Annotated in this window: 98 protein-coding genes, 4 tRNA genes and 1 pseudogene (1 of these 103 only partly in view); 50 read left to right on the top strand and 53 right to left on the bottom strand. The window is 62.3% G+C overall.

Features of this window, described 5'->3' with window-relative positions; all coding sequences use genetic code 11:
- Positions 1-385 (bottom strand): GTP-binding protein (locus tag NKJ75_RS11270; protein WP_352499665.1); only part of this gene is annotated, 385 nt, incomplete at its 3' end.
- A 313-nt stretch (positions 386-698) separates the two neighbouring features.
- On the opposite strand from NKJ75_RS11270, the gene NKJ75_RS11265 reads away from it, so the two are divergent.
- On the top strand, positions 699-1,586 hold the full coding sequence (locus NKJ75_RS11265) for a DMT family transporter (RefSeq protein WP_352499664.1): 888 nt from the start codon (positions 699-701) through the stop codon (positions 1,584-1,586).
- A gap of 65 nt (positions 1,587-1,651) precedes the next feature.
- Here the strand turns inward: NKJ75_RS11265 and NKJ75_RS11260 are convergent, their stop codons facing one another.
- Positions 1,652-1,909 (bottom strand): GlsB/YeaQ/YmgE family stress response membrane protein, encoded by a 258-nt coding sequence (locus tag NKJ75_RS11260; protein ID WP_023688411.1) that lies wholly within the window; start codon positions 1,907-1,909, stop codon positions 1,652-1,654.
- A gap of 130 nt (positions 1,910-2,039) precedes the next feature.
- Here NKJ75_RS11260 and NKJ75_RS11255 point away from each other — a divergent pair, with 130 nt between their 5' ends.
- Positions 2,040-2,516 (top strand): YidB family protein, encoded by a 477-nt coding sequence (locus tag NKJ75_RS11255; RefSeq protein ID WP_023667447.1) that lies wholly within the window; start codon positions 2,040-2,042, stop codon positions 2,514-2,516.
- Here the strand turns inward: NKJ75_RS11255 and NKJ75_RS11250 are convergent.
- Complete coding sequence (locus NKJ75_RS11250) at positions 2,513-3,400, bottom strand: helix-turn-helix transcriptional regulator (RefSeq protein WP_352499663.1); 888 nt, start codon at positions 3,398-3,400, stop codon at positions 2,513-2,515. The genes NKJ75_RS11255 and NKJ75_RS11250 overlap by 4 nt on opposite strands.
- 98 nt (positions 3,401-3,498) lie before the next feature.
- Here NKJ75_RS11250 and NKJ75_RS11245 point away from each other — a divergent pair, with 98 nt between their 5' ends.
- Positions 3,499-3,888, top strand: coding sequence for a VOC family protein (locus tag NKJ75_RS11245; RefSeq protein ID WP_352499662.1), 390 nt, complete (start codon positions 3,499-3,501; stop codon positions 3,886-3,888).
- A gap of 16 nt (positions 3,889-3,904) precedes the next feature.
- Here NKJ75_RS11245 and NKJ75_RS11240 read toward each other — a convergent pair.
- A tRNA-Gly gene (locus NKJ75_RS11240) sits at positions 3,905-3,978 on the bottom strand.
- Between the two features lie 28 nt (positions 3,979-4,006).
- Positions 4,007-4,091 (bottom strand) — tRNA-Tyr (locus NKJ75_RS11235).
- A 210-nt stretch (positions 4,092-4,301) separates the two neighbouring features.
- Between NKJ75_RS11235 and NKJ75_RS11230 the strand changes: the two genes are divergently transcribed.
- Complete coding sequence (locus NKJ75_RS11230; protein WP_352499661.1) at positions 4,302-5,153, top strand: TrmH family RNA methyltransferase; 852 nt, start codon at positions 4,302-4,304, stop codon at positions 5,151-5,153.
- A gap of 43 nt (positions 5,154-5,196) precedes the next feature.
- On the opposite strand, the gene NKJ75_RS11225 is transcribed toward NKJ75_RS11230, so the two are convergent.
- The 3 genes from NKJ75_RS11225 to gcl form a co-directional block, all read right to left on the bottom strand.
- Positions 5,197-6,141 (bottom strand): 2-hydroxy-3-oxopropionate reductase, encoded by a 945-nt coding sequence (locus tag NKJ75_RS11225; protein ID WP_502903851.1) that lies wholly within the window; start codon positions 6,139-6,141, stop codon positions 5,197-5,199.
- Between the two features lie 157 nt (positions 6,142-6,298).
- Positions 6,299-7,096: a hydroxypyruvate isomerase gene (gene hyi, locus NKJ75_RS11220; protein ID WP_023702459.1), complete on the bottom strand. Its 798-nt coding sequence runs from the start codon at positions 7,094-7,096 to the stop codon at positions 6,299-6,301.
- Between the two features lie 168 nt (positions 7,097-7,264).
- The gene (gene gcl / locus NKJ75_RS11215; RefSeq protein ID WP_352499660.1) at positions 7,265-9,046 is read right to left on the bottom strand and encodes a glyoxylate carboligase; all 1,782 of its coding nucleotides are present in this window, start codon (positions 9,044-9,046) and stop codon (positions 7,265-7,267) included.
- 204 nt (positions 9,047-9,250) lie between these two features.
- On the opposite strand from gcl, the gene bhcR reads away from it, so the two are divergent.
- Both bhcR and NKJ75_RS11205 read left to right on the top strand, forming a co-directional pair.
- The gene (gene bhcR / locus NKJ75_RS11210) at positions 9,251-10,069 is read left to right on the top strand and encodes an HTH-type transcriptional regulator BhcR (protein WP_352499672.1); all 819 of its coding nucleotides are present in this window, start codon (positions 9,251-9,253) and stop codon (positions 10,067-10,069) included.
- A gap of 47 nt (positions 10,070-10,116) precedes the next feature.
- Positions 10,117-10,479: a hypothetical protein gene (locus NKJ75_RS11205; protein WP_352499659.1), complete on the top strand. Its 363-nt coding sequence runs from the start codon at positions 10,117-10,119 to the stop codon at positions 10,477-10,479.
- A gap of 74 nt (positions 10,480-10,553) precedes the next feature.
- Here NKJ75_RS11205 and NKJ75_RS11200 read toward each other — a convergent pair whose 3' ends face one another.
- The 3 genes from NKJ75_RS11200 to NKJ75_RS11190 form a co-directional block, all read right to left on the bottom strand.
- A complete protein-coding gene (locus tag NKJ75_RS11200; RefSeq protein ID WP_023667455.1) occupies positions 10,554-10,862 on the bottom strand; it encodes a BA14K family protein in 309 nt (102 codons plus the stop codon).
- Between the two features lie 202 nt (positions 10,863-11,064).
- Complete coding sequence (locus NKJ75_RS11195; protein WP_023688402.1) at positions 11,065-11,274, bottom strand: hypothetical protein; 210 nt, start codon at positions 11,272-11,274, stop codon at positions 11,065-11,067.
- Between the two features lie 120 nt (positions 11,275-11,394).
- The gene (locus NKJ75_RS11190) at positions 11,395-11,577 is read right to left on the bottom strand and encodes a hypothetical protein (RefSeq protein ID WP_023667458.1); all 183 of its coding nucleotides are present in this window, start codon (positions 11,575-11,577) and stop codon (positions 11,395-11,397) included.
- Between the two features lie 159 nt (positions 11,578-11,736).
- Here NKJ75_RS11190 and NKJ75_RS11185 point away from each other — a divergent pair.
- A tRNA-Thr gene (locus NKJ75_RS11185) sits at positions 11,737-11,812 on the top strand.
- Between the two features lie 126 nt (positions 11,813-11,938).
- Here the strand turns inward: NKJ75_RS11185 and NKJ75_RS11180 are convergent.
- From NKJ75_RS11180 to NKJ75_RS11165, 4 genes are all read right to left on the bottom strand, one after another.
- The gene (locus NKJ75_RS11180; RefSeq protein ID WP_245260196.1) at positions 11,939-12,466 is read right to left on the bottom strand and encodes a DUF2569 family protein; all 528 of its coding nucleotides are present in this window, start codon (positions 12,464-12,466) and stop codon (positions 11,939-11,941) included.
- A 166-nt stretch (positions 12,467-12,632) separates the two neighbouring features.
- On the bottom strand, positions 12,633-13,322 hold the full coding sequence (locus tag NKJ75_RS11175; protein ID WP_023725772.1) for a TetR/AcrR family transcriptional regulator: 690 nt from the start codon (positions 13,320-13,322) through the stop codon (positions 12,633-12,635).
- A 69-nt stretch (positions 13,323-13,391) separates the two neighbouring features.
- Entirely contained in the window at positions 13,392-14,819 is a 1,428-nt protein-coding gene (locus NKJ75_RS11170) for an amidase (RefSeq protein WP_352499658.1), read from the bottom strand.
- A 97-nt stretch (positions 14,820-14,916) separates the two neighbouring features.
- On the bottom strand, positions 14,917-15,951 hold the full coding sequence (locus NKJ75_RS11165; RefSeq protein WP_352499657.1) for an extracellular solute-binding protein: 1,035 nt from the start codon (positions 15,949-15,951) through the stop codon (positions 14,917-14,919).
- 285 nt (positions 15,952-16,236) lie between these two features.
- Here NKJ75_RS11165 and NKJ75_RS11160 point away from each other — a divergent pair, with 285 nt between their 5' ends.
- The 4 genes from NKJ75_RS11160 to NKJ75_RS11145 all read left to right on the top strand — a co-directional run bounded on the left by NKJ75_RS11160 (position 16,237) and on the right by NKJ75_RS11145 (position 22,229).
- Positions 16,237-16,860, top strand: a complete 624-nt coding sequence (locus NKJ75_RS11160) for a caspase family protein (protein ID WP_352499656.1) — start codon at positions 16,237-16,239, stop codon at positions 16,858-16,860.
- A 65-nt stretch (positions 16,861-16,925) separates the two neighbouring features.
- Positions 16,926-19,211, top strand: coding sequence for a CHAT domain-containing protein (locus tag NKJ75_RS11155; RefSeq protein WP_352499655.1), 2,286 nt, complete (start codon positions 16,926-16,928; stop codon positions 19,209-19,211).
- A gap of 444 nt (positions 19,212-19,655) precedes the next feature.
- A complete protein-coding gene (locus tag NKJ75_RS11150) occupies positions 19,656-20,423 on the top strand; it encodes an NAD kinase (RefSeq protein ID WP_023667464.1) in 768 nt (255 codons plus the stop codon).
- A 192-nt stretch (positions 20,424-20,615) separates the two neighbouring features.
- Complete coding sequence (locus tag NKJ75_RS11145; RefSeq protein ID WP_352499654.1) at positions 20,616-22,229, top strand: DEAD/DEAH box helicase; 1,614 nt, start codon at positions 20,616-20,618, stop codon at positions 22,227-22,229.
- 168 nt (positions 22,230-22,397) lie between these two features.
- Here NKJ75_RS11145 and NKJ75_RS11140 read toward each other — a convergent pair whose 3' ends face one another.
- Positions 22,398-23,291 carry a LysR family transcriptional regulator gene (locus NKJ75_RS11140; protein WP_023833715.1) on the bottom strand — a complete coding sequence of 298 codons (894 nt, stop codon included), beginning with the start codon at positions 23,289-23,291 and terminating at the stop codon, positions 22,398-22,400.
- 117 nt (positions 23,292-23,408) lie between these two features.
- Between NKJ75_RS11140 and NKJ75_RS11135 the strand changes: the two genes are divergently transcribed.
- Positions 23,409-24,293, top strand: coding sequence for an NmrA/HSCARG family protein (locus NKJ75_RS11135; RefSeq protein WP_023702467.1), 885 nt, complete (start codon positions 23,409-23,411; stop codon positions 24,291-24,293).
- A 47-nt stretch (positions 24,294-24,340) separates the two neighbouring features.
- On the top strand, positions 24,341-24,610 hold the full coding sequence (locus tag NKJ75_RS11130; RefSeq protein WP_023667468.1) for a DUF2798 domain-containing protein: 270 nt from the start codon (positions 24,341-24,343) through the stop codon (positions 24,608-24,610).
- Between the two features lie 237 nt (positions 24,611-24,847).
- Here NKJ75_RS11130 and NKJ75_RS11125 read toward each other — a convergent pair whose 3' ends face one another.
- From NKJ75_RS11125 to NKJ75_RS11110, 4 genes are all read right to left on the bottom strand, one after another.
- Positions 24,848-25,456: a hypothetical protein gene (locus NKJ75_RS11125; protein ID WP_352499671.1), complete on the bottom strand. Its 609-nt coding sequence runs from the start codon at positions 25,454-25,456 to the stop codon at positions 24,848-24,850.
- Between the two features lie 235 nt (positions 25,457-25,691).
- Positions 25,692-26,342: a YiaD family glycine zipper/OmpA-like lipoprotein gene (locus NKJ75_RS11120; RefSeq protein WP_023667470.1), complete on the bottom strand. Its 651-nt coding sequence runs from the start codon at positions 26,340-26,342 to the stop codon at positions 25,692-25,694.
- Between the two features lie 149 nt (positions 26,343-26,491).
- A complete protein-coding gene (locus NKJ75_RS11115; protein WP_023667471.1) occupies positions 26,492-26,860 on the bottom strand; it encodes a GFA family protein in 369 nt (122 codons plus the stop codon).
- A 146-nt stretch (positions 26,861-27,006) separates the two neighbouring features.
- Entirely contained in the window at positions 27,007-27,897 is an 891-nt protein-coding gene (locus NKJ75_RS11110; RefSeq protein WP_023681487.1) for a LysR family transcriptional regulator, read from the bottom strand.
- A 103-nt stretch (positions 27,898-28,000) separates the two neighbouring features.
- On the opposite strand from NKJ75_RS11110, the gene NKJ75_RS11105 reads away from it, so the two are divergent.
- A complete protein-coding gene (locus NKJ75_RS11105) occupies positions 28,001-28,870 on the top strand; it encodes an NmrA/HSCARG family protein (protein ID WP_023833717.1) in 870 nt (289 codons plus the stop codon).
- A 47-nt stretch (positions 28,871-28,917) separates the two neighbouring features.
- Here NKJ75_RS11105 and NKJ75_RS11100 read toward each other — a convergent pair whose 3' ends face one another.
- The 5 genes from NKJ75_RS11100 to NKJ75_RS11080 all read right to left on the bottom strand — a co-directional run bounded on the left by NKJ75_RS11100 (position 28,918) and on the right by NKJ75_RS11080 (position 35,333).
- Positions 28,918-29,316 (bottom strand): hypothetical protein, encoded by a 399-nt coding sequence (locus NKJ75_RS11100; RefSeq protein ID WP_023729805.1) that lies wholly within the window; start codon positions 29,314-29,316, stop codon positions 28,918-28,920.
- 287 nt (positions 29,317-29,603) lie between these two features.
- Positions 29,604-30,023 carry a GFA family protein gene (locus NKJ75_RS11095; protein ID WP_023691227.1) on the bottom strand — a complete coding sequence of 140 codons (420 nt, stop codon included), beginning with the start codon at positions 30,021-30,023 and terminating at the stop codon, positions 29,604-29,606.
- A gap of 118 nt (positions 30,024-30,141) precedes the next feature.
- Positions 30,142-31,273, bottom strand: a protein-coding gene (prfB, locus tag NKJ75_RS11090; RefSeq protein ID WP_155922402.1) for a peptide chain release factor 2 whose coding sequence is annotated in 2 segments (ribosomal slippage) — positions 30,142-31,206 and positions 31,208-31,273 — 1,131 coding nt in all. Because the reading frame shifts where the segments join, the coding sequence is not laid out codon by codon here.
- A 130-nt stretch (positions 31,274-31,403) separates the two neighbouring features.
- The gene (locus tag NKJ75_RS11085; protein ID WP_352499653.1) at positions 31,404-33,860 is read right to left on the bottom strand and encodes a penicillin-binding protein 1A; all 2,457 of its coding nucleotides are present in this window, start codon (positions 33,858-33,860) and stop codon (positions 31,404-31,406) included.
- A 213-nt stretch (positions 33,861-34,073) separates the two neighbouring features.
- Positions 34,074-35,333 (bottom strand): N-acetylmuramoyl-L-alanine amidase, encoded by a 1,260-nt coding sequence (locus tag NKJ75_RS11080; RefSeq protein WP_023738932.1) that lies wholly within the window; start codon positions 35,331-35,333, stop codon positions 34,074-34,076.
- 647 nt (positions 35,334-35,980) lie between these two features.
- Between NKJ75_RS11080 and NKJ75_RS11075 the strand changes: the two genes are divergently transcribed.
- A complete protein-coding gene (locus tag NKJ75_RS11075) occupies positions 35,981-38,899 on the top strand; it encodes a ribonuclease E/G (RefSeq protein ID WP_023691224.1) in 2,919 nt (972 codons plus the stop codon).
- Between the two features lie 93 nt (positions 38,900-38,992).
- On the opposite strand, the gene NKJ75_RS11070 is transcribed toward NKJ75_RS11075, so the two are convergent.
- Entirely contained in the window at positions 38,993-39,922 is a 930-nt protein-coding gene (locus NKJ75_RS11070; RefSeq protein WP_023691223.1) for a glutaminase, read from the bottom strand.
- On the bottom strand, positions 39,909-41,081 hold the full coding sequence (locus NKJ75_RS11065) for a pyridoxal phosphate-dependent aminotransferase (protein ID WP_023725769.1): 1,173 nt from the start codon (positions 41,079-41,081) through the stop codon (positions 39,909-39,911). Before NKJ75_RS11065 ends, NKJ75_RS11070 begins: the two co-directional genes overlap by 14 nt.
- A gap of 152 nt (positions 41,082-41,233) precedes the next feature.
- On the opposite strand from NKJ75_RS11065, the gene NKJ75_RS11060 reads away from it, so the two are divergent.
- The 6 genes from NKJ75_RS11060 (at position 41,234) to aat (ending at position 46,580) form a co-directional block, all read left to right on the top strand.
- On the top strand, positions 41,234-42,646 hold the full coding sequence (locus NKJ75_RS11060; protein ID WP_023691221.1) for a M48 family metalloprotease: 1,413 nt from the start codon (positions 41,234-41,236) through the stop codon (positions 42,644-42,646).
- A 58-nt stretch (positions 42,647-42,704) separates the two neighbouring features.
- Positions 42,705-43,508: a DsbA family protein gene (locus tag NKJ75_RS11055; RefSeq protein ID WP_023667484.1), complete on the top strand. Its 804-nt coding sequence runs from the start codon at positions 42,705-42,707 to the stop codon at positions 43,506-43,508.
- Between the two features lie 147 nt (positions 43,509-43,655).
- Entirely contained in the window at positions 43,656-44,090 is a 435-nt protein-coding gene (aroQ, locus tag NKJ75_RS11050) for a type II 3-dehydroquinate dehydratase (RefSeq protein WP_023667485.1), read from the top strand.
- A 26-nt stretch (positions 44,091-44,116) separates the two neighbouring features.
- Positions 44,117-44,581: an acetyl-CoA carboxylase biotin carboxyl carrier protein gene (accB, locus tag NKJ75_RS11045; RefSeq protein ID WP_023681496.1), complete on the top strand. Its 465-nt coding sequence runs from the start codon at positions 44,117-44,119 to the stop codon at positions 44,579-44,581.
- Between the two features lie 10 nt (positions 44,582-44,591).
- On the top strand, positions 44,592-45,935 hold the full coding sequence (accC, locus tag NKJ75_RS11040; RefSeq protein ID WP_023681497.1) for an acetyl-CoA carboxylase biotin carboxylase subunit: 1,344 nt from the start codon (positions 44,592-44,594) through the stop codon (positions 45,933-45,935).
- 27 nt (positions 45,936-45,962) lie between these two features.
- Positions 45,963-46,580 (top strand): leucyl/phenylalanyl-tRNA--protein transferase, encoded by a 618-nt coding sequence (gene aat, locus NKJ75_RS11035; protein WP_023681498.1) that lies wholly within the window; start codon positions 45,963-45,965, stop codon positions 46,578-46,580.
- A gap of 42 nt (positions 46,581-46,622) precedes the next feature.
- Here aat and NKJ75_RS11030 read toward each other — a convergent pair whose 3' ends face one another.
- The 3 genes from NKJ75_RS11030 to NKJ75_RS11020 form a co-directional block, all read right to left on the bottom strand.
- On the bottom strand, positions 46,623-47,006 hold the full coding sequence (locus tag NKJ75_RS11030) for a hypothetical protein (protein WP_023667489.1): 384 nt from the start codon (positions 47,004-47,006) through the stop codon (positions 46,623-46,625).
- A 75-nt stretch (positions 47,007-47,081) separates the two neighbouring features.
- Positions 47,082-47,633 (bottom strand): DUF2155 domain-containing protein, encoded by a 552-nt coding sequence (locus tag NKJ75_RS11025; RefSeq protein ID WP_023681499.1) that lies wholly within the window; start codon positions 47,631-47,633, stop codon positions 47,082-47,084.
- Positions 47,634-47,748: 115 nt separating this feature from the next.
- On the bottom strand, positions 47,749-48,147 hold the full coding sequence (locus NKJ75_RS11020; protein WP_023710575.1) for an NADH:ubiquinone oxidoreductase subunit NDUFA12: 399 nt from the start codon (positions 48,145-48,147) through the stop codon (positions 47,749-47,751).
- 329 nt (positions 48,148-48,476) lie between these two features.
- Here NKJ75_RS11020 and panB point away from each other — a divergent pair, with 329 nt between their 5' ends.
- The 4 genes from panB to NKJ75_RS11000 all read left to right on the top strand — a co-directional run bounded on the left by panB (position 48,477) and on the right by NKJ75_RS11000 (position 53,144).
- Positions 48,477-49,307, top strand: a complete 831-nt coding sequence (gene panB, locus NKJ75_RS11015; RefSeq protein ID WP_023744843.1) for a 3-methyl-2-oxobutanoate hydroxymethyltransferase — start codon at positions 48,477-48,479, stop codon at positions 49,305-49,307.
- Positions 49,304-50,176 carry a pantoate--beta-alanine ligase gene (panC, locus tag NKJ75_RS11010; protein WP_444849040.1) on the top strand — a complete coding sequence of 291 codons (873 nt, stop codon included), beginning with the start codon at positions 49,304-49,306 and terminating at the stop codon, positions 50,174-50,176. The genes panB and panC overlap by 4 nt, the downstream gene beginning before the upstream one ends.
- A gap of 224 nt (positions 50,177-50,400) precedes the next feature.
- Entirely contained in the window at positions 50,401-51,561 is a 1,161-nt protein-coding gene (locus NKJ75_RS11005; protein WP_023738939.1) for a helix-turn-helix transcriptional regulator, read from the top strand.
- Positions 51,562-51,698: 137 nt separating this feature from the next.
- A complete protein-coding gene (locus tag NKJ75_RS11000; RefSeq protein WP_155923526.1) occupies positions 51,699-53,144 on the top strand; it encodes an ArnT family glycosyltransferase in 1,446 nt (481 codons plus the stop codon).
- A gap of 16 nt (positions 53,145-53,160) precedes the next feature.
- On the opposite strand, the gene NKJ75_RS10995 is transcribed toward NKJ75_RS11000, so the two are convergent.
- The 4 genes from NKJ75_RS10995 to NKJ75_RS10980 form a co-directional block, all read right to left on the bottom strand.
- Complete coding sequence (locus NKJ75_RS10995) at positions 53,161-53,649, bottom strand: GNAT family N-acetyltransferase (protein WP_023710580.1); 489 nt, start codon at positions 53,647-53,649, stop codon at positions 53,161-53,163.
- A gap of 4 nt (positions 53,650-53,653) precedes the next feature.
- Positions 53,654-55,153 carry an Asp-tRNA(Asn)/Glu-tRNA(Gln) amidotransferase subunit GatB gene (gene gatB, locus NKJ75_RS10990; protein ID WP_023688375.1) on the bottom strand — a complete coding sequence of 500 codons (1,500 nt, stop codon included), beginning with the start codon at positions 55,151-55,153 and terminating at the stop codon, positions 53,654-53,656.
- A 202-nt stretch (positions 55,154-55,355) separates the two neighbouring features.
- The gene (locus NKJ75_RS10985) at positions 55,356-55,787 is read right to left on the bottom strand and encodes a CBS domain-containing protein (RefSeq protein ID WP_023667498.1); all 432 of its coding nucleotides are present in this window, start codon (positions 55,785-55,787) and stop codon (positions 55,356-55,358) included.
- Positions 55,788-55,925: 138 nt separating this feature from the next.
- Complete coding sequence (locus NKJ75_RS10980; protein WP_023667499.1) at positions 55,926-56,693, bottom strand: rhomboid family intramembrane serine protease; 768 nt, start codon at positions 56,691-56,693, stop codon at positions 55,926-55,928.
- A 400-nt stretch (positions 56,694-57,093) separates the two neighbouring features.
- On the opposite strand from NKJ75_RS10980, the gene NKJ75_RS10975 reads away from it, so the two are divergent.
- The 3 genes from NKJ75_RS10975 to NKJ75_RS10965 all read left to right on the top strand — a co-directional run bounded on the left by NKJ75_RS10975 (position 57,094) and on the right by NKJ75_RS10965 (position 59,372).
- Positions 57,094-57,732 (top strand): PAS domain-containing protein, encoded by a 639-nt coding sequence (locus NKJ75_RS10975; protein ID WP_023833720.1) that lies wholly within the window; start codon positions 57,094-57,096, stop codon positions 57,730-57,732.
- Between the two features lie 124 nt (positions 57,733-57,856).
- Entirely contained in the window at positions 57,857-58,474 is a 618-nt protein-coding gene (locus NKJ75_RS10970; RefSeq protein WP_023667501.1) for a PilZ domain-containing protein, read from the top strand.
- Positions 58,475-58,763: 289 nt separating this feature from the next.
- Positions 58,764-59,372, top strand: coding sequence for a transglutaminase-like cysteine peptidase (locus NKJ75_RS10965; RefSeq protein ID WP_023695381.1), 609 nt, complete (start codon positions 58,764-58,766; stop codon positions 59,370-59,372).
- 243 nt (positions 59,373-59,615) lie between these two features.
- On the opposite strand, the gene NKJ75_RS10960 is transcribed toward NKJ75_RS10965, so the two are convergent.
- Entirely contained in the window at positions 59,616-60,143 is a 528-nt protein-coding gene (locus tag NKJ75_RS10960; protein ID WP_023715799.1) for a gamma carbonic anhydrase family protein, read from the bottom strand.
- A gap of 85 nt (positions 60,144-60,228) precedes the next feature.
- Positions 60,229-60,597, bottom strand: coding sequence for a DUF6949 family protein (locus NKJ75_RS10955; protein WP_352499652.1), 369 nt, complete (start codon positions 60,595-60,597; stop codon positions 60,229-60,231).
- Between the two features lie 110 nt (positions 60,598-60,707).
- Here NKJ75_RS10955 and NKJ75_RS10950 point away from each other — a divergent pair, with 110 nt between their 5' ends.
- Positions 60,708-61,433, top strand: a complete 726-nt coding sequence (locus tag NKJ75_RS10950) for a hypothetical protein (RefSeq protein WP_023667505.1) — start codon at positions 60,708-60,710, stop codon at positions 61,431-61,433.
- A 255-nt stretch (positions 61,434-61,688) separates the two neighbouring features.
- On the opposite strand, the gene NKJ75_RS10945 is transcribed toward NKJ75_RS10950, so the two are convergent.
- Together NKJ75_RS10945 and cysE are read right to left on the bottom strand one after the other, a co-directional pair.
- Complete coding sequence (locus tag NKJ75_RS10945) at positions 61,689-61,892, bottom strand: DUF3126 family protein (protein WP_006200852.1); 204 nt, start codon at positions 61,890-61,892, stop codon at positions 61,689-61,691.
- A 256-nt stretch (positions 61,893-62,148) separates the two neighbouring features.
- Complete coding sequence (gene cysE, locus NKJ75_RS10940; RefSeq protein ID WP_023667506.1) at positions 62,149-62,997, bottom strand: serine O-acetyltransferase; 849 nt, start codon at positions 62,995-62,997, stop codon at positions 62,149-62,151.
- Between the two features lie 133 nt (positions 62,998-63,130).
- On the opposite strand from cysE, the gene NKJ75_RS10935 reads away from it, so the two are divergent.
- Complete coding sequence (locus NKJ75_RS10935) at positions 63,131-63,745, top strand: HD domain-containing protein (protein ID WP_023667507.1); 615 nt, start codon at positions 63,131-63,133, stop codon at positions 63,743-63,745.
- Here the strand turns inward: NKJ75_RS10935 and NKJ75_RS10930 are convergent.
- The 6 genes from NKJ75_RS10930 to NKJ75_RS10905 all read right to left on the bottom strand — a co-directional run bounded on the left by NKJ75_RS10930 (position 63,742) and on the right by NKJ75_RS10905 (position 67,155).
- Positions 63,742-64,242: a GNAT family N-acetyltransferase gene (locus tag NKJ75_RS10930; RefSeq protein ID WP_023667508.1), complete on the bottom strand. Its 501-nt coding sequence runs from the start codon at positions 64,240-64,242 to the stop codon at positions 63,742-63,744. The two genes, NKJ75_RS10935 and NKJ75_RS10930, sit on opposite strands and share 4 nt — an antisense overlap.
- 39 nt (positions 64,243-64,281) lie before the next feature.
- The gene (locus NKJ75_RS10925; RefSeq protein ID WP_023667509.1) at positions 64,282-64,596 is read right to left on the bottom strand and encodes a hypothetical protein; all 315 of its coding nucleotides are present in this window, start codon (positions 64,594-64,596) and stop codon (positions 64,282-64,284) included.
- A gap of 70 nt (positions 64,597-64,666) precedes the next feature.
- Positions 64,667-65,038: a hypothetical protein gene (locus NKJ75_RS10920; RefSeq protein WP_023741428.1), complete on the bottom strand. Its 372-nt coding sequence runs from the start codon at positions 65,036-65,038 to the stop codon at positions 64,667-64,669.
- A 56-nt stretch (positions 65,039-65,094) separates the two neighbouring features.
- Positions 65,095-65,862, bottom strand: a complete 768-nt coding sequence (locus NKJ75_RS10915; RefSeq protein WP_023681517.1) for an alpha/beta fold hydrolase — start codon at positions 65,860-65,862, stop codon at positions 65,095-65,097.
- 10 nt (positions 65,863-65,872) lie between these two features.
- Entirely contained in the window at positions 65,873-66,445 is a 573-nt protein-coding gene (locus tag NKJ75_RS10910; protein ID WP_023833722.1) for a DUF192 domain-containing protein, read from the bottom strand.
- A gap of 113 nt (positions 66,446-66,558) precedes the next feature.
- A complete protein-coding gene (locus NKJ75_RS10905) occupies positions 66,559-67,155 on the bottom strand; it encodes a cold-shock protein (RefSeq protein ID WP_031203973.1) in 597 nt (198 codons plus the stop codon).
- A 357-nt stretch (positions 67,156-67,512) separates the two neighbouring features.
- Between NKJ75_RS10905 and NKJ75_RS10900 the strand changes: the two genes are divergently transcribed.
- Positions 67,513-67,953: a VOC family protein gene (locus NKJ75_RS10900; RefSeq protein ID WP_023667513.1), complete on the top strand. Its 441-nt coding sequence runs from the start codon at positions 67,513-67,515 to the stop codon at positions 67,951-67,953.
- A 132-nt stretch (positions 67,954-68,085) separates the two neighbouring features.
- Positions 68,086-68,375, top strand: a pseudogene (locus NKJ75_RS10895) (DUF2218 domain-containing protein).
- Between the two features lie 113 nt (positions 68,376-68,488).
- Here NKJ75_RS10895 and NKJ75_RS10890 read toward each other — a convergent pair.
- The 3 genes from NKJ75_RS10890 to ilvA are packed head-to-tail and all read right to left on the bottom strand — an operon-like array spanning position 68,489 to position 70,652.
- A complete protein-coding gene (locus NKJ75_RS10890) occupies positions 68,489-68,824 on the bottom strand; it encodes an outer membrane protein (protein WP_031203975.1) in 336 nt (111 codons plus the stop codon).
- On the bottom strand, positions 68,821-69,399 hold the full coding sequence (locus NKJ75_RS10885) for a DUF1697 domain-containing protein (RefSeq protein ID WP_023828646.1): 579 nt from the start codon (positions 69,397-69,399) through the stop codon (positions 68,821-68,823). The genes NKJ75_RS10890 and NKJ75_RS10885 overlap by 4 nt, the downstream gene beginning before the upstream one ends.
- Complete coding sequence (gene ilvA / locus NKJ75_RS10880; RefSeq protein ID WP_352499651.1) at positions 69,396-70,652, bottom strand: threonine ammonia-lyase IlvA; 1,257 nt, start codon at positions 70,650-70,652, stop codon at positions 69,396-69,398. The genes NKJ75_RS10885 and ilvA overlap by 4 nt, the downstream gene beginning before the upstream one ends.
- A 124-nt stretch (positions 70,653-70,776) precedes the next feature.
- On the opposite strand from ilvA, the gene NKJ75_RS10875 reads away from it, so the two are divergent.
- From NKJ75_RS10875 to NKJ75_RS10865, 3 genes are all read left to right on the top strand, one after another.
- On the top strand, positions 70,777-72,180 hold the full coding sequence (locus NKJ75_RS10875; protein WP_023833725.1) for an aminopeptidase P family N-terminal domain-containing protein: 1,404 nt from the start codon (positions 70,777-70,779) through the stop codon (positions 72,178-72,180).
- A gap of 146 nt (positions 72,181-72,326) precedes the next feature.
- Positions 72,327-73,400, top strand: coding sequence for an alpha/beta hydrolase (locus NKJ75_RS10870; RefSeq protein ID WP_023706608.1), 1,074 nt, complete (start codon positions 72,327-72,329; stop codon positions 73,398-73,400).
- A gap of 133 nt (positions 73,401-73,533) precedes the next feature.
- The gene (locus NKJ75_RS10865; RefSeq protein ID WP_023744838.1) at positions 73,534-74,697 is read left to right on the top strand and encodes an alpha/beta hydrolase; all 1,164 of its coding nucleotides are present in this window, start codon (positions 73,534-73,536) and stop codon (positions 74,695-74,697) included.
- Between the two features lie 15 nt (positions 74,698-74,712).
- On the opposite strand, the gene ade is transcribed toward NKJ75_RS10865, so the two are convergent.
- The gene (gene ade, locus NKJ75_RS10860) at positions 74,713-76,524 is read right to left on the bottom strand and encodes an adenine deaminase (RefSeq protein ID WP_023744837.1); all 1,812 of its coding nucleotides are present in this window, start codon (positions 76,522-76,524) and stop codon (positions 74,713-74,715) included.
- A 260-nt stretch (positions 76,525-76,784) separates the two neighbouring features.
- On the opposite strand from ade, the gene NKJ75_RS10855 reads away from it, so the two are divergent.
- The 5 genes from NKJ75_RS10855 to NKJ75_RS10835 all read left to right on the top strand — a co-directional run bounded on the left by NKJ75_RS10855 (position 76,785) and on the right by NKJ75_RS10835 (position 81,220).
- Complete coding sequence (locus NKJ75_RS10855; protein ID WP_023744836.1) at positions 76,785-77,636, top strand: alpha/beta fold hydrolase; 852 nt, start codon at positions 76,785-76,787, stop codon at positions 77,634-77,636.
- 128 nt (positions 77,637-77,764) lie between these two features.
- Positions 77,765-78,427, top strand: coding sequence for an outer membrane protein (locus NKJ75_RS10850; protein WP_023744835.1), 663 nt, complete (start codon positions 77,765-77,767; stop codon positions 78,425-78,427).
- A 128-nt stretch (positions 78,428-78,555) separates the two neighbouring features.
- Positions 78,556-78,641 (top strand) — tRNA-Leu (locus NKJ75_RS10845).
- A gap of 1,246 nt (positions 78,642-79,887) precedes the next feature.
- Positions 79,888-80,079, top strand: coding sequence for a hypothetical protein (locus NKJ75_RS10840; protein WP_023744832.1), 192 nt, complete (start codon positions 79,888-79,890; stop codon positions 80,077-80,079).
- An 892-nt stretch (positions 80,080-80,971) separates the two neighbouring features.
- A complete protein-coding gene (locus NKJ75_RS10835) occupies positions 80,972-81,220 on the top strand; it encodes a hypothetical protein (protein ID WP_023744831.1) in 249 nt (82 codons plus the stop codon).
- On the opposite strand, the gene NKJ75_RS10830 is transcribed toward NKJ75_RS10835, so the two are convergent.
- Positions 81,217-82,080 carry an ATP-dependent DNA ligase gene (locus NKJ75_RS10830; RefSeq protein ID WP_023667527.1) on the bottom strand — a complete coding sequence of 288 codons (864 nt, stop codon included), beginning with the start codon at positions 82,078-82,080 and terminating at the stop codon, positions 81,217-81,219. The two genes, NKJ75_RS10835 and NKJ75_RS10830, sit on opposite strands and share 4 nt — an antisense overlap.
- Positions 82,081-82,166: 86 nt before the next feature.
- On the opposite strand from NKJ75_RS10830, the gene NKJ75_RS10825 reads away from it, so the two are divergent.
- Complete coding sequence (locus NKJ75_RS10825; RefSeq protein ID WP_023681532.1) at positions 82,167-82,388, top strand: hypothetical protein; 222 nt, start codon at positions 82,167-82,169, stop codon at positions 82,386-82,388.
- A gap of 724 nt (positions 82,389-83,112) precedes the next feature.
- Entirely contained in the window at positions 83,113-83,301 is a 189-nt protein-coding gene (locus tag NKJ75_RS10820) for a hypothetical protein (protein WP_023688348.1), read from the top strand.
- A gap of 279 nt (positions 83,302-83,580) precedes the next feature.
- Here the strand turns inward: NKJ75_RS10820 and NKJ75_RS10815 are convergent, their stop codons facing one another.
- Together NKJ75_RS10815 and NKJ75_RS10810 are read right to left on the bottom strand one after the other, a co-directional pair.
- A complete protein-coding gene (locus NKJ75_RS10815) occupies positions 83,581-84,552 on the bottom strand; it encodes an ATP-grasp fold amidoligase family protein (RefSeq protein ID WP_023744830.1) in 972 nt (323 codons plus the stop codon).
- A gap of 89 nt (positions 84,553-84,641) precedes the next feature.
- Positions 84,642-85,220, bottom strand: a complete 579-nt coding sequence (locus NKJ75_RS10810) for an NUDIX domain-containing protein (protein ID WP_023688346.1) — start codon at positions 85,218-85,220, stop codon at positions 84,642-84,644.
- Positions 85,221-85,364: 144 nt separating this feature from the next.
- Here NKJ75_RS10810 and NKJ75_RS10805 point away from each other — a divergent pair, with 144 nt between their 5' ends.
- From NKJ75_RS10805 to NKJ75_RS10790, 4 genes are all read left to right on the top strand, one after another.
- Positions 85,365-86,462: an NADH:flavin oxidoreductase/NADH oxidase gene (locus NKJ75_RS10805; RefSeq protein ID WP_023667532.1), complete on the top strand. Its 1,098-nt coding sequence runs from the start codon at positions 85,365-85,367 to the stop codon at positions 86,460-86,462.
- A 124-nt stretch (positions 86,463-86,586) separates the two neighbouring features.
- The gene (locus NKJ75_RS10800) at positions 86,587-86,901 is read left to right on the top strand and encodes an SH3 domain-containing protein (protein ID WP_023704570.1); all 315 of its coding nucleotides are present in this window, start codon (positions 86,587-86,589) and stop codon (positions 86,899-86,901) included.
- 84 nt (positions 86,902-86,985) lie between these two features.
- Positions 86,986-87,264 carry a DUF982 domain-containing protein gene (locus tag NKJ75_RS10795; protein ID WP_032891817.1) on the top strand — a complete coding sequence of 93 codons (279 nt, stop codon included), beginning with the start codon at positions 86,986-86,988 and terminating at the stop codon, positions 87,262-87,264.
- Positions 87,265-87,323: 59 nt separating this feature from the next.
- The gene (locus NKJ75_RS10790) at positions 87,324-87,563 is read left to right on the top strand and encodes a DUF2188 domain-containing protein (protein WP_023667535.1); all 240 of its coding nucleotides are present in this window, start codon (positions 87,324-87,326) and stop codon (positions 87,561-87,563) included.
- Between the two features lie 115 nt (positions 87,564-87,678).
- Here the strand turns inward: NKJ75_RS10790 and NKJ75_RS10785 are convergent, their stop codons facing one another.
- Together NKJ75_RS10785 and NKJ75_RS10780 are read right to left on the bottom strand one after the other, a co-directional pair.
- Positions 87,679-87,951, bottom strand: a complete 273-nt coding sequence (locus NKJ75_RS10785) for a hypothetical protein (protein ID WP_023667536.1) — start codon at positions 87,949-87,951, stop codon at positions 87,679-87,681.
- Between the two features lie 64 nt (positions 87,952-88,015).
- On the bottom strand, positions 88,016-89,017 hold the full coding sequence (locus NKJ75_RS10780) for an alpha/beta fold hydrolase (RefSeq protein WP_050591271.1): 1,002 nt from the start codon (positions 89,015-89,017) through the stop codon (positions 88,016-88,018).
- Between the two features lie 174 nt (positions 89,018-89,191).
- On the opposite strand from NKJ75_RS10780, the gene NKJ75_RS10775 reads away from it, so the two are divergent.
- The 4 genes from NKJ75_RS10775 to NKJ75_RS10760 form a co-directional block, all read left to right on the top strand.
- Positions 89,192-89,932 (top strand): competence/damage-inducible protein A, encoded by a 741-nt coding sequence (locus NKJ75_RS10775; protein ID WP_023681539.1) that lies wholly within the window; start codon positions 89,192-89,194, stop codon positions 89,930-89,932.
- Positions 89,933-90,030: 98 nt separating this feature from the next.
- Entirely contained in the window at positions 90,031-90,864 is an 834-nt protein-coding gene (locus NKJ75_RS10770; protein WP_023681540.1) for a universal stress protein, read from the top strand.
- Positions 90,865-90,950: 86 nt separating this feature from the next.
- Positions 90,951-91,451, top strand: coding sequence for a xanthine phosphoribosyltransferase (gpt, locus tag NKJ75_RS10765; RefSeq protein ID WP_023667540.1), 501 nt, complete (start codon positions 90,951-90,953; stop codon positions 91,449-91,451).
- A 206-nt stretch (positions 91,452-91,657) separates the two neighbouring features.
- Positions 91,658-91,853, top strand: the start of a protein-coding gene (locus tag NKJ75_RS10760) for an NUDIX hydrolase (protein WP_023667541.1). 302 nt of this gene lie beyond the right edge of the window; only the first 196 of its 498 coding nucleotides appear in the window; it begins with the start codon at positions 91,658-91,660; the stop codon falls past the right edge of the window.

Raw genomic sequence — 91,853 nt, 5'->3', positions numbered from 1 at the left:
ACACCACGATCGACGGCACGCCGACCTGACGGGCAAGCAGGATGTGCTCGCGGGTCTGCGGCATCGGGCCGTCGGCGGCCGACACGACCAGGATCGCGCCGTCCATCTGCGCAGCGCCCGTGATCATGTTCTTCACATAGTCGGCGTGGCCGGGGCAGTCGACATGGGCGTAGTGGCGCGCAGCCGTCTCGTATTCGACGTGCGCCGTCGAAATCGTGATGCCGCGGGCCTTCTCTTCGGGCGCCGCATCGATCTGGTCGTAGCGCTTGTATTCGCCAAAATACTTCGTGATCGCCGCCGTCAGCGACGTCTTGCCATGATCGACGTGGCCAATCGTGCCAATGTTCACATGAGGCTTGTTACGCTCGAATTTACCTTTTGCCATAGTCTCTTTCCTTGGACGGCCTTGACCTTCAGTTCAGTCGAATGCGGGGCGATTAGCGACTACGGCCGAAAAACACAAGTGCCTTGTGGCCGGGTGCGCTGTCCACTCGGTGCGAACCGATGATCCGATTGCGGGGATGTGGCGCTGATATAGGAACGCGCGAACGGAAATGAAATGGGGGCTGCGGGCTCCAGCACCTGTTTGCTATTCCCGCCCATGTCCTGTCCCGCCCATGTCCTGGCCTTTGCCTGCCGGATGTGCAGCCGGCGCCTGGCCCATTGCCGCTGCGGCGGCGGTCTGATTTGGTTGCCCCATGCAATTCATACCGACCTCCATACGCGGCCCGCTGTTCATGATCGTTTCGACGGGGTCGTACCTCGTCAACGACACGATGATGAAGCTCGCCACAGCGGGATTGCCGTCCTATGAAGTGCTGTTCCTGCGCGGGGTCGCGGCCACGCTATGGGGCATGCCGCTGCTGTTCCTGCTGGGCTATGGCAGGCAGATCCCTTTGATCTTCGACAAACGCGTGCTGCGCCGCAACCTGCTCGAGCTGGCGGCCATCCTTTGCTACGTCGTGGCGCTGGCCAACATGCAGATCGCCGATTCGACCGCGCTCGGGCAGATCACCCCGCTTTTGATGCTGGTCGGCTCCTCCATCCTGTTCGGCGAACGGATCGGCGGCGTGCGCATGGCGCTGATCGGGCTCGGCTTCATCGGTGCGCTTATGGTGGCCCAGCCGACCATGCAGGGCATCTCGGTCTATGCGTTGCTGGCGCTCGGCAACGCGGCATTGGCGGCGGCGCGCGATCTTGCCGGCAGGCGGGTCGCGCCCGAAGTGCCGGGCATGATCGTCGCCATTTCCGCCGTCGTGGTGGTGCTGATCGGCGCGGGCGCCGCGCATCTCGTTTCCGAGCGCTGGGTGATGCCGGAAGCCCGGCACCTGCTGCTCATGGCCGGCGCCGGATTCTTCCTGATCTTCGGCCATTTCTTCATCTTCATGGCCTATCGCGTCGGTCCGACCGGCGTGGTGGCGCCGTTCTACTACTGCTTTACCGTCTGGGCGGTCATCTCAGGCGTGCTGGTATTCGGGCAGTTCCCGAATGCCCTGGCGGTCTGCGGCATCCTGCTGGTGGTCGCGAGCGGGCTGACCATCGTCTCGCTTGATGAACGCAAACGCAGGCTGACCGTCGTCGCCTGACCTTCAAGTCAACGCGTCGAAGCAGGTTTGGCCGACCTGCGGTCGGCCAGTCGGCAGACTGGCGCCTAAAGCGTTCGCTTGCCGGAGAACTGGTGATAGGCCCACAGCACGACCACCGCGCCGATGATGGCGACGATCAGGCTCCAGATGTTGAGGCCGGTCACACCCGTGGCGCCAAAGGCGCTGAAGATCAGCCCTCCGACGATGGCGCCGACAATGCCGAGCACGATATCCATGATCAGGCCCTGGCCGGTCTTGTTGACGATCTTGCTGCCGATAAAGCCGGCGATGACGCCGAGGATGATCCAGCTGATAATGCCCATTTTTCCTCTCCATTCCCCGCCCGCCGATCATGGTCACATGATTGTCAAAAGCTCAAGCCAACTTGAAATTCCGCCCGCATGGTCCATTGTAGCCGGCGGGACGGGCTTGGTCGTTATGGAGGATTGACCTATGGGACTTTTTGACAACGCCGTGCCCGGCGGCAACATCACCAAACCGCTGATGATCGCGCTCGGCGCGCTGCTGGTGGGAAAGATGCTGAGCGGCAGAAGCGCCGAACAGACGAGTGCCGAAGAGACGGGCGAGCCCGCCCAGCCTCAAACGCCAGCCCCCACCGGAACCACGGCCTCAGGCGACGGCGGCCTGCTTGGCGGACTGGGCGGACTGCTCGACAAGCTCAAGAATGCCGGCCAAGGCAATGTTGCTGACTCATGGGTCGGCACCGGGCAGAACCAGCCGATCAACGCCAATGATCTGGGCAAGGCGATCGGCCCGCAGGTCATTCGAGAGATCGCGCAAAGGACCGGACTGGACGAGCAGGAGTTGCTCAAGCAATTGTCCACAGCCCTGCCCGGCATTGTCGACAGACTGACGCCGAACGGACAGGTGCCGCAGCAACACCAGGTCGCGTCCGCTTTCAACAGCTAGACTTCTGCGCCTGCATCACGCGCAAACACGCCCGGCACCGCCTTGCGGCTGTCGGGCGTTGCTCCGACCAGCGCGGCGAACCGCCTGGCAGTCGACGCATCGACCGGCGTGTAGACGGAAACCGAGAAATCACTGTCGCGGCCGCCCGGCTGCAGCGTGGCGAAATCGAACGACATCGCGCCGGCGACAGGGTGCCGGATGGATTTCCGCCAGATCGGTGGCTCGGCGATGTCGCGGCTGTTCCAGCACGTGGCGAACGCTTCGCTTGCCGCTTCCAGTGACGAAACCAGCGCAGCCAGCACCGGATCGCGAGTCATGGCGACAGTGGCAAGCCGGAACTGCGCCGCCGCCGAGCGCGAAACCTCCGGCCAGTCGACAAAGCGCTGCCGCCATTCCAGGTCGAGAAACAGCCGGGCGAGCAGGCTGCCGGACCACTCATCATCCGTCTCGAAATCCCCGAGCAGCACCGCCGCCGGGTGGTTCCAGGTGACGACCTGCCAGTAGCGATTGACGACATAGGCCGGGTGCGGTGTCAGCCCTTCGAGCAGGCTGAGCAGCGGCGCGCTGGGCAGGCCTTGCTCGCCGAGCCGGTCTCGCCAATCGAGATCGGGCCGCGCCAATTGGAAGAGATAGGCCTGCTCCGACCGGCTCAGTCTCAGCACCCGCGCCAGCGAGCGAAGCACCTGCGGCGACGCGTTCACCTCCCGTCCCTGCTCGAGCCAGGTGTACCAGGTGGTGCTGATCCCCGCCTCGGCGGCGACCTCTTCGCGCCTGAGGCCCGGTGCCCGGCGGCGGCCATTGGCGCCATCGATCCGCGGCAACCGGTCCCGCCGCTCGCGCAGGAAGCGGGCAAGCTCGTCGTGCCGTGGGCCGCCATACGTCATTCTGTCACCGTGAATACCAGTATAAGCTATAGTCTTGTACCATTTTAAAGGAAAGCTAGGTTGCGAGCGATCGCAACATCAGCCACGGAACTTCGACAATGAACGCGCTCAATGAAATCCGTCAGATCGACTACACCGGCATCTTCGCCCGCGACATGGCCGCCATGCGGCACTTCTACGGGGACGTGATGGAATTTGAGCCGCAGCGCGAACTCGGCGACAGGTGGATCGAATATCGGGTCGGCCCGAACACGCTGGCCTTAACCAGCCTCGGCATGATGTTCAACGACACGCCGCAGCAGCGGGATGCGCTGTCGCTGCAGCTGGCATTCCGGGTGGCGCCGGAGATGGTCGCTGCCTGCGCCGAGGCGCTTCAGGCCAAGGGCGTGCAGCCGGTCCTGCCGCTCACCGACCAGGAATGGGGCCACAGGACAGTGTTCTTCCGCGATCCCGACGGCAACGTTGTCGAGATATTCGCTGAGATCTGATGCGGAGTGGGGAGTTTGGAGCGGGTAGCGGGAATCGAACCCGCATATTCAGCTTGGAAGGCTGCTGCTCTACCACTGAGCTATACCCGCATCGTCCTCAAGGTTCGCGGGCTGGCAGTGGTGGAGAGGGTTGGATTCGAACCAACGTAAGCTAAGCTAACGGATTTACAGTCCGTCCCCTTTAACCACTCGGGCACCTCTCCAGCCTGCCGTCGAAGCCTTGCAACGAGGCATTCTCGCCGATCAGGTCGAAACCGGGGTTTTGTCCGAAATCAGCGAAGCGCCTTATGGCGGCAAGGCCAGTGGGTGTCAACCGCACCGCAAGGCAAAATGCGCTGATTTTGACAGCTCACCCGGCAAGCCGGCTTTCTGCCTGTATCCATGGCCCGGCGACGCGGCTATAGAAGCCGGCCATGAGCAATGACAACACGCCCAAGACCGCCAAAGACACCCACTACGCCAAGCTGCGTCGCGCCCATCGCGACGAGAAGGCCGGCGGCGCGCCTGCCTTCCGGCCGCGCCAGCCGGTGCCGCCGGGCGAGAACGCCGCCGACGGGCTGGTGCGGCTTTATGGCCTGCACACGGTGCGCGCCGCGCTCGACAATCCGCGCCGGCGGATCAGAAAGATGTTGGTGACGCGCAATGCCGCCGAGCGGCTGGCGATCGCCGACCTCGCCGCTTTGCCGTTCAAGGCCGAACTGGTCGAGCCGAAGGACATCGACAAGATCACCGGTTCGGACGCCGTCCACCAGGGCGTGCTGATCGAGGCCGAGCCGCTGAAGCCCAAGCGCCTTGACGCGCTCGGCGATACCAAACTGGTGCTGGTGCTCGACCAGGTCACCGACCCGCACAATGTCGGCGCCATCCTGCGCTCGGCGGTCGCCTTCGGCGCCGGTGCGCTGATCACCACGGCCCGCCACAGCCCGCAGGAATCCGGCGTGCTGGCCAAATCCGCCTCCGGCGCGCTGGAACATATCGACCAGATCGAGGTGAAGAACCTCGCCGGCGCGCTGGAACAGCTGCACGAAGCCGGCTTCCAGACCATCGGCCTCGATTCGGACGGGCCGGCCGAACTCGAAACGAGTTTTTCAGGCGAAAAGATAGCCCTGGTGCTCGGCGCCGAAGGCAAGGGCCTGCGCCAGAAGACGCGCGAGACGGTGACGACACTCGCCCGCCTCGACATGCCCGGCGCCATCCGCTCGCTCAACGTGTCGAACGCCGCGGCGGTGAGCCTTTATGCGGCACGGAAGTTCCTTGGAAAGTGAATAGTGAATGCTGAATGGAAAGCGTTCTTACCGTCACCGTTCACTATTCACCCACTTCATGCCCCGCCATCCGCTCCAGCGCCCGCACCAGCGCCGAATGATCCTCTTTCGCCCCGCCATTCGCCGCGCACGAGTTGAACAGCTGCTGCGTCGTCGAGGTGTTGGGCAATGAGACGCCGAGCGCCTTGGCGCCTTCCAGCGCCAGGCTGAGATCCTTCTGGTGCAGTTCGATGCGGAAGCCCGGCGCGAAGGTGCGCTTTATCATGCGCTCGCCATGCACCTCGAGGATGCGCGATGCCGCCAGCCCGCCCATCAGCGCCTGCCGGACCTTGGCGGGGTCGGCGCCGGCTTTTGCGGCAAAGACCAGCGCCTCGGCGACCGCCTCGATGGTCAGGGCTACGACGATCTGGTTGGCAACCTTGGTGGTCTGGCCGACGCCGTTCGGGCCGACAAGCGTGACGTTCTTGCCCATCTTTTCGAACACGGGCTTGGCGCGCTCGAACGCCTTGTCCTCGCCGCCGACCATGATGGTCAGCGACGCCGCCTTTGCGCCGACCTCGCCGCCCGACACCGGCGCGTCAAGATAGTCGCAGCCGAGATCGTTGATTTTCTTGGCGAAAACCTTGGTCTCGATCGGCGAGATCGAGCTCATGTCGATGACCAGCTTGCCCTTGCTCAGGCCGGAAGCGACACCGTTCTCGCCGAACAGCACCTCGGCTACCTGCGGGGTGTCGGGAACCATGGTGATGATGATATCCGCGGCCTTCGCCACTGCCGCGTGGCCGGTGATGCTTCTCAAGCCCTTGGCGACGAGATCGGCCGGCGGCTTCGAGCGGTGGTCGCTGGCAATGACGGCGTAGCCGGCATCCAGGAGATGCCCCGCCATCGGCGCGCCCATGATGCCAAGGCCGATGAAGCCGATGGTTTCCATTGTTTTCTCCTTTGTTGAGGCTGAGTTCCTTCGCGCCCCCTCTGACCTGCCGGCCATCTCCCCCACTTGTGGGGAGATTGGCAGTTTCGGCGCCTCGCTCACCCTGCAATGTTGGGGAGCGAAAGCCGGGATGACGTCCGATCTCCCCACCTGTGGGGGAGATGGCCGGCAGGCCAGAGGGGGGCGCGAAGGAACGCGACTTCAATCGTAACAGCTAAGCCGCGGCACTCCCCTGCCCGTTAAGCTCCCGAAACCACCCCAGCCCAGCCTCCGTCCCCGCCTTCGGTTTGTATTCCGCTCCGACCCAGCCGGAATAGCCGGTCCTGTCGATATGCTCGTAGAGGAAGGGATAATTGATCTCGCCCGTCCCCGGCTCGTGACGGCCGGGATTGTCCGCAAGCTGGATATGCGCGATGCGGCCGAGGTTGGCCTCGATGGTACGGGCGAGATCCCCCTCCATGATCTGCATGTGATAGATGTCGTATTGCAGGAACAGGTTCTTCGAACCGACGCGCTCGATCAGCGCCAGCGCCTGCTCCGAATAGTTCAGGAAAAAACCCGGTATGTCGCGCGTGTTGATCGGCTCGATCAAAAGCCGGATGCCGGCCTGCTCCAGTTTCTCGGCTGCAAACGCGAGGTTCTCGGCTAAAGTATTTTCCAGCACCGAACGATCCACGCCCTGCGGCGCGATGCCGGCGAGGCAATTGACCTGCTCGCAGCCGAGCGCATGGGCATAGCTGATCGCCTTGGCGATGCCTTGCCGGAATTCCGGCGCGCGGTCGGGCAAAACCGCGATGCCGCGCTCGCCCTTGCCCCAGTCGCCGGCCGGGAGGTTGAACAGCACCTGTGTCAGGCCGTTCTTCTTCAGCCGGGCCGCGACCACGTCAGGCGTATGATCATAGGGGCCGATATATTCGACGCCCTTGAAGCCGGCGCGGGCTGCGGCATCGAAGCGATCGAGGAACTCATGCTCGCCAAAGAGCATCGACAGATTGGCTGAAAAACGCGGCACTCTTTTTCTCCTTCTTCTGCTTGGCCCTAGGCGTGTTGAGATTCAGGTCGGGCAGAGTCGAAAACGGTGACTTTCGAGAACCGGAGCGGAACGTACTTTCTGTACGTGAGCACCGGAAGCGCAGGAAGGCGCCGTTTGCAGGCCTGTCTCACCTGAATATCGGCGCGCCTAATCGAGCAACACAATCGCCGTCGGCGCATCCTCATGGCTTTCGGCAAGGTCCTCGAATTCGGTGATCTTGTCGATTTCCGTGCCCATGGAAATGTTGGTGACGCGCTCGAGGATGAATTCGAGCACCACCGGCACCTGGTATTCCTTCATCAGCCGCTGCGCTTCCTTGAACGCGCCGGCGAACTCTTCCGGTTTGCGCACCCGGACCGCCTTGCAGCCCATCGCTTCTGCGACCGCGACATGGTCGACGCCGTAGCCGGCCTCCGGATCGTTGGCGCGGTTGACGTTCTCAAAGGCCAGGCTCACCTCGAAATCCATCGCAAAACCGCGCTGCGCCTGGCGGATCAGGCCGAGATAGGCATTGTTCACGACGACATGGATATACGGCAGTTTGTGCTGTGCGCCGGCCGCCAGTTCCTCGATCATGAACTGGAAGTCGTAGTCGCCCGACAGCGCCACGATGGTGCGATCCGGATCGGCGGCGCGCACGCCAAGCGCTGCCGGCAGCGTCCAGCCGAGCGGGCCGGCCTGGCCGCAATTGATCCAGTTGCGCGGCTTGTAGACATGCAGGAACTGCGCCCCGGCGATCTGCGAGAGGCCGATCGTGGTGACGTAGGTGGTGTCACGGCCGAACGCCTTGTTCATCTCCTCATAGACGCGCTGCGGCTTCAGCGGCACCTGCTCGAAATGCGTCTTGCGCTTCATCGTCTTCTTGCGGGTCTGGCATTCCTTCGCCCAGCCCGACCAGTCGCGCAGCTTTCCTGCCGTCTTCAATTCGGTGGCGACGTCGAGCAGCATCTTCAGTGCCGCACCGGCGTCCGAGACGACGCCGAGATCCGGCGCGAACACCCGGCCGATCTGGGTCGGTTCGATGTCGACATGGATGAATTTCTTGCCCTTGGTGTAGACATCGACCGAACCGGTGTGGCGGTTGGCCCAGCGATTGCCGATGCCAAAGACGAAATCGGCTTCCAGCATCGTCGCATTGCCGTAGCGATGCGAGGTCTGCAGCCCGCACATGCCGGCCATCAGCCGGTGGTCGTCGGGGATCGCGCCCCAGCCCATTAGCGTCGGGATGACCGGCACGCCCGTTATCTCGGCGAATTCGATCAACAGATCCGACGCATCGGCGTTGATGATGCCGCCGCCGGCGACGATCAGCGGCTTTTCCGCGGCATTGAGCATCGCCAAGGCCTTTTCGGCCTGGGCGCGCGACATTGCCGGCTTGAACGGGACCAGCGGTTCATAGGCATCGATATCGAATTCGATCTCGGCCAATTGCACGTCGACCGGCAGGTCGATGAGCACCGGGCCCGGTCGCGACGAGCGCATCAGGTGAAATGCCTTCTGCAGCGCCATCGGCACGAGATAGGGCTCCATGACCGTGACCGCCCATTTGGCGACGGGTGCGGCTATGGCGGCGATATCGACCGCCTGGAAATCCTCCTTGTTGAGCCGTGCCCGCGGCGCCTGCCCGGTGATGCACAGGATCGGGATGGAGTCCGCCGCCGCCGAATAGAGCCCGGTGACCATGTCGGTGCCGGCCGGGCCCGACGTGCCGATGCACAGCCCGATATTGCCTGATTTGGCTCTCGTGTAGCCCTCGGCCATATGCGAGGCCGCCTCGACATGGCGCGCCAGGATGTGGCGGATCGAGCCCCTCGCCTTCAGCGCCGAATAGAACGGATTGATCGCCGCGCCCGGCACGCCGAAGCCGCAGGAAATGCCTTCCTTTTCGAGAACGAGAACCGCTGCATCGACAGCGCGCATCCTGGCCATGTCCAGCCTCCTCAAGATTGTTGGTTGGTTGACAATGCCAGTGTCGTTTTCATTTTTCAATTTTTTCAGAATAATTTTTCATTTCGAGAAAACCCCTTCTATACACTGATTCCACTGGCTTTTTCGTTTTCCATGAATCCGGCCATCAAAATTGATGAAAAAGTTTTTCATTGCGATTTCGGCGAAACCGGCGACAATGCCGCCATGGAAACCAGCGAAAAACGCCAGCGCGGCCGGCCGCGCGCTTTCAACGGTCCGTCCGAGGCCGGTTCTGTACAGTCGCTCGACCGGGCCTTGCGCATCTTGGCCATCGTCGCCGAAGGCAATGGCCTGTCGCTGAGCGAGATTTCGGCGCGCAGCGAGCTTGCGGCGTCCACCGCCTATCGCATGCTGACGACGCTGCAGAACCACGGGATGGTCGAGTTCGATACATCGGACCAGCTGTGGTCGATCGGCGTCGAGACCTACCGCATGGGTGCCGCCTTCCTGCGCCGCCGCAAGCTTGTCGACCGGGCCCGCGTGGTCATGCAGGAATTGATGGAGAAGACCGGTGAAACCGCCAATCTCGGCGTCGCCGAGGACGATTGCGTCGTTTTCGTCAGCCAGGTCGAGACCCATCAGGCGATCCGCGCCTTCTTCCGCCCGGGCACGCGCAGCTCCTTCCATGCCTCGGGCATCGGCAAGGCGGTGCTGGCGCAGCTCGAGCCGGAACGCGTCGCCGCCATCCTGCGCAAGTCGGGCCTGCAGCGCTTCACCGACAAGACGCTGTCCGACATTTCGGCGCTGGCCCATGACCTGGCTGTCATCAAGCACCGCGGCTGGTCGGTCGACGACGAGGAGCGGCATCCCGGCATGCGCTGCGTGGCCGCCGCCATTTTCAACGAGTTCGGCGAGCCGATCGGCGGTGTCTCGGTCTCCGGACCGACGGTGCGGGTGACGATGGAGCGGCTGGACGAGATCGGGCCGCTGGTGCGCGACGCCGCCGCTGAGGTGACGAGGATGATCGGCGGGTTCCGATTATAATGCGGAGAACGCTTCAGCTTTTGCTCGCCGCTTCACTGTGCGGATGCGTGGCGACGGTGCCCGAACCCGCCCCTGTCTCCCAGCAAGTCAGCGAGATTCCGATCTCGCTCGCTTTGGAGGAGACAATCACGATCGGCATTCGCCAGCATTTGCAGGATCCTGTATCCGCCAAATTCGGGACGATGCGCGCCGGCGAGCGGACGCTCAACGGCCGCCGGGAAATCGTGGTCTGCGGCCATGTCGCCGCGAAGTCATCGTCCGGTGGTCATACAACAGACCAACCGTTCGCCGCCAAGATCTATCCGGATGAAGGAAGCAGCTTCGAACTGATCGCCATGGGCGATCAATCGCAGAATGCGAGCGTTGTCGGCACCTGCCATGCAGCCGGATTACCGATCTCCAAACCGTAGCTGACACTGCCACGCGCTCAAATGTAGGAAAGAGGGGCTGCGTACAGCCCCTCCTTCTTGTGGGGAGCCTCCTCTTAGAGGCGGCAATAGTGGCGGTAGCCGTCATAGCCGACATAGGTGTCGGAGTACGGATCGTAGCTGGCGTAGCGATTGGCGCAGCGGCGGACGTGCCAGGAACCACCCTCGTCGTCGACATAGACGGTGCGGGGCTGCTGGTTGAGCAGGCTGCCGAGCACGAAGCCGCCGACGCCGGCGGCGATGCCGATGCCGATTTCGCGGTTGTGGTGATGGCTGTGGGCGGCCGAGGGCTGGACGGTGCCGACCAGCGAGGTGGCGGCGACGGTGCTGGCGATGAGGGCAGAAGCGATTTTGCGCGTGAACATGACGATCTCCTTGTTTCGTTGCGAGAGGCGATCCATCCGCCTCTTGATCATCTGTCGTTTCGGCGCGGAAAAAGGTTCGAAAGAATTTGGGATTTTCTTGAAGGCCGGAAATCAGCCGATGGAAACCAAGATCTGATCGATCGAGCGCTCAACGCAAAAAAGGGCGGCCGAAGCCGCCCTTCCGCGAGGCAGGTCGTCTCGCTCAAAGGAAGATGATCACCTTGCCGTGGTGATGATGATGCTTGTGGTGATGGTGCTTGTGTTGATGGTTCCACCACCAAGAGGGCTTGTCGTGGTGCTTGTGATGGTGGTGATGATGGCTGTGAGCGGAGGACGACTGCACGGTACCGGCGAGCGCGCCGGTGGCGACGAAGATGGCGACCAGGCCCGAAGTAAGACTGCGCTTCAACATGATGATCTCCTTGATCGAGGCGACCATTCGCCTCTGGAGATCAGTCGCGGTGACGTGGTGAAAGGTTCGAGGTTTTGAGCGAGTAGTGAGTAGTCAATGGTCCGAAAGGCGTTCGCCCATTCACCATTCACCATTCATCCCCATCCCAGTCACATGCCGCAGCCAAAACGCCATCGCGATAAAACCGACGATGGCGGCGATGCCGGTCCAGTCGACATTGGCGCTCTTCACGTCCCTGATGAGCTTTACCGCAAGCAGCCAGGCAATGACGACAAGCGGCAGGATGATGACAAGTCTGATCATGCGACACCCCGTTCGATGCGTTTGCACCTGAGAGATATGGTAGGGATCGCATTGGCGGTTTTCAGCATGGCGGCCCGCCCACCTCGGCGGGGTCCATTAGCGATCGAAAACGGAGTTTTGTCTTTACTGGCGCACGAAATATGCTAACCGGAGCGCCGTGCCCTTGTAGCTCAGCTGGTAGAGCAGCGGTTTTGTAAACCGAAGGTCGGCGGTTCGATTCCGTCCGGGGGCACCACCCTTCGCTCTTCGAGCTTCGGGTGGCAGGCCACTCGAAGCTCGTTAGTCGAAGGAGGACTGCCGACGGTTCTATTCGGCGGAGCTGGCAGCACGACATCAGGCCAACTCGCAGCCGTCGGACCTTCTAGGAAAATGTGGCAGCCTGTATGGCTGCCGTATCGCCGAACGTGTTCCTCACCCTAACCGACCTGTAGACGTAGGCGGCCCAGATCCCTGTGACTATGAAGGATGCCAAAGGTGTAACCAGAGCTCCTCCGGCAAGCAAACGGTTTACCGGGACACCCAGAACAGTCGATATCCAAACTGTGTCCAGTACGAATAAGAGAGGGATCGCGAACCACAGACATATGAACAGCTGCGGAAAGCGGTGGCTTCGCCGCAGCATCGAAACAAGCACGACCAGCTGAAGCACCAGAAATGCCAGATTGAGGGCTGCCTCGCCATAGATGGCCAAGGCCCCGTTGGGCACTGTAACAAGCTGTTGGTAGGTTTTGACCAGACTGGCCATATCGACAAGTGTGCGCAACGGCGAAAGGGACAGGCTGATCGCCAGCAGGATCAGCCAGCCGCCGAACCCCACGAGGTCATCTGGGCTCTGTGAGGATTTGCGCGACGACCGGACGGCGAAGAAAACCGGCACGCCAATCAGCAACAGAAGTATCGCCCAATGCCACATTTACCCACCCTCGAATGCATCCCTGGGTTGTTTAGCTCGCACCTCTGGATTGTGCAAGCGTTTTTACAGAGATCAAGGCATCGTAGAGATTTTCGGGTTTAGGTTTGCAGAGGACGCTTTCGTCGCTCGCAATGGCCGCATCTCACCCCAAGTCAAAATGCCGCGGAAAGGCCTGGTGCAGCAGGAGCAGCATGGTCTTGCGCAGCACGTCGGTGTCGCGGCTGGACGGGTTGAGATGGTCCCAATACCAGGCGCCGTGAACCAGATAATTCAGGCTCTCCGACAGCGTGTCTATGTCGACGCCGGTGTAACCGCCGCTGCGCGAAATCTCGATCAGCAGTTCGCGCGCTTCGGCCGTGTAGGCGAGATCGCTGGGCAGGCCTATCTCGTTGTAGAGCTGCATGCTCTTGCGGTCGCTGGAGAACACGACGAAGACCGACACCCAATTCGGATGCTGGCGGGCAAAGCGTTGCGCGCAATCGACCGCGCCCAAGACCCGCTCGACCGGCGACAGGCCGGGCGCCCGCACCAGCGTCAGCCACAGCGCGTCATATTGGTCGCTGAGATATTGCAGGACGGCTCGGAACAGGTTCTCCTTGCTGCGAAAATGAAAGACCACCAGTGCGTTGGACGAGCCGACATGCTCGGCGATGCGCTGCATGGTGACGCTGGCCAGCCCCTCCTCCGCGATGAGCTCGATTGTGGCGTCGATGATGCGCTGGATGCTCGCTTCGCCGCGCTCGCGCCGGCGGTCCTTGGGCGCAGCGTCGTTCGCCGCACCCTTGGCCGCCTTGCTTTTTCCCGCATCCGGAGTGGCTATGCGTTGCGCCATTGTCGTCAGGCCTTTCCCCGGCGGCCGAAACATCCCGCCGCTGCCTTGGGATGCCGGCGCCCTGCGGACTCACAGCGCCGGGCGTGTCCCGGCATTCGTGTACCACTGACCACGAGCCGTCTCATAGGCCATACCCGCCCGGAACACGTCGGCGTCGCTATAGGTGCGGCCGACAATCTGGATGCCGGTGGGCACGCCGTTGGCGGCGCGGCCCGACGGCACGGACAGAACCGGGCAGCGGCTCAGCATGTTGAACGGCGTCGTCATCACCCAGCCCAGCGACGGGTTCACCTCTCGTCCATTGATCTCGACCTTGCCTTTGGTCTGATCGAATTCCGCCGGCACTGCGGGAAGCGCATTGGTCGGGCAGATCAGCACATCGTGTTTTTCCAGCAACGGCCCCAGCGTCAGATACATCCTGGCCGCCACGTCCAAGGTCGCGACGAAGTCCGTGGCCTTCGACTTCTGCCCGTCGTTGGCAAACTGCCTGGCATAGCTGGTCATGTCCTTGCCGTGCTTGGCGAGCAGCGGCGACAGCGAGGCGCCGAAGAGATGTTCGAGATAGGCCATGCCGGCCTTGAGCACCTCGTCGCCCCAGCCGAGGTCCACCTCCTCGACGGTGGCGCCGAGCGAGCGGAACACATCGCAGGCAGCGAGCGTGTTCTTGCGCACGTCCGCATCCACCTCGAAGGACCCGAGATCCATGGAGAATGCGATCTTCCAACCCTTGATCGGCTTGTAGTCGAGCGGCAGGCGCAGTTTCGGGCGCAGCGTGGCGATGTCGAGCGGGCTCGGCCCGGCCATGACGTTCTGCAGCAGGATCGCATCCCCGACGTTTCGGGCCAAGGGCCCGGTGTGGCAGTAGAAATCGAGATTGAACGGCGCCTCATCGGGATTGCGGCCGTAAGGCGGCTTGAAACCGACCAGGCCGCAGGCCGAGGCAGGGATGCGGATTGAGCCCGCTATGTCCGAGCCGGTTGCGATCGACGACGTGCCGGAGGCCAGCGTTGCCGCCGAACCGCCCGACGAACCGCCCGGCGTGAAATCCGGGTTCCAGGGGTTGCGCGTGACGCCCCAGCGCTTCGACCAGGTATAACCGGCGCAGCTGAATTCGGGCGTCGCGGTGCGGGCGTGGACGATGCCGCCGGCCTTCATGACACGCTCGTTCATGGTCGAGGTATGGCCGCCAATGGCGTCCCCGGACAGCAGCGAGCCATGCGAGGTCGGCTTGCCCTTGATGTAGCTCTCATCCTTGATGCCGATCGGCAGGCCCTCGAGCGCGCCGGTCCTTGCGCCTCTGGCGTATTTCGCCTCGGCTTTTCTGGCGAGATCCATCGCCTCGTCGAAATGCGTGAAGGTGAGGCAGTTGATCGTCGCCTTGGTTGCCTCGGCGCGGCGGATGGTGGCCTGCATCAGTTCCAGAGGCGACAGTTTCTTCGCCTTGAACAGCCGCAACGCCTCGCTGGCCGGCATGTAGCAAAGGTCGAGATCGGACATAAAAAATCTCCCGCGGCGGCTTTACGGCATCTGGCATTGGGGATGGCCGAGCCGCGATGCGCGGCCCGATGTTGGTCAGCTTCGGCCGGCGGCGCTGCTATTTCTGCAGATCGGTCCAGATCCTGGTGTAGAGCGCCTGGACGTCGGCGGGACAGGCCGACATGAATTGGCCCTTGTCGGCAAATTCGGCCGGAACATCCACTTCGGGCGCGCCCTTCATATCGGCCGGCAGGAAGGGCTCGGAGCCCTTGATGCCATTGGCGTAGTGCGCGAAGGCCGAGATCATCGCTGCATTCCTGGGGTCCATGATGAAATTCTGGAAGAGCTTGGCGTTCTCGACGTTCTTGGCATCCTTGAGCACCGCGACATTGTCCATCCAGATTGGAAAGCCCTCCTTGGGATAGCCGTAGACGATCTTGTCGTTCTCCAGCCGCTCGCGCAGCGATATGCCGTTCCAGTTGACGCCGGCGGCAATGTCGCCCCTGCCGAGACCGTCGACGGCCGCATAGTCGAGCGACAGCCATTTCGCTTTCGCCTCGATGAGCTTGTCATGCACCTTTTTCAAAAGCACCTTGTCGTCGGTGCAGTACTTACCGCCCTCATAGGCAATGGCGAGGAACATGATGTCTCCCATTTCGGGCACGACATTGATCTTGCCCGCGAGTTCCGGCGGCGGATCGAGGAAAATCGCCGAGGTGTTCGGATCGCCCGCATAGACCGATTTGTTGACCGAGATGCCGGTCGTGCCCCATTGCCACGGCACCGAATATTTGCGGCCGGGGTCGAACGGCACGTCGACCCATCTCGGATCGACGTTTCTAAAGTTCTCCATCGTGTTGGGATCGGTTTCCAAGAGCAGGCCTTCGCTGATCCAGATCGGCATCACGCTGGCCGATGGAACGACGATGTCATAGCCGGAAGCGCCCTGGCGGACCTTGGCCAGAGCCGTATCGTTGGAGTCGTAGTCGGTGACGGTAACCTTGACCTTGTAGGTTTCCTCGAACTTCTTGATCAGGTCCGGGCTGGTGTAGTTGCCCCAATTGTAGATTTGGAGTTCGCCCTCGGCGCGGGCAATGCCGGTCATCGCCAGCAGCGACAGGCCGAGCGCCGTGGCGGTCGATTTCAACTGCATGCTTGTGTCTCCCATTGTTGGGACCGGCGGGATTGCGCCTCGAGTCCCTAAGTTCCCTTCGTCCTGGTGATCATTCACCGGCGAATGCCGGCTGACCAACTCGGTATCTCGGGCAACGGTATTAATTACTAAACATACAGTCAATATCTTTTAGCGACACAACTGCATCATCGGCACCGGCAGTGCGCCGGCGAAGCCGACATGATATGGTCAAGGTTGGGCCATTGATGAATTGGGGCAAGCCGTGGCGTGAGCGCCGCAGCCTGCAGGGCTTGGATCACGGTCATGCGCCTTTTTCTGGCGGTCGTGCTGCTGATGACCATGGCGCTCTTCTCCGCTGCGCGCGGCGAAGAGCGGATAGCGCTGGTTGTCGCCAATCCGGCCTCTGAGGGCTCACCGGCAATCGCCAACGCCGACCTCAGTGCCGAACTCGTCGCAGCGACACTACGATCGCTTGGCTTCACCGTCCGGCAGGTGTCGGATGGCGACCGCGCCGATGTCGCGCGCGCCATGCATGATTTCGCCCAATCCCTGGCCAAACCGGACTCCGTCGGCATCTTCTACTATGTCGGCCACACCGCGCAGGCCAACGGCAGGAACTATTTACTGACGCGCGGCACCCGGATCGATTCAAAGGAAACGGTCGACCAGACGGCATTGCCCCTCGATCTGTTCATGCAGGCGCTCGAGGCAACCCCGACATTGAAGGTGGTTCTGCTCGACAATCCCGGCGATGGCCACAACCCTACTTCCGGCGTGATGCAGGGTCTGGCGGCGGTCGATCCCCTCACCCACGCCATCGTCGCTCTGTCGGCCAAACCCGGAACCGTTGCACTGGACGAAGCCCGCCCCGTCACGTATTTGCCGATGCGCTCACCGCTGCGCTGGTCAAGCGCGGCGCGGACATAGCCATCATCCTCGCCTCGGTCAGGCAAACCACTATCGACAAAACGTCAGGCGCCCAGTGGCCATGGATGGCATATGGCCGCTCGGCAGACGCTGCCTTTGTGCTGACGCCGGACCAGGTGGCCGGCGCGGCACCGGCGCTGCCGCTTGTGCCGGAACCGGCACCGCCGGCGATGGCGAGCGGCGGCTACATCTCCGGGAGTGGCGGTTGGGAGCCTGATGGCAGCGACTACGCCGATGGCAGCGGTCAGGAGCCCTACCCCATGGACGTTGCACCGGGCTCCGGCAGTCCCGATGCCGCGATGGGCGACAGCGCCAAGGAGGCGGCGCTCTACGAGGAATACAAACGCCAGGAACAGCAGCGCCAATTGCAGGAAGAGCAGGCTCGGCAACGATACGAAGAGGAAAAGCAACGTCTTGAAGACGCAGCTGTGGCCGCTGCCCAGAACAATCTCGGCGGGACCTATCCGCAGGATGGCGGAGCCACCGGCGCCGAACCGCCCCCCGATAAGGCAGGGATCCCCCCTGAGGACGGCATGACATCGGCCCCGCCACCCGCGACCGGCGCCGAAAGTCCGCCGGAGGCGCAGGCGCCACCGACACCAGCGCCGCCGCCCATCGACCAGGCGCAAAGCCCTCCTTCCGGCGGCGCCCTTCCACAACCCGAGACGGGCGCTGTCGAGGTGGTGCGCCATCCAACCATCGATGCGCCGGATGAGATTGTCGCCGGCGAGACGGTGACCGTTTCGATCGCCCTTACCGAAGAGCAATTCACGCCCGAAGTGAAGGTGAAGGCAGCGCCGGGCTCGTCGGTGACGGAAGATGGCGCCCTGGCCATGGCGATGCCGGCGGGAACCGAGCAATGGCCGATCGATATCGATCTGTTCGCCTCCGGCTTCGATCTCGCTGACGGCGGCAAATGGAGCCGACGGACGACGCTCTACCGCCAGGGCGACAGCGACTTCGTCCGCTTCGACGTCAAGGCGCGGCCGATCGCCAAGGACAGCAAGCCGGCCCAGTTCATCGCGCGCATCTACAGCGCCGGGAGGTTCCTGGGATCGGCATCGCGGTCGGTTATCATTCGCCGCACCGCGCCTGTCGAGGCAGCCGCTCTGAGCGCCACAGCCGAACGCTCCGCAGCACCTGCCATGCTGATGCTGGCCGCAGCGGCGCCGCAGCCGGCGGTAACTGGCAATGTGACGCTCGGCGGCGCAGCCGGCGATGACGTCCCCGATCTCGACGTGACCATCCTCTATGACGATCCGAGCGGGCTGGGTTCGGGGCAGATCATCATCCATTCACCGCATCTGGCCGGTCCGGTGACCGATACGTTCTCGACGCCACCTGAGATGGCGGCATGGCTGGACTCCGAATACCGCCGCCTGCTGCAGCTCGGATTGAGCCTGCGCGGCGCCGTTTCGCTGCAGCAGCCTGCCGCAAGCAGCGATACGGGGGCGCAAAAGCGCTTTGTCACGCTCGCCGCCGAAGGTTTTGGCGATGCGCTCTACCGCGACTATGTGCCGAAACCGTTCAAGGACGTGTTCTGGTCGCTGCGCGGCAAAGGCGAACTCCATTCGATCCAGATCACCTCGAACAGCCCGACGCTGCCCTGGGAATTGATCCGCCCGCGCAGCGCCGACGGCGCCGTCGCCGACGGTTTTCTCGGCATGGGCTACCGGCTGGCGCGCTGGGCTCCGCGCAGCAGTGCCTCACAGGTCGACAACCCGCTCGACCGCATGACCTTCACCGGCGTCGCGGCCGTCGCGCCCTCCTATCTCGACAAGCGCTCGCTGCGCTTTCAGCAGGACGAGATCGCGGCGCTGAGCAAGCTTTACGGCTACCGCCGCTTCGATGGCGATTTCACCTCTTTCGAGAAACTGGTCGGTGAAGTCTCGACCGGTTTCATTCATTTCTCCGGTCATGGCGAGGTCAACCAGCCGAGCAGTGGCCGGCCGGTCTTTGCCATCGATCTCGTCGACCAGTCGCTCGACCCCGATACATGGGCCGCGCTGGTCGCGGCCGCGCATGGCAAGGGCAATCCGTTCTACTTTTTCAACGCCTGCGACACCGGCCGTTCGCAGATGCTCGGCGGCTTCGTGCAGGGCTGGGGTCCGGCGGTGCTGGCGGGCGGCGCTTCCGGCTTCATCGGCGGCATGTGGCCACTGACCGACCGCGCGGCAGCGGCCTTCTCGACCGATTTCTATGGCGGCATCAGCACGCGGATCAAGGACGGGCCGGTCTATCTGGCCGAGATCCTGCAGGATGTCCGCAGAGAATTCTACCGGACCGGCGATCCGACCTATCTCGCCTACACATTCTACGGCAACGCCAATCTGAGGATTGTCGGGCAGTAGGCGACGGATCGTCGTTGGCGGATTGGCTTCGCCTACAATGCGTTTTGCGGGCATGGCACGCCGGCGCCGCCGCAGCGTGAGGCCATCGGCCTGGAGCTCATGTCTTCGGACTGCCGCACAAGCTCCGCAAAGAGAAGGGCGAAACTTCCCATCACAAGGAAGACGATAATCAGGCGTGTCACCGGCAATAGACAGGTCTCGACTGGCTAGCCCCCCAGCCACCCATCCTCTGTCGGCTAACATGATCGATCAGGCTTTACGAGTGCTTAAGCTCGCACTTAACCATCACATTCGCCGTTCCGGCGACATGAAACGCGAGCCGCCGATTTCGTTTCGCCGCGGCCGCAACTGGCCCGGACGATGCCTCCCTTTGCAGATGCGCTTGCCCATGCTACCCCACGCAACCGCCGCCGACCGCCATCGGCCGACCGCCATCGGAATGTCATGAGCAAAGCCAATCTCGCCTTCGTCTCCTCCGACACTGCCGATGCCAAGGCGGCGATGGAGAGCCTGTCGGCCCGCTATGGCCAGGCATCCTTCGACGACGCCCAGGTGGTGGTGGCACTGGGTGGCGACGGCTTCCTGCTGCAGACCTTGCGCGACACGATGAGCACGGGAAAGAAGGTCTACGGCATGAACCGTGGCACCATCGGCTTCCTGATGAACGAGTACCGCGTCGGGGGCCTCACCGAGCGCATCGCGGCCGCCGTCGCCGAAACGATCCGCCCGCTGGAAATGCTGGCGGTGACGCATGAGGGTGAGACGGTTTCGGCACTCGCCATCAACGAGGTGGCGCTGTGGCGTCAGTCCTACCAGACGGCAAAGATCCGCATCACCGTCGACGAGCAGGTCCGCATCGAGGAACTGAACTGCGACGGCGTGATGATCGCGACGCCGGCCGGCTCCACCGCGTACAATCTTTCGGCGCACGGGCCGATCCTGCCGCTGGATGCGCCGTTGCTCGCGCTGACCCCGGTCAGCCCGTTCCGGCCGCGCCGTTGGCGGGGTGCCTTGTTGTCAAACAAGGCGACCGTACGCTTCGATATTCTGGAGTCGGAAAAGCGCCCGGTGAACACCGCCGCCGACCATACCGAGGTCAAGGCGGTGGCTTCCGTGACGGTCCGGGAATCGCCGACTGCGACGGCGACGCTGCTGTTTGATCCCAACCATTCGTGGAACGAACGCATTCTCGCCGAGCAATTTCGCTATTGAGCCGGCGCAAAGAGTGACTACCTAATTAAGCATCGCGATTAAGCTTACGTTTTCACAATCGTGCCAATCCCGCCCGTTTCTGTTGACAAATCGCGGGCTTGCGCCTAATCGCAATACCAATCTTGCAGGCACGCTGTGCTTGCCGCGACGGATGCCGTTGCGCTTCCCCGAACCAGCCAAAGACAGCAACTCTTGTCCTCAGACACCACGACCGCTCCAGAAGCGTTGACCTTTTCAGACCTCGGCCTGTCGCCCAAGGTCCTTTCCGCAGTCACCGATGCGGGCTACACCGTGCCGACGCCGATCCAGGCTGGCGCCATCCCGCATGCCTTGCTCGGCAAGGATATTCTGGGCATAGCACAGACCGGCACCGGCAAGACGGCTTCCTTCGTGCTGCCGATGCTGACCCGCCTCGAAAAAGGCAGGGCCCGTGCCCGCATGCCGCGCACGCTGATCCTCGAGCCGACGCGCGAGCTCGCCGCGCAGGTCGAAGAGAATTTCATCAGATACGGCAAGAACCACAAGCTCAACATCGCGCTGCTGATCGGCGGCGTCTCCTTCGACGAGCAGGACAAGAAGCTGGAGCGCGGCGCCGACGTGCTGATCGCCACGCCCGGCCGTCTGCTCGATCACCGCGAGCGCGGCAAGCTGTTGCTCAACGGCGTCGAGATCCTCGTCATCGACGAGGCCGACCGCATGCTGGACATGGGCTTCATCCCCGACATCGAGCGCATCTGCGAGATGATCCCGTTCACCAGGCAGACGCTGTTCTTCTCAGCGACCATGCCGCCGGAGATCACCAAGCTCACCGAGAAGTTCCTGCATGCGCCGGTGCGCGTCGAGGTGTCCAAGGCGGCATCCGCTGCCACCAACATCATCCAGCGCCTGGTCAAGTCCGGCTCCAAGCCGTGGGACAAGCGCGAGACGCTTCGCAATCTGATAAAGGCCGAAGACGCCGAGCTGAAGAACGCTATCATTTTCTGCAACCGCAAGGTCGAGGTCGCGGAGCTGTTCCGCTCGCTGCTGAAGTATGATTTCGACGCCGGCGCCCTGCATGGCGACATGGACCAGCGCGCCCGCATGCAGATGCTGGCCAATTTCCGCGATGGCAAATTGCGCTATCTCGTGGCGTCCGACGTCGCCGCGCGCGGCCTCGACATTCCCGACGTCAGCCACGTCTTCAACTACGACGTGCCGATCCACGCCGAAGACTATGTCCACCGCATCGGCCGCACCGGCCGCGCCGGACGCTCGGGCAAATCCTTCACCATCGCCACCAAGTCCGACACCAAATACATCGACGCCATCGAGCGGCTGATCGGCAACAAGATCGAGTGGCATGACGGCGACCTGTCGACCGTGGTCGCCAGCGAAGGCGGCGAGGACGAAGCGCCCCGCCGTGGCCGTGGCGCTCCGCGCCGCGCCGGCCGCAAGGACGAGGACCGCAAGGTCCATGATCGCAAGGACGGTGGCGAGCGCAAGCCGCGCGAACGCCATGCCAAGCGCAGCGACGACGCGCCAGCGGCAGATGCCGCGCGCGAGGAACAGCCGGTGGTAGCCGAGGCCGCGGTCGCCGACATCGGCGAACGGCATCAGCGCAAGGAAGCGATCCGCTCCGAAAACAGCGACCGCAAGGTCTCCGATCGCAACAACGAGAACCGCGCCCCGGAACGCGGCGACACAAGGCCGCAGCGCGCCAGCAACAGCCGCCCTGCCCGCGGCAACAACCGCGGTGAAGACAATGACGGCACCGTCGGCTTCGGCGACGACATGCCGGCCTTCATGAAGATCGTCGCCAAGGTCTGATCCCATGAGCCGCGGCGTCCCGAGGACGCGCGGCTTGCCTGGACGCGACGGGGATGTGAGATCTGGAGCCCGCTCCAGGATCAGTCGGCGCCATGCGCGGTAATCGCAAGGACAGGCTCGATCTACCCGATCGCTTCCGGCCTGGAGGGCTTAAATAGCCCGTCGATGCTACAGGCTTTTCAATTCCAGGCGGGATGCCAATAAATCCAAAAATGCCCGAACCTTGGCCGAAGATGACCGGCCTTCCTGCCACAAGGCATGGATCGGCACCGGTGCCGGCTCGAATTCCGTCAAAACCAGTTCGACGAGACCGTCGTCAACCAAATGTGTTATCTGCCACAGAGGCGAGAAGCCCAAACCCAGTCCGTGGATTGCGGCGGCATAGACCGAGGTCATCAGATTGGAGCGAAAAGCGCCTGCGACCTTCACGGTCCGGGGTTTCCCGTCGATCTGAAACGTCCATTCACCTGGACGCTCGTTAGCGGTTCTGATGATGCAACTGTGCTCACTCAGCTGGAAGGGATGGGCCGGCCGGTCGCACCGCGCGAAATAGGAAGGCGCGCCGAACACAACGCGCCGCAACGCTCCCAGGCGTTTGGCTTTCAAGTTGGAATCCGGCAAATCGCCGATGCGTATTGCCAGGTCGAGACCTTCGGCGCCAAGATCGGCAAATCCATCGGAAAGTTGAAGATCGACCTCGACCCGGGGAAATGTCCGCATGTATTCCGCGATGACAGGCATCAGGACGTTCGGGCCAAACAGAACCGGCGCCCCGATGCGCAGGACGCCTGCCGGCTCCGATCGTTGATTGATCGCCTGAAGTCTTGCGTCGTTTATGTCGTCGACCGCGGGTTTGATCCGGTTGAAAAAGGCTGCTCCGACTTCACTCGGTGTCGAGCGACGCGTTGTCCTGTGGATCAGCTCGACGCCGACTGATTGCTCCAGTGCCGCCAGGGACCGGCTGACCGACTGCAGCGAGCGGTTCAGCCGATGTGCGGCAGTCGTCAGACTTCCATGCTCGACGATCGCGATGAAAGCCTCGAAATCGTCCATCCGGCTCATGCATTCTCCCGACATTCGACATAATATATCGCAAAAACGGGTAATTGTAACGACACTTGCGACGTCGTACCTCTGCAAGTTGTCCCGCGAGGACAGGCTTGATGGAAGGAAATCGTCATGCAAGTAGCCAATCCAACTGTTCTGGTCGTTGGTGCCACAGGCCGAGTTGCGGGACTTGTCGTGCCTGAACTTGTCCGCCGCAATGCCAATGTTCGAGCGCTCGTTCGCGACCCTGCGAATGCCGAAAAGGCCCGGAAGCTAGGGGCATCCGAGGTTGCGACAGGAGATTTGCGAAATCGTCAGAGCCTCGAAAGGGCGGTCGAGGGCGTCGACGGCGTCTTTCACATTGGGCCGGCTTTTGCTCCCGATGAAGCAGCCATGGGCGTTGCCATGGTTGAGGCCGCCACGCGAGCAGGAGTTCGAAAGTTCGTCTTCTCGTCGGTGATCCAGCCTACCAATACGCGACTGAAGAACCATGCCAGCAAGGTGCCTGTCGAGGCTGCTCTCTACTCGACGACGATGGAATATACGATTCTGCACCCTGCCAATTTCATGCAGAACCTCGCAGCGGCCTGGCCGTCCGTCGTTGAACATGGTGTTTTCTCGGAACCGTTTCCAAAGACGGCGAAGCTGGCCCGCGTCGACTACCGCGACGTCGCTGAGGTGGCGGCGATCGCCCTAACCGAAGCGCGATTGTCCTACGCGACCCTCGATCTGTGCGCTGACGGCATGCACAGCCGGGAAGACATCGTTGCGATGATGAGTGAGGAACTTGGCCGACCCATCTCTTCTGGTGAGCCGACATTTGGCGAGTGGGCGGCCGAGGCACGCCTTCCCTACAATGACCGCCAAATGCAGGTGCTGGCCAAAATATACGCCCACTATGCCCACTATGGCCTTGGCGGAAACAGTCTGACATTGCGCGCCGCCCTGGGCCGCGAACCGCGTTCGTTGCGCGGCTTTATTCGGAACCTGGCCCAGCAAATGGCGCAGGCCGCCTGACTGCGCCCAGCCGCGCATACTTTCACTTTTCGAGAAGGAGATAGGTGATGCGACCGTCATCCCACAAGGTTTTGAAATCGAGAAAGCTACCGGCCTCTTACAATGCGCTGGTGATGCCATTCGTTCTTTCCATCCTGATGTCGTGCATTGTTTCCGCGGTAGCGACGCTGATCAATGCGGGCTGGACAACCGGTTTCGTGGCGACCTGGCCGTATGCATGGGGAGCATCATGGCTAGTGGGCTTTCCAAGTCTGCTGCTGGTCTTGCCGATCGTGCGCCGTATCGTTGCGGCAATTGTCGATCAGCCGACCTCGTAGGCCTTGATTACAGGGGCCGATATGCCAAGCAAAACGGCCCTTGCGGGCCGCTTCTACCTTCGACTGACGGCTCGCAGCGCCATTGTCGGGTTCCGCGACCAGATACCTGTCTTCATGCGGGCAGCCTTCATGCGCGCCAGCCCTCATGCCGATCGTCCTCCGAGCCTGATCCCGAGCGCCCTCAAATGGCAGCCGGCCGGCTTGCACTCTTGGCAAGCTCCTATCCTGGCCCGTCCGTCACATCGGGCCGGGCATCATCTTGGTCGGTTTTTCCAGCATCGGAAACTCTGCCTTGCTGCATTTCACGTTCGGGTTGGTCGGACTGAACATGCCGTTCGGATTGTCTCTGAACAGCCAGGCATGAAGGTCGTAGTGGACGAACTCCCTCGGAATGAGCGGATAGTGCCCTTCCATCGGTCCCATGAAGGTCTGGCCAAATAGTTTTGGAGGTTCCTTGGTGTCTGGCGTCAGGGGCATCAGCCATTCCACGCCAACCAATTTCAAGCCTTTCTTGGTCGGCTCGTAGATCAGCACATTGGGGCGCATCGGATCGAGTTTCTGACCGACACTCGGAACGTTGACGAAATGGATGCCCATAGCGCCCTTCGGATAGTCCAGTGCGCCCTCGATCCTGTCCCCGCTGTAATAGACACACCCGACAGTCGACAGATAAAGGTCGCGGACGGCGACCGTGTAGTCCTCATATTTGGCGAGCGATTTCTTCAAAGCTTCGATGTCGGCTTTGTTGGCGTCCTCGGCTCGAGCCGTGGCGGCTGCGCACCAAGCTGAGACCAGACCTGTCAAAATGAGGACGCCGCAACGCCCAAGACGAGCTGTTCTTGTCATGCATTCCTCCCAGATTTCCTTATCTGGCCGTGCAGGACCGGGGCCGACTAAGTGACTGCGCGGCCGTTTGTATCGCCCCATCCCCTCTGGAACCGCACCAATGCTAATCCCTTCCAAGGTCTCCGGAAAGGGATTATTAGAAATCTCTAATGCATTAGACCTTTTGGCGGACCACAGGAGCCCAAAAAGAAAGCGGCCCTTGCGGGGCCGCCTTCGCGTTTCGATGCCGACCTGATCAGGTCAGCGGCGAAAGCTGGATCTCGACGCGCCGGTTCTGCGCACGGCCGGCCGCCGTTCCATTGGACGCGATCGGACGGGTCTTGCCGAAACCGGTGACGGCGAAGCGGCGCGAATCGACACCTTGGCCCGAGAGATAGTTGGCGACCGCCAATGCACGGCGCTGCGACAGATCGAAATTGTGTTCGTCGCCGCCGGTCGAATCGGTGTGGCCGAACACGTCGACCGTGGTCTGCTTGAACTTCTTCAGCACCAGCGCAACCGAGTTCAGCACCTGGTAGAAGCCAGGCTTCACCGCATCCTGGTCGACGTTGAAAGTAATGTCGGACGGCATGTTGAGGATGATCTGGTCGCCGGTGCGGGTGACGCTGACGCCGGTGCCTTCGAGCTGGCGGCGCAGTTCAGCCTCGTTCTGGTCCATGGTCGCGCCGATGGCGCCGCCGGCCAGCGCGCCGATACCGGCGCCGATCAGCGCGTTGCGGCGGTCATTGCCGCCGGCAAGCAGGCCGAGGCCCGCGCCCGCCAGGGCACCAAGGCCGGCGCCGGCTGCGGTGTTCGAAACCTTCTGCTCGCCGGTGTACGGATCGGTCGTGGTGCAGGCACTCACCAGCACAGCCGTCGCAACGGCGACGAGCACAGTCTTTTTCATAGAATCGTCCCTCTCCAAAGCGCGGCCTTTGCGCTCGCGCATATAAGCCCTTCTCGGGTCTTGTAACATGAAATGCGGCGAAAAACCGAGCGGCGAAAGCGGCTTTTCCCCGCTCGCGCCACTCTTCCGCTTCGGTGGCTGGTGCTGGCCTACCAGAGGTTCTTGCCGTCAATGACGACCACCTCGACCTTATCGAGGTCGAAATCGTCGAACAGCCGCGAATTGACTGATATCTTGGGATTGTCGAAGTCCGGTTTGCCGGTTGACCAGTCCGGCGTTTCGGTGAAGGTGCCGCAGCCGCAAATGGCGCAAAACCCGTGTTTGACGGTCTTCGATCCCCATTGATAGAAGGAAACGTTTTCCGGCGAGCTGGTGAGCTTGAATTGCGACGGAACGTAGTAAGCCCACAGCGAACCGCGCTTGGAGCAGAACGAGCAGGTGCATTGTGTTACCGTCTCGGGCGCCTGCGAAACCTCGAACGTCGTCGCCTTACAATGACAGCTGGCCTTGATGGTCATGAAAAGCTTTCCTCTCCGTTGCCGCCACCCATGCGGCAAGGCACCATAAAGGAAGGCTCCTGACAACTGTCTGTCAGCAGGCTCTGATCGATCGAGCCGAGCGGCGCTCTGGCCGAAGCGGACCCGTCGTCACCTCCCAATCGTCGTCACCTGCCGATATAGGCGGCCAGTTCGTCCGGCGTCCCGTTTGGGAAAGCCTGTTTCAGAAAATCCAGGAACGCCGACACGCGCGCGCTGAGCAGCCGCCGCGACGGGTAGAGCGTCCATAGAGAAATTTCGGGGCCGTCGATATCCCCCCAATTCACCAGTGTGCCGTCAGCCAGGTCGTGGGCCACCAACGAAATGGGAAGCCGTCCTGCGCCGATGCCGGCTCGCACCGCATCCCGGACCATGATGAGCGTCGACAAGGCGAGGACCGGCTCGATTCTAAGTGTTGCCCGGCCACCTGGTGTCTTCACCTGCCATGTTTGCCGCTCGCCTGTCCCGCGCGCAACGCCAGGAGCGGCGAGCCCATCGGCCGGGCGAGGAAGGTCCGGGCTCGCCACAACGACCAGGCGGTCGCGGAGAAACGCCCGTCCGACCAGGCTTTCATCGGGATCCGGATTGACCCGGATTACCAGATCGTAGCCTTCCTCGATCATATCGACATGCCGGTCTTCGGTGGTCACTTCAAGCCTCACCTCAGGATACCTCAGGGCAAATCCCGCAGCGATCCTCCCCATTGCAGTCTGCGAAAAATGCAAAGGCGCGCTGATCCGCAATCTGCCCTTGGGTCTCTGACCGCCCGAGGCAATCGCCGATGCCGTCTCGTCCAGCTCGGCAAGCAACGCCCCCGTCCGCTCGAAGAGCGCCCGTCCTTCTTCGGTCAGCTTCAGGTTACGCGCACCCCGTTCGAACAGACGCAGATCGAGACTGCTTTCCAATTCGCCAACGCGCCGGGACAACGTTGCCTTGGGCCGGCCGGTGGACCTTGCCGCTTTGCCGAAGCCGCCATGGCGAGCCACGAGGTTAAAATCGGCAAGGGCTAAAAGATCCATGACTGTCCCACCAGTGAGACGACGTGTCTAAAATTGCCGTCTACTGGGCTCTTTTTGAGCCACACATATTGGGACTGTCAAGCAACCCAATAGGAGAAATTCCATGACCATTCTCGTTACCGGCGCCACCGGCAATATCGGCCGCCAAGTCGTCGAACAGCTCGCCAAGCGCGGCGCCGATGTGCGTGCTCTCGTGCGCGATCCGTCGAAAGCCAGTTTTCCGGCAGGCGTATCGGTCGTGCAAGGCGACTTTCTCGATGTCGATTCGCTGCGCAAAGCCATGTCTGGCGTTTCCACGCTGTTTCTCTTGAACGCCGTGGTGCCGGACGAATTCACCCAGGCTTTGATCGCCTTGAACGTCGCCCGATCGGCCGGCATCGAGCGGATCGTCTATCTCTCGGTGATCCACGCTGACGTCTATGTGAACGTGCCGCATTTCGCGGGTAAGTTCGGCGTCGAGCGAATGATCGAGCAGATGGACTTCAAAGCTACGATCTTGCGCCCGGCCTACTTCATCCAGAACGATCTGACGGTCGAAGACGTCATCACCGGCTACGGCACCTACCCAATGCCGATCGGCCCCAAGGGTCTCGCCATGATCGATGCCCGCGATATCGCCGAGATCGCCGCTCTTGAGCTGCTGCGTCGCGAACGGTCCAAGGAGCCGCTTGCGTTCGAGAGGATCAACCTCGTCGGTCCGCAGACATTGACCGGGACGGACATTGCCGCAATCTGGTCAGACGTACTCGCCCGCCCGATCAGCTACAGCGGCGACAATACGGAGGGTTTTGAGCAAAATCTCAAGCAGTTCCTGCCCGCCTGGATGGCCTACGACATGCGCCTGATGGGCGAGCGCTTCTTCACCGACGGGATGCTGCCCGAGGCCGGCGACGTCGAGCGCCTGACGGCACTTCTGGGTCGCCCACTGCGGCCGTATCGCGACTTCGCCTCAGCACTCGCTGCTGCCGTCTGACGCAAGCGCCTTCAGCACCAAGGTCCGATGAGAACTGCCAACAGAACTCAGTAGGAACGCGGTGGCACGAACAGGCAGATCGTCTTGCCTGCGTCGAGGCCGGCCTGGTGCGCGCACCAGTGGAAATCGCCGTCGGGTGAGTCCTTGACCCGCTTGTCGCTCATCGGAACGACCTCCCCCGTTCCGGCGATGACATAGCCCTCCGGCTTTTCCAGCACCTCGCCGGTATGGGTGGTGCGGCAGTCGTAGTTTGCACAGCAGGCGAAGGGATAACTCCAGCCTTGCGGCTTCGCCGCCGTGGGCTTGGCGTCATGGGCGAAGGCGGGTGCGGTCAGCACCGCCATCGCAAGCATCGCGATGGCAAAGATCGGGGTCACGAACATTGAAAACAGGAGTCGGCCAGCCGGTTGAACGGCTCTGGCCGATCGGAGAGTGGCAGCAGACATGGAAGCGTTCCTTTCAAACGAGCATCAAGCGTTTCGCTTGCCCGTTCCCGGAACGTGTCTTCCCAGTGGCCGGATCGTCAGGTCGCAGATATGCCGCGTCCGGCCATAAATGCTTTTTCTCTTCCAGCCCTCGGATGCTGGGCTGATTCCTTGGCCGGCGCAAGAAGTTGCTGCGCGAGGCCGCACATCTACGCCGCTATCTGCAACCGCTGACGAGATCCAAGGCCAGGCTCAAATCCCGGCAGACGGGCAACGAAACAACGGGATTGGCCGTATGTGGTTCCAGCCTATACGTCGCCTGGACCGGCGATCACATGCCCTTCATATTGCGGCAAGTCGTCGGCGATGGTGAACCATGGCGCTTTGGAGCCGACGAAGATGTGCGCGGTCGGCCGGATCGTCGGATCGTCGACCAGCGTGCCCATGGCGACATGGACATAGGCGCCGTCGCGGACCAGCGAATACAGCAACGAGCCGCAGCGGCTGCAATGCGCATCGTGGCCGCTGTCATCGCCGAAATGGATGAGCCCGTGATGCCCTTCGGCAAGGGCAAGTTTCTCGCGCTCGATGCCGGCGAAGGGCTTGAAGGCGGAACCTGTGGTGCGCCGGCAGTTCGAACAATGGCAGTTGGCGGCATAGACGAACTCGTCCGCCACTTCATACTGGACCGCGCCGCAAAAGCATTTGCCGGTGAGCCTGCGAGTCATGGTTCCTCCTTCGCTCCCCCGCCCAGGGATGTTCTTATTCAAGTCAGCCGAGTCGAAAGTGGCGGAAGCGCAGGAATCAGCCATTCGCAGGCCGGCCTCACCTGAATATGGACATATCCTAGTCGAGGTCGGCCACGGCTTCACCGGCACCGCCCTCGATGCGCTGCGACAACGAAGCTTCCATGAAGTCGTCGAGGTCGCCGTCGAGCACGCTCGACGGGCTGGTGCTCTCGACGCCGGTGCGCAGGTCCTTCACCAACTGGTAGGGCTGCAGCACATAGGAACGGATCTGGTGACCCCAGCCGATGTCGCTCTTCGACGCTTCTGTGGCATTGGCCACCGCTTCGCGCTTCTTCAGCTCTTCCTCGTAAAGGCGCGAGCGCAGCATTTCCCAGGCCTTCGCCTTGTTCTTGTGCTGCGAGCGTTCGGCCTGGCAGGCAACCGCGATGCCGGTGGCGATATGGGTGATGCGAACCGCCGAGTCCGTGGTGTTGACGTGCTGGCCGCCCGAACCGGATGAGCGGTAGGTGTCGATGCGTACATCCGATTCCGAGACGTCGATCTCGATCCTGTCATCGACGACCGGGTAGACCCAGACGCTGGAGAAGGACGTGTGGCGGCGCGCATTGCTGTCATAGGGTGAAATGCGGACCAGGCGATGAACGCCCGACTCGGTCTTCAGCCAGCCATAGGCATTGTGGCCCTTGATCAGGAGCGTGGCGGACTTGATGCCGGCCTCTTCGCCGTCATGGACTTCCAGCACTTCGACCTTGAAACGGCGACGCTCGGCCCAGCGCGTGTACATGCGCAGAAGCATCGAGGCCCAGTCCTGGCTCTCGGTGCCGCCGGCGCCGGCATGGACTTCGAGATAGGTGTCGTTGGCGTCGGCCTCGCCCGACAGCAGCGTCTCGACCTGGCGGGCCTTGGCCTCGCCCTGCATCGAGCGGAGGGCTGCTTCCGCCTCGGCGATCACGCTCTGGTCGCCCTCTTCCTCACCCAGTTCGATCAGGCCGATATTGTCTTCCAGCGCCTGAGTCAGGCTTTTGACGCCGGCGATCCCGTCTTCGAGGCCCTGGCGCTCGCGCATCAGCTTCTGCGCTTCCAGCGGATCATTCCAGAGGCTGGAATCCTCGGCGCGCACGTTCAGGTATTCAAGCCGTTTTATGGCCTGATCCCAGTCAAAGATGCCTCCTCAGCAGGGTGATCGCCTGCCTGATCTCGTCGACAATATTCTGCGTTTCCGCGCGCATGGCTGGTTGTTCTGTCCTGTTTTCGAAGTGGCGCTTGGGTCGGCGCGATACATAGGCACGGCATTGCTGCCTGTAAAGCGAAATGGGCCGGCTCAACAAGCCAGCCCATTCAGCTTAAGAAATCAGGTCGTCAGTAAAGCCCGCCGCCGGGTGCCTGGATGGCTTCCGTAGCCTGCGGCGATAGCGGTCCGCCGGCGCCGTTGGACCCGTCGGCGCCCATGCCGATCACCCAATAGCTGTCGGCCGGGCCGGTGCCGGGCTTGAAGGCTTCGATGATGGTGCCGGGATCGTCCGACGCGGCACGCATGCCGGTCTTGCGGTTGATCGCGACCAGGTTCATGCCTTCCGGCACCTTGAAGTCGACATTGGGCGTGCCGTCCAGCGCAACGCGCATGAAGTCCTTGAAGATAGGCGCCGCCAGACCACCGCCGGTGGCGCCATGGCCGAGACCGCGCGGCGTGTCGTAACCCATGTAGAGGCCGACGACGAGGTTCGGCGTATAGCCGATGAACCAGGCGTCTTTCTCGTCATTGGTCGTTCCGGTCTTGCCGGCGATGTGGCGGCCAAGCTCGGCGATGGTGGCGCCGGTGCCGCGCTGGACCACGCCTTCCATCATCGAGGTGATCTGGTAGGCGGTCATCGGATCGAGCACCTGCTCGGAATTGTCGACCAGTTCCGGTTCGGGCTGGTTGTTCCATTCGGGCGCATTGCAGCCTTCGCAGCCGCGCTCGTCCTGCTTGAACACGGTCTTGCCGTAGCGGTCCTGGATGCGGTCGATGAGCGAGGGTTTGATCGACTTGCCGCCATTGGCCATGATCGAATAGGCCGACACCATGCGCATCACCGTCGTCTCGCCGGAGCCCAGCGCCATAGGCAGATACGGCGCCAGATGGTCGTAGACGCCGAACCTCTCGGCATATTCCACCACCAGCTTCATGCCCATGTCGTTGGCGAGCCGCACCGTCATCAAATTGCGCGACTTTTCGATGCCGGAGCGCAAGGTCGCGGGACCGGCCACCGTGCCGTCATAGTTCTTCGGCGTCCAGGTCGTGGTGCCGCTCTGGATGGTGATCGGTCCGTCCATGATCACAGAGGCCGGCGTATAGCCATTGTCGAGCGCGGCCGAATAGACGATCGGCTTGAAGGACGATCCCGGCTGGCGCATCGCCTGCGTGGCGCGGTTGAACTCCGACTGAGCATAGGAGAAGCCGCCGACCATGGCCAGCACGCGGCCGGTATGTGGATCCATGGCGATCAGGCCGCCCTCCACTTCCGGCACCTGGCGCAACGTGTAGGCGCCTTCCGACCCTTCGTTCTTCTGCACGAAGATGACGTCGCCGGGCTGCAGTACATCGGCCGGAGACTTGGCCTTGACCGTCTTGCCATCGACCACATGGCGCATGGCAAAGCTCATGTCTTCCTTGCTGACGGCGCCTTCGACGCGTTCCTTGACGATATCGCCCGAAATCTGCCGCGTCGGCTGCAGGCCGATGGAAAGGCCGGTCGCCGAGCTGTCGAGCACGACGGCAAGCGACCATTCCGGCACGTCTTCCAGCCCCTTGACGTTGCCCAGCGCCACGCCCCAGTCGCCGGAAGCATCGATATGCGTCACCGGTCCGCGATAGCCGCGCAGCGTGTCGTATTTGAGCAAGCCGTTCTGCATCGACTTGCGGGCGATGAGCTGGATCTTCGGATCGAGCGTCGTGCGCACCGAAAGGCCGCCCTCATAGAGCGCGTTCTCGCCATAGCGCGAGATGATCTGGCGGCGCACTTCCTCGGTGAAATATTCACCCGCAAACAGATAGGAGCCATTGCGACGCGGCGTCACGCCGAGCGGCTCGACCTTTGCCTTGTCGCCTTCCTCGCGCGTCACGTAGCCGTTCTCGACCATCTGGTCGATGACCCAGTTGCGGCGCTCGATGGCGCGGTCGGCATGCTTGAAGGGATGGTAGTTGTTGGGCCCCTTCGGCAACGACGCCAGATAGGCGGCTTCCGCGACGGTGAGTTCGTTGACCGACTTGTCGAAATAGGTCAGTGCCGCGCCCGCAACGCCATAGGCGCCGAAACCGAAGAAGATTTCGTTGAGATAGAGCTCAAGGATGCGGTCCTTTGAATAAGCCTGCTCGATGCGGAAGGCCAGGATCATCTCCTTGATCTTGCGCTCGTAGGTCTGGTCCGAGGACAAGAGGAAGTTCTTCGCCACCTGCTGGGTGATGGTCGAGGCGCCGACCTGGCGCCTGCCCGAACCCAGATTCTGCAGGTTGACGTAGATGGCGCGGCCAAGCCCGGTGATGTCGATGCCGGGATGGTTGTAGAAATTCTTGTCCTCGGCCGACAGGAACGCCGCCTTGACCCGGTCCGGAACCGCCTGGATCGGCAGATAGAGCCGCCGTTCGCGCGCATATTCGGCCATCAGCGAGCCGTCGGAAGCATGGATGCGGGTCGTCACCGGCGGCTCGTACTTGGCCAGAACCTCGTAGTCGGGCAGGTCTTTCGACAGATGGCTGATGTATATCGCCACGCCCGCGGCGACGATAAGCGCCAGCGTCGTGCCGATACCAAAGAAATAGCCGATAAGACGAATCATGCCCGCTCCAGTCCGAGGTCCGGGAATTTCCTAGACGAAGCCGCCTTTCGCGCAAGCCTTCGCAACTGTCCCGATCCGTGATGGAAAACCCATGTCGCCACCATGTGGGCAAAATACGGCAGTGCCCGGTTTAGGCATCCCCCACCTGAAATAAAAGCGCCTGGTGTTGTCGTCGTGCAACGCTGCCTCCGGTCGTGGGCGGCGGCGACCATCTCAGCCTCCGGTTCCCGTTCCCATCTTGGCGGAGGCAAACAGGGCGACGGCGTTGGTGATGCTCTGCGCCGCCTTGCCGCGCCAGTCGGCGTCGAGCAGTTGCGCTTCATCCTTGGCGTTGGAGAGATAGCCAAGTTCCACCAGCACCGACGGCACATCGGGCGCTTTCAGCACTTTGAAGCCGGCCGAACGCTGCGGATTATTGATCAGGCCAACGCTGGTGGACAACTGGCCGACCAGAGTGTGGGCAAAGCTCATCGAGAAATTATGCGTCTCGCGGCGGATCAGGTCGATCAGTATGTCGGTGACTTCCTTGTTGTCGTCCTTGATCACCATGCCGGCGAACTGGTCGGAGAGGTTTTCACGGTCGGCAAGCGCCTGCGCTTGCGGATCGGACGCCTTGTCGGAGACGGTATAGACGGTGGCGCCTCTGATACCCTTGACGCTGATCGTGTCGGCATGGATCGAGATCAAAAGGTCGGCCTCGTGCTGCCGGGCGATGCGCACGCGGTCATCGAGCCGCAGGAACTCGTCGGTATCGCGCGTCATGAACACGTCGTAGTTGGCGACGGCGGCGAGTTTGTCGCGCAATTCGGTGGCGAAGGCCAGCGTCACGTTTTTCTCGATGGTGCCGTTGAGGCCTTCGGCGCCACCGTCGATGCCGCCATGGCCGGGATCGATGACGATGGTGAAGCGATGCCCGGGATTGGAGATCGGCCCTGTGCCGACCCTGGAGCCCTTGTCGGTGGAGACGGTCGAGCCGGTGGTCAGCGCCTGGTTGGCAAGGGCTTCGTCGAACTCGCGGTCGGAGGCTGCCGACATGTCGATGGCGATGCGATAGCCTGCGCCGTCCTCGTTCTTGAGCACCTCGAGCTTGTCGACCGAGAACGGCCCCTTGCCGGTCAGGATCAGCCGCGATCCCTCGCCCTGATCGCCATAACGCACCGCTTTGACCAGGCCGCGGGCCTTGGCGTCCTTCGCGCCAATGGCGAATCGGGTGCGCGGCAGGTCCACGACCAGCCGGTTGGGGCCGCGCAGCAGGAACCATTTGATGTCGGGCTCGCGGTCGAAATCGATGACGATGCGCATCTTGGTTGCGTCGCCGGCCATCTTGTAGGCGGTGGCGCCGAGTGGCGCATCGGCGGCGCGTGAAACCGGCGCAAAAGCAAGGCAAAGCGCCAGCAGCAACAGCACACCGGCAGCGCGCAGGAAACGGCCTGCACGGCCATGGCCCTTGTCTGTGATGCCCGCCAGTCCCATTTCTTTGCAGTCGCTCCCGATTTGGCGCTTGCGCCCGCGTGGTTGGTCGAAATGCCGGTCAGGCCGCAGACTCGATTAACGATTGGTATCCAGAGAAGGTTAACCAAGCCTTTTCATTGAGGATTAAGGCCTGTGCTTCCGTTACGGCACTGCTTTTCGCCGGCATCCGAAATCGGGGTTGCCTTCCACCCCGTCAAATCATAAAAGCGATGGTGGATCACTGCAATCCTGGAACCGCTTCTCCCGCAGCTTCCTGCTACAGGTCAGATGAAAGGCGGCTCCTTTCGCTCCAGCGAAAAGGCTTCAGGTGATCGCGACGAATTTCGCAGGTGTGCGCCCGTGGCGGGGGAATCGCCTGCGTGAGGAAAACGGCCGGGTTTGTTCCCGTGCCGGCTCTGTATGAGCAAACAAGCTGGTCCGGTTCGTCCGGGCTTTGGTTCAAAAGGTTCTGCTGGTGACGATGGCTTCAAGCGCAATCATGGAAAGGTCCGCATCAAACCGCGCCATTGTGGCTGCGGGCGGCACCGCCATGGCGCTCAAGCGGCGTCCGGCGGACATTCAGACATCCGGCACCCACATCCCAGACACGCAGCAGCGGGCTTTGCCTCGCAAGCTGCGGCTGACGGCTGCCGGGAGGAAACGAAATAATGCCCAACAAAATGCTGATAGACGCCTCCCACCCGGAGGAAACACGCGTTGTCGTTATCCGCGGTAACCGTATTGAAGAATTCGACTTTGAATCTCAGGACAAGAAGCAGCTCAAAGGAAACATCTATCTCGCCCGCGTAACGCGCGTCGAACCTTCCCTTCAGGCAGCCTTTGTCGAATATGGCGGCAACCGTCACGGTTTCCTCGCCTTCAGTGAAATTCACCCCGACTATTACCAGATCCCGGTCGCCGATCGTCAGGCTTTGCTGCGCGCTGAAGCGCAGGAAGCCGAGGACGAGGAGAACGAGGACAATGACGGCGACGACCGCCAGAGTCGCGATCGCGGCCGGCGCGGCCGCCGGCGCGGCGGCAAGGGTCGTGAGCGCGGCGAACACAAGCGCGACGCCGGCGCCGATGATGAAAACGGCGAACATGGCGATGCCGGCAGCGATGCCGTCTCCGAAGCGCCTGCTTCCGAGCATGCCGCGGCCAATACCGCCGGGCATGACGATCATGCCGGGCATGGCGACAGCGAAGCCTCCGACGCCGAGACATCCGGGACCGAACCGTCGGAAGGCGGCCCGACATCGATCGCGGCAAGCGTCGAAGCGGATGTGATCTCCGAAGCTGTCCCTGCGGCGGAGCCGGGTGACGAAAGGTCGTCCAGCGAGGCAAGTGGCGAAGCCACCTCCGAGGACAATGATCGCGGCATGCTGGAAGAGGTGCAGTCCTCGCATCCGGACGACCACGAGATCGAATCCGTAGGCGCCGAGGATGCGCTGGAAGAGGTGCGCAGCCGCCGCAAGCCGGTGCGCCGCCAGTACAAGATTCAGGAAGTCATCAAGCGCCGGCAGATCCTGCTGGTGCAGGTGGTCAAGGAAGAGCGCGGCAACAAGGGCGCTGCACTCACCACCTATCTGTCGCTTGCCGGCCGCTATTCCGTGCTGATGCCCAACACCGCACGCGGCGGCGGCATTTCGCGCAAGATCACCAGTGCGGTCGACCGCAAGCGCCTCAAGGAGGTCGTTGCCGATCTCGAAGTGCCGCAGGGCATGGGCGTCATCCTGCGCACCGCCGGCGAAAGCCGCACCAAGGCGGAAATCAAGCGCGACTACGAATATCTGATGCGGCTTTGGGAAAACGTCCGCAATCTGACGCTGCAATCCACCGCCCCTGCCCTCGTCTATGAGGAAGGCAGCCTGATCAAGCGCTCGGTGCGCGACCTCTACAACAAGGATATTGACGAGATTCTTGTCTCCGGCGAGGAAGGCTACCGCGAGGCCAAGGATTTCATGCGCATGCTGATGCCGAGCCACGCCAAGGTGGTTCAGCCGTTCCGCGACACGACGCCGATCTTCGTGCGCAACGGGATCGAGGCGCAGCTCGACCGCATGCTGCAGCCGCAGGTGACGCTGAAGAGCGGCGGCTACATCATCATCAACCAGACCGAGGCGCTGGTCGCCATCGACGTCAATTCGGGCCGCTCCACCAAGGAGCACTCGATCGAGGACACCGCTCTCCACACCAACCTTGAAGCGGCGGAAGAAGTCGCCAGGCAATTAAGGCTGCGCGATCTCGCCGGCCTGATCGTCATCGACTTCATCGACATGGAGGAGAACCGCAACAACCGCTCCGTCGAGAAGCGGCTGAAGGATCACCTCAAGAACGACCGAGCCCGCATCCAAGTCGGCCGCATCTCGCATTTCGGCCTGATGGAGATGTCGCGCCAGCGCATCCGCGCCAGCGTGCTGGAATCAACCATGAAGCCGTGCCCTCATTGCGGCGGCACTGGCCATGTGCGCTCCGATTCGTCGGTGGCGCTGATGGTGGTGCGGGCGATCGAGGAATTCCTGCTCAAGGATTCGCGCAGCCACATCACGGTGCGGACCCCGGCGGCGACCGCTCTCTATGTGCTCAACCACAAGCGCGGCACGCTGGTGGAACTCGAAAGCCGCTTTGGCCTGACCATCACCGTCGAGGCCGATGATACGGTCGGTGTGCAGCACTACGCGATCTTCCGCGGCGCCATTGCCGAAAAGCCGGAAGGCTTTGTCGAAGCGCGAACCTTCCCGGCCTATGTCGAGCCGGAAGAGCCCGAGGACGAGATCGTCATCGAGGAGGAAGACGACGAGGTTGTGGTACAGGCCGAGCAGCCGCGCCAGGCGCAGCCGCAATCGCAGCAGCAGCAGCCGAGATCGGCTGAGGACGGCGAAGGCCGCGACCGCAAGCGTCGCAAGCGCCGCAGGCGGCGCGGCGGCAAGGATCGCGAACGCGAACATGGCGATCGCGAGCATGGCGCCGAAGGTGCTTCGGTTTCGGCGGCAAGCGACGACTTTGCCGCTGAACCAGGCGATGACGATGCAACACAGCAAGACGAAGCCCAGGTTGGCGCCGTCGAAACGGTGGAAGCATCAGATGACGCCCAGGGCAAGAAGCGCCGTCGCGGCAAGCGCGGCGGCAAGCGCAATCGTCGCGAAGACGGCACGGAGACCGAAGCCGGCGAAACCGCCTCGGTGGCCGAGGCCGCTGAAGTCGGAACGGCCGCAAGCGAGCCCGTAGCAGCCGTAGCGGTTGAAGAAGCGGCGGCTCCCGCCGCGGCGAACGACGACGCTCCAGCCGAAAAGCCGAAGAAGAAGCGCGCTTCAAGGGCAAAGAAGGCTGTGGTGGAAGTCGCCGATGAGACGGCGGCCGAGGCTGCACCGGAAGCTGCCGTCGAAGCTGCCGCCCCCGCTGCGGCCGATGCCGCCACGGAAACGACCGTCGACGACGAGCCCGCCAAGGCTCGCCCGTCACGGCGCAAAGCCGTGGCCGCGGATACCTCCGCGGTGCCGGTGGTTTCCTCCAGCGTTGCCGACGAGGCAAAGGCCGAGGAAAAGCCGAAGCGCGCCGGCTGGTGGCAGCGGAAGGGCTTTTTCTAAGCTATTCAGCCGATTAAGATAGGTTCCTGACAAAAATCCCGCGCCGTTCAAACCACGGCGCGGGATTTTTGCATGCACGAATGACGGAAGGCGTCAGGGGGCGAAAATCGACCAGTTCATCATCCTGGCCAGTTTTTCCAAGGCGATCGACCCCAGCTTGGAATTGCCGTTGGCGTTCAAGCCCGGCGACCATACGGCGAGCGAAGCAACACCCGGCACGATCCCCAATATGCCACCGCCGACGCCGCTTTTGCCGGGAATGCCGACACGGAAGGCGAAATCGCCGGAACCGTCATAGTGGCCGCAGGTCAGCATCATGGCGCCGATGCGCCGCGCCCGCTCGGCAGACACCACGGAGTGCCCGGTTGCCGGGTTTCTGCCGCCATTGGCGAGGAAGCGGCCGGCCAGCGCCAATTGCCGGCAGCTCATTGCGATGGCGCAATGGTGGAAGTACACGCCCAGCGCCAGCTCCGGTGCATGGTTGAGATTGCCGAAGGATTTCATGTAGTTGGCAAGCGCGAAGTTGCGATAGCCGGTGGCGCGTTCGGAAGCCGCGACCTCGCGGTCGATGATGATGGTTTCGTCATCGGCAAGGAACTGGATGAAGCGCAGGATTTCGCCGATCGCCTCGCGCGGCTGGTGGCCGGCAAGCAGTATGTCGGACACGACGATGGCGCCGGCATTGATGAACGGATTGCGCGGAATGCCGTTCTCATGCTCGAGTTGCACGATCGAGTTGAACGGATTGCCCGACGGCTCGCGTCCGACACGCTGCCACAGCGCGTCGCCGACATTGCCGAGCGCCAACGTAAGCGTAAACACCTTGGAGATGGACTGGATCGAAAACGCCTGGTCGGCGTCGCCGGCGACCAGCACGCGGCCGTCATTGGTCACGGCGGCAATGCCGAATTTCTTCGGATCGACCTTGCCGAGCTGCGGAATGTAGGTGGCGACGTCACCGCAATCGGTGCGCTCGGCCATCTCGGCGGCGACATCGGCCAGCGCTTGTTCAAGATCCGGCATGCTCGTCCCCGCTTTTCAGCCAGCGCTCGATGCGCGCCATCGCCTCGACCATGTCGTCATGGCTGCCGGCATAGGAAAAGCGCATCGTGCGGTGGCCCTGAAGTGGATCGAAATCGCGGCCGGGCGTCGCCGCCACATGCGCCCCGGCCAGCATCTTGCGCGCAAAGGCCATGCTGTCATTGGTATGCCGGGTAACATCGCAGAAAGCGTAGAAGGCGCCGTCCATCGGCGCCGCCAAGGGAAATCCGAGTTCCGGCAGGCGCCGCATCAACAGCTCGCGGTTCCAGGCGTAGCGCGCCTTTACCGCTTCCAGCTCTTGCGTCGCCTTGAAGGCTTCGATCGCCGCGATCTGCGACAGTTCCGGCGGCGAGATGTAGAGGCTCTGGGCGATGCGCTCGATCGGCCTCACCAGAGCTTCCGGCAGCACCATCCAGCCGATGCGCCATCCGGTCATGCAATAATATTTCGAGAAGGAATTGATCACCGTCACGCCTGAGCCATGGGCCAGCGCCGTGGTGTCGGGCGCGGCATAGGCCAGCCGGTGATAAATTTCGTCCGATATCACCGCGATGCCGAGTTCTTCGGCTGTCCTCACCAGTGCCGACAACTCGTCGACGGGAATGACCGCACCTGTCGGATTGGCCGGGCTGGCGAACAACACGCCCTTCAGCGGTTTTTCCCGGTGCGCCGATTTCAAATGTTCGGCATGAAGATAGGCGTCGCTGCCGAGCTCGATCTCGACGATCTGGATACCGAGCGCGGCCATGATGTTGCGGTAGGCCGGATAGCCGGGTGCTGCGATGGCGACGCGGTCGCCGGGATCGAACATCGCCAGGAATGCCAGATTGAAGGCGGCCGACGATCCCGTGGTCACGGCGATCCGGTTCGGCGCGACATCGATCCCGTAATGGTCGCCACAATGCGTCGCGATCGCCTTACGCAGATCCGCCAGACCGAGCGTGTCGGTATAGCCGATGCGTCCGATCCTCAGCGCATTTGCGGCTGCTTCCCTCACGCCCACGGGCGCCGGATCGGATGGCTGGCCGACGGCCATGGACACGACAGGCACGCCCGTCGCCTTCAGCCGGTTGGCTTCGGCCAGAATGTCCATGGCGTGAAACGGCTCGACTTCACCGCGGCGCGACAGCGAAACTACCATTTGACCTCAATCTTTCCGTCCGGCCCGCCGCTCAAAGCCATCAACCGGCGGCAGCGCCGCACAAATGCCCGATTGATGTGAGGATCACAAGTTCGCCTAGTTTCGGTGCCGTGACTTTTCATCGTTCGCCCGCTCGTTTACCAGTGGACCTCATGCTGAGCCGACCCAAATCGACGATGTCCAAATCTTCCATCGGGAAGACAGCGCGCGGCTTCGCGACGCTTTTGCTTGCCGCCGCCGTCGCTGTCACCGGCTCGGTGACGGCCTTCGCGCAGGCGGTGCCGGTCGTGCGCGATGCCGAGATCGAGGCGCTGGTGCGCGACTATGCGCGGCCGATCTTCAAGGCGGCCGGTCTTGCCAATGACGGTGTCGATATCGTTCTGGTCAACGATCAGAGCTTCAACGCCTTCGTTACCGGGCGCCGGCTGTTCATCAACACCGGCGCGCTGATGCAGGCCGAAACGCCCAACGAGATCATCGGCGTCATCGCCCACGAGGCCGGCCACATCGCCGGCGGCCATCAGCAGAAATTGCGCGACCAGCTCGAGCGCGCCAAGACCATGGCCATCATCGCCACGCTGCTTGGCGCCGGCGCCATCGTTGCCGGCGCCACCACCAACAGCCGCGGCCTTGCCGGCGCCGGCATGGGCGTGGCTGCGGGCGGCGGCGAGATGGCGCAGCGCAGCATTCTTGCCTACCAGCGCACCGAAGAGTCGACCGCCGACCGCTCTGCCATCACCTATCTCAATGCCACCGGCCAGTCCGGCATGGGCATGCTGAAGACCTTCGCCCGCTTCCAGAGCGCGCTGTCGCTTTCCGGCACGCAGGTCGATCCCTACCGCATCAGCCACCCGATGCCGCAGGAGCGCATCGCCAATCTCGAAGTGCTGGTCAAGCAGAGCCCTAACGTCGACAAGGTCGATCCGCCGGCACTGCAGCAGCGGCACGACATGATGCGCATCAAGATCGCCGCCTATATGGGCGGCCAGGCCGCCGCCACGCGGCTGATCCGCAAGGCCCCGGGCAGCCTCGCCTCGCGCTATGGCGAAGCGCAGATGGCCTATCTCTACGGCAATCTGGGTGCAGCACTGACCAAGGCCAATGCATTGATCAAGGAACAGCCGAAGAACCCCTACTTCCAGGAAATGCGCGGCGACATACTGATGAAGGCCAACAAGCCCAAGGACGCCGCGGACGCCTATGCCAAGGCGGTCAGCCTCGATCCGGTGAGGTCGGGCCTGTTGCCCGTTTCCCTCGGCCAGGCGCTGATGGCCATCGGCACGCCCGACTCGCTGAAGAAGGCGGTGGTGCAGATCAACAACGGTCTCGGGCGCGACAAGGAAAACACGGTCGGATACCGCTATCTCGCCCAGGCCTATGGCGAGCTTGGCAACATTCCGGCGGCGGAACTCGCCACCGCCGAGGGCCACTTTTATTCCGGCGATTACACGAATGCGAAAATTTTCGCCATGCGCGCGCAAAAAGACTTGAAGCGCGGCGAGCCCGGCTGGATTCGGGCGCAGGACATCATAAACTACAACCCTTCAGGCAAACTCAAGAAATGAACCTTCCGGTCGCCCGCGGCGACTAGGATAGACCGGAACCGGTAAAGAGGATGAGACGATGAACAAGGCAATATTGCTCGGCACGACGGGAGTGGCGGCTGCTCTTGCCATGCTCGCTTTCGGGTTCGTCGCCGGCAGTCCGCAGGTGGCCAAGGCCGGCACGGCGCAGACCGTGCAGACCGCCTCTGCCGACACCAAGATCGATCGCACTGAGGTCGAGGGCATTATCCGCGACTATCTCCTGAAGAACCCCGAAGTGCTGCTCGAAGTGCAGGAGGCGCTCGAGGCCAAGCAGAAGGAAGAGCAGCGCATAGCCAGCCTCGGCGTCATCGAGAAGGCCAAGTCCGAGATTTTCAACTCGACCTTCGACGGCGTCGTCGGCAATCCGAAGGGCAAGGTCACCATCGTCGAATTCTACGACTACAATTGCGGCTTCTGCAAACGCGCCATCGACGACATGCAGGCTCTGACAAAGGCCGATCCGGAGCTGCGCTTCGTGCTCAAGGAATTCCCGATCCTCGGGCCGGATTCGCAAAAGGCCAGCGTCGTCTCGATGGCTTTCCACCTGATGCATCCGGAGAAATACGGCGAGTTCCACAACGCCCTGCTCGGCGGCCAGGGCCGCGCCACCGAGGCGGCGGCCATCAAGGTTGCGCTGTCGCTAGGCGCCGATGAGGCGAAATTGCGCGAGAAGATGAAGGACCCGACCATCACCGAGGCCTTCTCCAAGACCTTCGACCTCGCCAACAAGCTGGCCATCACCGGAACGCCGTCCTATGTCGTCGGCAATGAAGTGGTGTTCGGCGCGCTCGGCCAGGAAGTGCTGGCCGAAAAGATCGAGGCGGCGAAAGCCGCGCTCTGATCTTGCACGCGAGCCTTCTCACGGGCACATTTCCGCCTGTTGTGGACAGTGAAAGATCGCACTTGTGCTCTTTCCGCGGGCGGCTATGCCCATTATAGAAGGCCCTGCGCGCCGGCTTGAGGCCGGCGTCGGAAAAGGTCGGCATTTTTGAAAACGATTTTCGTCCTGAACGGCCCCAACCTGAACGCGCTCGGCAAGCGCGAGCCGGGCATCTATGGCGGCAAGACGCTTGCCGCGATCGCCGACGACTGTAAGCAGGCGGGCGCCGCCCTTGGCCTCGAGATTGATTTTCGCCAGTCGAACCATGAGGGCGACCTCGTCGACTGGATCCAGGAAGCCGGCGACAAGGCAGCCGGCATCGTCATCAATCCGGGTGCCTACAGCCACACCTCGATTGCCATTCACGACGCCATCCGCGCTGTCGCGCCGCTGCCCGTCGCCGAAGTTCACCTCTCCAACATCCACGCGCGGGAACCATTCCGCCACGTCTCCATGGTCGCGCCGGTCGCTGTCGGCATGATCTGCGGGTTCGGGCCGCTTGGCTACTCGCTGGCGCTGCAGGCGCTGGCGGCACGCCTATGACCGGCCCACAAACAGAAGGCTCGAAAATGTCGATAAAGAAGACCGGTGTTGACCAGCAACTGATCCGCGATCTCGCGGGCATACTGAACGACACCAATCTCACCGAGATCGAAGTCGAGCTCGGCGACCTGAAGGTGCGCGTGTCGCGCCAGGCGCCGGCCGTCCACGCCATCGCCGCCCCGCAGGCCGGTTATGCTCCGGCAGCGCAGCAGCCCGCGGCGGGCGCGGCTGCCGCACCAGCAGTGGCCGACCCGTCCAAGAACGCGGTCCCCTCGCCGATGGTCGGCACCGCCTATCTCGCGCCCTCGCCCGACGCCAAGGCCTTCATCGAAGTCGGCCAGAAGGTCAAGGAAGGCCAGACGCTGCTGATCATCGAAGCGATGAAGACGATGAACCAGATCCCTTCGCCGCGCGCCGGCACGGTGACGGCGATCCTGTTCGAGGACGGCCAGCCGGTCGAGTACGGCATGCCGCTCGTCGTGATCGAGTAGAGCGGGCCGGATGTTCCAGAAGATCCTCATCGCCAACCGCGGCGAAATCGCGCTTCGGGTGCTGCGCGCCTGCAAGGAACTCGGCATCCAGACCGTGGTCGTGCATTCGACCGCCGACGCTGACGCCATGCATGTCAGGCTCGCCGACGAAAGCGTGTGCATCGGTCCGCCGCCGTCGCGCGACAGCTATCTCAACATCCACCAGATCGTCGCAGCCTGCGAGATCACAGGCGCCGATGCCGTGCATCCGGGCTATGGCTTCCTGTCGGAAAACGCCAAGTTCGCCGACATTCTCGCCGCCCACAACATCACCTTCATCGGTCCGTCGGGCGACCATATCCGCATCATGGGCGACAAGATCGAGGCCAAGCGCACGGCAAAGCGGCTCGGCATTCCGGTTGTGCCGGGCTCCGACGGCGCCGTCACCGACCAGAAGGAAGCCAGGCGCATTGCCGCCGAGATCGGCTATCCCGTGATCATCAAGGCTTCGGCAGGCGGTGGCGGGCGCGGTATGAAGGTCGCCCTTACCGAAGCCGATCTCGAGATCGCCTTGCAGACAGCCAGCACGGAGGCCGGCGCGGCCTTCGGCGACGATGCCGTCTACATCGAGAAATACCTGGAAAAGCCGCGCCACATCGAGGTGCAGGTATTCGGCGACGGCGCCGGCCGCGGCGTGCATTTCGGCGAGCGCGACTGTTCGCTGCAACGCCGCCACCAGAAAGTCTGGGAAGAGGCGCCCTCGCCGGCCCTCAACGCCGAGGAGCGCGCCCGCATCGGCAATATCTGTGCCAAGGCCATCGCCGACCTCGGCTACTCCGGCGCAGGCACCATCGAATTCCTGTACGAGAATGGCGAGTTCTACTTCATCGAGATGAACACGCGGCTGCAGGTCGAGCATCCGGTAACGGAGGCGATCACCGGCATCGATCTCGTCCACGAACAGATCCGCGTCGCCTCCGGCGGCGGGCTTTCGGTGCGCCAGGAGGACATCAAGTTCAACGGCCACGCCATAGAATGCCGCATTAATGCCGAGGACCCGCGCACCTTCACGCCTTCGCCCGGCACGATTACGCATTTCCATACGCCTGGCGGTCTCGGCATCCGCGTCGATTCCGGTGTCTATTCCGGCTACAAGATCCCGCCCTATTATGACAGCCTGATCGGCAAGCTGATCGTGCACGGCCGCAACCGCGTCGAATGCATGATGCGGCTGCGCCGGGCGCTCGACGAGTTCGTCGTCGACGGCATCAAGACGACGCTGCCGCTGTTTCGCGACCTGGTCGGCAATGCCGATATCGCCAATGGCGACTACGACATCCACTGGCTGGAAAAGTATCTGGCCAAAGAGGAATAGCGCCCGACTTGCCGCTATGATGCCGCGATGACCCGTCCTTACGCTCCCGGCTATCGCATTCCGACCGACCTGTTGCTCAAGGCCTATGCCTCGGGCGTCTTCCCGATGGCCGAGAGCGCTTCCGACCCGGAAGTGTTCTGGGTGCGGCCGGAGACGCGCGGCATCATACCGCTCGATGGCTTCCACACGCCGAAGAGCTTGCGGAAGACAATTCGCAAGCACCCGTTCGACATCCGCTTCGATTTCGATTTCGAGGCGACGATCGACGGCTGCGCCGAAAAGCGCGAGGAGCGCCGCTCGACCTGGATCAACGCGCCGATCCGCGAAGCCTATATCGAACTGCACCGTCTGGGGCACTGCCATTCGGTCGAGGCATGGCGCGAGGAACGGCTGGTCGGCGGCCTCTATGGCGTCTCGCTCGGTCGCGTGTTCTTCGGCGAAAGCATGTTCGCCCGGGAAACCGACGCGTCCAAGACCTGCCTGTATCATCTGGTCGAGCGGCTGAAGGCGCGCGGCTTTGCCCTGCTCGACACGCAATTCACCACTGAGCATCTCAAACGCTTCGGCGCGGTCGACGTGCCGCGCGTCAAATACGAGAAGATGTTGGCCGACGCGCTGAAGGGCGAAGCCGTTTTTTATCCCTGACCGGAGACCGAGCGGCCGAGCCGGCTCGACCGGTGAAAGGGGTCAGCCCTTCGCGGTTTCCATCGGCGTCTGCGAATGGAACATCATCTTCCAGCCGTTGACACGATGAACATAGCCGGTGCTAACCAACGCGGCGTAGGGCTCGCCGTTTTCTCGTGTCGCATGAGCCTCATAGGTCAGCATGATAATGTCGCTGCCGGGCTCGATGATACCCTTGAGGTCGATCTGAAGGTCGCGCCAGCGGTTCGGCTTGGTCGCGGTCTTGGCCAGATCGGCATTGTCCATTGCCTGTGCCATCTCAGGAAATGCTACCAGGCATTCTGTGTCGACATTGGCGGCGTAGTAAGCTTCGTCGCCCGTCCAGAACCCCTTTTCGAGTTCGAGCAGGTCGTCTTTGCTGGCCGTGATCCGTTTGCTGTCCGACATCAGAATATCCTCCAAGCGCATAAATGCGTCATCGTCCATGGCCCAACGCATAGTTGCCACCACGGTTCCGGAGGATCAGTTGGTGTTGGTCGCGTCAGGTTCCGTAGGGTCCGGCTGTTCGGCGGCCGGAGCAGCGGCGGGCTTTGGCTTGGACGTGTCGACCTTGGGCGTCTCGGCATTGGCCGCGTCGGGCGGCGGCACATCCGACTTCTGCTTGCAGCCCTTTAGCCAGACGTCATAGACGGCGTGCTCGACGGCGTTTAGGCCGGGGCTCTCGGCGAACATCCAGCCGGTGAAGATGCGGCGGATCTTGCGGTCGAGCGTGATTTCGTCGACTTCGACGAAGGAATCGGTCTTCGGCTCTTCATTCTCCGGCCGCGAATAGCAGATGCGCGGCGTCACCTGCAAAGCGCCGAACTGCACGGTTTCGTCGATGTAGACATCGAAGGTGATGATACGGCCGGTGATCTTGTCGATGCCGGCAAATTCGGCGACCGGATTGGTGATGCGATCGGAGATTGCGGGTGCTGCCGCAGGCGCCTGCGCCGCGGCAAACGCTGTCGGGAACATGGCGACAGCGCCAATTGCCGCCAGTCCGGCCATCGATGTCAGGCTGAAAATGTTCATGCGGAGATACCGGTGGTTTGGGCCCGGGTGATTCTGTCACGCCCAAGGCTATTCGCCGTTGTCATATCAGCAAGCAGCTAAACGCCAATTGTGGCGACAAAGGACCGGCCGGCGGTCAAGAACCAGGCGTCCACGCATCGTAGTCGCCCGTCACCTGCGGACGGTGCTGATTGGTGAGCACGGAACCCTTCGGGCGATAAGCCGCCGGTGTTCCCGTGAGGTTCGGCTCATGCGCCTTTTCCCATTCGCGCGGCCGATAGTCGTCGCTTGGCGGCGCCACATCGACGCGGTGATGCATCCAGCCGTGCCAGCCCGGAGGGATCGCCGACGCCTCCGAATAATTGGCGTAGATGATCCAGCGGCGGGTGCGGCCTTCCGAATCGACGCCGCCTTCGTAGTAGACATTGCCGGCCCCATCCTGGCCGACCTTGTTGCCGTGGCGCCAGGTGTGAAAACGGGTTCCCAGCGTCTGGCGGTTCCACCAGGTGAAAAACTGCAGAAGGAAAGTTTTCATTCAGATCCTCGCGGGCGCGCGGCGGTGGCTGTTCCCTGCTTATGGCGTCAGGCCTTGGCGAAGGCAAGGGTTTTGCGGCGCCTGCGGCACTGACGGCATGCCGAAACGCTCGGTCATTGGCCGATCCATTTCGCACCTGCGAACCGACGCTTGCCAAGCCGGCTGCGTCTTCCTAAAGCTCTCATCGCCCGCCCGGCGCTGCCGCATGACCCCGAAAATCGAAATCGATTTTCGGAAAGGATCATGCGCAAACCAAAGTGCTACAGCGTCCTTTGCGCGTCCACGGGACGCGCGGCGCTGTAGTCAACGCCGGCTGCGGGAGGTGAGGAATGGCCTTAGCTGTCGCCAGGATCAGTGCGGAGACAATACGCGCCCGCAAGGGCGGCGTGCCGGTCGTATGCCTTACCGCTTACACCTATCCCGTCGCCCGCCTGCTCGACGATCATGTCGACCTTCTCCTGGTCGGCGACAGCGTTGCCATGGTGCTGTATGGCCACAAGACCACGCTCGGCGCCTCGCTGGAGATGATGATCGCCCATGGCCAGGCCGTGATGCGCGGTTCGTCAAAGGCCTGCGTGGTGGTCGACATGCCGGCCGGCAGCTACGAGACTTCGGCCGCGCAAGCCCTTGCCTCGGCGCGCCGCATCTCTGAGGAAACCGGCTGCGAGGCGGTGAAGCTGGAAGGCGGCGTCGAAGTCGCCCTCCAGATCGCCGCAATCGTCACGGCCGGCATTCCAGTGATGGGCCATATCGGCTTGCAGCCGCAATCGGTGGAAAAGGACGGTGGCTACAAGATCAAGGGCCGCACGCCGGAGAATGTGGCCGCGCTCATGCGCGACGCCGACGCGGTCGCAAAGGCCGGCGCGTTTTCGCTGGTCATCGAAGGCACGGTCGAGACCGTTGCCGCCGACCTCACCCGGCACATTACCATTCCTACCATCGGCATCGGCGCCAGCCGCGATTGCGACGGCCAGATCCTGGTCATCGACGACATGGTCGGCCTGACGGTCGACCGGGTGCCGAAATTCGTCAAGGAATACGCCGATTTGCGCAGCGCTGTCGCCGATGCCGCGGCGCGTTATGCGGCGGAGGTGCGCAGCCGCACCTTCCCCGGGCCGGGCCACGTCTTTTCAGCCGCGAGCGACAAGGACAAGGCATGAACCGGCCCCCCATCCGCCAGCCGCTCGTCGTCGACACCGTGCCCGGCCTTCGCGCGCAGATCCGCGAATGGCGGCGCGAAGGCCTGAGCGTCGCCATGGTGCCGACCATGGGCGCTTTGCATGACGGCCATATCTCGCTGGTCGGGGCTGCGCTCGCAACGGCCGATCGCTGCGTCGTCTCCATCTTCGTCAACCCGGCCCAGTTCGCCCCCACTGAAGATCTCGACAAGTATCCGCGGCAGCTGGCCCGCGATCTCGACCGGCTGACCGAGGCCGGCGCACAGCTTGCCTTCACGCCTACGGTTTCCGAAATGTATCCGGCAGGCTTTGCGACGAAGATTTCGGTCGGCGGCCCGTCTTCTGGCCTGGAATCGGATTTCAGGCCGACCTTCTTCGAGGGCGTCGCCACGGTCGTGGCCAAGCTCTTTCTGCAAGCCCTGCCCGACTACGCCATCTTCGGCGAAAAAGACTACCAGCAGCTTTGCGTCGTCCGAAAGCTCTGCCGCGATCTTGACCTTCCGGTGGAAATCGTCGGCGCGCCAACCGTGCGCGATGCGCATGGCCTGGCAATGTCGTCGCGCAACGCCTATCTCGACGCCGCCGAGCTCGACGTCGCGCGACAGCTCAATGTCATCTTGCGCCAGACGGCGGCAGCGCTCGCGGCCGGTGCCGATGAAAACGGCGTGACCGGTAAAGCCACTGCCGCGCTTCTCGAGGCAGGCTTCGACAGCGTCGACTATGTCGCCGCGCGCGAGAGCCTGACGCTCACCTCGTGGCGGCGTGACGGCGATGGCCGCCTGCTTGCCGCGGCGTGGCTTGGCAGAACCAGGTTGATCGACAATGTGGAAGTTTACTCATTTATTCCCTGAAAAATTCCAATTCCGTTCACTTTGATTTGTATCGCAGAGCGGCCCGAGCGCTCTTAGACAACGGCTCATCAGGTACGTTCTGGCCAGCCCGTAAGCGCTCACGATACACCGAACGCCGCTGTGAGACGTTTCACAGACGTAACCAAGCCGGCTATGTTGTGTGCGACCCCAGGCAGAGACAGTGTGTGACCTGCCACTACGCTGCAATCCTTACGAGGCTCTACGTGTCTGTCCAGGCCAACATAGTCGGTCGCGCCCTGCCGCAGATCGTCGAGGCAATCTACGATTCGATTGTCGATGTCGGCCGTTGGCCATCGACGCTTGAATCAATCTGCAAATTGGCGCTCGGCCGGCTTGCCATGCTGGCGGTCGTCGATACGGCGAGAAACTCGGCCCGGTTTTCGACTTCCTGCGGCGATCCGGTTCTGCTTGAGCCGCTGCAGCGCGACTACGCCTGCGAGGTGCCCTTTTTCAAGGCGGTGCCGAAGATGGAAGTCGACATACCGTTGACCGTCGACAGCGTCTACGCCCTGCAAGGCCCTGACGCCCGCCAGAACTGGCTCGAAAGCCGCATCGTGCGCGAGTGGGTGGAACCCAACCGTCTCGACGATTTCTTCTGGGTAGCGCTGATGAAGCAGCCGGCGCGCACCGGCACGCTGATGGTGGTTACCGACAAGGACAGGCCCCAGATTTCAGCCAGGGATATCGACCTGATGTCCAGGCTCGCCCCCCATGTCCGGCGTGCGGTGACCATCGGCGACCTGTTCGAGGCCGAGCGGCGCAAGGCCGACATCTTTCGCTCGATCCTTGAGAGCCTCGACCATCCAGTGCTGATCGTCGCCGACGATATGCAGATCATTTTCGCCAATCCGGCAGCCGAAGCCCTGCTCACCGAAACCGCCTCAGTGTCCTCGGTGCGCGGCCAGCTGTCCTTCGCTTATGCCAACGCCAACACCGCCATCGGCCGCGCCGTCCAGCTCGGCACGCGCGACGAATTCGCGCTCGGACCGTCCGGCATCAACATTCCGCTGGTGAAGGCCATGTCTCCGGCGGTGGCGCATGTCATGCCTCTGGCGCGACGCGACATTTCGGCCCGCATGTCGCCGCGCGCCGCCGCGGCCATCTTCATTGCCGCCGCCGGCGCCGCATCAGTGCCGGCGCTGGAAGCGATCGCTGCGCTGTTCGGACTGACCGCAGCGGAAAAGCGTGTCGCCGGCCATGTCGCCGCCGGGCTGACACGGCGTGAAATCGCGGCTGCCAGCGGCGTCTCGGACGGCACCGTCAAATCACAGCTGGCAACCATCTTCGACAAGACCGCCACCGGCGACCAGCGAGAGCTGGAACTCCTGATGCGCGAATTGACGCCGCCGCTGCGCTCGGCCTGAAGCCATACTCGGAGCCAATCATCAAATTTTTCAACTATTTGCCGGTACGCAGGCGTAATCCACAATACCAAGCCGGCATCGTTGCAATTCGGCCAAAATCATGGTGCGGTTCTGCTCCGGTCCGGAGACGGTGCATCGTGCACGACCGGACGTGGAAAACCATTTCCTGGGCGGTCCCGAACTTGATACCGACACGAATTGAACGGCTGCTGCCTTACCTCTTCCTGCTGGCCCTGCTTTGCATCGCGCTCGCTTTCCGTCCGCTACTGCCGGTCGACGAGACGCGTTATCTCAGCGTCGCCTGGGAGATGTATCTCGGTGGACATGTCTTCGTACCGACGATGAACTTTGCGCCCTATCTGCAGAAGCCGCCGCTGTTGTTCTGGCTCATCGATCTCGTCTGGAACATCTTCGGTGTGAGCCGCGCGGCGGCGATGCTCGTCATCTTCGCTGCCTCGTCGCTGGTCATCTGGCTGACGACACTTCTGGCCAAAACCCTGTTTCCCGAGCGCCCGGAAATCGCCAGTCGCATCCCCTGGCTGGTGGCCGGCAGCACCGTCTTTGTCATCTATTCGACCCTGATCCTGTTCGACATGCTTTTGACGGCCTGTGTGGTCGCCGCACTGCTGGCGTTGCTGGGCTTCGCCAGGACCGGCAACCGCTGGCAGGCGGTGCTGGCGGGTCTCTTCATCGGGCTCGGCGTGCTGGCCAAAGGCCCGGTCGTGCTCATTCACATCGGCGCGCCCGTCCTGCTCTATCCCCTCTGGCGTGACCGGCGAGCCGGCCTTGCCCCTTTGCAGTTCTTTGCCGGAGCCGGCCTGGCAATTCTCGCCGCCCTTGTCCCGGTCGCTATATGGCTGGCGCCCGCGACCATCCTGACCAAGGGCAGTTTCGTCTACGATCTCGTCTGGAACCAGTCGGCAGGTCGGGTTACCGGAAGCCTGCACAATTCGCATGGCCGGCCGTTTTACTTTTACCTGATGCTGTTGCCGCTCATGTTCGTGCCCTGGGCCTTTATCCCCCCGGTGTGGCGGCTGAGGCCGGTTGCCCGGATACGCAGCCTGATCGACACCAAATCCCCGGATCTGCGTGCCCTGCGCCTGCTGTCGTTCTCGTTCATTGCGGTGCTGCTGGTCTTCAGCGCCATATCCGGCAAGCAGCCGCACTATGTCGTGCCGGCACTACCGTTCGCGACCATTCTGCTGGGCTATTTCATGGCCGAGATTTCAGTCGCCAGGCTGAGGGCGACGGCCTTTGTCATGCTTGCCCTTTTCGCCATCGGCCACGCCGCCGCCTCGGCGACCGTGTTCAAACGCTACGATCTCACGCAGCTGGCGAGCTTCATCGACGAACGAAAGGACGCCGACTGGGCCGTCGCTTACGACTATCAGGGCGAGGTCGGTTTCCTTGGGCGAATAGAGAAGCCATTCGAGAACGCCGACAAGCCTGAGGAATGGCTCAAGTCTCACCCCGGCGGCTACGTCATCGAAAAGCAATCGAAAGATCCGGGCACATCCGAACAGATCGCCTTCCGGCAGCCGGTGGAACGCGGCTATCTGGTCGTGCTGAAAGGACAGCACTGAGCGTTTCGTCGGGCGCCTATCCCAGCGGTTTCTCGAAGATCAGCGCCGGCAACCCCGAACCGCCGCCGCAATCGGCGGTGCTGCCGACCGGCAAAAATCCCTTCGAACGGTAGAAGGCGATGGCCGGCACGTTGGCCTCTTCCACCTCGACGCGCAACCTGTTCGCCTCGGGAAAGCTGGCTTCGACCTCGTCCAGCAAGGCCTGGCCGATGCCTTGCCGCTGGCAGGCCGGCAGTACATAGAGCTGGTTCAGCAGCACGATCTTCGCATCCGTCGTTGCGGCGGCAAAAGCCATGCCGCCGATACGCTTGCCGTCATCGGCGACCAGGAATTCCGAGTTCGGCCTTGTCAGCCGCGCCTTGAGCGAGGCGATCGAATGCCAGTCGTCGGTAATTTCGATCACCCGCTGGGCGCCATAGATCGCGTCGTAGGTTGCGTGCCAGGTTTCGACCAGCAGCGCGCGGACAGCGGCAAGGTCACGTTCGCTGGCGGTGCGGACGAACATTGTTCTATTCGATACCGAGCTTGGCCTTGACCAGATCGTTGACCGCCTGCGGGTTGGCCTTGCCGCCGGTGGCTTTCATCACCTGGCCGACGAACCAGCCGGCCATGGTCGGCTTGGCGCGAGCCTGCTCGACCTTGTCGGGGTTGGCGGCGATCACCTCGTCGACCGCTTTCTCGATGGCGCCGGTGTCGGTGACCTGCTTCATGCCGCGGCTTTCGACCAACTGGCGCGGATCGCCGCCCTCGTTCCAGACGATCTCGAACAGATCCTTGGCGATCTTGCCGGAGATGGTGCCTTCCTTGATCAGGTCGATCACGGCACCGAGCTGCTCCGGTGTTACAGGAGCATTTTCAATGCCCTTGCCGGCCTTGTTAAGCTGGCCGAGCAGGTCATTGATGACCCAGTTGGCGGCAAGCTTGCCGTCGCGGCCCGAGGCCACCTGCTCGAAATAGTCGGCGATCGGCTTTTCCGACACCAGGATCGAGGCGTCGTAGGTCGACAGGCCAAGTGAAGAGATCAGGCGCGCCTTCTTGTCGTCGGGCAGTTCCGGCAACTCCTTGGCCAGCGCGTCGACATAGGCCTGATCGAATTCCAGCGGCAAAAGGTCGGGATCGGGGAAGTAGCGGTAGTCATGCGCCTCTTCCTTGCTGCGCATCGAGCGCGTCTCGCCTTTGACGGCGTCGAACAGCCTGGTTTCCTGATCGATCTTGCCGCCATCCTCGAGGATGGCGATCTGGCGGCGCGCCTCGAACTCGATGGCCTGGCCGATGAAGCGGATCGAGTTGACGTTCTTGATCTCACAGCGCGTACCGAATTCGCCGCCGGGCTTGCGAACGGAGACGTTGACGTCGGCGCGCATCGAGCCTTCGTCCATGTTGCCGTCGCAAGTGCCGAGATAGCGCACGATGGTGCGCAGCTTGGTGACATACGCCTTGGCCTCGTCGGCGGAGCGCATGTCGGGCTTGGAGACAATCTCCATCAGCGCCACGCCGGAGCGGTTGAGATCGACATAGGACATGGTGGGATGCTGATCGTGCATCGACTTGCCGGCGTCCTGCTCCAGGTGCAGGCGCTCGATGCCGATCTCGATGTCCTCGAACTCGCCCTGCCGGTCGGGACCGACCGAAATGACGATCGTGCCTTCGCCAACGATCGGCTGCTTGAACTGCGATATCTGGTAGCCCTGCGGAAGGTCGGGATAGAAATAGTTTTTCCGGTCGAAAACCGACTTGTGGTTGATCTGCGCCTTCAATCCGAGGCCGGTGCGGATCGCCTGCTTGACGCATTCCTCATTGATGACCGGCAGCATGCCGGGCATGGCCGCGTCGACCAGGCTGACATTGGCGTTGGGCGCCGCGCCGAAAGTCGTCGACGCCCCGGAAAACAGCTTTGCTTCCGAGGTCACCTGCGCATGGACCTCGAGGCCGATGATGATCTCCCAATCGCCGGTAGCGCCGGGAATAAAACGTTTGGCATCGGGCGTGCGGGTATCGATAAGGGTCATGGTGGCCTGCGCTTTTGGCTCGCGAAAACTGCGATTTTCGCGAATTTGGGTATCGGTCTTCGCTAGTGCAAACCGCTTCGCGAGACAAGCGCCCAAAGCAGCGCAGAGCAGTGGGCTGGCCTTTTCAGCCCCTTTCGGCCGCTCGGCAACCGATAGAATGAACGCCGCCGGCCGGTATTCGGTCGGCGGTTTCTTCGTCAGGTCAGGCCGTTGCGATATAGGCCCTGATTTCGTCGGCCTCGCGCTCGACATCCTCGATGCGGCGCTTGACCACGTCGCCGATCGACACGATCCCGTCGAGCAGCCCATCCTTTTCCACCGGCAGATGGCGGAAACGGCCTTTGGTCATGATCTCCATCACCTCGTTGACCGTGTGGTTCTCGTTGCAGATCTTCACTTTCGGCGTCATCGCCGAGCGTACCGTTATATCAAGTGCGGCAGCGCCTTCCCTGGCAACGACCCGCACGATGTCACGCTCGGAAAGGATGCCGACGATCTTGCGATCGCCATTGGTGATGACCAGTGCACCGATCTTGTGGTCGGCCAGGATTCGAATGGCTTCGCTGAGCTTTACATTCGGCCCGAGCGTGAACACGTCATGGCCTTTTCTCTCGAGAATTGCCTTAACCGTCATGGCGTCCTCCTCCTCCTGCTTGGCTAGCCAGCTCCCGCCCTGACCGGCTTCACATAAGAGTGAACATCGTGCGCCGTGATCGGTTGCTTTTCAAGTGTGCCAGTGGGGTGTGCCAGTGGGGTGCGCCAATAGAGTGCGCTAGTCGGGGGTGCGCTGGTCGTCGGGGATCTCCCATTCAGGCGCCCGCCAGCGCCGGTCGAACCAGCGCAATCCGAAGAAGCCTGCGACGAGGCCGCCAATGTGCGCTTCCCAGGCGATCTGGCCGGGTTCTCCGAGCCCGAGACCGTAAAGGCCGGTGGCGAGATTGATGACCATCCAGGCGCCGAGAAAATTGACGACGCCGCGCATGCGCAAAACCATTGCGATCGGCAGCACGGGACCGGCAAAGGCCGCCCTGCCGGAGGAGCGGTCGGTACGGAACCCGAAGCGAGCCGCCGCACCCATCATGCCCGATATCGCCCCGGAAGCGCCGACCAGCGGTGCTTCGCCATATGGATGGACCGCCCAGAACAGCACCACCGCGGCCAGCCCGGTGGCGGCGAAAAACAAGGCGAACCAGAACCAGCCGAGACGGTTGGCCAGCGGCGACCCGAAGGCGGCCAGCGCAACCATGTTGATGGCAATGTGAGCAACGCCGCCATGCATGAAGGCATAGGTGAAAGGACGGGTGAAGAGGAACCAGTCGAAACCGTATTGGCCGGTGTAGAGGACCGGAATGAAGGCGCCATCGGTGAGCAATGTTATCTGCTGCTCTTCGGTCAGCACATATTGCTGCAGCAGGAAGACGGCGACGCAGATGCCGATCACCGCCAGCACCACCGGTGGCAGGTTGAACACCGGCTCGCGGCGCGGCGGCGGCGCCTCCGCGGTCTGTTCGGTCTCCAGGGGGCCGGCCGGTTCGCTCATATGCTCTGATCCAGGGATTTGCGTGTCGCGAGCATCTAGGCCATGCCCGGACAAATCACAAACTACGAATCACAAAGCGCGAATCACAAACCGCGAATCAAAAAGAAGCCGTCCAAGGTTTCCCTTGAACGGCTGGTCGAGCCCCCTGCTCCCCTAAAACTATTGACCGAAGTGCTGTTGGTCGTCGCGAAACGACCGCTTCTGGAGTGGTTTTGGTGTGCCATGGCGAGCCTGTGCGCGCAACGTAAACCGTTTGTTAACCTTAACGTCCCCGACCCGTGAACAAGTCTTAACGACGCTGGCACGCATCCTGCTCCGGAACGCATGTAGGTCATCGGAGGGCGCCCTTTCTGTTCACCGATGGGACCATCAGACGGCAGAATGCGCGGAGTTTCATAGCATGAACCAGAACGGATCAATCGCGCTGTTCCATTATTGGAATCGCCTGCGTCATGGACGTCCTGCCCCAAAGCGTTCGGAAGTCGAACCGGCCGATATCAAGGCGCTTTTGGCCGACACCTTCATCCTGGAAAGGGATACGCGCGGCGAAGCGGTGTTCCGGCTTGCCGGCACCAGGCTTTGCGCCGGCTACGGCCGCGAACTCAAGGGTTTTTCGTTCCCCTCGCTATGGCGCGAGAAGGACCAGCGGCTGGTGTCGCGCCTCATTCACGGCGTTTTCGAGCAGAAATCCGTGGTGCTGATCACTTATGAGGGGTTCAGCCGCAGCGGCCGGTCCAACCACTTCGAACTGCTTGCGCTGCCGCTCGACGGCGGCGTCGAGAACCCGCGCTGCCTCGGCGTCATCAGCGCCGTGGAAAAGCCGTTCTGGCTGGGCGCCGACCCGATCACCGACGCGCTGATCGACGCCATCCGCGTCATCGCTCCCGACAAGGAACCGATGTTCCTGAAAAACCGTCCGGAAATATCCGTTCCTTCGCTGGCTCCCACCGAACTCGAAGCGGCGGAGACCATCTCGGCGCTCGGTCGGTCGCGCCGTATCCGCCACCTCGTCGTGTTCGACGGCGGGCGCGAGCAATAGTCTCCAAGCCGGCGCTAATCTTAACTATCGGCGACCCACTTTTCTCCTTTGTTAACCTGCTTGGCTGTAGTTTTGGCCGAGATTCCACGCACGACGCGGGAATGCCAACGGGGTGTAGGCAGTCATGAGGTCAGCGGCGGTCGAATACGCACCGTCCCGCGCCGAAAGGCGTAACTTTCAGCGCGTCCGGGTCAAGATCTACGGGCGCTTCATGCTGGAGGACCGCACCGAACACCCTTGCCAGGTCGTCGATATGTCACCGGGCAATGTCGCGTTGCGCACCGAGCGCGTCGGCATGCCGGGCGAAAAAATCATTGCCTATATCGATCATATCGGCCGCATCGAGGGCGTGGTGACGCGCACCTCGCAGGACGGCTTCGCCATGACCGTCATTGCCTCGGATCGCAAGAAGGACAAGCTTGCCGCGCAGTTGACCTGGCTCGCCAACAAGCATGAACTCGACCTGCCGGAAGACCGTCGCCACGAACGCGTGGCGCCGCGCAACCCGACAAGCGTCCTGCAGCTCACCGACGGGCGCCAGTATCAGTGCCGCATCATCGACCTGTCGCTGTCGGGCGCGGCGGTCGAGATCGACGTCAAGCCGGCGCTCGGCATCCAGGTCATGCTGGGCACCATGCGTGGCCAGGTGGTGCGTCATTTCGAGGATGGCGTTGCCATCGAATTCGCCGTCATCCAACGCCCGGAAACGCTCGATTCCGAGTTCAACGCCCCGCGCGCCTGAACGATCGGCAACAAGCAGCAAAAACGAACCGGCCCTGCGCGGCCGGTTTTTTGTTGCCGGCGTTCCGCCTGCCTCTCCAGCTTGTAGCGGCACGCAGCAAATCCACGGCTCCACCCGGAAATCCGCGCCCCGACACCGCGGTTTTACGCCGAGACCCTGAACGATTTTATACTCAAATAGATCAAATTTTACGCGTATTCTATTGAGGTTTTACTCAATGTCTACTTCGGGTTTTTGCGTCAAATAAATCCAACGCTGTCATTGTCTCCTCAAACGGGGAGACTGACGAATGGCAAAGACGTGGGGCAAGCTGTTGCTCTTGGCAATGGCGATGCAGCTTTCCGCTTGGGGAACGGCGCAAGCAGCAGGACCGGCCTACATGCACACTGGCGGCCGCACGACACAGCCGGTCGGTCACTACGAATTCTGCCAGAAGCTGCCGCAGGAATGCGCTCAGCGCACGCCGAAGCAGGCGCCCGTCGAACTGACGCGCAAGCTGTGGGCGGCGATCGTCGACGTCAACAATTCTGTCAACACCCGGATCGTGCCGCGCACCGATATGGAAATGTGGGGCAAGGAAGAGGTCTGGTCCTATCCCGACAGCGGCTTCGGCGACTGCGAGGACTATGCGCTGGAGAAGCGCCGCGAATTGATGGCGCTTGGCGTTCCCGCCGGCAATCTCTTGATGACCGTAGCGCGCCAACAAAATGGCGACGGCCATGCGGTGCTGACCGTGCGCACCAGCCTCGGCGAGTTCATCCTCGACAATCTGGAGTCCAAGGTGCTGTCCTGGACCGACACCGACTACACCTACCTGAAGCGCCAGTCCGACCAGAATTCCGGCGTGTGGGTGACGATCAACGACGGCCGCGCCGACGCGGTTGCCAGCGTCCGCTAAAACGCCATCACAGAGGTCAAGCACATCGAATAATGCGACGTGCCTAACGAGAAAGCCCGGTCGAGTCCCCACCCTCCCCGTCCCCAACGACCGGGTTTTAAGGAGCCGGCCCCGTCCCCGGGCCGGCTCCACCATTTCAGACCATGATCCCGAGCCGAAGGACCGCGTCAGCGAAAGCGAGAAACGATTTTTGCTGCGCTGACCTGCCGTTCGGAAAAGATCAACGTCAAACATTAATAGAGTTCAGGCCTTCTTCAGCCCGGCCTTGAAGCGCTTGCCATTGGCGACATAGTGCGCGGCCGAGACGCGCAGCCTGGCAACCGCGGCATCGTCCAGCGTCCTGATCACCCGCGCGGGCGAGCCGACGATCAGGCAATTGTTGGGGAACTCCTTGCCCTCGGTGACCAGTGCGCCGGCGCCGACCAGCGAGTTCTTGCCGATCCTGGCGCCGTTGAGCACTATGGCGCCCATGCCGATCAGGCTGTTGTCGCCGATCGTGCAGCCATGCAGCAAGGCGCGGTGGCCGATCGTGCAGCCCGGCCCGATCGTCAGGGGAAAACCGGGATCGGTGTGCATCACCGTATGTTCCTGGACATTGCTGTCGGCGCCGATGACGATCGCCTCGTTGTCGCCGCGGATGACCACGCCAAACCAGAAGCCGGCATTGCGACCGACGCTGATGTCGCCGATCAACGTCGCGTCCGGCGCGATCCAGTTGCTGTCGGGATCCTCGAAACGGGGCGCTTTTCCGTCGATTGCATAGGTCGGCATTTGCAGTCTCCGATTCGTCGCAGGCCGGGACAAACCCTAGAACAATCCTAGGAAAACCGCGTAGCGGTTTCCCCCAGCAATTGCCTCAAGGCAAATACCGCGCCAGCGATTCCACCAAAAGCTGAAGCGCACCAGGAGAGCCAATGCCCCAGGAGGCAATGGCGATCAGCACGATGCCCAGCGTCAGCGCCCAGGCGATCACCGTGCAGCCGCAGGACACCAGCATCAGCGTCGAAATGCGGCCCTCGCGCCGCGCATCGAGCGCATCGTTGGCGAGCATGAACGGCCCGGCGCAAGCGGTCGCGGCCAGCGAGCGCAGGATGTACGCCGGCGACACATAAGGCTCGGCAAAGGCAAGCCGGCGGCCCGCCGCCAGTTCCATCACGGACCCAGTAAGCCCGCAGGCGGTGAGGCCGACGGCGAAAGCGAAGAGAACGGGCAGTAGCAGGCTCATCTTTACCTTCCGTTTACCATGAAATCGCACAGTCGCGTCCAGCGCAGCAAGAGCCATGCCGCGGCATGTGTGCCGCCCAGGGATAGAGGGCGGCGACTATGGGGATTGCGATGAAGCAGGCAGCGACCGCAGAAGAGTTCAACGTCGTCGATTCCGTGCTGATGAAGCGGGTGTTCTATGCTTTTGCCGCATTGGCGCTGCTGTCGCTGGCGATCAGCCTTGGCGGAAAATGGTTCGGCCGCTCGATCGCCATGGCCGGCTACACCGACGACACCACGGTCCACAGGGTAGTGATCGGCAACAATGTCATTGCCGTGCCGGCCAACGCCATCCGCTTCCTGCAGGCGCGGCGCGACGGCATCGCTTCGCGCCTCGACCTCTATCTGCGCTATCCCCAGATGGACGGCTACAGCGAAGCCGCCCGCGACGATTTCAACCACACGGGGGCCGCCAAAAACATCATCTTCCTGTCGTTTGAACCGCAGATGATGTCGCGCGACATGAGCGGCCGTTTCGCGCCGATCTATAGCGCGCTCATCAGCCAGCCCGGCGCGCCCGGCCCCGGCGGCACGACGATTTACGGTTTTACGGAAAAATCAGGCTATCTCAACGAGGTGCTCGCGGTCGCCGGCCGGGCCGGCAAGGACCCGTTCGTCGCCCGCTGCCTGAGCGGACCGAGCGCTGAGGAATCGCTGGCGCCCTGCGAGCGCGACATCCAGGTCGGCGACAGCCTCAGCCTGACCTACCGCTTTCCCCGGGAGTTGCTGGGCAACTGGCCGGCGCTTGACGCCGCTATCGTCGCCGAGGCCACGCGCGTCTTAAAGACCGCACGGTAGCGGCCCTCTGCTTTTGTCATACACGGGCGCGAAGCCGCGCGGACCCGAGGATCCGTTCCATGCCCTTAAGGCAGCGAAGCGGTGCAGAATTACTGTTGGGAAGCAGCAGAGGCAGTTCTGGACCGCCACATTCCTGAGCCGAGGCCCGGAATGTATCCCAGGGTCTCAGCGACGCCGCTGTGCGGCTGCTTCTCCCCGGGATGACGATGGCGCAGGTGGCTGCCGCCAATCGCCGAAGTCCGTAGCCCTCTGGGCTCAGGCCAGATCGATGTCGAGGATCGCCATCGAGAAATTATAGTCGCCGTCGTCCTCGTCCTTGAAGACGATGCCGAGGAACTCGTCGCCGACATAGACCTCGGCCGAATCTTCCTTGCGCGGCCGCGCCTTCACCTCGAGTTTGGGATTCTGGAAGACGCGCTTGAAATAGGCGTCCAGCTTTCTGATTTCGTCCGGCTTCAAAAGTCTTCTCCGATCGTCGGGCTTGCTCGTTGGAACGCGCTTCTGGCACGTCGACAATGGCGATGTAAAGGCAAGCCGGCTGGATAGAACGCGAACCCTGGGGCCGGATGATTTCAGGTCGAATCCAAATCCGCCTCTAAATCAAGGAGGTAGAGCATGATGTCGTCCGAAAACCGCCTCACACTTTTCGGCATCATGCTTCAGAGGCAACGGCGCCGGCAACCGGACTTCAGTCCGGCGCGCCGGGTGTTGCAAATCAGATGTCGAAGCTGACGACCTGGTCCATCGATTGCGACGGCAAAAGCTGGTCCATCTGGCGCGAAGGCTGGTCGCAGCCGGTCTCGCCGACGACGCGGGCCGGTACGCCGGCAACCGTCTTGTTGTGCGGCACCGGCGACAGCACGACCGAGCCTGCCGCGATCTTCGAGCAATGGCCGATCTCGATATTGCCGAGAATCTTGGCGCCGGCGCCGATCAGTACGCCGTAACGGATCTTGGGGTGGCGGTCGCCGCCGGCCTTGCCCGTGCCGCCCAGCGTCACGCCGTGCAGGATCGACACATCGTCCTCGATCACCGCCGTCTCGCCGACGACGAGGCCGGTGGCGTGGTCGATGAAGATGCCCTTGCCGATGCGGGCGGCCGGGTTGATGTCGGTCTGGAACACCGAAGACGAGCGGCTCTGCAGATAGAGGGCGAAATCCTTGCGGCCCTGATTCCACAGCCAATGGGCCAGCCTGTGCGTCTGGATGGCGTGGAAACCCTTGAAATAGAGCACTGGCATGATGAAGCGGTCGCAGGCCGGATCGCGGTCGTAATAGGCCTGGATGTCGACACGCACGATCGACGACCATTCCTTGTCGTCGGCCAGCATCGACTTGAAGGTCTGGCGGATGAGGTCGGAACCGATGTCTTGATGTGCAAGCCGCTCGGCGAGCCGATGGATGACCGCCTCCTCCAGGCTCTCCTGGTTGAGGATTGTCGAATAGAGGAACGCCGCCAGAAGCGGGTCGCGATTGACCGCTTCCATCGCCTCGTCGCGGACCGAACGCCAGATCGGATCGACCGGCTGGACCATTGTGGGGCGGGAAATGCTGATGCTGTTCATCGACGTCTTGTCCTGCGTCCTGGCCGCTTGCCTATTCTCCGGCGGCACATATAAGCCAGATCATAGCACGATTGAACTCAATTTTCCTTAGTGCTCGGTGAAATGGATTTGGTTCACGGAAATTCAAGCCGCCATGGAAAACGAACCCTTGATCGACGCTCCGCTGAAACGCGCGCTCTCCGCGCTCTATCAAGCTCCGGATCGCCACTATCACAACCTCGCCCATATCGAGGCGTTGCTGGCGCTGGCGGACGAATATCGAGCATCGCTGCATGATTCCGGCGCCGTCGAAGCCGCAATCTGGTTCCATGACGCCATCTATGACAGCCGCGCCAAGGACAACGAGGCCAGGAGTGCGGCACTTGCGCAGGACAAACTTGGCGCCCGCACCGATCCGGAGCGCCTCGGCCGCATCGCGGCGATGATCGTCGCCACCGCCACGCATGAACTGCCCAGCCTTCAACCACGGGGCCTCGCCGATGAGAACGCCCTCCGCGACGCAGCGCTTTTCCTCGACATGGACCTGGCGATCCTGGGTGCGTCACCCGGCGCTTTCGACGCCTATGAACAAGCGGTCCGACGCGAATATGGCTGGGTCGAGGAGCCGATGTGGCGCGCCGGCCGCGGCGTGATTCTCAAGACTTTCCTCGCGCGCCAGCATATTTTTCACTCGCAGGAATTCCGCCAGAGGTTCGAGCCCCAGGCCAGGCAAAACATGGCGCGGTCGCTCGAAACGCTCAAACCCTAATCCGGAAAGGTCTCAATGCGCTGCGCATAGGCTTTGAAACCGGCGCGCCGGTAAACCGCTTGCGCGCCAGGGTGATCGAAGGTGTCGGTGTGAAGCCAGACCCTTTGCGGCGCATGCAACCAGACGGCGCGAAGCGCCTGGTCGAGCAGGAATGGCCCAAGCCTGCGGCGGTGGAAGACGGGGATCAGCCCGAAATGAACCAGTTCGACCTCAGGCTGGCCGACGCCGTTGAATTCGCACAGGCCAGCGGCCACGCCCTCGACGCGCAGCACGTGGATATGTGTCGAGGGCAGCGCCAGCAGGCGCTCGAGGTCTTCCGCCGGCATGCGCAGCCGCTGGTCCCATTGCACGGGCTCGCCGACCGCGTGGTAGAGGCTGATATAGTCGGCCACATCAAGTGTTTCACGCGCCACCGTGGCGCCCGATAGCGGGCAGTCGAAAGCCGGCGCCGAATTCGGTTCGCGCATGTCCATATAGGTGACGAGAAGGTCAACCAAAGCGGCACCGCCTCCGGCTGCAAGCCAGACGAAGATCGATCACCTGAAGGCGCCAACGGACTTGGTGGCCGCCCAAACAAAGAACAGGCCGATCACCAACGACAGCCCGTTGAGGATGATACCGACGATGCCGAGGACACGATTGTCGTTTGAACGTCCCAGTGCCATCAAGCCAAAAACCACGCCGGTGATGTGCGCCAGCGGCGCCGCAACGAGAAACACCAGCAGAAAAACCCCGCCGAGGACGTTTTGAGCGGCCAGCGACGCCTCGCCTGGCATCAACGCCAGCGTGACCACCGCCGCAAAATCCATTGCGAACGCCAGCAGGGCCAGGATCACCGAGCGTTTGCCCAAGCTGCTCCGCCCCGCCACGCCGGGCATTGCTATCGTGCTTCTTCCCCATCCGGCCATTACTCGTCCCCGATCAGGTGAAAGCGCCGATCGTCGATGCCATTGCCACAAGCAGCAGGAAGCCAACCGCCAGGGAGCCGCCGTTGAGCAGGATGCCGACGACCCCAAGCACGCGGCTATCGTTCGAACGCACCAGCGCCATCAGCCCGAAAATCAATCCGGCAATATGCGCCAACGGCCCTGCCAGCAGGAAAACCGCCATGAAGAAACCCGTGGCGATGTTCTGGGCACGCTCGGATGCGTGGGTCGGAAGCGCCACCATTGTGGTCAGCGCCATCACACCGGCACCGAAGGCGAGCAGCGCCAGGATGACGGAACGCTTGCCGAACTTGCTTGTCACGACGGCGCCCGGCAGAGCGTCGGCGCTTCTTCCCCATTGTGCCATTGTTTGCCACCCCTCGCCGGCCGCCCAATCCATATCGCCCGAAAATCGCTTACCGGTTAAAGCGGATTTTCGGCATAAAACTCCAAAACCCGCTGCTTGAAGGTCTTGTCGCCCACAGCCAGCATATGGTCGCGGCCGTCTATGTGAAACACCTTGGCGTTCGGCATCAGCGCGGCGAGCTCGTCGGGCGAGCCGCCGATATCGTCTGTCGTCCCGACCGCAATCAGCGTTGGTTGGGCGATGCGCGTCATGTCGTCTTCGCTGAGCAGTTCGCGCGACGTGGCGATGCAGGCGGCCAGCGCGCGGCGGTCGCTGCGCGTCTGATCGGCAAAGGCGCGAAACGAGCGACCGCGCGGATGGCTGGTGGCGGCCGGATCGTTGGCCAGCAGCGCCTCGGCGATCGGATCCCAGTCGCCGACGCCGTCGACCATGCCGATCCCGAGCCCGCCGAAGACAAGCGTCGCCACCTTGTCGGGATCCGACAGTGCCAGGAACGCCGCGATGCGCGCGCCCATCGAATAGCCCATGACATGCGCGCGGCCGATGCCAAGATGGTCGAGCAGGGCCGCCGCGTCCGAGCCCATCTTGGCCGGGGTGTAGTCGGCCTCGTCATAGCTTTTCGACGACGAGCCGTGGCCGCGATTGTCGAAGGCGATGGCGCGATAGCCGGCATCGTTCAGCGTCTTGAACCAGCCGGGCGATACCCAGTTGACATAGTGGCTGGAGGCAAAGCCGTGGATCATCAGCACCGGATCGCCCGCCCCCGACGCCGGCTGGCGGTCGAGGAAGGCGAAGTCGAACCCGTCATGGGAGAAGAATTGCATCGGGAGCGGCTCAGCCGGCGCCGGGCATGGGCGCGTTGCCCTTGTCCGATGGCGGCATGCCGGGGCCGGACACCGTGCCGACGGCCGGATGGCGCAGCAGATCGCCATAGTCGATGCCGTTTTTGGCGGCGGTGCCGGCCTTGAGCTCCAGCACGAAGCGCACTGGCACACCCGGCGAGATGACTGCATCGGACAATGGAGTGCCGTGCTTGACGGCCCGGACCTTGCCGTCCTGTCCAACAAAGATCAGGTCGAGCGGCATCGGCGTGTTGTGCATCCAGAAGCCGACCTGCTTCTGCATCTCGAAGACGAACAGCATGCCATGATTGTCGGCCATATCCTGGCGATACATCAGGCCGGCCTCGCGTTCCGAGTCGGTGTCGGCGACTTCGATCGAAAAGGATTTATCGCCGCCTTTCGTCGCCACGACCAAGGGTGTCGGATCGACGGGAAGGATCATCGCCTGACCGCCGGCGATCGTCTGCTGGGATGCGGTCGGCTGCCCGGAATAGAAGTAAGCGCCTGCGGCTACCGCAACGATGACGCAGAGCGCGCCCGCTGTCAGCCAGTTCCTGTACGCCATTGGAAATCCTCGACCAAAGACCATGATCCCTAAAAGTGGTCTCAGGTATTCGGATAAGATCGTGGTGAAACCAAGAAAAACGCCGTCCTGACTTCCTCAGGAAGGCTCGCGTCCTAATGCGCGACCGGCAAGGTGCCCATATCGGGGTGAATCTCGGCAGCCATGAGGCCCTTGTCACCGCGTCCGAAACGCACCAGCACGACCTGTCCGGGCCTGAGCTCGGTGATGCCATAGCGGCGCAGCGTCTCCATATGGACGAAGACATCCTCGGTGCCCTCGCCGCGCGTCAGAAAGCCGAAGCCCTTGGTGCGGTTGAACCACTTGACCAGCGCCCGCTCGAGCCCGCTTTCCGGCGTCACCGCCACATGGGTGCGCTGTTCCTGCATCTCAGCCGGATGGACCGCGGTGGTGGTGTCCATGGACAGCACCCGGAACGCCTGCAAACCACGGTCGCCATGCTTGACAAGGCACACGACACGCGCGCCCTCCAATGCCGTCTGAAAACCGTCCTTTCGAAGGCAGGTGACATGGAGGAGGATGTCGCCCGAAGAACCGTCATCGGGTAGTATGAAACCGTAGCCCTTGGCCACGTCGAACCATTTGATGGCGCCGGCGATTTCGACAAGGTCGGCGCTATCGCCGCCACTGTCGCGCTTCAGGGCGCCGTCAAGGTTCTCATCCCGCCTCGTGAAAGAGGCCTTATCCCCCATAAGAACGCCCCCTTTTTTCAAGAAAACCGCAAGTGATTCTTGACATTAGATTAACACCGCCGCTTCCGGGGTGTGCAAGACCTGCCGTGCCTTTTTTCACGGTTGAATACAGGAATAGCTGACTTGTTGTTTGCCGGCGTCGCTGCCGGCAGCAATGACGATCCATCAAGGCGGTCAACCGGTCGGCAATTTGCAAGGGATTTTGCCGAAATCGGCAACCACTTGTGTCCGGCGCTTTTGTCAGAGCAATCTGATTTTTCCAAAACCGGTGACCACTTTTCCAGTCCGATGCTCGTTGCCCTTCGGCGGGGTGGACCTTATGTTGCCTCGCAACCCAAACATCCCCGAGGAAATCCCATGCGCTACCTCCACACAATGGTCCGTGTCGCCGACGTCGATGTCTCGCTTGATTTCTACTGCAACAAGCTCGGCCTTAAGGAAGTGCGCCGCTACGAAAACGAGCAGGGCCGCTTCACGCTGATCTTCCTCGCCGCCTCCGAGGATGTAGAAAGCGGCATCACTGAGAAGGCGCCGCTGATCGAACTGACCTACAATTGGGATCCGGAGGAGTACAAGGGCGGCCGCAATTTCGGCCATCTCGCCTATGAGGTCGACGACATCTACGCCACCTGCCAGCATCTGATGGACAATGGCGTCATCATCAACCGGCCGCCGCGCGACGGCAACATGGCCTTCGTCAAGTCGCCGGACGGCATCTCCTTCGAACTGCTGCAGAAGGGCCCGGCCAAGCCCAAGGCCGAGCCGTGGGCATCGATGCCGAACACCGGCACCTGGTAGCGATCACGCATCTTGAGCGAGGCGGCCGCGCCGACAAGCCGGCCGCCTTTGCCATTTCAACCAACGGCACCTATTTACCTGCCTGTCGCGCCAGCCAAGCAAAGCCAGTGCCTCATCCAGGAGAATTCATTTATGCCGACCAGCCGTGCCGATCTCACCACCGCGTATGCCAGCCGCTATTTGCAGCAGTTGTGCACTGGGCGCACAAATTTCCCGTCGAGTTCGATCCGAACCACGGCACCATCGATCTGTCGCTCGGCCGCACGGTTCTCGATGCCGATGCGGCAGCGCTGCATATCACGGTGTCGACGGATGAAAGCGGATCGCTGGAGCGCATGCAGAGCGTCGTTGCCGATCACATCAAGCGCTTTGCCTTCCGCGAGGAGCTGACTTTCGAGTGGAAGCAGGCTCCGGCGACCTGACCTCAGATCAGGCGCGACGGCGAACACCGGAAGCTAGCAGCCCCCCAGATCCAAATAAAGCTATGGCGTCGCATGGTAGCGACGCCATCTGAACTTTCGGAGCGGCCGATCGATCAGAACTTGTAATTTAGGCCGATCTTGATCGTATGGGCGTCGATCTTCACCCTTGCGTCGTTGCCCTCGATATCTGTCAAACGGACCTTGCCGGAGTCGAAGTACTGGTATTCCAGCTTCGTGGTCCATTTGTCGGCGAAGGCCCATTCGACACCGCCACCGATCGTATAGCCGAAGCGGCCTCCGCTCCTCGATGCGCTGCTGTCCGGGTCGGGCACCCCGTCAAAATCGAAAGTATCGCCATAACTCAATTTGTAGTGAGTCGCCGCCGCGCCGCCCTTGTTGTTTAGCCGAGGCTTAATTACCATCGCGACCGCAACGCAGAAGCGGTTCAAAGCGAACGCGCTATCTGCAGCAGCGCCAGCACCGAGCGCCAGTTGCGCGCGGTGCCGGGCACTTTCAGCACGCGCGGGATGAGATTGGCGAACACCGATTTGCCGAGCCCGTCCGGCGCCTTGAGGTAGAGCACGTCGTCCCTGACCTCGAAGCTTTCCGGGCCGGTGCATTTTTCGGCAAGCCTGGCGATCTCGTCCGCCGTCGGCTGGCGCTCCAGCGTGTAGGCGTGAAGCTTGGTCGGATCGCCGGCGACTTCCGGATAAGGATTCTCCTTCACCAACCGTTCGAACCAGGAGAGATCGCGCACCATGATGCGCGAGTGAAAGCCCCATTTTTTCTCGAACGCCATTTCGATCTGTTTCGCCAGCGTGGCGGCGTCGCCCTTCTTGGTCCGGAACACGACATTGCCGCTCTGCACATAACTGGCGACATCGGTGAAGCCTAGCGCCTCGAATAACGCCCGCAACTCCGCCATCTGGACGATGCGGTTGCCGCCGACATTGATGCCGGAAAACAGTGCGACGAAGACCACCCTTCGCTCTTCGAGCTTCGGGTGGCAGGCTGTACCGCTCATATGATGAACCCGGCCAGGGTCTCGTTGTCGGTGATGTCCTGATAGTGCACGCCCTCGGCCTCGAAATTTGCCCTCAGCAGATCGAAGTTACGCCGGTCTTTGGTTTCGATGCCGATAAGCACAGAGCCGAAATTGCGTGCCGATTTCTTCAGATATTCGAAGCGGGCGATATCATCGTCGGGACCGAGCAGTTCGAGGAAGTCGCGCAGCGCGCCCGGCCGCTGCGGAAAGCGGATGACAAAATATTTCTTCAGCCCCTCGAAGCGCAGCGCCCGCTCCTTCACGTCGGGCAGCCGCTCGAAATCGAAATTGCCGCCCGACACCACCGCGACGATGGTCTTGCCGCGGATTTCCTTGCGCGAAAAATCCTTCAACGCGTCGATCGCCAAGGCACCGGCCGGCTCCAGCACCACACCTTCGATGTTGAGCATCTCGATCATGGTGGCGCAGAGCCGGTTCTCAGGGATCAGCCGCACCGCCTGAGCGGCGAACTCCTTGAGGTGGCGCAACGGCTCGCGGCCGATCTCGGCCACCGCCGCGCCGTCGACGAAATTGTCGACATTGGCGAGCCGGACGCGCTTGCCGCTGGCGAGGCTCTGATGCAGGCTCGGCGCACCGGCCGGTTCGCAAAAGACGTAGCGCGCGTCACGTTGCTGATCGGCGAAATAGTGCGTCACCCCCGCGGCCAGGCCACCGCCGCCGACCGGCAGCATGATGATGTCGGGCATGCGCGCGCCTGGCATCTGGCCGGCGATCTCATAGGCGACCGTCGCCTGCCCCTCGATAATGTCCTTGTGGTCGAAGGGCGGCACCATATGCGCGCCGGAACTTTCGGTGAATTCGAAGGCGGCGCGGTAGCAGTCGTCGAAGAAGTCGCCGACCAGCCTGATCTCGACGAAATCGCCGCCGAACAGCCGCGTCTTGTCGATCTTTTGCTGCGGCGTCGTCACCGGCATGAAGACCACGCCCTTCTTGCCGAAATGGCGGCAGACGAAGGCAAAGCCCTGCGCATGGTTGCCGGCCGAGGCGCAGACGAACAGCTCGGCCTCGTTGCCGGCGGCAAGCGCCTTGCGGAAAAAGTTGAAGGCGCCGCGGATCTTGTAGGAGCGCACCGGCGAAAGATCCTCGCGCTTCAACAGCACCCGAGCCCCCGTCTTCTTCGACAGATAGTCGTTTTCCTGCAGCGGCGTTTCGGGAAAGATCTCGCGGATCGCGGCTGCGGCGGTGGCGACACGGGAGGAGAAACTGTTCATGGCGCCGTCACCTCTGGATCGAATGGTTCGAAGGCGAAGCCTATTGCACAATTCGCCGTTTGCAGCCACCGATGCGGCGCGGCCGCTTTGACGCGCCAGCAGGAAATCCATTGGAGCCATCTTCATGCCTGTTTCGGCTGTCGCCCTGAAGACCGTAGACCTTCCTGAATTCGCCGAGCCGACCGTGATGCCGCTGCTTAAGCGCCAGACCTACGAAGCGCGCATCGAGGCTCTGCTGGCGCGCGGCGCCGAAGCCGGGCTCGACGGCTTTGCCGTCTATGGCGACCGCGAGCACGCGGCCAATGTCGCCTATCTCAGTGGTTACGATCCGCGTTTCGAGGAGACGTTGCTGGTCATCGTCCCCGGCAGCCAGCCAAAGCTTCTCGTCGGCAATGAGGGCTGGGGCTATGCCGAAATCTGCGACGGGCCTTACGAGCGCGTCCTCTACCAGACCTTCTCGCTGCCGGCGCAGCCACGCGACCGCTCGGCCTCTCTATCCGACACGCTTGCCGCCTGCGGCCTGAAGGCCGGCCAGAAAATCGGCGCCATCGGCTGGAAGCCGTTCGGCGCCGGCGATGGCGGCTTTGGCGAGACGACGCTCGACCTGCCGTCCTTCATCGCCGATACGCTGCGCACACTGGCCGGCGACAGAGGCGCGGTGGTCAACGCCGCCAACCTGTTGATGAACCCATCCGACGGCCTACGCGCCATCAACGAGGCAGACCAATTGGCGTCCTTCGAATTCGCCGCGACCTTTTCCTCGCAGGGCCTGCGCAACGTGCTTGGGAATATTGAGCCCGGCATGAGCGAATTGCAGGCCGCGCGGCTGATGGGGATCAACGGCCTGCCCCTGTGCTGCCACCCGATGCTGTCCGCCGGCAGGCGTGCGCCCTACGGCTTGCCTAGCCCGCGCCTCGACATCATCAAGCGCGGCGATCCCGTCACCATGGCCTATGGCATCCAGGGCTCGCTCAACGCCCGCGCCGGCTTCCTGGTCGAGAGCGCGGCCGAACTGCCGCGCGAGATAAGCGACTATGTCGAACAGCTGGTAGCGCCCTATTTCGCCGCCGTCGTCGACTGGTACGAGACCATCGGCATAGGCGTTGCCGGCGGAGCGCTTTGGAAAGCCGTGCATGACCGCATAGGCGACCCGTTCTTCGGCGTCTCGCTCAATCCCGGCCATCTCGTCCATATGGACGAATGGATGCATTCGCCGGTGTTTTCCGGCTCGGACATCAAGCTGCAATCGGGCATGGCGCTGCAGGTCGACATCATTCCGGCGACCGGAACCAGCTATTTCACCACCAACATCGAAGACGGTATCGCGCTTGCCGATGAGTCCCTGCGCGAGGAGATCGCGGCCCGCTATCCCGAGGCATGGCGCCGCATCGAGGCGCGCCGCGCCTTCATGGGCGATGTGCTCGGCATCAGGCTCAAGCCCGAGGTATTGCCCTTCTCCAACATCCCTGCGTTCCTGCCGCCATTCTGGCTTTCGCGCAACAGTGCGATGGCTGTGACCCGACGCTGACCACATTTCGGCTGGACACGACTTACTTCTGCCGCACTCTCACTGTCCGGGAGGTGTCGCGGAGGGTAGACGGGCCGAGGGTAGACAGGCCTTTGGGCCTCAAAGTGAATTCTATGTGAATTCATCTTTCGATTGGAATTTTTGACGTGCGTTTGAAGACGATTTGCATTCTTGCACTTGCCCTGTTGATCGCCGGCTGCGGCGGCCGCAAAACCGAGGAACTGCTCGGCAGCGCCGTCATGTCCACGCCGGTGACCGAAATCTCGGGCAATCACTCGATCTTCATTGCCACCACACGCAAGAAATCCGACGATCCCAACAAAGTTTTCGACGGCGAACGCTCGGCGACGCTGAACTACGCCCGCGTCACCGTCACCGTTCCCGGCATCCACCAGACCGGCCAGATCGAGCGCCGCTCGCGCGGCAGGTCCAACGACCCAGCGAAGTACTTCATGGCCTCCGAGGTCGTCGGCTACGATGCGCAGCCGAAATTCTCCAGTGCGCTCAATGCCGACATTGCCGCGCGCGGCGGCCGCGTCATGGTCTTCGTGCATGGCTACAACACCGGCTTCGACGACGCGGTCTACCGCCTGACCCAGATCGTCCACGATTCCGGCTATCCCGGCACGCCGGTGCTGTTTTCCTGGGCATCCGGCGCCAGAACCACCGACTATGTCTATGACAAGGAAAGCGCCAGCGCCGCCCGCGATCAGCTGGAGGTGACATTGCGCATGCTGCAGCAGTCCGGCGCGCGGCGCATCGACATCGTCGCCCACTCGCTCGGAACCTGGGTGACCATGGAAACGCTGCGCCAGATGGCCATCACCGGCGACCGCGATCTCGGCGGCAAGCTCGGCGATGTCGTGCTGGCCTCTCCCGACATCGACGTCGACGTCTTCAAGAGCCAGATGCGCCGCTACGGCAAGCCGGACAAGCCGTTCATCCTGCTGCTCTCCGACGACGACCGGGCGCTGCGGCTCTCAGGCCTGATCGCAGGCTCGCGGCCACGCGTCGGCGACTACAAGGATGCCGCCGACCTCGCCGCTTATGGCGTCACCGTGGTCGACCTCTCCAAGGTCAAGGGAGGCGACAGCTTCAACCACACCAAATTCGCCGACAATCCCGAACTGGTGAAGATGATCGGCCAGCGGCTGCGCGAGGATGACGGCTTTGCCAGCGACCAGACGGTGACCGACCGTATCAGCGCGCTCGGACAATAAGGCTGTCGCCTTGCGGCGACCGTCGCCGCGTGAGGTCGCGAATGCCGCTCGGCCCGATCACTTTCAACTGGACCGGGCCGGTCTCTGCCTCTACGACATTGAAATCGGCGCCAATGCGCCAGCGGGAGCCCGCTTGAACGAGCGATGGAAGACTGTCCTGGTCCTTGCGTTCGCGCTAGCTGCCGCCGGCTGCGCCGGCCCCAACACCCATGACCTGTTGAACGAGACGACGGTTTCGGTGCCTGCCTCCGACATCGCGGCCACCCACGAAATCTTCGTCGCCACCACCCGCAAGCAGGCGACCAAGGACCCACGCCAGGTGTTCGATGGCGATCGCTCGCTGACCACCAGCTACGCCCGCGTCGACGTCACCGTGCCGAAGGTCCACCAGGTCGGCGCCATCGAGCGCGCCAAGGGCTCGGCCAATTCGAACCCGGCCAAGCAATTCACCGCCACCGACGTCGTCCACTATGGCGACGCCTCGCAATTCGCCAAGGCCGTCGGTGCCAACATCACCATGAATGGCGACCGCGCGCTGGTCTTCGTCCACGGCTTCAACAACGGCTTCGACGATGGGGTCTACCGGCTGACGCAGATCGCCCACGACACCGAATATCCGGGTACGCCGATCTTGTTTTCGTGGGCTTCGAGCGGCAAGACCACGGGCTATATCTACGACAAGGACAGCGCCAACGCCGCGCGCGACGACCTCGAGGCGACGCTCAGGATGCTCGCCAAGACAAAGGTCAAGAGCATCGACATCATCGCGCATTCGATGGGAACCTGGGTGACGATGGAAGCGCTGCGCCAGCTCGCCATCACCGGCGACCGCGATCTCGACGGCAAGCTCGGCCGTGTCGTCCTGGCATCGCCCGATATCGATGTCGACGTCTTCAAGAAGCAGATGATCCGCTACGGCAAGCCCGACAGGCCGTTCGTCATCCTGCTTTCCGCCGACGACCGTGCTCTGAGACTGTCCAGCCTGCTATCCGGCGACAAGCCGCGCGTCGGCGACTACGGCAACGCCGCCGACATTGCCAGCTACGGCGTGGTCGTGGCCGACCTCAGCCAGATCAAGGGCGGCGACCGCCTGAACCACGCCAAATTCGCCGACAACCCGTTCCTGGTGCAATTGCTCGGCGACCGTCTGCGCGCTCCAGCCGGCCTGGCATCGGACGAACCCACGCAGGGTCAGATCGACAATCTCGGCCGAGGCCTCGGCAAGGCAGTCGGATCCGTCGCCGAGATCATCATCACCACGCCATTCAAGGTGCTGACCATCGCCACCGGCGGATGAGAGCCGGGGCTGATCTCAGATAAACAAACCGACCTTCTGGAACGTCGTCACGTCGATCAGGCCGACATCGGAAATCCTGAGTTCCGGGATGACGACCAGCGCCAGCAGCGAGTGCTGCATGTAGGCGTTGTTGAGCGAGCAGCCCATCTTGCGCATTGCTTCGGTGAGTTTCTCGGCCTTGGCCGCCACGATTTCGGCGCGCTCGTCCGACATCAGCCCGGCGATCGGCATTTCGACAAGCGCCAGTTCCTTGCCCTTCGAAAACAGCACCACGCCCCCGCCGACCTCGCCCAGCCGGTTGACGGCCAGCGCCATGTCTTCCTTGTTGGTGCCGACGCAGATGATGTGGTGGGCATCATGTGCGACGCTCGACGCCATGGCGCAGTCGCCCATATAGCCGAAGCCTGAGACGAAGGCATTGGTGACGCCGCCGGTGCCGCGGTGGCGCTCGACCAGCGCGATCTGGCAGATGTCGTTGCGGCGGTCCATGGCGACCAGCCCGTCCTCGACCGGCAGGTCGGCCTCCAGCGCCCGCGTCGGCGCCTGGTTTTCGATCACGCCGATGACCCGCACCCGCACCTCGTTGGCGCCCTTGGGCGCCGCAATGTCGAAGTCGCCTGGCTTCAGCTTCTTGCCGAGCTTGACGGTGTTCTTCGCCGATTTGGGGTAATCATAGGCCGGAATGTCGATCTCGAGCTTGCCGCCCTTGGCCAGCCTGATACCGCGGCCATAGACCTCGTCGATGGTCATGGCGGCAAGATCGGAGACGATCAGCAGATCGGCCAGCCGTCCCGGCGCGATCGAGCCCAGTTCGCGCTCCAGCTTGAAATGCTGGGCGGTATTCAGCGTCGCCATCTGGATCGCCGTCACCGGCTTCAATCCCTGCTGGATGGCGTGGCGCACCACCCGGTCCATATGGCCTTCATGCACCAGCGTGCCGGAATGGCTGTCGTCGGTGCACAGGATGAAGTTGCGCGGGTCGAGACCGCTCTCGGTCACCGCCTTGATCTGCGAGGCAACATCGTACCAGGCCGAGCCCAGCCGCAGCATTGCCTTCATACCCTGGCGCACACGGGCGATTGCGTCCTCGGCGCGTGTGCCTTCATGGTCGTCCTCCGGCCCGCCGGCGACATAGCCATGGAACGGCAGGCCGAGATCGCGCGACGCATAGTGGCCGCCGACCGTTTTGCCCGCTCGCACCGTGGCGGCTATCTCGCCCGACATCACCGTATCGTTGGCCACGACACCGGGAAAATTCATCACTTCGCCGAGCCCGATGATGTTTTCCCAGGTCATCGCTTCCGTGACATCGGCGACCGTCAGTTCGGCCCCGGCATGCTCCAGCCCCGGCGCGGACGGCACGCAGGACGGCATCTGGACATGGACGTTGATCGGCATGGCGACGGCCTCGTCATGCATCAGCCGCACGCCGGGCAGACCCAGCACATTGGCGATCTCGTGCGGATCGATGAACATCGAGGTGGTGCCGTGCGGGATGACGGCGCGGCAGAACTCGGTCACCGTCACCATGCCGCTCTCGACATGCATGTGCGCGTCGCACAGGCCGGGCACCAGATAGCGGCCGCCGGCATCGACCACCTTGGTGCCCTGGCCGATGGCATGGCTGGCATTCGGCCCGCAATAGGCGAAGCGGCCGCCGGCAACGGCGATGTCGGTGCCGGCTATGATTTCGCCGGAGTGCACGTTCACCCAGCGGCCGTTGCGAATGACGAGATCGGCAGGCTTGCGCCCCGTCGCGACGTCGACCAGATGCGTCGCCATCTCGGTCCAGGGTTTGGGTTTCGTCGCCGACGGCTGCTTGGCCATGAAAGACTCCTGTTTGCCAGACTGTGCCAAGCCGGCAAGGTTTTGGCCAGCGATCACAGACGAAATCCGCTCGATGAGATTCGCCCGGGCGGATGCGCCGCACCTGCTCACCCCGATGACAGCATCAACGGCGCGGTCATTCAGTTTGGCTTGTGCCGGCACTTATGCTACCATTCTGGCTATGGTGCTGATTTGCGCCGACGACCCGCCGCGAGGCGGGTTTTTGTTATGATGAGGCCGAAACCTCCTGAGGTGAAGTCATGATCCGGTTCCTGAAAGCATTCGCCTTCGTCACCCTGTTCCTGATCTCGTCCGGCTTTGCATCCGCCGAGGAGCGTTGGCAGACCTTGCCGGAGCCGGCGGCGATGCCCAAACCGGATCAGAGCGGATATGCGCCGGTCAACGGCGTTCAGATGTACTATGCCGTTTTCGGCGCCGGTGATCCGATTCTCCTGATTCATGGCGGCCTTGGCCATGGCGACATCTGGGCAAGCCAGGTGGCGACCATGTCCAAGACGCACAAGGTTATCATCGCCGACAGCCGCGGCCATGGCCGCTCTACCCGCACCGAGCAGCCTTACGGCTATGACCTCATGGCGTCGGACTATCTTGCGCTGCTCGACTATCTCAAGATCGACAAGACCGCTCTTGTCGGCTGGAGCGACGGCGGCATTATCGGCATCGACATCGCGCTGCATCATCCGGAGCGGCTGACACGGCTCTTTGCGCAGGCCGCCAACGTCACCACCGATGGCGTCGATCCGGGTGTGCTGACCAACAAGACCTTTGCCGCCTATATCGACCGCTCGGGCCGCGACTACAAGAAACTTTCGAAGACTCCCGACCAGTACGATGCCTTCGTGGCGCAGATCAGCCACATGTGGGAGTCGGAGCCGGCCTGGACCAAGGAACAGCTCGGCAAGATAACCACGCCGACCGCGATCGTTGCCGGCGACCATGACGAGGCGATCAAGCGCGAACACACCGAATACATGGCCTCCGTCATTCCGGGCGCCAAGCTCATCATCCTGCCCAACGCCAGTCATTTCGCCATGCTGCAGGCGCCGGACGAATATAGTCAGGCGGCGCTGGACTTCATTGACGCCAAATAGCGCCCCCAGCTAAAGCACCCAGCGCAGCAACGGGTGCATTCCGATTGTTGAACAATGGGTTCCGTTTTGCGGCGAATAGGATTACCTTCCGACAAGGCGCCTTCTGAACCGCCTTTTCGGAGAACTCGATGCGCTGTCTGACGATTGCCAGTGCCGGATTTCTGATTGCTCTGGCCGGGCCGGCGTTCGCCGCCGACCCGATGGCGGTGCCGATGACCGAACCAGGCTTCGACTGGACCGGCTACTATGCCGGCCTGCAGGCCGGCTACGGCTGGGGCCAGTCCGACATATCAGTGACGGAAGGCGCGCCGTTTTCCATCTCGCCCGACATTGACGGCGGTTTCGTCGGCGGCCATGTCGCTGGCCTGTGGCAGTTCGATCAGGCGGTGCTCGGCGCCGAGGCGGAGCTCAATTATTCCGCCGTCGACGGTACGGCGGTATCAGGCCTTGGAAGCACATTCCGCACGGACATCAAGTGGTTCGGATCTGTAAACGCCAAAGCGGGCTTCGCCATGGACCGCGTGCTGGTCTACGGCGTCGGCGGCGTCGCCTTTGCCGGCATCGAAACTTCGCAAGTCGCGGGCGCGTCGTTCGCCGGCACACGCACGAATGTCGGCTGGACCTTGGGCGCCGGCGTCGACTACGCGCTGACCGACAAATTCATCGTCGGCGCGCAATATCGCTATTACGATTTCGGCTCCGAGCACTATGACGTGGCGGAACCCTTCAACGATCGCGATCAGGATGTGAAGCTGAACGCGGTCGGTATCAATCTCAGCTACAAATTCTGAGCGTTCTCGGCGACTGAGATTTTCGCGACAACCAATTGTTTTGAAATCACGAACCACCTTTCATGAGTTCGACACTCGGCAAAAGATGGCTTGACGGGTTTTCGCTGGCGTCTGAAAAGGGCTGGCCTGCGGACGTGGCGGAATTGGTAGACGCAAGGGACTTAAAATCCCTCGATCTCTGATCGTACGGGTTCGATTCCCGTCGTCCGCACCAAATTGAAATGCTTAGGATTCGTTCTGTAAGAACTCACTGGCTACCATAGAAAAGGCTGACGCGGGTAGCCGTAGAGCCGGGATACAAAAGCCGGGAACTGCCATGCTGGAGTTTTGGTGTTCGGTATTGGCTGCCGTAAGAACAGTGACGGGGCTGACGGCGCAACTGCGCTTGAGCCAAATCCCGAACCTGTAGCCCTTTCGGTCGTAAGCTCGGCAGTTGGGGATCTAATGCAGCCGAAAAACGACGGTATCCGTGTCGCCGGACTTGCATCGAATGCCGACCAAAATGCCGGTTTCATAGTCATTGACGTGCCACGGTCGGAACGTCGACCACACCGCAGCGATCAAAAGCTATATTACAAGCGTGCTGGTAGCTCTTCATACGCTATGGAGCATGTCGGCATAGAGGATGTGGCTGCAGAACGTCTCAAAGACCTTTGCGAGCCGGCCACCTATTGGCCAGGGCAATCCTCTTCGAGTGTAAGCCGCAACTCACAGACCCTATCATGCCGATGCCACTGGGGCTTGGCTTTGATAAAAGCGCATTGGTAGAGGAGAGGGACAAAACTGAAGAGGTTTAACACTCTTGCTGGAATACCTGCTGCAACACTCCTGTCGGTAGCGACCGACCGCGCGGGCCAGGTCAAGCACTCCCTTGGGAGCCGGCTGGGGCCGCAGCGGCCTCAACCCGGTGGGCATGCTCCGTCGCGATTTTAAGAAGAGTTGCAGCCGTTTCCTGTGGCGTCCAACCTTGCGCTTCTGACGCAGTCACCAAGGCCGCAAACGCGGCTTCTAATGCGACTTCACAGTTCACCTCACGGTCTGGGCTATCCTCTGGCAATATCGGGGTTCGACGGATTGGGACATCGTGACTTCTTTCAAAGGGGAAAAACCCGCCGCCCCAGCCTTTTGCCACTCAAACATTTCAGCAAAGGATCATTCCAGCTATCAGCAGCGTGATTAGAACTGACAACGGCACGGCCAGAAGACCGACCAACTCAACATTTCTTGTGTTTTGTCGCTTGTCCATCTTCGTCGCCCGCATGTCGTTGGCTTTGGCATCTTGCCGTCAACGTGCAGCTGTTGGAACCAACCACAAGTGCCGCTGATCGGAGATTCAGTCGGTGCTGCATATTAGCAACACATTGTGGAACGATCGGGCGGCATCAGCCAATTGCTTTTGAATGCCCTTGCACTTGCTTCGTACGATTCCGTACAGTTTCCCCCATTGGGGGAGGCGGCCGATGGACCATGACGAGGAAGGCTACAGCATTGACGCCTTCGATTTCGATGTGGTGTGCGAGACCTTCAGGAGTTCCGTTCGGGAGCTGAACCTGGCTGAAGAGCATTGGGTAGACCACGCGAAGGCGCTCCTACGGGAATTCACCGACAGCGCACCTGACGACGACATGATTAGCCGGATCGTCGGGCGCTAGTGGCCTATACAGCCGTAGTTTGTTAGAATCGTACCCAGGTCCTGCCACGGAAACCTTTTCCAAGGTTTGCCGCGTCATAGAGGCATCACAGAAGCTCTTGGAACAGATTGCCCAGCGCGGAGGCCCATTAACGAAAAAGCTCGCCACCTTGAGGCAACGGGCATCGCCAATGCCCTCAGAGAGCCCTGCCTGGACGTGTGGCGTCCTGTCCGGCCCTCGCCATTGATTTCGTCGGCAAGCTTGTCTTTGGCCTCGTGATAGGAGTTGGCATCGGGATGGCAATCGCCGGCTGCCAAGGATGCCGGGCCGCTGGCCGACCTATCAGTCAGGCGTCCGTAGCCAGAGCGTTATAAAGCAGCAAACACGCCAGGATAGAAACGGCGCTGCCTAGCAGCTGGTCTGCCGTCAGGCCGGAAAAATAGACAAGATGAAACGTCACCATCGCCCTACCAATCACGGTTCGGAACACTGCCGAATTAACCGTTAGCCGACGCTAATGTTCCGCTCTGGACTCACTACCGCTTTGGAAGAATCCTGCCGCAGCGATCAGCGCCCCGCCGACCTTGATCTCAACGTCGGTGCCACAAGGCTTTCCTTCGTTCGCATGGTTCGCAGAGATTAGCACGATCGCATACTCTCATCTCATCCGGCGTCGTCTCCCTCACAAAGCAGCGCCGGTAAGGCTCGGCGACCTTCTTGTTTGTCCCGTGTGCCAAAGGAGGTCGCCGGGCCTGCCGTTGCTCATCTTTGCTGGTGGTTGCTCCTGATGGCTGCGCTTGGCGCCGTCGCCCTACTGCTACCTGCGCGGTAAGGCCGGCGAGCCCTCTTGTCAGGCAGTCCGGCATGTAGGATTATAGTCCTCGTTGCGGCGACCCCTCAATGGAGAGCGCCAATGGCCAGAACCAAACCTTCGGAACAACTTTCCCGGGCTGAAATCCAGCGCTTCCTGGCGGCAGCCGAAGCGCTGCACAAGAGCATCGTCGGGCCGCTCCTGGCGTACCACGGCGAGCACTACCAAGCTCTACGTAAGGTCCATGGACCCCTGTTGAAGTCGATCGAGACCATCACCGGCCAGAGGGCGCAGTTCATCCGCTGGAACGGTACAGGACCGGCACAGCCCCGGGACAAGCCTCCGGGCTAAGTCTCCTCCCGGAAATCCAGCAGCTTGGCATGGCGAAGCTTCTCCTCGCCCTTTAGGAACCGCACGCGGCCGACCAGGCCCGGCTTTAGCCATTCGGCCTTGTCACTCTTGAGCCCTTTCGGCGCCGGCCCGCCAATCTTGCCTTGCACGCGGTCCCATAGGCGCTGGCGCTTGTCCGCCTTGAAGGTGACGAAGGCGCCGCCGGCATAGTGGCCTTTGTCGGCCATCAGCACCATGGCAGGCTTGCCGGCCTCGCGCTGCACGCCGATGATGTCCATCTCCTTTTCGGCATAGCACTTGATCTTGCGCCAGTTCGTCGTCGGACCCGACCGATACTTGCTGCCCTTCCGCTTTGAAACGATACCTTCAAGCCCAGCCTGGTCGACCAGATGAAAGACGGCGTCGCCAGTGCCCGGCATCGCTTCGCTGAACTGGATTCGGCCGCCGTCCGGGATCAACGCCCGGAGGATCTCGCGACGGTCTTCCACCGGCGTGTTCCGCAAGTCATGCCCGTTCAGATGCAAGAGGTCGAATGCTAGCAGATACAGATCGCGCGACGGCTTGCGGCTGGTCGCGGCTGATTGATGCGCATGGAAGTCGGATAGGCCAGCCTCATTGATCGTAATGGTCTCGCCGTCGATGATGAAGTCTTTCGCCTCGATCGCTTCCGCCTCACCGGCAAGTTGGATGTAGCGGCCCGTCCAATCATAACCGTTCTTGGTGATCAGCCGAATCCCGTCATCATCCTTGATGACCTGGGTGCGGTAGCCATCGAATTTGATCTCATGAATCCAATCATCGCCCATCGGCGGCGTGTCGACCAGTTCGGGTTCCATAGGCTTGATGAATTTCAGACGCATGCACTGACTCGCAGAACCACGACTTCAATTAGCTATCGCTAAATTAGTTCCGGAACATTTTAGACGAATTGGATGTTTGAAGGGCTATGAAGATCGAAGCCGACCAATGCCGGGCAGCGCTGACGCTCATCCGGCGCACAATGGAAGAGCACTGTCCTCCTGGCGTGCTGCCGAGCGAAGAGATGGTCAATGGGCTCTATGGTCCGGAACTGATCCATGAGGCGGAAGCCATTGCCGCCGGCATCGTCGCAACCATTGACCAGCTGCAATTGCCCGTGATGAAACCGCCGTCCCCTAGTATCAAATAGAGACCGACACAGGGAAGGTCGCTTGGCCGCGCGATCGTGGGCTCGCAACGACCGGCGAGGCGATGCCGGCCTCACCAAGGGTTACAGCCCCTCGACCAGCAGCGAAGGCGGCTCGCGGCAGTGCAACGCCCGAAGTGTTTCGAGACGACGATGTCCACCGAGCGTAGCCAGCGCGCGTCGTGCTGCACAAGGACCGAGGCAGCGGCACGGCCGCCCGGGTTACTCCAAAGGCGGCTCTTCGCTCTGTGGAGCCAAAACGGTGATATCCATCCTGGCGATTGTCGATGCGGCGCGCCCCTGGGCGCCAGAATCCGTGTCGCCACTTTCTGCCGCCATTGCCTTGGCGCGATGTCCTACGCTGTCTGCGCTTTTGCCTGGCGCAAATCCTTCGCCCGGTTCTGTCTTTGCGGGTTTCGGTCGAGGTTCAGCTGCCTGCCGATGTTGGTTTCCAATCGCCGAGACCATTGATACCTCCCCTTGATGAGGCCGCGACTGTACCTGTCAAGGCTGTAGCGAGGCTGATCACTTAAGTGGTCGGGTTGCGCCCGCTCGTCGTGGCCCTCCGATCACTGGGCTCTCGATGCCTTGGCGCTCGCGGACGTCTGGCCGGGTGGGAAGTTCAAACTCAGCCGCCCTTTGCGGCACCGGCTTCGCCCGACAATTAGGAACGATTTCGCCCGCCATGTGTTACGCAATCATGAATCTCGCGGATCCCGGATCAACAATGGCAACCGATCTTTTCACGATGCAACTCGCTGATGCTCAGCAGCGCATCAAACAGACCGAGTTCGCGCTGGTACTCAGCGAGAAAATGGTGGCTGAGAACCTCGCTTTATCCAGCAGGATACGATCGGCGAGGCGGCGTGTCCTGAAGGCCGGAAGGCCTCTGGCGACAGTCGACTCAACAAGCTGAAAGAGTTCTTCAAATGATCTCGACCCAGTCCGGACGTGGGAGAGCTTGCCGGTAACCTTAGCGGTAATCGGCCGAGTCGCAGCAGGAAGCGCGCTGAAAACTTGCTCGATGAAGACTGCGGCGTCGCTATGAACGCTACGGCTCAGTTGAGGCAGCACTTCGAAATCACGGCTATTGACCTGCTGAGCTATCAGTTTCCCTCGATCTCTAATGGTATGGGTTCTCCGCACCACCCTTCGCTCTTCGAGCTTCGGGTAGCACGCCACCAAGGCAGCCATCTCAAACGTCGAGATAGCCGGCGGCGACGAGCATTGCCTTGTACCGTTTGGCAAATCGGCTGGGCAAACGACTGAGGTAAGCTGACGCGCCAATATCCCAATGCGCGCCCAGTTCGCGGTCGAAGACAGCCGGGTCGAATTGCAGCAAGCCGCTGCGTGGGTAGACCGTGAATTCTCCGAAGATCGGCTCCCCCTCCTCCTCGTAGAAATCGACACGCACCATGTCGAACTCGCTGCCGAGCGCCTCGGCTGCCTCGATCATCCGCGCCAGGCTCTTGGGAGGGGGAATTTCCAGGCTCGAGTCGATCGCGCCCTGGACGATGTTCAGCGGGCGCCAATCGCGATCCAGGTGGGCGGTATTCTTGACCGTGGAACGGAAGGCGACGACGACAATGTAGGCGACGTGGCCAGCCAGCACACAGAATTTGTAGTCGACCGGGTCATAATCCTGGTCCTTGCCGACAAGCGCTTCGACGAAAACCCGCCGCTCTATGTGCGCATAGCTGCGCTCCAGCTTGCGGGCGCCATAGGTTTGGCCAAGGTATTCCGTCATCTCGGCAATGATCGCCTCCCGGTCGGCGTTGGCCGGATCGCGAACGATGACATTCATGGCGCAACCGTGGTTGCATTTGACGGCGTAGGGGATTTTCAGGTCATCGAAAGGGATCTGGCGCGGATCGTCGCCCTGCCACAGCACCTCCGGGATGGCGAGCCCGGGAAGCCGCTCCCTGACGATTTCCTTGGACTTGAGCTTGTCGAGAAGGCCGGTAAAGCGAGGATCGTCATCGAAAATCTTGCGCCAGTGGATCTTTTCCGTGAACGTCACCGGGGCTGCAAAATTCGGCAGATGCCGCATCCGCTCAAGGAAACGCTGGGTCAACCGGCGGTAGCGGACAAGCAGCGCGGCGTTCAGCAAGATGAGAGATGCCCGCGCGCTGTTTCGCTTCAGCCATGCCTTTGCGCCACGCGCCATTCCGGTGTCCTTGCAACCTGCGCAACTTCATCCGCGAAGTGGACGTGCCACCCTGCCCGCAGCAGTGAGGCACGTCGAGCTTCGCCGAGCTAGCCCTTCATCGGGTACAGTTTCAAATGCTGGATCAGGATGATCGTCTTGGCGTCGATGATGCGGCCGTCTGAAATGCCGGCCAGCGCTTCATCAAGCCGCATTTCCAGAACCTCGATGTCCTCGCCCTCGTCGGCCGCGCCGCCGCCGGCCGAGATGCGGTCGGCGGGTGAATAGCGGGCGACGAAGAACCACAGCCGTTCGGTGACGCTGCCCGGGCTCATATAGGGGGAAAACAGCCGCTCGATGTTCTGTAGGCGGTAGCCGAGCTCTTCCTCGGCCTCCTTGAGGATGGCGGTTTCGGGATCGTTTTTGTCGAGCAGGCCGGCGCAGGCCTCGATCAGCGGTTCGCGGTGGCCGGTGACGTAGGCGGGGTAGCGGAACTGCCGCACCAGAAGCACCGTCTGACGCTCGGGATCGAAAGGCAGGATCACCGCGCCGTCGCCACGATCGTAGGTCTGGCGAATCTGCGTCTCCCACTGCCCGTCGCGCCGACGGTAATCGAGAACGGTCTTCTTCAGGACCGCCCAGTCGTCGGACAGGACTTCCTCCGAGCGGATGCGGATACGATCTTCCATGATGAGCTCCAAGCTGTCGGCGCCATGGCGTAACCGCGAACGGTTTTGCGCGCAACCGAAACGGCGAAGCTTTCACCGCCTCGTGTCTGGTGCCGGCAACTGCCATCGCCTAAATAGCTGCAGTCCCTCTCCGGAGTTTTTTTGATGACCGCAGCGCTTTTCCAGCCGATCGCCCTCGATGGCCTGACCTTTCCGAATCGTATCGCGGTGGCGCCGATGTGCCAGTATTCCGCCGAAGACGGCTCGGCCAGCGACTGGCATCTCTATCACTGGATGAACCTGGCGATGTCGGGCGCCGGCATGGTCACCGTCGAGATGACCGACGTCGAACGGCGCGGCCGCATCACCCATGGCTGCCTCGGCCTCTATTCCGACGACAACGAGGCGGCCGCCCGGCGCACGCTGGATGCAGCGAGGCGCGTCGCCGCGCCGGAAACGAAATTCGGTATTCAGCTTGCCCATGCCGGCCGCAAGGCATCCAACCGAAAGCCCTGGGAAGGCGGCGGCCCATTGCAGCCGGGCGAGGATCCCTGGCAGACCGTCTCGGCCTCGGCCATCGCCTATGACACCGGCTGGAATGTGCCGCATGCGCTGGAGGAGGATGAAATCCTGCAGCTTATCGAGCGCTTCACTCAAGCCGCGAGGCGGGCCGAGCGCGCCGGCTTCGACTTCCTCGAGCTGCACGCCGCGCACGGCTATCTGATCTTCCAGTTCCTGTCGCCGCTTTCCAACCAGCGCACCGACCGCTGGGGCGGCTCGCTGGAAAACCGCATGCGTTTCCTCATCGAGATCGCCAAATCGGTGAGGAAGGCAGTTCCAAACCTGATGCTTGGCGCCCGCCTGTCGGTGAAGGACTGGGTCGATGGCGGCTTCGAGGTCGACGAGGCGATCGAGGTGGCCAAAGCCTTGAAGGCGCTTGATGTTGCCTATCTCTGCTGTTCGAGCGGCGGCAATTCGCCGTTGCAGAAGCTGCCGACCGGCCCCGGCTATCAGGTGCATCTGGCCGAAGCGGTGCGCAAGGGCGCCGGCATCCCGACCCGGGCTGTCGGCCTGATCGACGATCCCGCGCAGGCAGAGGCGATCGTCGCCGACGGCCGCGCCGACATGGTGGCGCTGGCCCGCGCCTTCCTCGCCGATCCGCGCTGGGGCTGGCGCGCCGCCGCCACCTTCGGCGAGAAAATCCATCCCGCGCCACAGCTCGCCCGCTCGGTGACGACGATGCAGCATTGGACGAAGGGCTGAACAGGCAGCGCCGACGGATGCGCCAAACGCATCTGCTGGACAGATTGCCGCAGCTTCGCTTTAATCCGCCCGCTATAGTCCCTGGGGGCAGGCCGCCTTGGCGGCCGGATTGGGAGCAAAGTCCATGGCATCAAGGGCAATCTATCCGGCGGCAGCCGCTCTGGTGGTCGCACTGTCGTTCGCCGCGTCGTCTCCGGTCGGCGCGCAATATTGCGAAGGCACGGTGCACGGCCTGTCCAGGCACTACGATCTCGATACTGGCAGCGGGTTTCTCGCCGTGCGCGCACGGCCGAACTTGTCGTCGCGCATGATCGGGCAATTGTTCAATGGCGACCACACCGAGATTTTCGACCGCCGCGGCAACTGGTACCAGGTCGAAATCGGCGGACGGACCGGCTGGGCCAACGCCCGCTGGCTGCGCAACGACTGCGGTTACTGAGACCAACGATTGCTGTTGGTGAGACGTTTGGGCGCAGGCTGACGGCCATTTTTGCAACCATATTGGCTGCTTTGCGTTGCGGGCATCATGGATAACAAACCTTTTGAAACCCCGGTCGTGGTCGAACTCGGCCATGTCGGCAAATATCGCCAGATCCGCAGCACCCAGGAAGCGGCGGAGTGTCTGATGACGGTGTGGCCGCTCAACCGCGGCCCGCGCCATCGTGATGCTCTCGACACTTGCCTCAAAGTGCTGGAAGGTTATCGTTCGACGGCCGATGCACGCAGGGCTTTGATCGAAGCGGCCAAGGAATCGGAAGTGCTGGTTCCCGAAGACCGGCTGCCAGACGCCAAGTTGCATTGAAGCCCAAATTGCAATGAAAAACGGGCCGCATTGAGCGGACGGACGAACCGGAGGATTTCATGGCGAAGCTGACTTACAAGATCGTCGAGCATGACGGGGGCTGGGCCTACAAGGTCGGTTCGACATTCTCGGAGACATTCCCGACCCATCAGGATGCGCTGCGCGCCGCCGAGATCGCCTCGGCCGAACAGCAGATCGCCGGCGCCACGGACGGCATCCAGTATGAGGATGCCGAAGGCAAGTGGCACGACGAACTGGCCGACGGCCGCGACCGGCCGCAGACCGAAGTTTCCGACTGATCCTTGCCCCTCAGCTTTCGCTGCCGGCCGTGGATGCTCGCCTAAGCAATTCCCTTGGGAATTGCGTCAAAACAAACAGGCGGGACATCCTGCCGGTCAGTCGCCCGCGGCTTGATCACTTGCCGCAATATTGATCGTTCACGTTGGGCCTCACATTTCCATAGGGTCCTGACGGGTCGGAGGCGCACGGCCCCGTAGCGCCGCCATAGCCTTGGCTGCCGTCGGCATTGATGCTGCCGGTGGTGCTCTGGTCGACGGTCGATGACTGCTCGTTCCCGAAGGGCCACCAGCTGTGATGGTTGGAATACGTGCCGTCCGATGACTGCGCCATCGCCGATGTGGCAAGACCGATCGTCAGCACGGATGCTGCAAAAACTTTCCTGTACATTGAATTACTCCGTATCCGCCGCCTTGGGTGCGACACGGGGTAAACCGGATATCAGCCGAATGGTTCAGTGAAATTGTTGTGAGGCTGTGGTGAGGTCTTGGCCGGCGAATGCCCGCTCGGCAATGCGCTTGATGAAGGCGATGACGCGGTCCGGCTCGACGAGTTGCGGCATGTGGCCGAGGCCTTCGACCGTCTCGAAATCGAGCCCTTCGATCCTGTCCTTCATCGGCTCCCCATGTATGCGCATGGCGATGACGCGATCGGCTGTCCCGAAGAAAATGCCGGCCGGCATGGCGATCTCTCCATAGCGCTCTTCGATGCGGCCAAGATCCTCTTCGACCGCCACGAAATCGGTGGAGGTCGCATGGAAATGGCTTGGCCTCAGCCCGAGCCATCCGCCGCCATCGATCATGTAGTCGGCGGGAACGGCCTGCGGCGCGAAGATGAACTCCAGTGTCTGCCGCGCATATCCGAGGCTTGTCGGTATCGCGACGGTGTAGGACATGATCCAGCGCCAAAGCCGCGAACGGATATAGAGCAGGCCCGCTTTCTCGCGGGCGCCGGCTTCCAGATGCGTCAGCGGCGCCAGCAAAGCGATGCCGGAAATCGCGCCGGGATGCTCCACGGCCAGGGTCAGCGCGACGGCGCCGCCCAGGGAGTGCCCGACCACAAGCGGCCTTTCCAGCGCGAGCGTTTCGATGAAGCGCCTTATGATCTCGGCCTGCTCAGGCAAGCGGCCGGTGGCTCCTTTGGCCCGCACCGAATAGCCCGATCCCGGCCGGTCGAGCGCGATCAGCCGGCAACCGGGGCCAAAGCGCTCAAACAGCGTGTGGCGAAACTGGTGGAGCTGCGCGCCAAGTCCGTGCACGAACAGGATCGGCCGTCCCTCGCCCGTTTCGACATAATGGATGCGGCTGCCGTCGATCTCGACGAAGTTTCCGCTGGCCGGCACCAGCCTTTCGGCCTTGGCGGCAATCCAGAGCGTAGCGGCCACCAGGCAGGCCACGATGACGAGAGCCAGCACGGACAGGCCGGCGACAAGCCAAAGCAGAATCGATACCAGCATGTTTCACCCGGGAAGCGGACCGGCGCGCACCATCACCCACTGACGAACGCTCGGCAAGGCAGATGGCGGCTTGTGTCGGCATTGCCGCCAGTTCGATGGCGCGCTATCTCAGGCGACCTTCTTTCTGCCTCAGGCGACCTTGTCTGCCAATGGGCCTGTTTGCCGGAGCCTTCCATGCCTGAAATCGTCACTGCCGCCATGCTTGTCATCGGCGACGAGATTCTGTCCGGCCGCACCAAGGATAAAAATATCGGCCACCTCGCCGACATCATGACGGCCATCGGCATCGACCTGAAGGAAGTGCGCATCGTTCCCGACGAGGAGGACGAGATTGTCGCTGCGGTGAATGCCGTACGCGCCCGCTACACCTATGTCTTTACCACCGGTGGCATCGGCCCGACGCATGACGACATCACCGCCGATTCCGTTTCCAAGGCTTTTGGGGTGCCGTGCGAATACGACGCCAAGGCCTATGCCATGCTGGGCGAGAGCTATGCCGCGCGCGGCATCGAATACACCGAGGCCCGCAAGCGCATGGCGCGCATGCCGCGCGGCGCCGACCATATCGACAATCCGGTCTCCGTCGCGCCCGGCTTTCGCATCGGCAACGTCCATGTCATGGCCGGCGTGCCGGCGATTTTCCAGGCCATGCTCGACAATGTCGTGCCGACGCTGAAGGCCGGCACCAAGATGCTGTCGGCCACCGTCCATTGCCCGTTCGGCGAAGGCCTGATCGGCGGTCCCCTGGGCGACATCCAGAAGGCGCATCCCGACACCATCATCGGCTCCTATCCGAAATATGGCGACGGCAAATTCTGGACGGAGCTGGTGGTCCGCGCCCGCAGCCAGGAGGCGCTGGATTCGGCACGCAAGGACGTCGAGGCGATGGTGGCCGGCTTCACCGCCGCCAATTGACCCTGGGTTCGCGGACCATCGCCGGGCCGGAACCAAGCACCGCACTCCCACGTTTTCCCTCGGGCGCAGCACGCGCTGGCAGATTTGAGGGATTTCGCATGCGCTTCAAGACCATCGTCGCCATATTGCAGAACGAACAGGACGCCGAACGCGTGCTCGACTGCGCCATCCCGCTTGCCGACCGGTTCGAGAGCCATCTCATCGGCATCCATGCCGAAGCGCTGCCCGTTCCCTACACCTCGGCAACCGGCTTCCCCGACACTGAGTTCCTGCAGGTCTCCGCCGACATGAACCGCGAGCGCGCCGAGAAATTGCAGGCGCTTTTCGTTGGGCGGATCGAGAATTCCGGCCTTTCCTTCGAATGGCGCAGCCTCGAGAGCTTTTCCGGCGACAGCGCGCTGACGGGTATTTCCAGCGTGCGCGCCGCCGATCTGATTATTGCCGCGCAGCGCGAGACCGGGGGCGACACGAGCGCCGATGTCGACACGCTGGTTTACGATGCCGGCCGGCCAGTGCTGGTGGTGCCGCATGAGGGGCCGTTGGTCACCACATTCAAACATGTGCTGCTGGCCTGGAACGGCAGCAAGGAGGCGGCGCGTGCCGCCTTCGACGCGCTGCCCTTCATCATCGAGGCCGAAAAGACCGACATTCTGGTCATCGATCCGCCGGATACGCTGGATGACAACCCGGAAGCCGCCGGCGCCGAGATCGCCGCGGCACTCTCCAGGCATGGCGCAACGGTCAGCGTGTCGGTGCAGAAATCGGGTAATGCTTCGGTCGATGACGTCATCCAGACCCGGATCGCCGAGACCGGAGCCGACCTTCTGGTGCTCGGCGCCTACAGCCATTCCTGGCTGCGTCAGCTTTTGTTCGGCGGCGTCACGCGCACCGTGTTGCGCAGCGTGCCGGTTGCGGCCTTTTTGTCGCGGTAACTCCACAGCTGGCCCCGCCCTTGCCAATGCCCTGACTTTCCAGTTAATTCCGCGCGCATTCCACAATGTTGCGCGCGGAGTGCAGAATGTCCCTTCCCGAAAAAGCCTTTCCGGTCTCCTGGGACCAGTTCCACCGCGATGCCCGGGCGCTCGCCTGGCGGCTTGCCGGCGCCAACAAGGGTCAGTGGAAGGCCATCGTCTGCATCACCCGTGGGGGCCTGGTTCCCGCTGCCATCATCTCACGCGAACTCGGCATACGCGTCATCGAGACGGTCTGCGTCGCCTCCTATCACGACTACACCAGCCAGGGGCAATTGCAGGTGCTGAAGGAGATCACGCCGGCGCTGCTCGCCGATGATGGCGCGGGCGTGTTGATCATCGACGACCTCACAGACACCGGCAAGACGGCAGGCATCGTGCGCGCCATGATGCCCAAGGCGCATTTCGCCACCGTCTACGCCAAGCCGAAAGGCCGGCCGCTGGTCGACACCTTCATCACCGAAGTCAGCCAGGACACCTGGATCTACTTTCCCTGGGACATGGGTTTCACCTACCAGAAGCCGATCGCCGACGATCACGCCGGCTGATTCGCGCCAGCCCCATTTCTGCCCAGACGGCCAAACCCGCCCCGTCTGCTATGAAAACAGACACTGGAAGGCACATTATTCTGTCGAATCGACGCCTGTTGGCGGATTGGACGGTTGGTGTGATGTTTTTTACTTTTAAGACTTACACTTGTCGGTAAGATTCATACGGCGGCTAACGATTCTGAGGGCTGGGGTAGCTTTCACTGATGCTGACGACACCGGCGACACACGACCATCTGGCTGAAAGGGTCCGCAAGCTCTTCGGCACTTCGCCTTGTCGCCTGCAGGTTGCCGCTTTGCCATGGCGCAATAACGAAGACGGCGTCGAGATCATGCTGATCACCAGCCGAGACACCGGGCGTTGGGTGCTGCCGAAGGGCTGGCCCGAGGCCAGGGAGCCGC

Source organism: Mesorhizobium sp. M0058, assembly GCF_040323095.1.
Classification (GTDB): domain Bacteria; phylum Pseudomonadota; class Alphaproteobacteria; order Rhizobiales; family Rhizobiaceae; genus Mesorhizobium.
This window is presented reverse-complemented; position numbering and strand designations above follow the sequence as displayed.

Excerpts from the sequence above, each read along its gene's own strand:
- NKJ75_RS10950 (WP_023667505.1), top strand. The coding sequence starts at position 60,708 with ATGAAGCAGGCAGCGACCGCAGAAGAGTTCAACGTCGTCGATTCCGTG.
- panB (WP_023744843.1), top strand. The coding sequence starts at position 48,477 with ATGGCCTTAGCTGTCGCCAGGATCAGTGCGGAGACAATACGCGCCCGC.
- NKJ75_RS10875 (WP_023833725.1), top strand. The coding sequence starts at position 70,777 with ATGCCTGTTTCGGCTGTCGCCCTGAAGACCGTAGACCTTCCTGAATTC.
- NKJ75_RS10970 (WP_023667501.1), top strand. The coding sequence starts at position 57,857 with ATGAGGTCAGCGGCGGTCGAATACGCACCGTCCCGCGCCGAAAGGCGT.
- cysE (WP_023667506.1), bottom strand. The coding sequence starts at position 62,997 with ATGAACAGCATCAGCATTTCCCGCCCCACAATGGTCCAGCCGGTCGAT.
- ade (WP_023744837.1), bottom strand. The coding sequence starts at position 76,524 with ATGGCCAAGCAGCCGTCGGCGACGAAACCCAAACCCTGGACCGAGATG.
- accC (WP_023681497.1), top strand. The coding sequence starts at position 44,592 with ATGTTCCAGAAGATCCTCATCGCCAACCGCGGCGAAATCGCGCTTCGG.
- NKJ75_RS11165 (WP_352499657.1), bottom strand. The coding sequence starts at position 15,951 with ATGCAGTTGAAATCGACCGCCACGGCGCTCGGCCTGTCGCTGCTGGCG.
- NKJ75_RS10915 (WP_023681517.1), bottom strand. The coding sequence starts at position 65,862 with ATGCAATTCTTCTCCCATGACGGGTTCGACTTCGCCTTCCTCGACCGC.
- NKJ75_RS10885 (WP_023828646.1), bottom strand. The coding sequence starts at position 69,399 with ATGAGCGGTACAGCCTGCCACCCGAAGCTCGAAGAGCGAAGGGTGGTC.
- NKJ75_RS11130 (WP_023667468.1), top strand. The coding sequence starts at position 24,341 with ATGCGACCGTCATCCCACAAGGTTTTGAAATCGAGAAAGCTACCGGCC.
- NKJ75_RS10840 (WP_023744832.1), top strand. The coding sequence starts at position 79,888 with ATGGACCATGACGAGGAAGGCTACAGCATTGACGCCTTCGATTTCGAT.
- NKJ75_RS11140 (WP_023833715.1), bottom strand. The coding sequence starts at position 23,291 with ATGAGCCGGATGGACGATTTCGAGGCTTTCATCGCGATCGTCGAGCAT.
- NKJ75_RS11085 (WP_352499653.1), bottom strand. The coding sequence starts at position 33,860 with ATGATTCGTCTTATCGGCTATTTCTTTGGTATCGGCACGACGCTGGCG.
- NKJ75_RS11055 (WP_023667484.1), top strand. The coding sequence starts at position 42,705 with ATGAACAAGGCAATATTGCTCGGCACGACGGGAGTGGCGGCTGCTCTT.
- NKJ75_RS11115 (WP_023667471.1), bottom strand. The coding sequence starts at position 26,860 with ATGACCATCAAGGCCAGCTGTCATTGTAAGGCGACGACGTTCGAGGTT.
- NKJ75_RS10770 (WP_023681540.1), top strand. The coding sequence starts at position 90,031 with ATGCGCTTCAAGACCATCGTCGCCATATTGCAGAACGAACAGGACGCC.
- NKJ75_RS11125 (WP_352499671.1), bottom strand. The coding sequence starts at position 25,456 with ATGACAAGAACAGCTCGTCTTGGGCGTTGCGGCGTCCTCATTTTGACA.
- NKJ75_RS11020 (WP_023710575.1), bottom strand. The coding sequence starts at position 48,147 with ATGAAAACTTTCCTTCTGCAGTTTTTCACCTGGTGGAACCGCCAGACG.
- NKJ75_RS11255 (WP_023667447.1), top strand. The coding sequence starts at position 2,040 with ATGGGACTTTTTGACAACGCCGTGCCCGGCGGCAACATCACCAAACCG.
- NKJ75_RS11250 (WP_352499663.1), bottom strand. The coding sequence starts at position 3,400 with ATGACGTATGGCGGCCCACGGCACGACGAGCTTGCCCGCTTCCTGCGC.
- NKJ75_RS10785 (WP_023667536.1), bottom strand. The coding sequence starts at position 87,951 with ATGTACAGGAAAGTTTTTGCAGCATCCGTGCTGACGATCGGTCTTGCC.
- gcl (WP_352499660.1), bottom strand. The coding sequence starts at position 9,046 with ATGGCCAGGATGCGCGCTGTCGATGCAGCGGTTCTCGTTCTCGAAAAG.
- NKJ75_RS10805 (WP_023667532.1), top strand. The coding sequence starts at position 85,365 with ATGACCGCAGCGCTTTTCCAGCCGATCGCCCTCGATGGCCTGACCTTT.
- NKJ75_RS11160 (WP_352499656.1), top strand. The coding sequence starts at position 16,237 with ATGCGCCTTTTTCTGGCGGTCGTGCTGCTGATGACCATGGCGCTCTTC.
- NKJ75_RS11105 (WP_023833717.1), top strand. The coding sequence starts at position 28,001 with ATGACCATTCTCGTTACCGGCGCCACCGGCAATATCGGCCGCCAAGTC.
- gpt (WP_023667540.1), top strand. The coding sequence starts at position 90,951 with ATGTCCCTTCCCGAAAAAGCCTTTCCGGTCTCCTGGGACCAGTTCCAC.
- NKJ75_RS11080 (WP_023738932.1), bottom strand. The coding sequence starts at position 35,333 with ATGGGACTGGCGGGCATCACAGACAAGGGCCATGGCCGTGCAGGCCGT.
- NKJ75_RS11155 (WP_352499655.1), top strand. The coding sequence starts at position 16,926 with ATGGCATATGGCCGCTCGGCAGACGCTGCCTTTGTGCTGACGCCGGAC.
- NKJ75_RS11150 (WP_023667464.1), top strand. The coding sequence starts at position 19,656 with ATGAGCAAAGCCAATCTCGCCTTCGTCTCCTCCGACACTGCCGATGCC.
- NKJ75_RS11065 (WP_023725769.1), bottom strand. The coding sequence starts at position 41,081 with ATGGTAGTTTCGCTGTCGCGCCGCGGTGAAGTCGAGCCGTTTCACGCC.
- gatB (WP_023688375.1), bottom strand. The coding sequence starts at position 55,153 with ATGACCCTTATCGATACCCGCACGCCCGATGCCAAACGTTTTATTCCC.
- NKJ75_RS10955 (WP_352499652.1), bottom strand. The coding sequence starts at position 60,597 with ATGAGCCTGCTACTGCCCGTTCTCTTCGCTTTCGCCGTCGGCCTCACC.
- NKJ75_RS11025 (WP_023681499.1), bottom strand. The coding sequence starts at position 47,633 with ATGAACATTTTCAGCCTGACATCGATGGCCGGACTGGCGGCAATTGGC.
- NKJ75_RS10830 (WP_023667527.1), bottom strand. The coding sequence starts at position 82,080 with ATGCGTCTGAAATTCATCAAGCCTATGGAACCCGAACTGGTCGACACG.
- NKJ75_RS10800 (WP_023704570.1), top strand. The coding sequence starts at position 86,587 with ATGGCATCAAGGGCAATCTATCCGGCGGCAGCCGCTCTGGTGGTCGCA.
- NKJ75_RS11135 (WP_023702467.1), top strand. The coding sequence starts at position 23,409 with ATGCAAGTAGCCAATCCAACTGTTCTGGTCGTTGGTGCCACAGGCCGA.
- NKJ75_RS10960 (WP_023715799.1), bottom strand. The coding sequence starts at position 60,143 with ATGCCGACCTATGCAATCGACGGAAAAGCGCCCCGTTTCGAGGATCCC.
- bhcR (WP_352499672.1), top strand. The coding sequence starts at position 9,251 with ATGGAAACCAGCGAAAAACGCCAGCGCGGCCGGCCGCGCGCTTTCAAC.
- NKJ75_RS10935 (WP_023667507.1), top strand. The coding sequence starts at position 63,131 with ATGGAAAACGAACCCTTGATCGACGCTCCGCTGAAACGCGCGCTCTCC.
- accB (WP_023681496.1), top strand. The coding sequence starts at position 44,117 with ATGTCGATAAAGAAGACCGGTGTTGACCAGCAACTGATCCGCGATCTC.
- NKJ75_RS10980 (WP_023667499.1), bottom strand. The coding sequence starts at position 56,693 with ATGAGCGAACCGGCCGGCCCCCTGGAGACCGAACAGACCGCGGAGGCG.
- NKJ75_RS11170 (WP_352499658.1), bottom strand. The coding sequence starts at position 14,819 with ATGTCCGATCTCGACCTTTGCTACATGCCGGCCAGCGAGGCGTTGCGG.
- NKJ75_RS10900 (WP_023667513.1), top strand. The coding sequence starts at position 67,513 with ATGCGCTACCTCCACACAATGGTCCGTGTCGCCGACGTCGATGTCTCG.
- NKJ75_RS10910 (WP_023833722.1), bottom strand. The coding sequence starts at position 66,445 with ATGGCGTACAGGAACTGGCTGACAGCGGGCGCGCTCTGCGTCATCGTT.
- NKJ75_RS10905 (WP_031203973.1), bottom strand. The coding sequence starts at position 67,155 with ATGGGGGATAAGGCCTCTTTCACGAGGCGGGATGAGAACCTTGACGGC.
- NKJ75_RS11230 (WP_352499661.1), top strand. The coding sequence starts at position 4,302 with ATGAGCAATGACAACACGCCCAAGACCGCCAAAGACACCCACTACGCC.
- ilvA (WP_352499651.1), bottom strand. The coding sequence starts at position 70,652 with ATGAACAGTTTCTCCTCCCGTGTCGCCACCGCCGCAGCCGCGATCCGC.
- NKJ75_RS10985 (WP_023667498.1), bottom strand. The coding sequence starts at position 55,787 with ATGACGGTTAAGGCAATTCTCGAGAGAAAAGGCCATGACGTGTTCACG.
- NKJ75_RS10825 (WP_023681532.1), top strand. The coding sequence starts at position 82,167 with ATGAAGATCGAAGCCGACCAATGCCGGGCAGCGCTGACGCTCATCCGG.
- NKJ75_RS11030 (WP_023667489.1), bottom strand. The coding sequence starts at position 47,006 with ATGTCGGACAGCAAACGGATCACGGCCAGCAAAGACGACCTGCTCGAA.
- NKJ75_RS11200 (WP_023667455.1), bottom strand. The coding sequence starts at position 10,862 with ATGTTCACGCGCAAAATCGCTTCTGCCCTCATCGCCAGCACCGTCGCC.
- panC (WP_444849040.1), top strand. The coding sequence starts at position 49,304 with ATGAACCGGCCCCCCATCCGCCAGCCGCTCGTCGTCGACACCGTGCCC.
- NKJ75_RS10815 (WP_023744830.1), bottom strand. The coding sequence starts at position 84,552 with ATGGCGCGTGGCGCAAAGGCATGGCTGAAGCGAAACAGCGCGCGGGCA.
- NKJ75_RS11245 (WP_352499662.1), top strand. The coding sequence starts at position 3,499 with ATGAACGCGCTCAATGAAATCCGTCAGATCGACTACACCGGCATCTTC.
- NKJ75_RS10975 (WP_023833720.1), top strand. The coding sequence starts at position 57,094 with ATGAACCAGAACGGATCAATCGCGCTGTTCCATTATTGGAATCGCCTG.
- NKJ75_RS10920 (WP_023741428.1), bottom strand. The coding sequence starts at position 65,038 with ATGGCACAATGGGGAAGAAGCGCCGACGCTCTGCCGGGCGCCGTCGTG.
- NKJ75_RS11070 (WP_023691223.1), bottom strand. The coding sequence starts at position 39,922 with ATGCCGGATCTTGAACAAGCGCTGGCCGATGTCGCCGCCGAGATGGCC.
- NKJ75_RS10790 (WP_023667535.1), top strand. The coding sequence starts at position 87,324 with ATGGCGAAGCTGACTTACAAGATCGTCGAGCATGACGGGGGCTGGGCC.
- NKJ75_RS10835 (WP_023744831.1), top strand. The coding sequence starts at position 80,972 with ATGGCCAGAACCAAACCTTCGGAACAACTTTCCCGGGCTGAAATCCAG.
- NKJ75_RS11265 (WP_352499664.1), top strand. The coding sequence starts at position 699 with ATGCAATTCATACCGACCTCCATACGCGGCCCGCTGTTCATGATCGTT.
- NKJ75_RS10995 (WP_023710580.1), bottom strand. The coding sequence starts at position 53,649 with ATGTTCGTCCGCACCGCCAGCGAACGTGACCTTGCCGCTGTCCGCGCG.
- NKJ75_RS10780 (WP_050591271.1), bottom strand. The coding sequence starts at position 89,017 with ATGCTGGTATCGATTCTGCTTTGGCTTGTCGCCGGCCTGTCCGTGCTG.
- NKJ75_RS10965 (WP_023695381.1), top strand. The coding sequence starts at position 58,764 with ATGGCAAAGACGTGGGGCAAGCTGTTGCTCTTGGCAATGGCGATGCAG.
- NKJ75_RS11190 (WP_023667458.1), bottom strand. The coding sequence starts at position 11,577 with ATGATCAGACTTGTCATCATCCTGCCGCTTGTCGTCATTGCCTGGCTG.
- NKJ75_RS11075 (WP_023691224.1), top strand. The coding sequence starts at position 35,981 with ATGCCCAACAAAATGCTGATAGACGCCTCCCACCCGGAGGAAACACGC.
- NKJ75_RS11110 (WP_023681487.1), bottom strand. The coding sequence starts at position 27,897 with ATGGATCTTTTAGCCCTTGCCGATTTTAACCTCGTGGCTCGCCATGGC.
- NKJ75_RS11060 (WP_023691221.1), top strand. The coding sequence starts at position 41,234 with ATGCTGAGCCGACCCAAATCGACGATGTCCAAATCTTCCATCGGGAAG.
- NKJ75_RS11100 (WP_023729805.1), bottom strand. The coding sequence starts at position 29,316 with ATGTCTGCTGCCACTCTCCGATCGGCCAGAGCCGTTCAACCGGCTGGC.
- NKJ75_RS10820 (WP_023688348.1), top strand. The coding sequence starts at position 83,113 with ATGGCAACCGATCTTTTCACGATGCAACTCGCTGATGCTCAGCAGCGC.
- NKJ75_RS10855 (WP_023744836.1), top strand. The coding sequence starts at position 76,785 with ATGATCCGGTTCCTGAAAGCATTCGCCTTCGTCACCCTGTTCCTGATC.
- NKJ75_RS11195 (WP_023688402.1), bottom strand. The coding sequence starts at position 11,274 with ATGTTGAAGCGCAGTCTTACTTCGGGCCTGGTCGCCATCTTCGTCGCC.
- NKJ75_RS10850 (WP_023744835.1), top strand. The coding sequence starts at position 77,765 with ATGCGCTGTCTGACGATTGCCAGTGCCGGATTTCTGATTGCTCTGGCC.
- NKJ75_RS10775 (WP_023681539.1), top strand. The coding sequence starts at position 89,192 with ATGCCTGAAATCGTCACTGCCGCCATGCTTGTCATCGGCGACGAGATT.
- NKJ75_RS11120 (WP_023667470.1), bottom strand. The coding sequence starts at position 26,342 with ATGAAAAAGACTGTGCTCGTCGCCGTTGCGACGGCTGTGCTGGTGAGT.
- NKJ75_RS11260 (WP_023688411.1), bottom strand. The coding sequence starts at position 1,909 with ATGGGCATTATCAGCTGGATCATCCTCGGCGTCATCGCCGGCTTTATC.
- NKJ75_RS11095 (WP_023691227.1), bottom strand. The coding sequence starts at position 30,023 with ATGACTCGCAGGCTCACCGGCAAATGCTTTTGCGGCGCGGTCCAGTAT.
- NKJ75_RS11225 (WP_502903851.1), bottom strand. The coding sequence starts at position 6,141 with ATGGCCGGCAGGTCAGAGGGGGCGCGAAGGAACTCAGCCTCAACAAAG.
- aat (WP_023681498.1), top strand. The coding sequence starts at position 45,963 with ATGACCCGTCCTTACGCTCCCGGCTATCGCATTCCGACCGACCTGTTG.
- NKJ75_RS10810 (WP_023688346.1), bottom strand. The coding sequence starts at position 85,220 with ATGGAAGATCGTATCCGCATCCGCTCGGAGGAAGTCCTGTCCGACGAC.
- NKJ75_RS11175 (WP_023725772.1), bottom strand. The coding sequence starts at position 13,322 with ATGGCGCAACGCATAGCCACTCCGGATGCGGGAAAAAGCAAGGCGGCC.